This window comes from Actinomyces israelii, from assembly GCF_030253495.1.
In the GTDB taxonomy this organism is placed as follows: domain Bacteria; phylum Actinomycetota; class Actinomycetes; order Actinomycetales; family Actinomycetaceae; genus Actinomyces; species Actinomyces israelii.
Window position 1 is genome coordinate 57112 of sequence record NZ_CP124548.1, and the last position, 115343, is coordinate 172454.

General features: G+C 70.2%; 95 protein-coding genes, 2 pseudogenes and 1 CRISPR repeat array (1 of these 98 running past the window's edge). Of the genes and pseudogenes, 48 read left to right on the plus strand and 49 right to left on the minus strand.

All coding sequences use genetic code 11. The annotated features are described in order from the left end of the window. Positions 1-20: 20 nt before the first annotated feature. Positions 21-629 carry a DUF1269 domain-containing protein gene (locus tag AIF0345_RS00265; RefSeq protein WP_285296794.1) on the plus strand — a complete coding sequence of 203 codons (609 nt, stop codon included), beginning with the start codon at positions 21-23 and terminating at the stop codon, positions 627-629. Positions 630-809: 180 nt separating this feature from the next. On the opposite strand, the gene AIF0345_RS00270 is transcribed toward AIF0345_RS00265, so the two are convergent. From AIF0345_RS00270 to AIF0345_RS00280, 3 genes and pseudogenes are all read right to left on the minus strand, one after another. Further along, positions 810-1682, minus strand: coding sequence for a hypothetical protein (locus AIF0345_RS00270; protein WP_268918094.1), 873 nt, complete (start codon positions 1680-1682; stop codon positions 810-812). A 522-nt stretch (positions 1683-2204) separates the two neighbouring features. Continuing rightward, entirely contained in the window at positions 2205-3158 is a 954-nt protein-coding gene (locus AIF0345_RS00275) for an AlbA family DNA-binding domain-containing protein (RefSeq protein WP_404975958.1), read from the minus strand. Positions 3159-3274: 116 nt separating this feature from the next. Then, positions 3275-3751, minus strand: a pseudogene (locus tag AIF0345_RS00280) (S-ribosylhomocysteine lyase); the annotation flags it as partial. 242 nt (positions 3752-3993) lie between these two features. On the opposite strand from AIF0345_RS00280, the gene AIF0345_RS00285 reads away from it, so the two are divergent. From AIF0345_RS00285 to AIF0345_RS00295, 3 genes are all read left to right on the plus strand, one after another. After that, the gene (locus AIF0345_RS00285) at positions 3994-4827 is read left to right on the plus strand and encodes an alpha/beta fold hydrolase (RefSeq protein ID WP_268918092.1); all 834 of its coding nucleotides are present in this window, start codon (positions 3994-3996) and stop codon (positions 4825-4827) included. A gap of 188 nt (positions 4828-5015) precedes the next feature. Then, the gene (locus AIF0345_RS00290; protein ID WP_268918091.1) at positions 5016-5909 is read left to right on the plus strand and encodes a phosphatidylinositol-specific phospholipase C domain-containing protein; all 894 of its coding nucleotides are present in this window, start codon (positions 5016-5018) and stop codon (positions 5907-5909) included. A gap of 126 nt (positions 5910-6035) precedes the next feature. After that, the gene (locus AIF0345_RS00295; protein WP_268918090.1) at positions 6036-7403 is read left to right on the plus strand and encodes an MFS transporter; all 1368 of its coding nucleotides are present in this window, start codon (positions 6036-6038) and stop codon (positions 7401-7403) included. A gap of 329 nt (positions 7404-7732) precedes the next feature. Here AIF0345_RS00295 and AIF0345_RS00300 read toward each other — a convergent pair whose 3' ends face one another. After that, positions 7733-8803: a LacI family DNA-binding transcriptional regulator gene (locus AIF0345_RS00300; RefSeq protein ID WP_285296795.1), complete on the minus strand. Its 1071-nt coding sequence runs from the start codon at positions 8801-8803 to the stop codon at positions 7733-7735. A 302-nt stretch (positions 8804-9105) separates the two neighbouring features. Between AIF0345_RS00300 and AIF0345_RS00305 the strand changes: the two genes are divergently transcribed. The 5 genes from AIF0345_RS00305 to AIF0345_RS00325 all read left to right on the plus strand — a co-directional run bounded on the left by AIF0345_RS00305 (position 9106) and on the right by AIF0345_RS00325 (position 16855). Next, complete coding sequence (locus tag AIF0345_RS00305; RefSeq protein ID WP_404976020.1) at positions 9106-10572, plus strand: SLC13 family permease; 1467 nt, start codon at positions 9106-9108, stop codon at positions 10570-10572. Continuing rightward, positions 10572-12713 (plus strand): ATP-binding protein, encoded by a 2142-nt coding sequence (locus AIF0345_RS00310; protein WP_268918088.1) that lies wholly within the window; start codon positions 10572-10574, stop codon positions 12711-12713. Before AIF0345_RS00305 ends, AIF0345_RS00310 begins: the two co-directional genes overlap by 1 nt. Beyond that, positions 12710-13180 carry a response regulator gene (locus AIF0345_RS00315; protein ID WP_043563376.1) on the plus strand — a complete coding sequence of 157 codons (471 nt, stop codon included), beginning with the start codon at positions 12710-12712 and terminating at the stop codon, positions 13178-13180. Before AIF0345_RS00310 ends, AIF0345_RS00315 begins: the two co-directional genes overlap by 4 nt. Positions 13181-13344: 164 nt before the next feature. Further along, on the plus strand, positions 13345-14667 hold the full coding sequence (locus AIF0345_RS00320) for an AI-2E family transporter (RefSeq protein ID WP_084682587.1): 1323 nt from the start codon (positions 13345-13347) through the stop codon (positions 14665-14667). A 694-nt stretch (positions 14668-15361) separates the two neighbouring features. Next, complete coding sequence (locus tag AIF0345_RS00325) at positions 15362-16855, plus strand: CoA-acylating methylmalonate-semialdehyde dehydrogenase (RefSeq protein WP_268918087.1); 1494 nt, start codon at positions 15362-15364, stop codon at positions 16853-16855. Positions 16856-17093: 238 nt separating this feature from the next. Continuing rightward, positions 17094-18278: a CRISPR direct-repeat array (repeat unit 36 nt; unit sequence CCCTCAATGAAGCGCAGCCTCCGGAGAGGCTGCAAC). 177 nt (positions 18279-18455) lie between these two features. On the opposite strand, the gene cas2 is transcribed toward AIF0345_RS00325, so the two are convergent. The 7 genes from cas2 to AIF0345_RS00360 all read right to left on the minus strand — a co-directional run bounded on the left by cas2 (position 18456) and on the right by AIF0345_RS00360 (position 28057). After that, on the minus strand, positions 18456-18755 hold the full coding sequence (cas2, locus tag AIF0345_RS00330; protein ID WP_285296796.1) for a CRISPR-associated endonuclease Cas2: 300 nt from the start codon (positions 18753-18755) through the stop codon (positions 18456-18458). Continuing rightward, on the minus strand, positions 18755-20380 hold the full coding sequence (gene cas1, locus AIF0345_RS00335) for a CRISPR-associated endonuclease Cas1 (protein ID WP_311136096.1): 1626 nt from the start codon (positions 20378-20380) through the stop codon (positions 18755-18757). The genes cas2 and cas1 overlap by 1 nt, the downstream gene beginning before the upstream one ends. Before the next feature lie 42 nt (positions 20381-20422). Further along, the gene (locus tag AIF0345_RS00340) at positions 20423-21433 is read right to left on the minus strand and encodes a hypothetical protein (protein WP_268918085.1); all 1011 of its coding nucleotides are present in this window, start codon (positions 21431-21433) and stop codon (positions 20423-20425) included. 1 nt (position 21434) lies between these two features. Then, positions 21435-24071, minus strand: coding sequence for a type I-G CRISPR-associated helicase/endonuclease Cas3g (gene cas3g / locus AIF0345_RS00345; protein WP_285296797.1), 2637 nt, complete (start codon positions 24069-24071; stop codon positions 21435-21437). Beyond that, positions 24068-25621: a type I-G CRISPR-associated protein Csb2 gene (gene csb2 / locus AIF0345_RS00350; protein WP_285297864.1), complete on the minus strand. Its 1554-nt coding sequence runs from the start codon at positions 25619-25621 to the stop codon at positions 24068-24070. Before csb2 ends, cas3g begins: the two co-directional genes overlap by 4 nt. Next, complete coding sequence (cas7g, locus tag AIF0345_RS00355; RefSeq protein WP_273166584.1) at positions 25621-26802, minus strand: type I-G CRISPR-associated RAMP protein Csb1/Cas7g; 1182 nt, start codon at positions 26800-26802, stop codon at positions 25621-25623. Before cas7g ends, csb2 begins: the two co-directional genes overlap by 1 nt. A 283-nt stretch (positions 26803-27085) precedes the next feature. Further along, positions 27086-28057, minus strand: a complete 972-nt coding sequence (locus AIF0345_RS00360) for an alpha/beta hydrolase family protein (RefSeq protein WP_268918083.1) — start codon at positions 28055-28057, stop codon at positions 27086-27088. A 490-nt stretch (positions 28058-28547) separates the two neighbouring features. Between AIF0345_RS00360 and AIF0345_RS00365 the strand changes: the two genes are divergently transcribed. After that, positions 28548-28922, plus strand: a complete 375-nt coding sequence (locus AIF0345_RS00365; RefSeq protein WP_268918082.1) for a hypothetical protein — start codon at positions 28548-28550, stop codon at positions 28920-28922. A 13-nt stretch (positions 28923-28935) separates the two neighbouring features. On the opposite strand, the gene AIF0345_RS00370 is transcribed toward AIF0345_RS00365, so the two are convergent. The 8 genes from AIF0345_RS00370 to AIF0345_RS00405 all read right to left on the minus strand — a co-directional run bounded on the left by AIF0345_RS00370 (position 28936) and on the right by AIF0345_RS00405 (position 36648). Beyond that, a complete protein-coding gene (locus AIF0345_RS00370) occupies positions 28936-29070 on the minus strand; it encodes a hypothetical protein (RefSeq protein WP_268918081.1) in 135 nt (44 codons plus the stop codon). A 684-nt stretch (positions 29071-29754) separates the two neighbouring features. Further along, positions 29755-30699, minus strand: coding sequence for an ROK family glucokinase (locus tag AIF0345_RS00375; RefSeq protein WP_043564277.1), 945 nt, complete (start codon positions 30697-30699; stop codon positions 29755-29757). A gap of 249 nt (positions 30700-30948) precedes the next feature. Further along, a complete protein-coding gene (locus tag AIF0345_RS00380; protein ID WP_268918080.1) occupies positions 30949-31782 on the minus strand; it encodes a DsbA family protein in 834 nt (277 codons plus the stop codon). Positions 31783-31892: 110 nt separating this feature from the next. Beyond that, entirely contained in the window at positions 31893-33320 is a 1428-nt protein-coding gene (locus AIF0345_RS00385) for a flotillin family protein (protein ID WP_285296798.1), read from the minus strand. A 55-nt stretch (positions 33321-33375) separates the two neighbouring features. Then, positions 33376-33894: a nodulation protein NfeD gene (locus tag AIF0345_RS00390; RefSeq protein ID WP_043564274.1), complete on the minus strand. Its 519-nt coding sequence runs from the start codon at positions 33892-33894 to the stop codon at positions 33376-33378. 102 nt (positions 33895-33996) lie between these two features. Then, a complete protein-coding gene (locus AIF0345_RS00395) occupies positions 33997-34443 on the minus strand; it encodes a fluoride efflux transporter FluC (RefSeq protein WP_285296799.1) in 447 nt (148 codons plus the stop codon). Further along, a complete protein-coding gene (locus tag AIF0345_RS00400) occupies positions 34440-34913 on the minus strand; it encodes a FluC/FEX family fluoride channel (protein WP_229118609.1) in 474 nt (157 codons plus the stop codon). Before AIF0345_RS00400 ends, AIF0345_RS00395 begins: the two co-directional genes overlap by 4 nt. Then, on the minus strand, positions 34903-36648 hold the full coding sequence (locus AIF0345_RS00405; protein WP_285296800.1) for a DUF2079 domain-containing protein: 1746 nt from the start codon (positions 36646-36648) through the stop codon (positions 34903-34905). The genes AIF0345_RS00400 and AIF0345_RS00405 overlap by 11 nt, the downstream gene beginning before the upstream one ends. 98 nt (positions 36649-36746) lie before the next feature. Here AIF0345_RS00405 and AIF0345_RS00410 point away from each other — a divergent pair, with 98 nt between their 5' ends. After that, the gene (locus AIF0345_RS00410; RefSeq protein WP_285296801.1) at positions 36747-38129 is read left to right on the plus strand and encodes an amino acid permease; all 1383 of its coding nucleotides are present in this window, start codon (positions 36747-36749) and stop codon (positions 38127-38129) included. Positions 38130-38239: 110 nt separating this feature from the next. Here the strand turns inward: AIF0345_RS00410 and AIF0345_RS00415 are convergent, their stop codons facing one another. The 3 genes from AIF0345_RS00415 to AIF0345_RS00425 form a co-directional block, all read right to left on the minus strand. After that, positions 38240-38971, minus strand: coding sequence for a class I SAM-dependent methyltransferase (locus AIF0345_RS00415; protein WP_268918743.1), 732 nt, complete (start codon positions 38969-38971; stop codon positions 38240-38242). Positions 38972-39157: 186 nt separating this feature from the next. Beyond that, positions 39158-39826, minus strand: a complete 669-nt coding sequence (locus AIF0345_RS00420; RefSeq protein WP_043564266.1) for a response regulator transcription factor — start codon at positions 39824-39826, stop codon at positions 39158-39160. Then, positions 39823-40671: a sensor histidine kinase gene (locus AIF0345_RS00425; RefSeq protein WP_285296802.1), complete on the minus strand. Its 849-nt coding sequence runs from the start codon at positions 40669-40671 to the stop codon at positions 39823-39825. The genes AIF0345_RS00420 and AIF0345_RS00425 overlap by 4 nt, the downstream gene beginning before the upstream one ends. A 116-nt stretch (positions 40672-40787) precedes the next feature. Here AIF0345_RS00425 and AIF0345_RS00430 point away from each other — a divergent pair, with 116 nt between their 5' ends. From AIF0345_RS00430 to AIF0345_RS00435, 3 genes and pseudogenes are all read left to right on the plus strand, one after another. After that, entirely contained in the window at positions 40788-41075 is a 288-nt protein-coding gene (locus tag AIF0345_RS00430; RefSeq protein WP_285296803.1) for a transposase, read from the plus strand. Positions 41076-41128: 53 nt separating this feature from the next. Continuing rightward, a pseudogene (locus tag AIF0345_RS16785) lies at positions 41129-41317 on the plus strand (IS3 family transposase); the annotation flags it as partial. Positions 41318-41336: 19 nt separating this feature from the next. After that, positions 41337-41957, plus strand: coding sequence for an IS3 family transposase (locus tag AIF0345_RS00435; RefSeq protein WP_285296804.1), 621 nt, complete (start codon positions 41337-41339; stop codon positions 41955-41957). Here the strand turns inward: AIF0345_RS00435 and AIF0345_RS00440 are convergent. Then, positions 41873-42334, minus strand: a complete 462-nt coding sequence (locus AIF0345_RS00440) for a hypothetical protein (RefSeq protein WP_285296805.1) — start codon at positions 42332-42334, stop codon at positions 41873-41875. The two genes, AIF0345_RS00435 and AIF0345_RS00440, sit on opposite strands and share 85 nt — an antisense overlap. 114 nt (positions 42335-42448) lie before the next feature. Between AIF0345_RS00440 and AIF0345_RS00445 the strand changes: the two genes are divergently transcribed. The 9 genes from AIF0345_RS00445 to cofD all read left to right on the plus strand — a co-directional run bounded on the left by AIF0345_RS00445 (position 42449) and on the right by cofD (position 50072). Then, a complete protein-coding gene (locus AIF0345_RS00445; RefSeq protein WP_285296806.1) occupies positions 42449-43219 on the plus strand; it encodes a hypothetical protein in 771 nt (256 codons plus the stop codon). Between the two features lie 150 nt (positions 43220-43369). Beyond that, a complete protein-coding gene (locus AIF0345_RS00450) occupies positions 43370-43522 on the plus strand; it encodes a hypothetical protein (RefSeq protein ID WP_285296807.1) in 153 nt (50 codons plus the stop codon). Between the two features lie 294 nt (positions 43523-43816). Next, positions 43817-44776, plus strand: coding sequence for an ABC transporter ATP-binding protein (locus tag AIF0345_RS00455; RefSeq protein ID WP_285296808.1), 960 nt, complete (start codon positions 43817-43819; stop codon positions 44774-44776). Next, positions 44773-45612: an ABC transporter permease subunit gene (locus tag AIF0345_RS00460; protein WP_285296809.1), complete on the plus strand. Its 840-nt coding sequence runs from the start codon at positions 44773-44775 to the stop codon at positions 45610-45612. The genes AIF0345_RS00455 and AIF0345_RS00460 overlap by 4 nt, the downstream gene beginning before the upstream one ends. A 5-nt stretch (positions 45613-45617) precedes the next feature. After that, complete coding sequence (locus AIF0345_RS00465) at positions 45618-46748, plus strand: iron-containing alcohol dehydrogenase (RefSeq protein WP_285296810.1); 1131 nt, start codon at positions 45618-45620, stop codon at positions 46746-46748. After that, a complete protein-coding gene (locus tag AIF0345_RS00470) occupies positions 46745-47746 on the plus strand; it encodes a TIGR03557 family F420-dependent LLM class oxidoreductase (protein WP_285296811.1) in 1002 nt (333 codons plus the stop codon). The genes AIF0345_RS00465 and AIF0345_RS00470 overlap by 4 nt, the downstream gene beginning before the upstream one ends. A gap of 19 nt (positions 47747-47765) precedes the next feature. After that, a complete protein-coding gene (gene cofE, locus AIF0345_RS00475; protein ID WP_285296812.1) occupies positions 47766-48533 on the plus strand; it encodes a coenzyme F420-0:L-glutamate ligase in 768 nt (255 codons plus the stop codon). Beyond that, the gene (gene cofC, locus AIF0345_RS00480; protein ID WP_285296813.1) at positions 48523-49113 is read left to right on the plus strand and encodes a 2-phospho-L-lactate guanylyltransferase; all 591 of its coding nucleotides are present in this window, start codon (positions 48523-48525) and stop codon (positions 49111-49113) included. Before cofE ends, cofC begins: the two co-directional genes overlap by 11 nt. Continuing rightward, on the plus strand, positions 49110-50072 hold the full coding sequence (gene cofD / locus AIF0345_RS00485) for a 2-phospho-L-lactate transferase (RefSeq protein ID WP_285296814.1): 963 nt from the start codon (positions 49110-49112) through the stop codon (positions 50070-50072). The genes cofC and cofD overlap by 4 nt, the downstream gene beginning before the upstream one ends. Positions 50073-50483: 411 nt before the next feature. Here the strand turns inward: cofD and AIF0345_RS16525 are convergent, their stop codons facing one another. From AIF0345_RS16525 to AIF0345_RS00510, 5 genes are all read right to left on the minus strand, one after another. Then, complete coding sequence (locus AIF0345_RS16525; protein ID WP_404975959.1) at positions 50484-50702, minus strand: response regulator; 219 nt, start codon at positions 50700-50702, stop codon at positions 50484-50486. A 334-nt stretch (positions 50703-51036) separates the two neighbouring features. After that, complete coding sequence (locus AIF0345_RS00495; RefSeq protein WP_043564182.1) at positions 51037-51798, minus strand: SAM-dependent methyltransferase; 762 nt, start codon at positions 51796-51798, stop codon at positions 51037-51039. A gap of 410 nt (positions 51799-52208) precedes the next feature. Further along, positions 52209-52877 carry a response regulator transcription factor gene (locus AIF0345_RS00500; RefSeq protein WP_043564184.1) on the minus strand — a complete coding sequence of 223 codons (669 nt, stop codon included), beginning with the start codon at positions 52875-52877 and terminating at the stop codon, positions 52209-52211. After that, positions 52874-54097: a sensor histidine kinase gene (locus tag AIF0345_RS00505; protein ID WP_285296815.1), complete on the minus strand. Its 1224-nt coding sequence runs from the start codon at positions 54095-54097 to the stop codon at positions 52874-52876. Before AIF0345_RS00505 ends, AIF0345_RS00500 begins: the two co-directional genes overlap by 4 nt. A gap of 89 nt (positions 54098-54186) precedes the next feature. Then, complete coding sequence (locus AIF0345_RS00510; RefSeq protein ID WP_268918523.1) at positions 54187-56976, minus strand: lysylphosphatidylglycerol synthase transmembrane domain-containing protein; 2790 nt, start codon at positions 56974-56976, stop codon at positions 54187-54189. A 622-nt stretch (positions 56977-57598) separates the two neighbouring features. Between AIF0345_RS00510 and AIF0345_RS00515 the strand changes: the two genes are divergently transcribed. Beyond that, positions 57599-58822: an endonuclease/exonuclease/phosphatase family protein gene (locus tag AIF0345_RS00515; protein ID WP_285296816.1), complete on the plus strand. Its 1224-nt coding sequence runs from the start codon at positions 57599-57601 to the stop codon at positions 58820-58822. Between the two features lie 216 nt (positions 58823-59038). Here the strand turns inward: AIF0345_RS00515 and AIF0345_RS00520 are convergent, their stop codons facing one another. The 3 genes from AIF0345_RS00520 to AIF0345_RS00530 form a co-directional block, all read right to left on the minus strand. After that, complete coding sequence (locus AIF0345_RS00520) at positions 59039-62026, minus strand: heavy metal translocating P-type ATPase (protein ID WP_285296817.1); 2988 nt, start codon at positions 62024-62026, stop codon at positions 59039-59041. A gap of 132 nt (positions 62027-62158) precedes the next feature. Beyond that, a complete protein-coding gene (locus tag AIF0345_RS00525) occupies positions 62159-62422 on the minus strand; it encodes a heavy-metal-associated domain-containing protein (RefSeq protein ID WP_043564190.1) in 264 nt (87 codons plus the stop codon). Positions 62423-62446: 24 nt separating this feature from the next. Then, positions 62447-62728, minus strand: coding sequence for a metal-sensitive transcriptional regulator (locus AIF0345_RS00530; protein WP_043564192.1), 282 nt, complete (start codon positions 62726-62728; stop codon positions 62447-62449). A gap of 2199 nt (positions 62729-64927) precedes the next feature. Between AIF0345_RS00530 and AIF0345_RS00535 the strand changes: the two genes are divergently transcribed. After that, positions 64928-65380 carry a hypothetical protein gene (locus AIF0345_RS00535; RefSeq protein WP_285296818.1) on the plus strand — a complete coding sequence of 151 codons (453 nt, stop codon included), beginning with the start codon at positions 64928-64930 and terminating at the stop codon, positions 65378-65380. Positions 65381-65442: 62 nt separating this feature from the next. Here the strand turns inward: AIF0345_RS00535 and AIF0345_RS00540 are convergent, their stop codons facing one another. The 3 genes from AIF0345_RS00540 to AIF0345_RS00550 form a co-directional block, all read right to left on the minus strand. After that, positions 65443-66882 (minus strand): glycoside hydrolase domain-containing protein, encoded by a 1440-nt coding sequence (locus AIF0345_RS00540; protein ID WP_285296819.1) that lies wholly within the window; start codon positions 66880-66882, stop codon positions 65443-65445. A gap of 48 nt (positions 66883-66930) precedes the next feature. Then, positions 66931-67467 carry a peptidoglycan-binding domain-containing protein gene (locus AIF0345_RS00545; RefSeq protein ID WP_285296820.1) on the minus strand — a complete coding sequence of 179 codons (537 nt, stop codon included), beginning with the start codon at positions 67465-67467 and terminating at the stop codon, positions 66931-66933. An 873-nt stretch (positions 67468-68340) separates the two neighbouring features. Then, on the minus strand, positions 68341-69045 hold the full coding sequence (locus AIF0345_RS00550) for a response regulator (protein WP_285296821.1): 705 nt from the start codon (positions 69043-69045) through the stop codon (positions 68341-68343). Between the two features lie 449 nt (positions 69046-69494). On the opposite strand from AIF0345_RS00550, the gene AIF0345_RS00555 reads away from it, so the two are divergent. The 8 genes from AIF0345_RS00555 (at position 69495) to AIF0345_RS00590 (ending at position 79973) form a co-directional block, all read left to right on the plus strand. Continuing rightward, complete coding sequence (locus tag AIF0345_RS00555; RefSeq protein WP_285296822.1) at positions 69495-70871, plus strand: YcaO-like family protein; 1377 nt, start codon at positions 69495-69497, stop codon at positions 70869-70871. Positions 70872-70893: 22 nt separating this feature from the next. After that, positions 70894-71556 (plus strand): TOMM precursor leader peptide-binding protein, encoded by a 663-nt coding sequence (locus AIF0345_RS00560; RefSeq protein WP_285296823.1) that lies wholly within the window; start codon positions 70894-70896, stop codon positions 71554-71556. After that, positions 71557-73722: a TOMM precursor leader peptide-binding protein gene (locus tag AIF0345_RS00565; protein ID WP_311136098.1), complete on the plus strand. Its 2166-nt coding sequence runs from the start codon at positions 71557-71559 to the stop codon at positions 73720-73722. Then, on the plus strand, positions 73712-74458 hold the full coding sequence (locus tag AIF0345_RS00570; protein ID WP_285296824.1) for a hypothetical protein: 747 nt from the start codon (positions 73712-73714) through the stop codon (positions 74456-74458). The genes AIF0345_RS00565 and AIF0345_RS00570 overlap by 11 nt, the downstream gene beginning before the upstream one ends. A gap of 210 nt (positions 74459-74668) precedes the next feature. Then, positions 74669-74866, plus strand: coding sequence for a hypothetical protein (locus tag AIF0345_RS00575; protein WP_268918766.1), 198 nt, complete (start codon positions 74669-74671; stop codon positions 74864-74866). A gap of 15 nt (positions 74867-74881) precedes the next feature. Beyond that, entirely contained in the window at positions 74882-76072 is a 1191-nt protein-coding gene (locus tag AIF0345_RS00580) for a PqqD family protein (protein WP_285296825.1), read from the plus strand. Continuing rightward, entirely contained in the window at positions 76069-78921 is a 2853-nt protein-coding gene (locus AIF0345_RS00585; protein ID WP_285296826.1) for a lantibiotic dehydratase, read from the plus strand. Before AIF0345_RS00580 ends, AIF0345_RS00585 begins: the two co-directional genes overlap by 4 nt. A gap of 233 nt (positions 78922-79154) precedes the next feature. Continuing rightward, complete coding sequence (locus AIF0345_RS00590; protein ID WP_311136099.1) at positions 79155-79973, plus strand: lantibiotic dehydratase C-terminal domain-containing protein; 819 nt, start codon at positions 79155-79157, stop codon at positions 79971-79973. 159 nt (positions 79974-80132) lie between these two features. On the opposite strand, the gene purB is transcribed toward AIF0345_RS00590, so the two are convergent. The 6 genes from purB to AIF0345_RS00620 all read right to left on the minus strand — a co-directional run bounded on the left by purB (position 80133) and on the right by AIF0345_RS00620 (position 87967). Then, complete coding sequence (gene purB, locus AIF0345_RS00595) at positions 80133-81578, minus strand: adenylosuccinate lyase (RefSeq protein WP_285296827.1); 1446 nt, start codon at positions 81576-81578, stop codon at positions 80133-80135. A 550-nt stretch (positions 81579-82128) separates the two neighbouring features. Continuing rightward, a complete protein-coding gene (locus tag AIF0345_RS00600) occupies positions 82129-82749 on the minus strand; it encodes an SMI1/KNR4 family protein (protein ID WP_052375177.1) in 621 nt (206 codons plus the stop codon). A 227-nt stretch (positions 82750-82976) separates the two neighbouring features. After that, complete coding sequence (locus tag AIF0345_RS00605) at positions 82977-83591, minus strand: Imm5 family immunity protein (RefSeq protein ID WP_285296828.1); 615 nt, start codon at positions 83589-83591, stop codon at positions 82977-82979. A gap of 76 nt (positions 83592-83667) precedes the next feature. Further along, positions 83668-84057, minus strand: coding sequence for a hypothetical protein (locus tag AIF0345_RS16835; RefSeq protein WP_449701836.1), 390 nt, complete (start codon positions 84055-84057; stop codon positions 83668-83670). A 699-nt stretch (positions 84058-84756) separates the two neighbouring features. Further along, a complete protein-coding gene (locus AIF0345_RS00615) occupies positions 84757-86388 on the minus strand; it encodes a S8 family peptidase (protein ID WP_285296829.1) in 1632 nt (543 codons plus the stop codon). A 262-nt stretch (positions 86389-86650) separates the two neighbouring features. Then, a complete protein-coding gene (locus AIF0345_RS00620; RefSeq protein WP_311136107.1) occupies positions 86651-87967 on the minus strand; it encodes a C1 family peptidase in 1317 nt (438 codons plus the stop codon). A gap of 266 nt (positions 87968-88233) precedes the next feature. Between AIF0345_RS00620 and AIF0345_RS00625 the strand changes: the two genes are divergently transcribed. Beyond that, positions 88234-89136 (plus strand): class I SAM-dependent methyltransferase, encoded by a 903-nt coding sequence (locus AIF0345_RS00625; protein WP_285296831.1) that lies wholly within the window; start codon positions 88234-88236, stop codon positions 89134-89136. Between the two features lie 98 nt (positions 89137-89234). Here the strand turns inward: AIF0345_RS00625 and AIF0345_RS00630 are convergent, their stop codons facing one another. Beyond that, complete coding sequence (locus tag AIF0345_RS00630; RefSeq protein ID WP_285296832.1) at positions 89235-89855, minus strand: MarR family winged helix-turn-helix transcriptional regulator; 621 nt, start codon at positions 89853-89855, stop codon at positions 89235-89237. 211 nt (positions 89856-90066) lie between these two features. On the opposite strand from AIF0345_RS00630, the gene AIF0345_RS00635 reads away from it, so the two are divergent. From AIF0345_RS00635 to AIF0345_RS00650, 4 genes are all read left to right on the plus strand, one after another. Continuing rightward, positions 90067-91692 (plus strand): MDR family MFS transporter, encoded by a 1626-nt coding sequence (locus AIF0345_RS00635; RefSeq protein ID WP_285296833.1) that lies wholly within the window; start codon positions 90067-90069, stop codon positions 91690-91692. Positions 91693-92760: 1068 nt separating this feature from the next. Continuing rightward, positions 92761-93384, plus strand: a complete 624-nt coding sequence (locus tag AIF0345_RS00640; protein ID WP_043563244.1) for a class I SAM-dependent methyltransferase — start codon at positions 92761-92763, stop codon at positions 93382-93384. Between the two features lie 92 nt (positions 93385-93476). Then, the gene (locus AIF0345_RS00645; protein ID WP_268917222.1) at positions 93477-93689 is read left to right on the plus strand and encodes a hypothetical protein; all 213 of its coding nucleotides are present in this window, start codon (positions 93477-93479) and stop codon (positions 93687-93689) included. Positions 93690-93698: 9 nt separating this feature from the next. Beyond that, the gene (locus AIF0345_RS00650) at positions 93699-95738 is read left to right on the plus strand and encodes a hypothetical protein (RefSeq protein ID WP_285296834.1); all 2040 of its coding nucleotides are present in this window, start codon (positions 93699-93701) and stop codon (positions 95736-95738) included. Positions 95739-95909: 171 nt separating this feature from the next. Here AIF0345_RS00650 and AIF0345_RS00655 read toward each other — a convergent pair whose 3' ends face one another. Next, a complete protein-coding gene (locus tag AIF0345_RS00655; RefSeq protein WP_268917224.1) occupies positions 95910-96323 on the minus strand; it encodes a phage holin family protein in 414 nt (137 codons plus the stop codon). Positions 96324-96582: 259 nt separating this feature from the next. Here AIF0345_RS00655 and hisC point away from each other — a divergent pair, with 259 nt between their 5' ends. Beyond that, positions 96583-97671, plus strand: coding sequence for a histidinol-phosphate transaminase (hisC, locus tag AIF0345_RS00660; RefSeq protein ID WP_285296835.1), 1089 nt, complete (start codon positions 96583-96585; stop codon positions 97669-97671). An 83-nt stretch (positions 97672-97754) separates the two neighbouring features. Here hisC and AIF0345_RS00665 read toward each other — a convergent pair whose 3' ends face one another. From AIF0345_RS00665 to AIF0345_RS00675, 3 genes are all read right to left on the minus strand, one after another. Next, entirely contained in the window at positions 97755-98990 is a 1236-nt protein-coding gene (locus AIF0345_RS00665) for a YwiC-like family protein (protein WP_285296836.1), read from the minus strand. 194 nt (positions 98991-99184) lie between these two features. Beyond that, entirely contained in the window at positions 99185-99556 is a 372-nt protein-coding gene (locus tag AIF0345_RS00670; protein ID WP_285296837.1) for a hypothetical protein, read from the minus strand. Beyond that, positions 99553-100119 (minus strand): hypothetical protein, encoded by a 567-nt coding sequence (locus AIF0345_RS00675; RefSeq protein ID WP_285296838.1) that lies wholly within the window; start codon positions 100117-100119, stop codon positions 99553-99555. Before AIF0345_RS00675 ends, AIF0345_RS00670 begins: the two co-directional genes overlap by 4 nt. Positions 100120-100132: 13 nt before the next feature. Here AIF0345_RS00675 and AIF0345_RS00680 point away from each other — a divergent pair, with 13 nt between their 5' ends. Then, positions 100133-100405 carry a hypothetical protein gene (locus AIF0345_RS00680; RefSeq protein ID WP_268917228.1) on the plus strand — a complete coding sequence of 91 codons (273 nt, stop codon included), beginning with the start codon at positions 100133-100135 and terminating at the stop codon, positions 100403-100405. Positions 100406-100708: 303 nt separating this feature from the next. Here the strand turns inward: AIF0345_RS00680 and AIF0345_RS00685 are convergent, their stop codons facing one another. The 3 genes from AIF0345_RS00685 to AIF0345_RS00695 form a co-directional block, all read right to left on the minus strand. Next, on the minus strand, positions 100709-101680 hold the full coding sequence (locus tag AIF0345_RS00685) for a YwiC-like family protein (protein ID WP_268917229.1): 972 nt from the start codon (positions 101678-101680) through the stop codon (positions 100709-100711). 151 nt (positions 101681-101831) lie between these two features. Next, complete coding sequence (pgm, locus tag AIF0345_RS00690; protein ID WP_268917230.1) at positions 101832-103514, minus strand: phosphoglucomutase (alpha-D-glucose-1,6-bisphosphate-dependent); 1683 nt, start codon at positions 103512-103514, stop codon at positions 101832-101834. Positions 103515-103726: 212 nt separating this feature from the next. Continuing rightward, positions 103727-104128 (minus strand): hypothetical protein, encoded by a 402-nt coding sequence (locus AIF0345_RS00695; RefSeq protein ID WP_285296839.1) that lies wholly within the window; start codon positions 104126-104128, stop codon positions 103727-103729. 155 nt (positions 104129-104283) lie between these two features. On the opposite strand from AIF0345_RS00695, the gene AIF0345_RS00700 reads away from it, so the two are divergent. From AIF0345_RS00700 to AIF0345_RS00735, 8 genes are all read left to right on the plus strand, one after another. Next, positions 104284-104688, plus strand: a complete 405-nt coding sequence (locus AIF0345_RS00700; protein ID WP_285296840.1) for a Rid family detoxifying hydrolase — start codon at positions 104284-104286, stop codon at positions 104686-104688. Positions 104689-105308: 620 nt separating this feature from the next. Then, on the plus strand, positions 105309-106130 hold the full coding sequence (locus AIF0345_RS00705) for a class III lanthionine synthetase LanKC N-terminal domain-containing protein (RefSeq protein ID WP_449701837.1): 822 nt from the start codon (positions 105309-105311) through the stop codon (positions 106128-106130). A gap of 135 nt (positions 106131-106265) precedes the next feature. After that, on the plus strand, positions 106266-107186 hold the full coding sequence (locus AIF0345_RS00710; protein ID WP_268917234.1) for an ATP-binding cassette domain-containing protein: 921 nt from the start codon (positions 106266-106268) through the stop codon (positions 107184-107186). Between the two features lie 4 nt (positions 107187-107190). Beyond that, positions 107191-107982, plus strand: coding sequence for an ABC transporter permease (locus AIF0345_RS00715; protein ID WP_268917235.1), 792 nt, complete (start codon positions 107191-107193; stop codon positions 107980-107982). Positions 107983-108348: 366 nt separating this feature from the next. Beyond that, positions 108349-109935: a DUF5129 domain-containing protein gene (locus tag AIF0345_RS00720; protein ID WP_285296841.1), complete on the plus strand. Its 1587-nt coding sequence runs from the start codon at positions 108349-108351 to the stop codon at positions 109933-109935. 487 nt (positions 109936-110422) lie between these two features. Beyond that, positions 110423-111091 (plus strand): putative DNA binding domain-containing protein, encoded by a 669-nt coding sequence (locus AIF0345_RS00725; RefSeq protein WP_285296842.1) that lies wholly within the window; start codon positions 110423-110425, stop codon positions 111089-111091. 195 nt (positions 111092-111286) lie between these two features. Next, positions 111287-112276: a hypothetical protein gene (locus tag AIF0345_RS00730; RefSeq protein WP_285296843.1), complete on the plus strand. Its 990-nt coding sequence runs from the start codon at positions 111287-111289 to the stop codon at positions 112274-112276. A 133-nt stretch (positions 112277-112409) separates the two neighbouring features. Then, on the plus strand, positions 112410-113285 hold the full coding sequence (locus AIF0345_RS00735; protein WP_268917239.1) for a DUF5926 family protein: 876 nt from the start codon (positions 112410-112412) through the stop codon (positions 113283-113285). Between the two features lie 1459 nt (positions 113286-114744). On the opposite strand, the gene AIF0345_RS00740 is transcribed toward AIF0345_RS00735, so the two are convergent. Beyond that, a protein-coding gene (locus AIF0345_RS00740) for an ABC transporter permease (RefSeq protein WP_285296844.1) crosses the window boundary here: on the minus strand, positions 114745-115343 show its final stretch. The gene runs 1870 nt beyond the window's last position; the window shows 599 of its 2469 coding nt (coding positions 1871-2469); its start codon lies off the right edge, out of view; it ends in the stop codon at positions 114745-114747.

A 115343-nucleotide genomic window follows, 5' to 3' on the forward strand; every position in this document is an offset into this window, starting at 1 on the left:
GGACATGATGGGACGGTTTTATGGCTGCACACAATTTCGTCATCGTCGGCTTCGAGGAATCTGCAAACGCCTATAAGGCGCTGAGCGTCCTGCGCGGGGCGGCCGCCGAGGGGCGGATCACTATCGCCGCGGCCGTCATCGGGGAGCGCGGCGCCGACGGCAGCCTGCGCCTGGCCGAGGGTGAGGATGCCGTGATCGGGGGCGCGACCGTCGGCGGGGGCCTGATCGGCATGGCCGTCGGCATTCTGGGGGGCCCACTGGGCATGCTGCTGGGATGGGGTGCCGGCTCCCTGATCGGCGGTTTCGCCGACGCCGACCGCGTGGATCGCTCCGAGACCGCCATCGGCGAGCTCAGCAGACGGCTGCCCGCGGGCACCACCGCCATCCTCGCCGAGGTCGAGGAGTACGCCACCGAGGTGCTCGACGGCGTCGTCTCCCCGCTGGGCGGCCAGGTCCTGCGGCTCGAGGCCGACCAGGTCCTCGGCGAGCTGGAGGCCGCCGAGGCCGCCGCCATCGCCGCTGACAGGGAGGCCGCCCGGGTGCTGCACCAGGAGCGCCGGCAGGAGCGCAAGCAGAAGTGGGAGGATCGCGTCGACTCCCTGCGCGAGAAGCTCCACCGCAAGAAGTGAGTGTAAGAGCGGCTATCTGCTGAGGGGCCGCGGACGAGTTTCCGCGGGCCCTCGGGGTGCAGATGGTTGATTCCGGGGGCGCGGGCCGGGCGGGCGCCTCGAACCGATCTCGAGCCGGAAGCGAACCGATCCCGGTGCGGAGATCTACCGATCTCGACGAGAAGAAAGCGCGTGCGAGTCTTATGTCGCCCTCCCGGGCCAGCAGCCGAGGCGCCCGGCAATGGGACGGACGATCTCCACCGTCCGGTGCGCCAGGACCTGCTGGGCGGTCAGGCGAAGCGGCGTCATGCCGTGCCGCAGGAGCCACTGGTCGCGGCGGCGGTCCTGCGTCCAGTCGGCCAGGGACGAGTGGAAGGCGTGACCGTCGGTCTCGATCGCAAGACGCTGTCCCAGGACGAGGTCGAGCTCGCCGATGGGCGTCTCAACGGCGACCTCCGGCGGAGCGCCGGCCTCCTCCAGCTCGTATCGGGCGATAGTCTCCAGGATGGAGCGCGCCTTCGGGTCGGCGCGGGCGAGCAGCGCGCGCATGGGGCCGTTCCTCGGCCCGCGCAGTCTGGCGAGAAGCTGGGCGCGGGTGACCAGGCCGCCGCGCAGGGCGCAGTCCAGGGCGATGAGCGCGTCCAGCTCCGATGCGCAGCGCATGAAGGTGAGGATGGCGGTCTCCTGGTCGGCGAACGGCGAGCCCAGCGGGTCGATGGGAGCGCCGGCGTTCCTGTGGATGATGACGCGCCCGATGCCGTCTACGGGGTGCTGGTCGTAGGGGGCGATAATGTGGAGCCGGCTTCCGGGGCTCTCCTGAAGGGCGATGCCGTAGTGCTCCATTGCGTGCGCGCAGGCGATGAGGCCGCCCAGGCGCCGGGCGATAATGGTGGGCCGGTCCGTTCCCGGCAGGGCGATGACGTGCTGCGGGTGGCGGACGACGATTCCGTCGGCCACCATGCGGCCCAGAGTGCGACGGCAGTGTTCTGAGGCGGCCAGGAATCGCTGTTTGGCCGCCCCGTGCGCGGCTGCCAGCGCTCGCAGCACGGCGTCCCGCCGTTCGGTGTATCGCATGAAACGAGCATCGACCGGCGGGGCCGCCGGTGACAAGGTTTGCGCCACCCTGTGGATAACGTGGCCGGCCGCCGGCAGGCGCCCACAACTCCACGTGCGCTTCCGCACCCGTCTGCGGGGCCCGCAGCTGCTCGTCTGAGGGGTCCGAGGCGTCACAGACGTCTGCACGGGTGCGTTCGGACGCTTCCGGCTGTGTTTCCTGTCGAAAAAGGTGGTTCCTACGCACTTTTAACGTTCGTGTCTCATCTCCGCCTGCTGCAGAACCGCGGAATTACGCCAAACTTTGCAACCCGCGACGGTGCCGTGCACTGTAAAAGTGCGTAGGAGCCACCTTTTTGAGCGCAAAGGCGCTCGATGGGACTGTCGGGTGCGTGCGGGGTCCGGTCAAGCGCTCGGCAGGGCGCGCCGCCTGACGGGACGCGCCGGTCAGCACGGTGCGCCGCCCGCCCCTTCATCGATCTCGACGGGACCGGCCTTCGGCCTGCTGTACGGCTCTGGCTCCGATGACCCGCAGGACACGTTCTAGCCGACGAGGCCGCCGGGAGTATGGCCGCCATCGGCCGGCGCCCCGGCAGGGCGGCGGTGGTAGAGCAGGTAGGCGCCGATCCGGCTGCGCCAGGAGGGGCGCACCGCGTGCGGCCAGCGCTGGGCCACGTAGGTGATGGCGTCATCGACCTCGAGGCGCTGGGTGGAGTTGCCCGCCCGCACCCACAGCTCTCGCCCGCCCCGGCCCTTGGGGCCGGACAGGTAGACGGGCGCCGGCGAGGGCGGCACGGTGACCCGGCAGACCTCGGCGCCATCACCGTCATCGGCGGGGGCGAAGTCCAGGCGCGGCAGAGTCGCGGCGTTCGCCCCCAGGCGGACGCGCCACAGGTCGCGCAGGAAGAGCTCGTAGCGGTCGGCGTTCTCGTGGCGCAGGGTCGTGTAGTCCGGACCCAGGCCGATGAGCCGGCCGTCATCGTCAACGCCGAGCAGCAGCGTGCCGCCGCGGGAGTTCAGGAAGGCCGCCACCGTCTTGGCGGCGACGGTCTCCATGGCGTCGTCGCGCTTGCCGGTGCGCAGGTTGACGCGCGCGGAGGACTTGAACTCCAGGCGCTCGGACTCGCCGTGACGCGCGACGTCGGCGATCGGCTCGAGCTCGGGCTCGTGCTGCAGCCATGCGGCCGCGGCGGAGGTCAGCACAATGACCCCGACGGCGGTGGCGACGGCGCACACCAGCAGGCGCGGCGCCCACAGGTAGTCCTCCTCGAGGAACCAGGCCCCCAGCGCCAGGCCGCCCCACAGGCCCAGCAGGGCCGTGAGCGTGGCCGCGGAGGAGGACAGGCTCGTGCCCCGGCGGCGCAGGATGCGGCGGGTGAGGCTGCCCACGAGGTAGGCCAGCAGCATCATCCCCGGCTGCAGGAGGACGGTCAGCAGCAGGATCGGGCTCTGCGGGACGACGATGACGTCGTGGGTGGTCGACTCCAGGGGCGTCACGCGTCGGCGCTCTGCTCGGAGGCGGCGGGGGTCGCGGCAGCGGTCCCGGGCTCCACGGGGGCGTCCGAATCCGCAGCCCCGGCGGGGGCCGGAGCGGCAGGGCCCGCCGCCGCGGGGATGACGACCTCCCACTGCAGGCGCGCCGCGAGGAAGCCGCGCACGGCCTCCTGCGCCGCCTCCAGGGAGTGGTTCGCACCCCAGCCGCACTGCACCTCGTTGGCGGCGGGCACCTCGGCGGCCTCCAGTATGTCGCGGAAGGTCGTCTCCAGCAGCGGCAGGAACTCGGCCGGCTCCAGGCCCAGGGTCAGGGCGTAGAAGCCGGTCTGGCAACCCATCGGCCCCCAGTCGATGAGCCGGTCGGTGTGGTTGCGCATGAGCTCGGCGGTCAGGTGCTCGATGGAGTGCACCGCTCTCATCTCCAGGTGCTCGCGGTTGGGCTGGGTGAAGCGCACGTCGTACTTGACCAGCTCGTCGCCGCCCGGCAGGCGCTTGCGGTCCGCGATCCGCACGAAGGGTGCGACCACCCGCGTGTGGTCGAGGTTGAAGGACTCGACGTTCATGCGCGGTCCCGAGGTCTGCGTGTACTCGCTCATGACCCCAGGCTATCCGCGCAGCGGAGCCCCGTGGAGGGGGTCGTGCGAGTAAGTGCCGCATCCGCCCGGGCGGGGCCGCTGCGGACATGGGAGATATCCGTGGCGTCAAGGACTCGCCGCATCCGCCCGGGCGGGGCCGCTGCGCGAGCGGGCGCCGCTGTGCGAGGTCCGCACCCCGGAGAATCCCGTGGGCGGGGCAGCCTCATCGACCTGGAGCCCCGCCGTCGGGGGACAATGGGGGTATGAGCCATCCTCTCGCACGCATCGTCGTCGGGCCCGACGACGCCCCCACCCTGGTACTCCTGCACGGAATCACCGCCTCGGCCGTCTCCCAGACCGACGCCATCGACCACTGGCGGGCCCTGGGCTACCGGGTGATCGCCGCCGACGCCCGCGGCCACGGCCTGTCCCCGCGCTGGGAGCCCGCCGAGCTGGAGCGCGCCGGCGAGGTCCTCGTCGACGACGCCGTCGCCGTCCTGGAGGACCTGGACGTCCAGGCCCGCGGCCGGCGCGCCCTGGGGCTGCCCGCCGCGCCCCCGCCCGTGGTCGTCGGCCACTCCATGGGGGCCGCCACCGCCATGGTCGTGGGCGGGCGCCGCCCCGAGCTGGTCACCGGCGTCGTCCTGCACGACCCGGCCCGCTTCGGCTCGCGCAGCCCGGCCGAGCTGCTCGCCCGCGGCGCCGGGCGCGAGCGCGCCCGCGCGGCCGAGGTCGCCGACCCGGCGGCTGCCGTGGCGCGCGCCCTGGCCGACCCCGAGGTGCCCGACTGCGAGGCCGTGGCGGGGGTGTGGGCGAGCCGGCGCACGGATCCCGCGCTGCTGCGCACCGGTGTGGTCGCCCCGGAGACCGAGTGGGTCGAGGCGATGGCGGCGCTCGCGGTCCCCGCGCTCCTGGTCACCGGGGACCGGCCCGGCGCGGCGCGCGTGGGGCGCGAAGGGCTGGAGGTCGTCGAGCGGCTCGCGAACCCGCTCGTGACGACGGCGCTCGTGCCGGGGGGCGCCCACAACGTGCGGCGCACCCGCCCCGAGGGCTTCTACGGCGCGGTCGATACCTGGCTGGAGAGCCGGTTCTCCTGACGCCGCCCGGGGCCGCGCCGGAGCGGCGGACCGGCTTCCCACACCCTCAAGTTGGTGTGATCTACGTCATGTCTGAGACTCCGCTCTCTGTCTTGTGCAATCGATTGAATTCAGTGATTATCTTGTTCGTGGGCGGAGGCCACCCCACTCCCGCCGCTCGTTTCCACGACAAGGAGGTCGCTTTGGCAATGAAGGACAGGGAAGCCGATGTCGCCGGCGGCGCCGAGCGGGCCGAGGATGTCCCGGCGGGCGGCGCGCCGACCGACTGGATGTCCCGGATCGACGACGACGTCGCTCTCGACCGCCTCGCGGTGCCCGGGACGCACGACACCATGACCCACCGCTGTGACGGCTACACCACGACTCAGAGCCTGTCCCTGGTCGAGCAGCTGGACTGCGGTGTGCGCTTCGTCGACATCCGGCTGCGGCGGGACGGGACGATCGCCCACCGCTACTCCCCGACCGGGTACGACATCGACGACGTCCTGGGTGCAGTCGCCGACTTCCTGGAGGCGCACCCCGGCGAGACGGTCCTTATGAGGCTCCAGAACGCCAACGAGGACAAGGACGACTTCTCCGAGTACACCGAGGCCCTGACGGGCGCGGTCCGCGAGTACCGCGACCTCTTCCACCTCCCCGACGACCCCGTCCGCTGGCCGAGCCTGGGGCGGGTCCGCGGCGGGATCGTGGCCCTGGAGTGCAACCCGGCGGAGTTCGACGCGAGCGCGGTGGACGGCGTCAGGTGGGCCTATCGCTGGCACGACAACCCGGCGATCGAGCTGCAGGACATGTGGGACGGGCCCGCGGTCGAGGACAAGCTCGAGGCGATCACTGCGCTCATCAGGCCCGTCGACGAGCGGGACCACCGGCTCAGGTTCAACCACGTCAGCGCGACCAACGGGGCGCCCGGCAACCCGCTCCGGTGGGCGCGCGCCCTCAACCCGCGGGTGGCCGGCGTGCTCGGCTCCTGGGGCGCGCGCCCCCAGAGGCCGATCCCCGGGGTCCTCATCTACGACTTCGTCACCGCCGACCTGGCGGCCAGGACCATCGCCCTCAACCGCTTCGGCAACCACCCCCGATAGCCACTGACTAGCCACTGACTAGCCACCGACCGCAACCGCCGACAGCCCTCCCGCAAAGGAGCGGGAGGGGCGGCGCCCGGCCGCGGGCCGGACGCACGACATTCACATGACATTCAAAGGACACCCATGAGTGCATTCATGAATCGGTACGGCTTCACCCGTGCCTCCCTGCTGCGGTTCGTGTTCATCACCGCGAACGCCGAGCTCATCTACATGTTCTGGAACCTGCGGACGTCGCTGACGACGCCGCTCATGGCGGCCTTCGGAATTGACAAGTCCCAGCTGGGCGTCATCGCCGGCCTTCAGGGCTTCATCATGCTGTTCCTGACCATCCCGCTGGGCTGGGCCGGGGACAGGTTCAAGACCCACCACGTCATGATCGTCAGCTCGGTGGTCTCCGGGGCGGTCGCCATCGCCCTGGCCCTCATGGTTCCGGTCTCGCCGTCCGGGTTCTGGATCGTCGTCGGCGGGTACGGCCTCATGCTGGTGTTCACCGAGGCGATCTACAAGACGACCAACTTCAAGGCCATCTCCATGACCACCGACGACACCCACCAGGCGGCCGTCTTCGGGCTGTTCGAGATGGGGCGCGGCATTATCACCTTCATCGAGGGCGCCTTGTCCCTGACCATCTTCCAGTGGATGGGCGGCGCGCTGGCGGGCCACGAGGTCGCCGCCATGCGCTGGACGATGATCATCTCCGCCGGCATCACCCTGCTGTCCGCCCTGCTCGTCTTCTTCGCCTTCCCCCGGTCCGCCCGCATCAGGGCCCGCACCGCGGGCGACAAGCAGGAGTCCTTCACCGTCAAGGACCTCCTGAGCGCCCTGAGGATCCCCGATGTGTGGATCACCGGCCTGGCGGCCTCCTGCGCCTACGGCGTGTTCGTCATGTGCGCCACGCTTCTGAACACCTACCTCGTCGACGTCTACGGCCTGCCCGCCGTCGTGGCCGGCTCCATGGGCCTGATCATCTCCGCGGCCCGCATTGTCGCCCCGGGCGCGGCCGGCCAGCTCGCCGACCGCCGTTTCCGCTCCAGCGCCCACCTGTTCTGGATCCTGTTCGCCATTATGGCGGCCATGCTGTTCCTCGAGGTGGTCCTGCCGAAGCCGAGCTCGCCCACCCCCACCAGCCTCGGCCTGCTGGTCCCCGCCTTCGCCGTCATCTTCACAGCCGCGTTCTGCTGCTACATGATCCGCGGCATCTACTACTCGCCGATCGGCGAGGCCGGGATCCCCACCCGCGTGCGCGCCTCAGCCATGTCCGCCGCGACCACGATCGGCTACACCCCCGCCCTGTACGGGACCTACTGGTTCGGCTCGATCATCGACCGCAACGAGGCCGCCGGCGACATCGTGCGGGGCTACAACATCGTCTTCATGATCCTGGGCGCCTACGCCGTGCTCGGCGTCGTCTTCGCCCTGGTGCTCAGGAGGCGCTGGGACGCGCGCGCCGCCCGGCGGGGCGCCGAGCGGGAGGATATCGGCGCCTCATGACGAGGCCTGGCCGGTGAGGGGGTCCGCGGGCCGCCCGCCGGGTGACGCATCCCTGCTGAGGGGTGCGACGACGGCGGTGCCGGGCGCCCGGAGGGCGCGTGAGCGCGCGGGGCCTCGGCACCCCCGCTTCGGACGGTCCGGGGCGGGGTCCGGAACGCGTGAGCGCGTGCGGGGCCGCCGCGGGCCCGCACAGTGCGGCCGGGCGCGGCCAGGTCCCGCCGCAGGCGAGCACGGGTCCGCCGACGAGGGCGCGGTCCGGCTGGGCGCGGGGTCCCATCCCGCCCGTCAGCGCCTGGTCGCACGCTGGTGCGGTCCGGCCGGGCCGGCCGCTACCGCGTGCCCGGTGCGGGGCCGGAGGAGGAGCGGGCCACCATCCGGGTGCGTACCGACTCGCTGCGGGGCGGGCCGTCCCCGCCCTCGCACCGGGAGATCGCCATGTCCACCGCCAGCGCCGCGACCGCGGCGGGGTCGCGGTCCACGGAGGTCAGGTCGAAGGCCCGGGAGGCCGCTCCGCGGGTGTTGTCGAAGCCGACCACGGAGACGTCGTCGGGCACTGACAGGCCCCGCCGGGCCAGGGCGAGGAGGGCGCCCTGCGCGCACTGGTCGTTGTAGCACAGGACCGCCGTCGCCTGTCGCGGGCCGTCATCGTCCCCACCCGCCCCCCGGGACCCGGCGGCCGTGCCCGCCTCGACGGCGCCGACGAGCTCGCCGCGTTCGACGAGGGCCAGGGCCGAGGCGAAACCGGCGTCAACAGTTGCTCCGCCGGGCACGGTCCGCACCGACAGGGAGGTCCCCTGGGCCGTCTCCAGCAGGGTGCGCCGTCTTATGTCGGTGGATGCCCCCGCGGGGCCCTCGAGGTAGACCACCTCCCGGTGCCCGACGGCGATCAGGTGGGCGGTGATCTCGGCGGTGCCCCCGAGGTTGTTGCTGGTCACCAGGTCGCAGGAGGCGAAGGGGCGCTCCTGGCCGATGGCCACCGTCGGGACGGCCGTCCTGCGGGGGTCGAGGCCGCCCAGGGAGCCCGGGTCGATGGCGATGAGGGCCTGGCAGCGCAGCTCGCGGAGGGACACGAGGGCCTCCGCGGTCGAGGTGCTCCTGGAGATGCCCGCGACCACCGTGCGATAGCCGCGGGCGGCGGCCGCGGCGAGGATGTGCTCGTGGTAGGTGAAGTGCAGGTCCTGGTCCAGGCGGCACAGGAGCCCGATGATCCTGGGACGCGAGGTTCTCAGCAGGGTGCCCGCCAGGTCGGTGCTGTAGCCCATGCGCTCGGCCTCGGTCTTGACCTGCTCGCGGACGGGGGTGCTGATCCTCGGGCTGTCGCGCAGGGCCAGCGAGACCGTGCTCGTCGACACCCCCAGCGCCTGTGCGATGTCGCGCAGCGTCACCCGTGCCCCGCCCATCGGCGCCTCCCGGTGCGTCGTCGTCCTGCCTGGTGTGCGGGCGGCCCGCCCGCCGCCTTCCGAGTGCTTGCGGCGGCGGGCGGGCCGCCGTCTCCGATGGTAGTTCCCCGGCCGCCGCGGGGACCGATCTCGAGGCGGAAGCGAACCGATCTCGGTGCGGAACTCGACCGATCTCGACGACAAGGAGGGGAGCGGTGGCCGGAGCTCCCGGACGCCGGGGCGAAATCCTGTAGGCTGAGCCCGGCTCGGCAAAGGCGCCGGGCTGCCAGTTCTTGTCCGGCACCATCGGCGTGCCGGGCCCGATGCTCAAGGAGGAGCCCGTGCCGACGCCGTCGCTGCGCCGCCCCCGTCCCGCCGTCGGGCGCTCCGCCGACCGCTCCGTGCACGGGCCCGCTCTGACCCGCAGGCAGATCATCGGCCTGGTCCTGGGCGCCGTCGTGTTCCTCATCCCCCTCATCGTGGACGTCCCCGGCCTGGAGGACATGGGCGAGCGCATGCTCGCCGTCTTCGGGCTGGCGATCGTCCTGTGGGTCACCGAGGCGATCCCGCTGGTGGCCACCGCCGTGCTGGTGATCGCCCTGGAGATCCTGCTGATCTCCAACCAGGCACTCCTGCCCGTGCCCGGGGACGCCACCAAGTACTCCACCTTCCTGGGCGCCCTGGCCAACCCGGTCATCATCCTGTTCCTGGGCGGGTTCCTCATCGCCGACGGCGCGGAGAAGTACCGCCTGGACAAGAACCTCGCCGCGGTCCTCATCAGGCCCTTCACCGGCTCGGCGCGCACGACCGTCCTGGGCCTCATGGTCATCACCGCCATGCTGAGCATGTTCATGTCCAACACGGCCACCACCGCCACCATGTTCGCCGTCATCATCCCGATCCTGGGCGCCCTGCCCGCCGGCAGGGCGCGCGCCGGGCTGGCCCTGTCGATCCCGGTGGCGGCCAATGTCGGCGGCATCGGCACACCCGTGGGCACGCCCCCCAACGCCATCGCCCTGGGGGCGCTGGAGGAGGCCGGCTACCGCATCAGCTTCCTGGACTGGATGATCATGGCGGTGCCGCTCATGGTCCTGATCCTCGTGGGCGCCTGGCTGCTCATCTGCGCCCTGCTCCTGCCCGGCGGGCTGACGGTGGAGCTGGACATGCGGGCCCAGTGGCACACCGACCGCAGGGCCGTCACCTTCTACGTCATCGCCGCCGCCACGATCCTGGCGTGGATGACCGAGTCCCTCCACGGCGTGAGCGCGAACGTCGTCGGGTTCCTGGCGGTCGCGGCGCTGCTGGTGACCCAGGTCATGGGCGCCGAGGACCTGGGGCGCCTGTCCTGGCCCGTGCTGTGGCTCGTCGCCGGGGGCATCGCGCTGGGTGACGGCGTGGCCGCCACCGGCCTGGACGCCTGGATCCTCGGACTGTTCGGGTGGGACGCCATGCCGGCCTTCGCCGTCGTCGTCGTCATGGGGATGCTGGGGCTGGCCATGTCCAACGTCATCAGCCACTCGGCGGCCTCCAACCTCCTCATCCCGCTGGCCATGGGCCTGGCGACCGGCATCGACGGCCTGGAGCCGGTGACCATCGCGGTCGTGCTGGCGCTGGCCTGCTCGCTGGGCATGAGCCTGCCCATCTCGACGCCGCCCAACGCCATCGCCTACGCCACCGGCGAGGTGACGACGGCGGACATGGCCAGGGTCGGCGTCGTCGTCGGAGTGGCGGGCGCGGCGCTCCTCGTCCTCCTCATGCCGTCGCTGTGGTCCGCGCTGGGGCTGATCTGATGGCCGCCGCCCCGCCCGGTGCACCGGATGCGCCCGCCCCGCCGGGCGCGCCCCCGCTCGTCGTCGCCGTCGTCTCCCCGGCCTCGCTCGGCTCCCAGGCGGCGCACGAGGTCGAGTCCGCGGTGGGCTGCGTCGCCCGAGTCATGCGCACCCGCTCCCTGGCCGAGCTGTTCGCCTGGGCCCGGCGCAGCGAGACGGACGCCCCCGCTGCGACGGTGCCCCTGATCATCGCCACCGATGAGGTCGGCAGCCTCGACGACGTCGCCGCCGCCGTCGACCACCACCCAGCCCTGGCCGCGGCGCGCCTGGTCCTGCTGACCGAGCGCACCGAGCTGCACGACCTGGGGCGCGCCATTGACGAGGACCTGGTCCGCGAGGTCGTCGCGGTGCCCTGGACGCCGGGCGCCATCGCCCACCGCGCCGCCGCCCAGACCGGCCGCTGGCTGCGCGACCACCTGCCCGACGACTCCCGCCGCGCCCTGCTGGCCACCGACGTCGATACTGCGGAGTCCGCCCGCTCGCCCCTGCTGGAGGCCCTCGCCCACGGGACGGACGCGCTGACCGCCGAGCTCATCGCCGCCTGCGAGACGGTCCTGGGGCCCCGGCCGCGCCTGCGGCTGCCGCCCGGGGTGCGCCTGACCCACCAGGGGCAGGTCGTCGACGGCGTCTACATCGTGGTGTCGGGGGCGGTGGCGCTGACCCGCCACACGCGCGTCGGCGAGGTCACCCTCCACCACGCCACCACCGGACGCATTATCGGGCTGGTCTCCCTGGCCGGCCAGGGCCTGGCCTACGTCACCTCCACGACCACCACCGACGTCGAGCTCATCCTGCTGTCCATCGAGCAGCTCGACCGGGCGCTGCGGGAGAACCCCGCCACCGAGCAGGCCCTGGCGGCCCTGCTCATCGGGTCGCTGACCAAGCGCCTGTCGCGCTCGGAGATCCTGCAGGTCGAGAAGATCGAGCTGGCGGCCGCCGTCGCCGCCGAGAAGGCTCAGGCGACCGAGGCGCTGGCCGCGCTCGAGCAGGCCCGCATGGAGCTGCTCGCCCAGGAGCGCTTCGCCACGCTCGGCGAGCTGGCCGCGGGGATCGCCCACGAGCTCAACAACCCCGTCGCGGCCCTTGAGCGGGCCGGCGCGCACCTGGAGACGGGCCTCGACTCCGTCCTGGCCTCGCACCCCGAGGGCGAGGCCATTGCGCGCACCGCCGAGGCGGCGCGCACCCGGCCGCCCGCCTCCACGCGCGCCGAGCGGAGCGAGCGCCGCGCCCTGGAGCGGGTCCTGGGCGACCGCGAGCTGTCCCGCAGGATCGTCGCTGCGGGCCTGGCCGCCGGCAGGGAGCCGGCCGATATCAGGGCCCTGGCCGCCGACCCCGAGCGCCTGGCCACCCTGGAGGCCGCCGCGTCGATCGGGCGGGCCGAGCGCAATATGCGTGTGGCGACCGGGCGCATCAGCGGCCTGGTGGCCAGCCTGTCGACCTACGTGCGTCCCCAGGGGGAGGCGTTCCAGGACGTCGATGTGCGCGAGGTCCTTGAGGACGCGCTGCGCCTGACCGCGCACCGTCTGCACGGCGTCCAGATCGAGCGGGAGTACCCCGGCGAGGCGGACCCGGCCCCGGTCGTGCCCGCGCACCCCGGCGAGCTCGCCCAGGTGTGGACCAACCTGCTGACCAACGCCGCCGACGCCCTGGCCGCCCTTGCCGTCCGGGGCGAGGGGGTTGCCGGGGCCGGGCGTGAGGCGGGTGGGGCCGGGCGTGAGGCGGGCGGAAGCGCCGCCTGGGGGGAGGGGGTGGGCGCGGCTGAGGACGGGACCGCGAGCCGGCCGCCGGGCGAGGAGGCTGCCGGAGCTGGCCGTGAGGCGGGTGCGGGCCGCCTCATTCTGCGGGTCGCGCAGGAGCCCGGCGCCGTGCGCGTCGAGGTCGAGGACAATGGGCCGGGCATCGCGCCCGAGGTCCTGCCGCGTATCTTCGAGCCGCGCTTCACCACCAAGCACGGCCAGGTCCGCTTCGGCCTGGGCCTGGGTATGGGCCTGGCCAAGTCCGTCGTGGACGCCCACGGCGGCACCATCGTCGTCGAGTCCCGGCCCGGACGCACGCTCGTGCGCGTCACCCTGCCCACCGACCACACCCAGGAGGCACCATGAAGTTGGTCATCCTCGTCGTCGAGGACGAGCCCGAGGTCCGCGACGCCGTCGTCGGCGACCTCGCCCCCTTCGACGGCGTCGTGCGCATCGAGCCCGCCGAGGACGTCGAGGACGCGTGGGAGGTGGTCGATGAGGCGGACGCCGACGGCGACCTGGTGGCCCTGGTCCTGGCCGACCACCGCCTGCCCGGCCGCAGCGGCGTCGACATGCTCGTGGCCATGACCGACGACGAGCGCACCGCCGCCGCCCGCAAGGTCCTGGTCACCGGGCAGGCCGACCAGGACGACACGATTCGCGCCGTCAACGAGGCCGGCCTCGACCACTACATCGCCAAGCCCTGGGACCCCGCGCACCTGCAGGCCACCGTGCGTGCCCAGCTGACCGACTTCGTGCTCGACACCGGGCTCGACCCGCTGCCGCACCTGCGGGCCCTGGACGGCGCGCGGGCCATGGAGGCGCTGCGCTGAGCGGCGCGGCCGCGGGCCCAGTGCACCCGGATCTCAGGTTCTTCACGGGGCGGTCTCGCAGGGGGCCTCCCGAGGCCCGGCGCGCCCGCGGCCGGGCCCGGCCCGGGTGAGCGGTTCGCGATCTCCTGAGGCATTGAGGGGAGCGACCGTGAAAGGATGCGCGTATGACTGCTACCCCTGCTACCCCTGCGCCCACCGCTGGAAACAAGGTCGCCTCCGCCGGGGAGCGGGCCGCGCCCGCGATCGGAGGACGGGCGACGCCGGCGACCGGGAGCCAGGCCGCTTCCGAGGATCGGCTCCAGGGCGAGGCCATCGCGATCACTGTCGCCGCCCTGGCCGTGAGCTGCGCCGGGATCTACTTCGCACAGGCCCTGGTCGGCCCGGCCTTCTTCGCCCTCACGCTCGTCATCACCGTGCGGCCCCTGGTGAGCTGGGCCAGCCGCCATCACGTGCCCCGCTCCGTGTCCGCCATCTGCGCGATCATTATCATCTACGCCTTCGTGGCCATGATGTTCGCGGCGCTGGGCGTGGCCATTGTCCAGCTCGTTGACACCCTGCCCGCCTACACGGCCAAGTTCCAGGCGATCTGGGGGAGTATCCAGGACCTGCTGGCGCGGTTCGGCGTAGATCAGTCCGCGCTGCTCGACCAGGTCTCGCGGTCCATGGACACCAACAAGGTCGTCACGGTGGCCCAGGGGCTCCTCGCGCAGATCACGAGCTTCGGCTCGATTCTGAGCATTATGGGGCTGACGGTCCTCTTCCTCATGTTCGACATGTCCCGTATCGAGGTGCGGGCTCAGGCGCTGACGGTCCTCAAGCCCGGAATCGCCCGTGCGCTCGCGGACTTCGCCGGGGCGGTGCGCTCCTACTGGCTGGTGTCGACCGTCTTCGGCCTGATTGTCGCGGTCTTCGACGTCATCGCCCTGGGGTTCCTCGGGGTGCCGATGGCGGTGACCTGGGGCGTGCTGTCCTTCATCACGAACTACATCCCCAATATCGGCTTCTTCCTCGGTGTCATTCCACCGGCCCTGCTGGCGCTGGTGGACTCCGGGCCGTGGACGGCGCTGTGGGTGCTGGTGGCGTACGCGGTGCTCAACTTCGTCATCCAGAGTCTTATCCAGCCGAAGTTCACCGGGGACGCCGTCGGCCTCAACACGACGACGACCTTCCTGTCCCTGCTGTTCTGGAGCCAGGTCATCGGGGCGCTCGGCACGATCCTCGCCGTGCCGCTCACGCTCTTCGTCAAGTGCGTGCTCATCGACTCCGACAGCCGCTCGCGCTGGGTGGGCATCTTCCTGTCGGCCGGCGACAACCCGGTGCTGCGGCCCGACGAGCTCGATCCCCGCACGGTCGAGACGCTCGACCTGGACGGCGACGGCATCGGCGAGGAGGACCCGCAGCACGACCGGCCCGTCATCAAAGGCGGCAGGGACTCCGGCGAGACCGGGAGGGCCGGCGGTGGGAGGGCCGGCGACGAGCCGGCCTGAGCGGGTGGTCCCCCTCGCCGAGATCAGTCGTATTCCGCGTCGAGATCGGATCACGGGGCCGGACAGGAGCGCCCAGTCGGCTCTCCGCGGTCTCCTGGAGGCCGGCCCTGGTGGAGACTGGTGGAAAAAGGTGGCTCCCACGCACTTTTACCCGCCGGTACCGCTCTGCCTGCGTCATGAAACCGCGGAATCATGCCGATCCTCTCTGCGTCCGGGGGCGGCAAGCGCCTTAAAAGTGCGTGGGAGCCACCTTTTCTTTCTAGAGCCGGTCGTCGAGGTGTTCGGCTCCGGCCCTGCAGGGGCGCCGCCTGGCTCTGCGGACCGGCCTTGGGCCGGAACGTGAACGTACCTTCCGCTCGCGGCCGGTGCGACCGGGCGGCGTGTACGAAGTTCGAGGGTGGGCATGAGGCCGGGAGGGGCCCGAGGACGTCTGCCGGCGACATGCGGAGCCCGAGGGCGGGCGTGCGGGGCCTGACGGCGGGCGTGCGGAGCCCGAGGGCGGGCGTGCGGAGCCCGAGGGCGGGCGTGCGGAGCCGACATCGTCCCACTGTGCGACCTCCCGGCGGACCTTCGTCACTATGTGCTGACAAAGTGGCAGAAACGCCATATGCTCGCCATGGGCCGCGGGCGCGTCCCCGCGCGCGGCGGTCGATGAAGACACGCAGAAACACCCGAGCGGTGTGAGGAGAGGCGAATGAAGACGATTCGGCACTGGATCGACGGCCAGTACTACGAGGGCACCCCCATCGGGCGCTTCCCGGTGGAGAACCCGGGCACGGGGGAGATCGAGGGGGAGCTCCTGCAGGCCTCCGACGCCGACCTCGACCACGCCATCGAGGTGGCCCGCCGCGCTCAGAGGGAATGGGCCAAGGTGTCGCTGGCCAAGCGCACCGCGATCATGTTCCGCATGCGCCAGCTGGTGCTGGACCACCAGGACGAGATGGCCCGCATGATCGTGGCCGAGCACGGCAAGAACTACTCCGACGCCGTCGGCGAGATCCAGCGCGGCCGCGAGACCCTCGACTTCGCCACCGCGATCAACCTGGCCCTCAAGGGCGAGTACTCCTTCAACATCTCCACGGGCGTGGACATCCGCACCCTGCGCCAGCCGGTCGGCGTCGTCGCCGGCATCTGCCCCTTCAACTTCCCGGCCATGGTGCCCATGTGGATGCACCCCATCGCCATCGCCACCGGCAACGCGTTCATCCTCAAGCCCGCGTCCATGACGCCGTCGGCGGGCCTGCTGACCGCCGAGCTCTACAAGGAGGCCGGGCTGCCCGACGGCGTCTTCAACGTGGTGGCCGGCAACCGCAAGATGGTCACCAAGGTGCTCGAGCACCCCGGCATCGACGCCATCTCCTTCGTGGGCTCCACCCCGGTGGCGCACATCGTCCAGAACACCGGCGTCTCCCACGGCAAGCGGGTCCAGGCGCTCGGCGGGGCCAACAACCACGCCATCGTCATGCCCGACTCCGACCTGGACTTCGCCGCCCAGCACATCTCCGCCGCCGCCTTCGGCGCGGCCGGCGAGCGCTGCATGGCCCTGCCCGTGGTGGTCGCCGTCGGCGGCTGCGGCCCGGACCTGGCGCGCCGCGTCAAGGCCCACGCCGAGAGGATCAAGGTCGGCTACGGCATGGACGAGGGCGTGGAGATGGGGCCCGTCATCGACGCCAAGTCCAAGGAGTTCATCACCGGGCTCATCGACGACGCCGAGGCCAAGGGCGCCGAGGTCGTCCTGGACGGGCGCCCCCTGGTGATCCCCGGCCACGAGAACGGGCACTTCCTCGGCCCCACGATCGTGGACAATGTGCCGCTGGAGTCCTCCCTGTACACCGAGGAGGTCTTCGGGCCGGTGCTGGCGATCGTGCACGCCGACACCTACGAGGAGGCCATCGCCCAGGTCAATTCTTCGCCGTTCGGCAACGGCTCGGCCATCTTCACCAACGACGGCGGGGTCGCGCGGCGCTTCGAGCTCGACGTCGAGGCCGGCATGGTGGGCATCAACGTGCCCATCCCGACGCCGGTGGCCTACTACTCCTTCGGCGGGTGGAAGGAGTCGCTCCTGGGCGACACCCACATCCACGGCCCCGAGGGCGTCAAGTTCTACACCCGGGCCAAGGCGGTCACCAGCCGCTGGCCCTCGGAGAAGACCTACGCCGCCACTATGTCCTTCCAGCGCGAGGAGTGAGCGGGGGCGGGTGAGCCCGCGCATGAGCGGTCCGAGCGGCGCCGCGGCCCGGGTTCGGCTGTCGGTTCGGGACCGTCGGGCTGCCCGCGCAACTGGGTCGCCCCGGGCTCGCCCCGGCCGGGGTGCCGGCCGCCGCTCGTGTGCGGACGGCCAGCACCCCGGCTCTCTATGGGACGACGACGGCCACTGCGCTCCCGGGCCCGGGCCGGGCGGGCTGGGCCCGGGAGGAAGCAGTGCCGGCCCAATGAAGCGCAGCCTCCGGAGAGGTTGCAACTCGTGGCGGGTGACCCACCCGTACCCGCCGGGCTCCCCTCAATGAAGCGCAGCCTCCGGAGAGGCTGCAACCTTTCCTCCTGCTGCGGTGGGGCCGGCCTGGTTCTGCCCTCAATGAAGCGCAGCCTCCGGAGAGGCTGCAACCTTTCCTCCTGCTGCGGTGGGGCCGGCCTGGTTCTGCCCTCAATGAAGCGCAGCCTCCGGAGAGGCTGCAACCCCGCTGTGCGGGTCTCTGCCGCGACCTATCGGTCGCCCCTCAATGAAGCGCAGCCTCCGGAGAGGCTGCAACCCGCCGCTACGCCGACGACCCCAACCGGGTCCCCGCCCCTCAATGAAGCGCAGCCTCCGGAGAGGCTGCAACGAGAGGACAAGGTCGTAGCCGTCGGTGGCGTCCACCCCTCAATGAAGCGCAGCCTCCGGAGAGGCTGCAACGCCAGGCCAGCCGCAGACGACGTGGAGGGCGTCCCGCATCCCTCAATGAAGCGCAGCCTCCGGAGAGGCTGCAACGACGCCCCGTAGTGGACTGCGGACCCGGCCTGCTGCCCTCAATGAAGCGCAGCCTCCGGAGAGGCTGCAACCGGGCGTCCACGTCCAGGTGCCGTCGTCGTAGGTGCGCCCTCAATGAAGCGCAGCCTCCGGAGAGGCTGCAACGCTCGGTCTTGACCCGGTTGCCGCCCTCGAATCCATCCCTCAATGAAGCGCAGCCTCCGGAGAGGCTGCAACAGCTGGGCGGTGATGTTCTGGATATCGTCCAGCCCCCCTCAATGAAGCGCAGCCTCCGGAGAGGCTGCAACGACGCCCCGTAGTGGACTGCGGACCCGGCCTGCTGCCCTCAATGAAGCGCAGCCTCCGGAGAGGCTGCAACGTCCAGGGGCTCCGGCATGCTGAGCAGGCCGAGGCCCTCAATGAAGCGCAGCCTCCGGAGAGGCTGCAACCGGGCGTCCACGTCCAGGTGCCGTCGTCGTAGGTGCGCCCTCAATGAAGCGCAGCCTCCGGAGAGGCTGCAACGCTCGGTCTTGACCCGGTTGCCGCCCTCGAATCCATCCCTCAATGAAGCGCAGCCTCCGGAGAGGCTGCAACTGAAGTCCGTGGACGAGTCGGTCATTGTCGTCCGCCCTCAATGAAGCGCAGCCTCCGGAGAGGCTGCAACGGTAGGCAGTATTATGCCGGAGATGTCAAGGTTTCATGGGGCTTGCGCGAGCGCTCCGCCGCTCAACGTGCGCAACGCTCTCGGCGGAGCACCTCGCGTCTTCCTCATCGTTGGTATGCCAGTGAAAAACAGGCGCGAGCGCTCCCCGGCGTGTTGCGTGCTACTGGAGCGCTCGCGTCAAGCGATGAGCGGGCCGTCGGGAGTCACGGTCCGATGCAGACCGATGTAGGAGAACCGATCCTCGTCTACCGAAGTGAGCGGGCCCACATCGCAGAGCAGTACAGAGTCCTCCTCGAGGTCAACGATCTCTTCAAGATCGGCGCGCATCCGCAAGAGCTTCGCCGGAGCAGCATCAACGATGAAGACCGAGTACTGGATTCGGTCGCCATACTCCAGCAAACAACGTGCTATCCGCCCTCGGCGGCGGTCAGCCGGAACGTCATAGGCCACAAGAAGTCTCCTGGCGTCATCGCGCATCAGCGAACCCTCACTCCACGGTAGGTTGGCTGAGTGCCGTCGATGACACCCAGTACCAGTCTCGCCTGCACCTCGATTGCTCTGCGCCAGGTGACATCATACCCGAAAAGTGGATGCCGGAAGGTCGTCTCTACCCGTCGTTCGAACCCGGCAATGAGCTGCTTGCGTCCGCGATCCGATAATCGGCACGTCCCGAAGACTCCGCAGAAATCCTCCTCACTGAGTTCGCCATTGCGGAAAGCGCGTACAACAACCGAGTCCGCCACGGGTGCTCGGAACTCTTCCATGAGATCCAGAGCCAGGGCGGGCTTGTTCCGCGAACTGGAGTGTATGAATCCGGCATGAGGATCCAGTCCGCAGGCCGCAGTCGCCCGGATGCAGTCGCCCAGAAGCAACGCATAGGTGTAATCAAGGGCAGAATTAATCGGGTCAGGAGCGGGACGCCGATGGCGTCCGCTCCACCGCTTGACGGCGAAAGCCGCTGCTGCTCCTTCCAACATGGTAGGCAGTCCGGCGAAGTATGCGCGAGCCGCCTCTCCTTCAATGCCAAGCAGGTCGTCAAGGCTCGGAGTATTCTCGGCTCGCTTCTGAAGTCTGCGCAGATCCGCAACGAGATCGGCACGATCTCCATTGCGTCGCAGTAAAGTTGCCTGATTCGCTATCTTCGCGGCAATCATTGCCTGAGCGATATCCAGTCTCCCTTCCGCGCTCGCCACGTGTTGGCGCACACGTTGAAGGCCGTTGGGGGCGTCAGTTCCCGTGGACCACCCGATGACGCGTCCAGACCAGGAGCACCAGATTACTCGGCGGTCTCGCCAGCACAGTTCCCGCAGCAAAGCGGAGGAGACGTCCACGTTGCCATGCACCACTAGGCTCAAGACTCTTTCCAGCGGAATGCTGAGAAGCCTCTCCTCGCCCTTGCGGACCTCGATCCTTCCCGCCTTGAGCGAGGCTCGCGCTCCTGGAGTGGACAAGTGGACCACCTGGGCGTCGGGTTGAGGGGCGAGGATCCGGGGCCGAGCGGTCTCCTCGGTCCGTTCGTCCGGCAGGCACACCGAAGCGTGCGAGCACCAACGGCAGCGAGGATCGTCAACCAGGGCGGACGGCGCGGTACTGGCGCACACGATTTTCCGGGTGCGGTCCAAGGCCTCCATGGCGCGTTGTCGGTCGGCATCGGTCAGTTCCACCTCGACGCGGCGTCGGTGCCCGGTGAAATATATCTCTGTGCCGCCTACCCGCTCTCCCATTTCTTCGAGACACAGACGTTGCAGTGCCAGTTGGATCCTGTTGGCATCCGTGACCTCGGGACGACGTCTGACTGGAGTCGCCTTGTACTCAACAATGGTCAATGTGCCTCCGGGAAATCCCTCCAGCACGTCACAGCGCCCCGATAAACCTAGAGCCTCGCTACGAATGTCGACGGCTCGATGCTCTCCCCGACCCGGGCGGCTGGCTTCAGTGGAGTCACTCCGTCGGTGCGCTTTCGTGCCGGCTTGCATTTGCATCGTGTCGGTATGCTCGCCGACCGACTCGATCCATGCTCGGCGCTCGCAGAATATCGAGTGAAGTACTAGACTGATTGGTATCGGATCATCTTGCAGACGCGTCCCCATGATCGTCCCCATGTTTCTCTAATATTTGTTCTGATCAATGATTAGGTGCACATTTCAGATGGTAAGCAGTTCGTTCCGACCGTCGCCCAGATAGCGTTCCGGGAACTTGTTGTCCGTCATCTGCAGCGGAAAATGAAGGACTGCACGGACGCCGTGCCGAGTCAGCCACTGACGTGCGTTTCGTCGAACTGTCAGATCGTCGCCCACGGCGGCCAGCACCTGGGACGAGACGATAACAGCGCGCCAGCGCTCCACGGAGTAGCGCCCGATAAGCACCGGTACGACAAGCTCCTCTGACCTGCGGCCCGTCCGGACGTGGCCTGCGGTCGTGGACGGGAATCGCACCCTGTGAACGACCGGGAAAGCGGCGAGTCCCCACAAACCGCACCAGGCCAGAGCCGAGTCGGTGAATCGTGGTCTTGCGAGTCCCGTCGCAGTTCGGGACTCATCGGATCGCTTGCCCCTGTACGCCTCATCGACAGTGCTGCTCCCGTTGATTCCCTCAAGAACTCCCTCGACGGTTCTACCGGCGACAATACCGGCCAGAGAGCGCAGGCGATCCCCGACGAACTCCCCCCCGTGGTTTCTGGTCTTCATTTCCCACCGACTGGCGCCCTGATCGGGATCCGGATGATTCCTCCTGAAGCGCCAGTAAGCGGGCTCGCCCAGGGCGCCCAGAAGGTCAAGGTCCAGCCACCGGCGGCTCTCTTCGATCACCTGGTCGATCCCCTGGCTTCTTCTGATCTGAAGATAGTGCCACTCCTCGTCGGATTGGGCCTCCTTGATTCTCGGGCTGAAGACGGCGGTGCCACTCGACCACGGCTTCTCCTCAAGACTCATTTCCAGCCAGGAGTCGTCCGTCGCACTCCGAGTGGCATGAGCATGTACGATCCTGGCGATCCCGAGGTCATCCACTCCTTCGCCGGAGATCATCAATCGCGGTTCCGCGGTGTCGGTCCACCCCAGCCGTACCCGGGTGATACCGGCCTCCTCCAGCATGAGCGCCATTCCCAGTCCGGCAAAACTGGTGAGTGCACTGGTGAAGGAGCCTCCAACGCGCATCATGTCATTTCCCTTCCGAGGAGATCGAGCAGTCGGCGGCGCGGAGCAGCGCCTCAAGGTAGGCCGTGCCCCAAGGGCCCCAGCGGCGGTCGGTCCGGGCTATAACAGCCTCCCACTCACCTTCGTCGACCAGCTCCCTGAGCGCCTCCATGTGTCCGGGACCCGCAGCCCGGGCGTCATGGTTGAAGGTCGGCCGCCCCAGCCCATGACTTGTCCCCACCAGACGGACGACAAGATCTCGCAAGTCCTGGTCCCGGCTCCCCTCCTGCGCAGCCTTCCAGAAGGCCGCCGCCGATGCCAGCTCATGACGCCATCCCGGCGGGATACCCGAGTCCGCCCAAGCCCGTTTGGCGGCACGGGGACTGCGGCGTCCGCTCTTGGCCAGCAGTGGACCGCCTCTGTACCCCAGAACCTTCTGGAAACGCTCGTCTTCCTTCCCGACGTCGTGCCAGAGCGCCGCCTCCCTCACCCCATGCTCCGCTGCGCCGGTAATCCCCGCGGACCGCGTCAGCGCAGTGCTGCGGTCGGCAACCGCGGTGGCATGAGCATCCAGAGTGACCTTCCCGCTCCGGGTCCACGCGGATCGCTCATCCGCCTCGTCGTCAGGTTTGGGGATCTCGCGTCTGACAAGCCAGACCGGCGCACCCAGGGGACCGAATGAACACTCCACAATAGATCCCGGGAAACGCTCATCAAGATCCTCGGAGTCCAATTCGGACAGTTCCCCTAAGCGATCCGGGTCGACGATGATCTCAGCAATTCCCTCAAGCTCGGGTGGAGGAACGCACAGGCCGCCGGACGCGCCGTCCGCGCTCACCACGCCCTGGTTGAGTACCGGCGCCTTGACGCTGACGACAAGAATGTCGCCGGGTTGAATGGATGCAGCAGAATCCTCTGCCTCAGAGGCCGGCCATTCATCCACAAGCTGATCCCGACGCCACAGGAATGCAGATTCCATAATGTTCTCGGGCAGGGTGCTGACGATCTGCCGAAGAGTTCTCACATTCGCTGGATACACCTCAGTATCCTGTGGGGGCACCGCCGCAATGAGGGTCTCGACGGCGTTGCGGTCCGGCAGGTCTCCGATCTCGCGGAGCACGATGCCGGCCCCGCTGTCGTCAGGGGAGAGATCGTCCTGGAGCCAGAGCTCAAGCTCGGGCTCCACGAAGAGGTCCATCGACGTCTTCGCCCACAGGGACACATTCCACGGCTCAGGACGCTGCCACAGGATCCGGCGCGGCTTGTCCGATGGCGATGGGACCTCGCTGAGACGCAGCGCTCCGAGGCCGCCGTCCTCCCCTGAACGTCCCACGATCCAGTCCCTCGCCGCAGTCAGGTCCTCGGCCGCGTACGGCAGGAGATCCCGGGTGATCGGATTGTCCTCAGGGGGCCCGACGACGATCACCTCTCCTGCACCGCGCAGTCCGCGCCGATTGACCCGGCCCACGCGCTGCGCCAGGGCGCTGCCGGAGGCCAGCTCCGTGACCATGGCGGCAAGATCCAGATCGATTCCTACCTCGACCGTTTGAGTTGCGACCAGGACATCCACGCCCGGCTGCCCCTCGACCGTGAACAGGCCGGGTTCCTGGGCGCGCAGCTGCTGAAGGTCCCAAGGGCGCATTCGCCCCACCCAGAGCCTGCATTCCAGACCATCCTTGCGGAGGCGCTCCGTCACTTTGACCGCCGTCTCCACACGGTTCACGACACAACCGACGGTTCGGCACCCCGGCTGCTCGGCCTGCCGAACCCGAGTCGCAGCGCCAACCACCTGTTCGACGAGCGCATCCAGGTAGTGTTTGGTCGGACGGCCGTTGGCAGGCCATGCGTCAACGGGAACGTAGATGGCGTCCTTGGGAGCCAGAAGACGCTGAGCGAGTTCCTCGTCCTCGGCGAGATCTTCGCGCAGGATTCTGAGCCCCCGCTCGTCGGCCTCGGGCGGCGTCGCGGACACCGCGACGACATCCAGCCCGGGTATGTGCAGTTTATCCGCAGAGGGTCGGGCCAGATCGGCTGCGCGGCGCGCGGTCACGAGCAGCTGGCGGTTGAGGTGGGCCTCATCAAGCACCATGACCGAGTCGAGCGCAAGCAGTCCGGCAAGACGCGGCCTGGCCCGGCGCGGCGCCCCGTAGGACCGGAAGAGAATGCTGGACCCCCACATGGCCGGCGTCATCCCCAGGACGGCGCACGCCGAGGGGTGGTTGAGCCACTCGCGGTCCGTCACGAGCCCGCCGCGCATGGCGGCGACGGTCAGCGGCCGGCGGTCCTCGACGTCGTCGGGCTCCAGAGACAGCAGCGCGCGGGCCGCATCTCCCAGGACACCGGGATCACCGACGGCGGCGCGGAGTCGCTCAGCGATACGGCGGGCTCGATCCGTGTGGCTGTCCGTCAGTGCTCGCCGGTTGACGACGACCGCCATACGGCGGGGGACGCGGGCACCCGCACCGATCGCCGCCAGTGCGTTGGCGAAGACGTGGATCTCGACGACGCTCGACTTGCCCGCCCCGGTGGGCGCGGAGATGCTCTCGGGCCATGTTCCCCGTTCCGCCAGGTGCGCCAGCAGATTGCGCTGCCACCGGTAGGGGCGCACGCCCGGTCCGTGGATGGCCTCGAAGAAGTCCGGGAAGTCCTCGACGGAGATCATGACGCGCCCCCTTTTCCGGGTGATGCCGTGAGGTCCGGCGGCACATCGACGGGGGCGAGGAGCCCCCCGCCCAGGTGCCTGCTCTGCCCCACCGCGGCCAGGAGGGTCGGCCCCATGAGGTCGCCCGCATCAATGAGCGCGCGGTAGGGCTGGGCGACAAGCCCGTCGGGGATCCGGTGCACATAGGCGTCCGCGTGCTTGGTCTCGCGCGAGTACCACAGGACGCTCGCACCACGGCTGCGTACTTCGTCGGCAGTGGCGCGGTACGCCTGCCTGCCACGGCCGGCGGCCTTCATCTGATTGCGCCACACGAATCCAAGAGAAAGGAGAATGGCGTCCTCGAAGCACCAGCGGCCCCGCTGACGCGTGACCTCGGGTACGGCGACCGGCGTCGGCGACCACAGCCTGCTGAGACCCGAAGGGGCGGGCCTCCAGAAGCCCTCGGCCCCGAAGACCTCCGGTACGAGGGCCAGCGCGGCCTTGCCCCACCGAGACCGCAGTTGCGTCATGCCCACGAGCGCATCGCGGATCACCTGTGCGTCATCCACTGAGATTCCGAGTGGGAGCATGACCAGGAAGATGCCGCGGTCCGACGGCGTCGGAATGTCCGCGAGCGCGCTAATGCCGGCGAGCGCTGCCGGGATGTACTGGATCGCGACCCGATTGGGCGGTACGGCCCGAGGCGACTCCCGCGCATAACGACCGGTGACAGTCGATGGCGCGCCGTCCCCGATCCGGGATACCAGCGCCCGGTGAAAGGCGACGCACCAGCCGACGCGCCGCTGCGGAGGGATGTCCCCACCGGTGGCGAAGGCAAAGACCTCCTTCCACGGAGCCGCCGATACGGGCGGCTCGACAGGCGCGAAGCGCGCAGGCGCTACGCAGTCGAAGGACGGCGGCACTGGTCGTTCCTCCTCGGACGGGTGCCACCGGTCCCTGGCGGCAGTGGGCGGCCTGCCCGGTCGAGCCTCGGCGTGCTGTTTGCGGAGCTCATCGAGGCGACCGGTCTGGGCGACGTCGAAACGGATGCCCCCCGGCGTGAAGGCGGTGGCGTCGGGATCCCGGCGCCAGGAGGGCTCAACAGCCGTGACCTCCAGGACGACAGGGCTATCCATCTCTCCCAGGCACGGTACGTCGGGGCACAGCGCCATCAGCGCCTCATGAACCTCGGTCGGCATGGCGTCCCAGCTCCACGCCATCTCGCCGTTGATCGCGACCCCGTCCGAGATGACCTTCGGCTCCCGCTTCGGGCCTTTCTTCGAGAGCACCGTCTCCCGGTAGGTCTTGCAACCGGTTTTATTCGGAGTGACGCCCATGCTGGCGGGCAGGCGCAGGCCGGTGGGCGGGTGGTCCTCCAGCCAGGTCAGCGCCCGGGCGATATCCTCACGGGGTTGTGAGTTCTCGACGTCGGCGGTGGTGCCCAGGTAGGCCGCACTGACGAGTGCGGAGTAGAGGCGCGCGGGTGCGGGGAGTGGGTCGGTGGCGCTGCCAGAGCGATGCCCATGGTAGACCCCGAGTGGGAAACGCGCGATAATACCGGTCTCGGCCATCACTCGTCCCGGGTGTCCTCGGCCGCCCGGAGAATCTCCGGGTTGCCGGTGACTGCGAGGACCGAGCCGTCCCAGGCGACACCGGCGGTGGTGCGGGCGTGCTCCAAGGCGGCAGACAGGAGTTCCTGGGCCTGATCGATGGTCAGGGCCTTGAAGGCGGCTTTCTCCCCGTACCGTTTGTCCAGGGTCACTCTGGCCGGCTCGGACTCGACCAGGTCGCAGTTGGCGCGCAGAAGGAGCTCGGCATCGGAGCGGGCCAGCCCGTTGAGGGCGAGGGCGGCCAGCAGCGCGCGGCAGGCGACATTGCCCTCGGTCGTCTCACAGTCGAAGCGGAGGGAGCGCAGGGCCGCGAAGCTGAGGACGTGGGAGCGGATGATCTCTCGGCAGGACACTCCTCCCAGCTGGTCCAGGCTCGGGGCGATCCCGCCGAGGCCGAGGGTGGATGCCTTCTTGTTCTTGACGGCGCTGTCGTAGGTCTTTTTGGTCAGCTCGCTTTTCTGCTGGTCAGCGATGAGTTTGATGGCCTTGTCGGACAGCTTGATCTGCGCCCCCAGCGGGTCGATGCGGGCGCCTCCCCGCATGGAGGTCTGATCTGGCCCACTGGTGTCCTGGTCGGCGAGGACGCCGATGATCTCCCCGACGAGAATGCTGCGGTAGCGCCCCTGGTGGCTGCGCCTTGAGGAGTCCCAGCCTCCCAGGATCAGCGTCATGGGACTGCGCTCGAGCAGCGCCCTCGCGTGGGACGGGGTGGCGTCGCGCAGGGCCCTGTAGTCCGGGTGGTCCGTGGCGGGCCTCCCGCCGATAGTCCCGGCACGGATCTGCCCGTCGAAGGCGCGGTGGGGCAGGTCGAGATCGGAGTAGGTCGGGCCGTCTTCGAATCGGAGCTCGATCCGCGGCAAGCTCGAGAGCACCGGATCTCCGTCCGCCACCGCGGCTGAGACGGCCGCCTCAAGACGATTGCCCTGCGACTGCTTGGAGTCGAGGAGGGCCACATCTACAGGTTTGCCATCGACGTAACGCCTTTCGAAGGCGAAGACGGGACTGTTGCCCCTAAGGAACTTGGCGGGCGCAACAGAGGCGTGCGATCCGGCGGCTGGCTCCAGGGGAGTGACCGAGGTGAGCACGCTCGCCCCTCCCGGCCTGCAGGCCTCCAGTAGATCGTCGAGCGAGATGTGGGACATGGGTAGTTCTCTTCTCTGAGGTGGGTGGCGGCGCGGCTTCGCACCGCCTGCCAGCGTACTAGTGAGATTGCCGACAGACTGAGGATCGGGGAGATCGGGGAGTGCCGATTCTGGTGCCGTGGCGGTGTCTGGGCCCTCGCAGCTCTATCAACGCCAGGGGGCGCCGAGTCGCACGCCCTGGGAGCCGTCCGGCGGGTACCGGGCGGCTCCCCGCCGTCGGTACCTGCCGCGCGCCGCCGTCCGCCCCTCGGCACTCGCCGTCGGGACCCCGGTCACTGAGAGCTCAGCCGCCGAGCACGCCGATCCGCTGCAGGTAGGCGGCCGTGCTCCCCATGGCCCGATCCCAGGCCGACCCGGAGAAGCCGTGGCCGGCGCCGTCGATGGTGACGAGCTCGGCGTCGGGGAAGGTCTGCGCCGCCCGCTCGGAGTAGCTGATGGGCGAGGTGGCGTCGGCGGTGCCGTGGACGATGAGGACCGGCGAGGTGTAGCGGGGCATGTCGGCGTAGACGTCGTAGTCCCACATGTCCTCGACGTAGACGCGCCCCAGGCTGTACTGCCCGGCCGTGAGTGTCTCGGGGACCTTGTCCAGGGAGCCGAAGGCCTGATGGAGGTCGTCGGTGATGGAGAAGGCCGGGTACCACAGGGCCAGCCCAGCGACCTCCTGCGGGTGGCGGGCGGCGGTGATGGTGCTGACCGCGCCGCCCTGGCTGACGCCGTGCAGGACGATCCGTTGGGGATCGATGGCCTCCCAGCCGCCGGCGCTGGACCGTGCGGCGGCCAGGACGGCCTCCAGGTCGTCGACCTCGGTCATGACCGACATGCGCGTGGTGTCCCCGGCCTCCGGGCCGCCATTGCGGAAGGCGACGCAGTAGGAGGCCAGCCCCACCCCGGCGAGGGCCCGGGCCGTGGGGTCGAGGTCGCCGACGGAGCCGAGGAGCCCGTGGGAGCAGACGACCAGCGGGACCGGGCCGCCTGCGGTGGGCACGTAGAGGCGCCCCGCCATGTCCTCGTCCTGGCTGGTCACGCTCAGGTCGCGCACCTCGTAGTCGTAGGACGGCAGGCTGGCCAGATCGACGACGTCGGGCGTGGCGGAGGCCTGGGCGGTACCGCTGGCCGTGGGCTCGGCGGGGGCGGACTCGTGGCCGGAGGTGCCGGTCCCGCAGGCGGCGCTCAGGACCACCCCCGCTCCGGCAATTCCCAGGGCTCCGACGACGGCTCTGCGGCTGAGTCCTGATCTGGGTCTCGGTCCGGTCAAGCTCTCTCCTTTCCCGGCTCCGGGGCAGGAGCCGTGTTCCGCGCACCCTACAGCCCCTTGACGGTCTTCCTTCGAACGTCTTGGCCGAGTGCAGAGCGGCGTCGACTGGTCTGGGCCCCGGCCGGGTGCCGCTGTGCCTCGAAAAATGATCATCCCACGCACTTTTAACTTCCCGCGTCGTCCGGTCCGCGCCGCCAAACCGCGGAAACTCGCCGATTCTCACGATGTCCGGGGCGGTGAGCGTCTTAAAAGTGCGTAGGAGCCACCTTTTCCGTCCGGGGCTGGTCGTCGAGGTGTTCGGCTCCGGTCCTGCGGGGGCGGGCGCCGGGCCGTGCGGACCGGTGTCGAGCCGGAACGTGAACGTACGTTCACGCGACGAACCTCCGTTGACGTTGGGGCTCGCCGCGCCGCCCGGCCCGCGTCCCGTTGGGAGCGGTCATCCGGAGACTGCCTTTGTGCTCCAGCCGCAGGTTCCGGACAATCGCGGATGATGAGCGCCTCGAACCATCCCGCCGGCCGCAGGGCGCCGACCCCCGCCGTCGGGGCGGACGGCGCCACCCCCGCCCAGGCCGCCCGGCGGCGCGGGCACGCCTGCATCGCTGACCTGCTGGAGCATGCGGCGGAGGGCGCCGACTCGATCTGGGAGGCCCCCGAGGACCCCGCGCTCCTGGCTGGCAGCCACCTGTGGGGCGAGGCGCGCGAGTGCACCGCGCGCGAGGACATGGTTATCGCCTACGGCGGCGGGCGGGCCGTCATCCGGGTCGGGCGGTGCTACTACGCCGACTCCTTCGACCGTGCCCTCATCGGCTGGCACGCCGCCTACGACCCGCCGCTGGACATGGGCGGCTACACGCTGATCCGCTGAGCCGTCGTATCGGCTATGTCAGCTGTATCCCCACACCAGGACCGTTTGCGCCCGCGGTCACGGAGTAGGGCTCGCGGGTCTGGCGGATGACGGCGCCCGGCCCGACCTCGTAGTCGTTGACGTCGTCGGGAACGGAGAAGGCCGTCATCGCCCCTCGGCCGACTTTTTCGCACCCGGGGGCGGATGCGCGCTGGCCGACGGTGCGGCCGTGATGTTCGATGTTCGGTGCCCGGTCAGCAGGCTCGCGGCCCTGGTTCGCGGCTGTGGGTGCGTATCTTGCGCGAGGGCGGGCCCCTCTCGCGCGAGTTGCACATGGGAGGAAGGGGACCGTGCGAGACAGGAGCCACTTTTCCTTGAGACTCCGCGGTTTCTGTGGGTGCGCCAGGGCCGGCTGACCGGCTCCCATGTGCGCACAGGGGGGTCTGCGCACATGGGAGGGATGCATCGCCGTTCACTGAAACCTGTTTTCCGCATGATTCCGCGGTTCTGCCCGGAGCGAGTCGCGAACGAACGGTTGACATCCCTTGACCCGGCGCCCGGCCGTGCAGTCGGGCGTCCGTCTGCCCCGCCCGCCTCAGGCGCGCGGATGCTGCGGGCACGCGGGGCCACCCTGGGCGTGCCGGGAGACCGGTACGGCGGGGCGGGCTGGGATGACCGCGCCGGTCGCTGCCCCGGGCGTGCCGGGAGACCGGCTGAGCGTACGCGTTGCTCGCGCCGCGGAGTGCCGCTGCCCCGGGCGTGCCGGGAGACCGGGGACGCGCTGCGCTCGCTCGTCGACGAGGTCCGGCCACCCAGGGGATCAGCTGTGCAGCGCCGGCGGGCGCCGCCGTCGTCAGTCCTGCCGGGCGAGGTCCGCGGCGCCGATGAGGCCCGCCTTCTGGCCGGAGCCGGAGATGACTACCGGAATGGCGGGGCGGTGGGCGCGCGCCGTCAGGTGCGCATCGAGGCCCTCGCGCACGGGCGTGAGCAGGATGTCCCCGGCCTCGGTCAGGCCGCCGGTGAGGATCATAATCTCGGGGTCCAGCACGGCGCACAGGTCGGCCAGGCCCGAGCCCAGAGCGCCGCCCAGGCGGGCGTAGCACTCCAGGGCCGCGGGGTCGCCCTCGCGGGCGGCGGCGGTGACCGCCTTGCCGGAGATCCTGTTCGGGTCGCCGCCGGACAACTCGATAATGCGCGCCGCGTAGTCGGGGCGGAACTTGGCCAGCTCCCAGCCGTTGACACCCAGGGCGGTGCCCGAGCCGTAGCGCTCCAGGCAGCCGCGCAGGCCGCAGCCGCAGGGGCGCCCGTCGGGCACGACGTTGATGTGGCCGATCTCGGCCGCGAAGCCGGCGGCGCCGCGCACCAGCCGGCCGTTGATAATGATGGCGCCGCCCACGCCGGTGCCCAGGGTGACGACCAGGACGTTGGCCTTGCCTGCCCCGGCGCCGAAGCGGGCCTCGGCCCAGCCCGCGGCGTTGGCGTCATTCTCGACGACGACGCGCTTGCCAGTGCGCCTGCCGACCTCGTCGGCGATGCGCGCGCCGGTCCAGTCGAGGTTTGTGCCGTGGACCATGGTGTTGCGGTCCGAGGAGGTGAAGCCGGCTGCGCCGACGCCGATGGTGGGGGCGTCGTACTGGGCGGCGAGCTCGCCCGCGACCGCGGCAATGGTCTCGAAGATGGCCTCGCGGCTGGTGGCGGGGGAGTCCCGGCGCACGGTGGCCAGGACCGCGCCGTCCTCATCGACCACCCCCGCCGCGATCTTGGTGCCGCCTACGTCCACGCCGATACTCAGTGCCATCGCTGCTCCTTGGGGTGCTGCCGACATCCTCGCCGGCAAGGTGATGAGACCGATCAATTATCCCAGAGGCGGATGCCGAGTCTCTATCCCCGACGGCGACCTGTGCGCACGACGTCGAAGCCGCGCCCCGAGCCGCCGACCGATCTCGGTGCGGAAGTGAACCGATCTCGAGCCGGAATACGACCGATCTTGGCGAAAAGAGGGGCGGGCGGGAAAGCGAGGGTGGAAGGAGCGGGCGGGGCGGACGGGTCAGGAGGCCCTGGCCGCCTGCTCGGCGATCGTGGCCCGCATGTAGTCGGCCGGGCGGTACCCGCTGACGACCGCGTCGTTGACGATCATGAAGGGCGTGCCCTGGATGCCGATGTCGTAGGCGTGCTGCTTCGCGTCGGTGACCGCCTTGGCGGTGGCGGCGTCGTTCATGTCGGTGCGGAAGCGATCGAGGTCGGGCACGCCCGCCTGCTTGGCGAAGTCCACGAGGGAGTCCTCGGTGTACTCCGGGTGGCCCTGGGGGTCCGCGGCGGCGTAGACGGCGTCGTGGAACTCCCAGAACCTGCCCTGCTCGCCGGCGGCGATCCCGGCCTGGGCAGCCAGCGGGGAGGTCTCGGTGATCTGGGCGAGGTCGCGCCACTCGATGCGCAGGGTGCCGTCCTCGACCAGGTCGGCCAGGGCTGGCTCCACCTCCTGGGCGAACATCGTGCAGTAGGGGCAGGCGAAGTCGGAGTAGATGACCATGACCACCGGCGCATCCGTCTTGCCCTTGGCGCGGGGGTCGTCGGCCTTGCGCGCGACCTCGCCGTGAACGACCTCCAGCGCCTGCGGGTCGGTCAGCGAGGGGGCGGAGGTCTCCTGCGCCGACGGCGCCTGCCCCGCCTGCTGAGGCGCGGCCGAGCTCGCCTGTTCCCGGGCAGGGCTCGCCGACGACGTGGTCGCGGCTGGCGCCAGCCGGCGGGTCAGCAGGAGGCCCGCGACCACGGCCAGGAGGAGTGCGATGACGAGGAGCAGGACGATGATCGCGCGCTGGCCCGACTGCTTCGGGGTGAGGCCGAGGCTGGTGGACGGGTCGGCGGGGGGCTTGATCGACATGGACGGCAGTCTGTCAGACGTCGTGCGCCGCCGCACCGATCGCCCGTTCCGCTGGCTTGCCGTCCCGCCTCTTCAGAAGCAGACCCGGGCGCAGGGCGGGGCCGGGCGCCTCAGGCCCGGTGCGACCGCCTGACGGCGCCGTCGGCCCTGTCGCCCTTGTCGGCCCTGTCGTCCATGAAGCGGCTGACCATGTCGGTCAGGCCCGAGCCGGTCAGCGAGCGCATGACGGCGTCGAGCTGCTCGACATTGCCGGCCACCGCCTTGGGCAGCGCGGAGGCGCCGTCGGTGGAGATGATCGACAGGTCCTTGACCGACCCCAGCGGCTCGGCCAGTGCGCGCGCGATCTCGGGGGCCTTGTCCAGCACCATCTGCTGGGTGGCGGCCTGCCCGTACTTGGCCAGGGCGTCGGCCTTGTCGCTCATGGCCTTCGCCTCAGCCTCGCCGGCGGCCTGCACCGCGTCGGCCTCGGCGCGACCGCGGGCGGCGATCGCCTCAGCCTCGGCCTTGGCGCGGGCCGCGGTGGCGCGGGCCTCGGCCTCCGCGCGGGCGACGGTCGCCTGGGCCTGGGCCTGGGCGTCCAGGCGCGTGCGCTCGGCCTCGGCCTCGGCCCTGCGGATGGACTCGACCTTGGCGGCCTCGGCCTCCTGCTCGCGCTGGTAGCGGGCGGCGTCGGCGGGCTTGCGCACCGTGGAGTCGAGCTCGCGCTCGGTCAGGGCGGCCTTGGCCTGGGCGGCCTCCTGCTCGATAATGGCGATCTCGCGCTCCTTGGCGGCGCGCGCCAGCGGGCCGGAGGAGTCCGCCTCGGCCTGGGCCTTGTCGGTCTCGGCCTTGAGCTGGGCCTGGCGCAACGACAGGTCGCGCTCGCGCTCGGCGATCTGCTGGCGCGAGGTGACCTCGGCGTCCTTGGCCTCCCGCTCGGCGTTGGCGCGGGCGATGCGCGCGTCCTTCTCCACGCGCTGCTGCTCGGGCACGCCCAGGGACTCGATGTAGCCGCCCTCGTCGGTGATCTCGGAGATCTGCAGGACGTCGATCTCCAGGCCCATGTTGGCCATGACGGACTTGGCGTCGTCGAAGACGTTCTGCTGGAGGGCGTCGCGGTCCGAGATCAGGTCGGTGATCGTCATGTGGCCCACGATCGAGCGCAGCGAGCCGATGAGCGCGTTGCGGGCGGAGTCGGCGATCGCCTGGTCGGTGTTCGGCTTGCCGAGGAAGCGCTTGGCGGCGGCGCGCACCTGCTCGTCGGAGTCGCCGACCTTGACGGCGGCCACGGCCGAGACGTTGACGTTGATCTTGTTCTCGTCCTCGGCGGTGACCCGGAAGCCGATCGTGTTCTGGGTGAAGGGCAGGTACTGGATCGACTGGATGATCGGCAGGACGAAGTCGCGTCCGCCGGGCCGGATGATCTTGATCTCGCCGTTGCGGGTGGACCCGGCGACCAGACCGGTCAGGTTGGAGGGTACGACGACGACCCTTGAGAGCATGTAGAGCCCCAGCAGGACAGCCAGGACGACTAGCGCGATGATCGCGTAGAGCATCATATGGTCTCCTTGTGCATGTGATGTAGCGGACGGGTGTTGGGTGGACTGGCGCGCCTCATGCGTCGAGGGCCAGGGAGGTGACGACCAGGACGTCGTCGGCCGCCTCCAGGACGACGGCGGTGGACCCGGCGCGCAGAGGCTCCTCGGAGCGGGCCTCCAGGGTGAGCTGGTGGCCGCGCGAGCTGGCGATGACCTCGCCGCGGCCGTCCTTCCACCACATGATCCGCACCTCCGTGCCGACCAGCTCGCCCGGCGTCAGCGGGACGGCGTTGCGGGGCATGGACCGCCGCATCCGCACCCACAGGGCCCGCGTGCCCGCGCCCGCGACCAGCGCCGCCGCCAGGGGCACGCCGATGAGCACCGCCGTCGCCATGTGCCGGCCCGCCATCTGACCGGTCATGGCCTGCACGCCGGCGCCCGCAGCCCCGAAGACGCCCAGGGCCGTCGCGATGACCGGCAGGGCGCCGTCGAAGCCGGTGTCGTCGAGGCCGAGACCGTCGAACAGTCCGTCGAGCACCAGGGACAGCGCCAGGATTCCGCAACCGATGACGGCGCACCACATAAAAGGAGTCATGCCCGGCTCTCTGCTCGAATTAAGGACGCATGGGAAGGTTCCGGGGCGATTCTTCCACGACGGGCGTGCGCGTGTGATGGGGACAAGGACCCGTCATGCCCGTCATGGCAGAACCGGCCGCAGAGCCGACCCGAGCCACAGGCCGACGGCGGCCGCCGCCAGCGTGCCCGCCGTCAGGGCCAGCGCGTGCGCCAGGGCTCCGCCGCCGCGGCCGTCCAGGAGCAGGCGGGCCCCCTCCAGGCTCGCCGTCGAGAAGGTCGAGTAGCCGCCCAGGAAGCCCGTGCCCGCCACCGTGTAGAGCTGCGACGGCAACGACGGCGCGCCCTCGGCCAGCCCGGCCAGCAGGCCCAGCAGGAAGCAGGCCGTCAGGTTGACGGCGATCGTGCCCAGCGGGACGACGGCGGCCCATCGCGCGCCGCGCCGCGGCGGGCCGGTGCGCGCCGCCCGGCGTCGGGCCACGGCGGCACTCACGCGCCCGTCCACGGTGAAGCGCGCGATCGCGCCCAGGCCGCCGCCGACCGCGAGCCCCGCCCAGACCGCCGCGGTCATGAGGCGGCCTCCCGCCGGGGTGGTCGTGGTGGCCGCCCGGCCCGGCGGCCCCGCCCCAGCCGCCCGCCCAGGACCAGGCCGGCGGCCGCGGCCGCGACTCCGGCCGCGAGCGAGCCCAGCAGGTAGGCGGCCGCCAGGGCCGCGCGTCCGTGCCGGAACAGGCCGGCGACCTCCAGGATGTAGGTGGAGTGCGTGGTCAGGCCGCCCATGAGGCCGGTGCCGGCGGCGAGCCGCACCAGCCTGCGGCCGCCCTCGTCGGGGCCGGCGGCGGCCAGGAACCCGGTCAGGGCGCCCAGCAGGAGCGCGCCGAGGAGGTTGACGGTCAGGGTCGCCGCCGGCAGGTGGGCGGCGTCGTGGGGCCAGGTCGCCTCCAGGCCCGCGCGCGCCAGCGTGCCGGCCGCCCCGCCCAGCCCGACGGCGACCAGGGCCCGGCCGGGCCGGTCCTGCGGCCTCCGGGGATCACCCGACACGCTTGGCCACCTGGAAGCCGTCGACGTCGAGCACGAGCTGGTAGGCGGCGTGCCGGTTCTGCGCGGCCCACTGGGCGGCGTCCCGCGGGATCCGGCCGCCCCAGGCCGTGGAGCGGGAGTCGATGACGACGTAGTCCTTGGCCTCGTGGGAGGCGCCCACCCAGGACACGTCCGCCTTGGGCACGAGGTAGGCCAGCAGCGTCAGGTCCGTCTCCACGCTCGCCCCCTCGGGGATGGTGTCGATCACCTGCTGGGCGGCGTCCCAGCGGGTGGACTGGGCGGCGCGGTCCTTCATGGTCCACAGGGGCAGGTGGGGGGCGGTCTTGACGCCGGCGATCAGTGGGATCACCACGCCGACGGCGACGACCCAGCGGGCCCACACGGGCGCGGCCAGCCAGCCGGCGGGGCCGGCCGGGTTGGCCGCGCCGGCGGGGTCAGCGGAGCCGGCTAGGTTGCCGGGAGCCGTGGGGCCTGCGGGGTCGGTCGGGCCGGCGTGAGTGGCGGGGCCAGTCGGGCCGGCCGGCTCGGTGGCCCCAGTGGCCTCCGTCGGCTTCTCGGGCGGCTCGCCGGCTCGCCGGGCCCGGCGCTCGCGCAGCCGGGCGACGACGTCGAGCAGCGCTCCCAGCGCGATGGGGATGAGCACGGCGTTGTAGTGCCAGTACCTCCACTCCCAGTATGTCTCCTTGTCCGCCAGGAAGCGCCATCCCAGGGTCGGCAGCACCAGCGTCATCCACGGCGAGGCCAGGCCGATCCCGCCGGCGGTGCACACCAGCATGAACAGCGTGGCGACCTTGACCTGCGGGGAGAACAGCCGGTCGAGCAGGTTGCCGTGGTTCGGGACGGTCGGCATGCCGTCGGCGGCGTTGCCGTTCAGCCCGTACTGCCAGGCGCCGGTCGGGCTCAGCAGCGGCACGATGACGAACACCGTCAGGACGAAGGCCAGTAGGCCGAACAGGGCCGCGTACGCGCCCACCCGTACCGCGGTCGGCATGCCGGCCCGGGTCCTCGCGGACCGGCCGGAAAGCTGCGCGGACCGGCCGGGGAGCCACCGCGCCCACCCGCCGTCGTCGTCGGTCCGGCCCGCGCGCGCGTCCTGCCAGCCGCGCAGGGCCATGGCGCCGCCCGCCATGACGAGGGTCAGCCCCATGTCCTCCTTGACCAGCACCAGCGGCGCCAGCCACAGCGCGCACGCCCGCCAGCGCCGCTCGACGAAGGCGACCGAGGCCCACGCCAGGGCCGGCACTGCGAAGGCGATCTCGTGGAACTGCGCCTGAACTGCGCCCTGGATGCCCCAGGACAGGACGTAGAACAGGCCCAGCGCGGTCGCGACCGACCGTCTCGTCAGGCGCGTGGCCAGGCGGGTGAGCGGCCAGGCCGACACAGCCAGGAGCAGGTCCTGGACCACCAGCAGCGCCAGCGGCGTGGGGAACAGGCGCCAGACAGGACCGAGCAGCACGAGGATCGGGTGGAAGTGGTCGCCCAGGAGGTTGTAGCCGTCGCCCTTGATCGACACGATCGGGGCCTGGCCATGGGCGTAGTCCTTGGCGAGCTCGGCGAAGATCGCCAGGTCCCAGCTCGGCACCGTCAGGGACCGCCACTGGCCCACGGAGTAGGCGATGAGGACCCACGCGCCCACGACGACGACGAGGGCGGCGGGCAGGCGATCCAGGGCGGCGGACAGCCGGCGGGTGGCGGCGTCGCGGGCGGTCTGTCCGAAGGGACGAGGAGTGATCATCACCTCTGAGCCTATCGGAGGCCATCTGGGCCGACGAAACACGGGCGCCATCGCACGCGGGTAGGCTGCCCGCGTCCGTCCATCCCGAGGAGATCCCTATGGCCGAGCAGATCGCTCAGGACCACCAGCTGCAACGACGGCTCACCAACAGGCACATCCAGCTCATCGCGATCGGGGGCGCTATAGGCACGGGGCTCTTCATGGGCTCCGGCCAGGCGATCTCGAAGGCCGGCCCCGGAGTGCTCGTCGTCTACGCGATTATCGGCGGGGTCCTCTTCCTCGTCATGCGGGCCCTGGGCGAGGTCCTGCTGTCCAACCTGGAGTACAAGTCCTTCGCGGACGTCGCCCACGACCTCATCGGCCCCTGGGCCGGGTTCTTCACCGGGTGGACCTACTACGTCTGCTGGCTGGTGACGGCGATCGCCGAGGTCATCGCCATCACGGCCTACATCAGCTTCTGGCTGCCCGGCCTGCCGCTGTGGGTGGCGCCGGTGGCCACGGTGACGCTGCTGCTGGGGCTGAACCTCACCACCGTGCAGGCCTTCGGCGAGATCGAGTTCTGGTTCTCCATCATTAAGATCGTCGCCATTCTCGCCCTGATGGTGATCGGGGTCGTGATGGTGGCGATCGGGTTCCGCTCGCCGGAGGGCGCGCAGGCCTCCCTGGCGAACCTGTGGAACGGCGGGGACCTGTTCCCCAACGGGTTCCACGGGTTCGTCGGGGCCTTCCAGATCGCCGTGTTCTCCTTCCTGGGCACCGAGCTGGTGGGTACCGCCGCCGCGGAGGCCAAGGACCCGGAGATCACCCTGCCCAAGGCCGTCAACGCGATCCCGGTGCGCATTGTCATCTTCTACCTGGGAGCGCTCGCGGCCATTATGGCCGTCACGCCGTGGTGGGAGGTGCCGGCGGACTCGAGCCCGTTCGTGTCCATGTTCGCCCTGGCCGGGCTCGGGGTGGCCGCGGGCGCGGTCAACTTCGTGGTGCTCACGGCCGCGGCGTCGAGCGCGAACTCCGGCATCTACTCCACGTCCAGGATGCTGTTCGGGCTCTCGTGGGCCGAGCATGCCCCGCGGGTCTTCCGCAGGCTGACGGCGCGCAGCGTGCCCGGCCCGGCGCTGCTCGTCACCTGTGCGGCGCTGCTGACCTCGATCCCGCTGCTGTACATGTCATCCTCGATCATGAGGGCCTTCGTGGCGGTCACGACGGTGGCCAGCGTGCTGTTCATCCTGGTGTGGTGCGTCATTATCGTCTCCTACCTGCGCTTCCGCGCCCTGCGCCCCGAGCTGCACAGGGCGGGCGCCTTCCGCATGCCCGGCGGGCGGGCCTCGGCGTGGGGGGCCCTGGTGTTCTTCGTCTTCGTGACCTGGACGCTGACGCAGGGAAGGGACACCCGGCTGGCCGTGGCCCTCTCGCCGCTGTGGCTGGTGGCGCTGGGTGTTGCCTGGTGGGTGCACTCGGTGCGCCGGCGCGCCTCCGTCTGAGGCGCGGATTCCCCCGAACCCACCGGCTCTGGGCGCTGGCGCGTCTCTGTTGCCCGAGGCCCGGGCCTGGGCGCCTGCCAGGGACTGACCGCTTACCGAGCCTTGAGCGCTTACTGGGGCTTGAGCGCGGTGATGACGGCGTTGGCCCGGCCCGCCAGGGCCGGGTCGGGGCGGGAGTGGCGGTAGGTGACGGTCAGTCCCAGGTCCTTGCAGGCGTGGGAGATCCATGAGGGCGGAACCACGAAGAGGTCGGAGGCGTAGCGCTCCTGGCCCCAGGTCAGGGTGAGGTGGCGGCGGTCCTGGTCGGCCTCGTCGTGGAGCCGGATGCCGTGCTCCGGGGAGTACGACGCCGTGGCGGGGGCCTCGTTGAGCAGGTACTCGGTGCAGATAATGAGGGCGCCGCCGGGTGCCAGGTGGCCGGCGGCAAGCTCGAGGACGCGGCGGCGCTGTGAGGGCGCCGGCTGGGTGATCGAGCTGGTGGACAGGCAGACGGCTTTGAACGACTCTTCGAAGGAGAAGGCGGTCATATCGGCCGTGCGCAGCTCGATACGTGCGGCGGCCCGGGCGTGATGGGCGAGACCGGCTGAGAGGTGCTCCAGGGCCTGCGGGTCGATGTCGGTGGCGAGCACCCGGTGGCCCGCTGTGGCCAGAGGCAGGGTGAGGCGGCCGGAGCCGCAGGCGAGCTCCAGGACGCGCAGGTCGGCCAGGCCGGGGCCGGTCAGGTCGGCCAGGCCCTCCAGGGCCGCCGCCACCTCCGTGCGGTCTCGCAGCCGGAGCTGGTGGTGGCGGCGGGCCCCGGCGCCCCGGTGCAGCGGCGGGATGGAGCTATCGGGGACGGGCATGGTGTTCTACTGGGGGCGTGCTGGGAGTCAGCCGAAGAGCCACTGCCGCAGGTTCCACGGGTATTTGGAGGTGGGGTGGGGCATGTCGGTGCCTTTCTACGGGTTGTTGTTTCTGGTGGTGTCCAGGTTTCTCCTTGCGGGGTGCGGGTGTATCGGGCGACTGGGTGGGCTGATGGGTTGAGCTGGTCAGACGAGCCTGTTGCGCAGGGCGTGGACGACGGCGCCTACGCGGTCCTGGACTCCGAGCTTGGCGATCAGGGCTGACACGTGTGTCTTGACGGTGGCCTGGCTGACTCCCAGGCGGCGGGCGATCTGCTTGTTGGACAGCGCCTCGGCCATGAGTGCGAGCACCTCCAGCTCGCGGGGGGAGAGCGTGACGCCCGGGGGCAGGGCTCCTGGTGTGGGGGTGGTGGTCGGCGCTCTGGGTGTGGGAGGGCTCGCTCGTCGGCCGATGATCGCTGATGAGCTGGGGGACAGGACCGTGTTGCCGCTGGCGACGTGGCGGATCGTGTCGGCCAGGGTGGTGATCGGGTCCTCCTTGGCGAGGAATCCTCTTACTCCGGCGGCCAGAGCGCGTTCCAGGACGGTGTCGGCGATGAACGTGGTCAGGATCAGCACGCCGAGCTCGGGGCGCTCGGTGTGGAGGGTCTCCGCCAGCTCGATGCCGTCGGGGCGGGGCATCTGGATGTCGAGGAGGAGGACCTCGACGGCGGGGTCCTCCGAGCCCAGCAGGCTGAGGACCTCCTGTCCGTCCCGGGCGGCCCAGGCGACGCGTATGTCCTCGGTGGTGGTGAGAGTGTCAGTGAGGGTGCGGCGGACGAGGGCGTCGTCGTCGGCGAGTCCGACGTTGATCATGGGATCCTCTCCAACGGGGTGGGGCGGGGCGGGTCGAGCGGGATGGTGGCGGCGACCATCCAGGCGCCGTCCTCGGCCAGGGTGGTCAGGGTCCCCTCGATCGCTGCGAGGCGCTCGCGCATCCCCACGATGCCGGTGCCGGAGCGGGGGAGCCGGGGGGCGTCCTCGGCGATGCCGTTGGTGGACACCAGGCGGATCACGTCGGGGCCGAGGGTCAGTGTCAGGGTGACGGGACGGGCGCGGTCGGCGTGGCGGACGATGTTGGCCCCCATCTCGCGGGCCGCACGGGACAGGGTGGTCGCCTGGAGCCGGCTGGGGGCGTCCTGGCCGACACGGCGGAAGACGACGTCGAATCCCGCGGCGGCGACGTCGTCGCTCACCGCCTGGACGGCGGCATCGAGGTCCACGACGACGTGGCCCAGGCCGGCCGCGGCCGTCGCCTCCGCCTCCTGCGCGGGGGCCGTCTGGCGCAGGGCGCGCAGCAGCAGGCGCAGCTCGTGGAGGGCGTCGCAGGCCGTGGAGACCACCGCGGCGAACTCCTCGCGGGCCTCGGGCGAGTACGAGGCGTCGGTCGCCGCCCTGCGGGCCCGCAGGGCGGTCTGCGACATGGAGTAGGCGACGAGGTCATGCATCTCCCGCGCGATCTCCAGGCGCATCTCCTCCAGCCGCTCGCCGGCCCGGCGGACCTCCCTGCGTCGGGCGGCCTCGAGCGCGCGCAGGACGGCACCCACCGGCAGCAGCAGCACGCCCATGAACAGGTTGAAGAGCAGGCCGCCGACATGGACGGCGCCATCCGCCCCCGGCGATGGCACCAGCACGGACACGACATCAACCAGGATGTTCATCAGGAGGAAGGACACCGCCGGCCACACCGGCAGAAAGCGGCCCAGGTGAGGTGCCTGGTGTTTCTTGGACAGTGGTGGAAAGAGTACTGTTTTGAGAGATGAGGTATAATCTGATTATGTCGGCACAGAGACTCAGTAGTGAGCTCAAGGAGCAGGTCGTCCTTGAGGTCGTGGAGAAGGACCGGACAATAGCCGAGGTGGCGAGGTCCTACGGCCTGGTTCCTCAGACGGTGGGAAACTGGGTCAAGAAATGGAGGAAGGACCACCCGGAGTCCGTGGACTCCGAGGTCGGTGCGGAGCAGTCGGCGGAGAGCAGGAGGCTGCGTGCCGAGCTGCGAGAGGCCAGGATGGAGATCGACTTCCTGAAAAAAGCGGCTTCCTTCTTCGCGCAGGAGTCCCGGTAACCGCCCGGTACGCGTTCATCCACCGCGAAGAAGGAAGCTACCCGATCACCATGATGTGCCGCTGCCTGAAAGTGTCTCGATCAGGCTATTACGCCTGGCTGGGCCGGGAGCCATCAAGAACCGTGCGACGCAGGAAAGAGCTCAGCGCCTTGATCGAGTGGGTCCTCAACAGCTCCCGCGGCACCTACGGGTACCGCCGTACTCACGCCGCCCTGGCCCGCAGAGGCGTTGAGACGAGCCCGGACACGGTGCGCACCCGTCATGCGCTCCCAGGGCCTGGAGGCCGCACAGCCACGCCGAAAGGTCCGCACCACCGTCCCGGCCGCGGACCTGGGCTCGCGCCCCGACCTGGTCCGGCGGGACTTCACCGCCAACAGGCCGGGAGTGAAGTGGGTGGGCGATATCACCTATATCCGCACCTGGGAGGGGTTCGTGTACCTGGCGACCGTCCTGGACTGCTGCACGAAGAAAGCAGTCGGGTACGCGATGGCGGACAACATGCGCACCGATCTGATATGCGAGGCGATCGATATGGCGGCCCGCAGGTGCCCGTACACAAGAGGAGAGACGGTATTCCACTCGGACCGGGGGTGCCAGTACACCTCCGAGCAGCTCGCCAGGCACCTGGAGAGCTACGGCACTCGCCCTTCGGTGGGCAGGACCGGGGTGTGCTGGGACAATGCCTGGGCGGAGTCGTTCAATGCGACCCTGAAGAACGAGAGGGTCTATCAGATGGTGTATCCCACAAGAAGCAAGGCCATCCGGGATATTGCCTCCTGGATCGAGCTGGAATACAATCAGAAACGACTCCACTCCGCCCTGGGGTACAGGACGCCCAACGAGGTTGAGGAGGAGCACCGAGCAACAAGACAAGCAGCCTGAAAGACCGCTTTCAGGGCTGTCCGAGACACGCCCAGCAGTCCAAGGAACAGGAAGAAGGCGCCGTTGGCGATGAGCATGTCCGTGGCGTGGGAGCCCGGCACCAGGAACAGAACGACCCAGCACAGCTGGTAGGCCACCAGCCCCACCACCGGCCGCAGCGGGATGAGGGCGACCAGCACCAGGGCGAGCAGCATGAAGACGGCGTCAAGAGGCTGCGGCACACCGTTGATCGCAACGTTGACGACAATGCTCGCGGCTCCGAAGAGCACCCCCACGGCCACGTACATCCGTCGTCCCCGCAGGCCGCCGGCGGCGTAGGACGCTACCGCCGGCACACGCGCTGCCAGAGAGGCGATCGTGTCGCCCAGCGTGCTCATCGCCCGACCCCCGCTCCGTGACCTATGGCTGGAATTAAACAAAATGGCATTCTGGGGCAGCTGCTGCGGGATTCCTGGTTGGCGTCTGCGGAGCACCTCGTATAAGATAGCCTCATGCAGATCGACATGACGGACGAGGAACGGGACATCCTCATCAGGTGGAAGAAGCGCTCGGACACCTACAGGCTGGTGAGAATGAAGGCGGAGGCGGTTGTGTGCGCTGCCCGCGGCGTCGGCCTGGATATTATCGCGGAGATGGTCGAGCGGACTGAGGGGACGGTACGCGAGTGGCTGTCGGAATGGCGGAGATACAGGATGGGTTCCGTGGTAACCGGTCACGCCGTGGGCGAGAACGCGGCGAGGCTCAAGCGGGCGCAGAAGAAGGAGCTGGAGGAGATTCTCAGTAGACCGCCCTCGGAGGCAGGCGCCGGGGCCGGTTTCTGGGACGTCCCGGCCCCCTTGAGGACGTCGCGTCCGATCAGGTTCGGAGTCGAGTACAGGTCCGAGTCCTCCTATCGGCTGCTCATGCGCTTTCTGGGCATGAGCCTCTGCTCCCCGACCCGTTCGAGGGGCGCCGCGACGAGAAGGCCATCACCAGGCGGATGGCCGAGATCCGGGACCAGGTCAACGATCTGCTGGAAGAAGGCTGGGAGGCCTGGTGCCGTCGAGGAGGTCCGCGCCCGCCACGAGGCCGAGACGAGGCGCATGTGGCTTCCCAAGGGAAAGAGAACAAAGCTGTACGTGGACCGCAAGAAGGCGAGCCAGTCGTTCTTCGGGGCACTGAGCCTGACGACCAAGAAAATGAGGACCTACCCGATCCAGGGAAACCAGAACGCCGAGCAGACCCGCCCTCATGATGGGTCGCCTGGCGCGCGAGACCGATGAGGGGAAGAAGATCGCGGTGGTCCTGGACAACGCCAGGTTCCACCACGCCAAGGCTTTGAACGATCTTTATGCCCCCGGCCAGGCTCTGGAGCGCATCACGCCCATCTACATGCCCCCCCTACGCCCCCGACCCTGGGTCCCACAGAACACGTGTGGAACGCCGCCAAGAACAATATCGCCAACCTCCAGCGCGACACCCCGGAGAACACCTTCGCGGCCTTCGCCGCCTACATCACCAACCGCACCTTCGACTACGACTTCGAGCACCTCCCAGTCACACCGCCACGCACCGACCTTGTTTAATTCCAGCCATAGTGTCTTTGGGGCGACGATCGGTGTTGCTGGCATCGTTCTTCTCGCAGGCCTAGGGTCGGCGTCGGACGCCTATCGATGGACGCCGATGTCGCTCCTATCACCCGGTTCGGTGCTTGCAGGGAAGGGTTTGTCGCAGCCTGTCGCTTGTGCCGCCATCACGGTTTTTGCCCTGGCGATACTGCTTGCGCTTGTCGCCGCGCGTCCTATGCGCGTCGTCAGGCTGCTCTTCGGGGCGGAACCTAATCATATTGCACAGCATGTTCTTTCTGGAAGGAGAGTTTGATGAGTTCCATGGCCGTCGCGGCGGACGACCTGGTGATCAGGGCTGATGCTGTGAGCCGGACCATCTCCGGTCGTCGGGTGATCGTCGATCTGTCGATGCATGTCGAGCGGGGTGCCGTCTTCGGGCTTCTCGGGCCGAACGGCGCCGGCAAGACCACGACTGTCCGTCTTCTGACGGGTCTGCTCGCGCCGGACTCCGGGACCATCGAGGTCCTGGGGGAGGGTATGACCCCGGAGCGGGCCGCTGCACTCCGTCGTCGGATCGGGGTGCAGACCGACTACCGGCTGTACAAGGAGCTGACGCTGCGCGAGAACCTCAGGTTCTGGGGCGGGCTCTACGGACTGGACCCTGCCGGAATCGAGCGGCGGATCCACGAGCTGGCCCGGCTGTTCGCCCTGTCGGAGCGTCTGGACAGCCGGGTCGGGGAGTTCAGCAAGGGAATGACCCTCAAGGCGGTGATCGCCAGGACCCTTCTACCATCCCCCGATGTCGTGTTTCTCGACGAGCCCACGGCCGGTCTGGATCCCGAGGCCGCTGAGAGCCTGCTCTCCTACCTGCGCGCCATAGCCGATGGCGGCACGACCCTGTTCGTGTGCACCCACCAGCTTCACGGCTTCGAGGGCTTGTGCGACCGGATCGGTATCCTCGCGGGCGGTCGGCTCGTCGTGGAGGGGGCTGTCGGGGACCTGATCGCCGACCGGTGGCCCAGGGAGTGCCTGGACCTGAGGACTGACGAGCCCGAGCGCGCGCAGAAGGCACTCGCCGCGGTGGGTATTCCCAGCACCCTGGAGGAGGGCGGCGTGCGTGCGCGTATCGGCGGTGCCGGGCGCGCCCATGAGGCGGTGCGCGCCGTCGTCGAGGCGGGGATTCGGCTGGATGCCGCAATACCCCGCCGTCACACGCTCAAAGAGCTGTACTTCGCGACTATTGACAGGAGTATTGAGGAGAAGTCGTCATGAGTGGGAACAACGGGAGCCCGGCCGGTTTCGGCCGGCGCCGGGTCATGGTTCTGATCAGGAAGGAGTGGCGTCAGGCGCTGCGGGATACCAGCGCCCTGGTGCCCGTCATCCTGTTCCCTGTTTTCTTCAGCATTATTCTGCCCGGGGCGGCTGTCGGGCTGATTGCGCACTCGGTCTCGCCCGAGACGAGGATTCACGGCCTGGAGTCCTTCCTCGATCTTGTCGCCTCCGTCTCCGGGGCCGGCATGGGGCCGCAGCAGCTGCTCGTGACCGCCGTCATCACCTACGTGTTCGCGCCGCTCATCCTCATGATCCCGGTCATTGTCGCCACCGCTGGTGCGACGGCGGCCTTCGTGGGGGAGCGCGAGCGGGGCACTCTCGAAGGGCTTCTCTACGGCCCGATCACAGTGCGCGAGCTCTTCCTGGCCAAGACCCTGGCATCGGTGATACCGGCCGTGCTGCTGACCTGGGCATCCTTCCTCGGATTCTCGGTGGTGGCCAATGCGGCGGCGTGGCCGGTCATGAAAGGCATCGTCTTCCCGGATGTCACCTGGACCCTGGCGGTCCTGGTCCTCGTCCCGCTCATCGCCTTCCTCGTCATCAGCGTGATCGTCGGCGTCTCAAACCGGGCCAGGTCGGTGCAGTCCGCCCAAGGGATCGCGGTCTTCTTCATCCTTCCGCTGGTGGGAATGATCGTTTCCCAGATTGCTGGCGCCCTCCTGTTCGACTGGCGGGTCGTGGCGCTGCTGGGGGGTGTGCTGGCGGTGCTCTGCGTGATCGCCTACCTGCTGATGGCCCGAGTAGTCGAGCATGACGAGATCGTTCTGAAAATCTAGGGCGGGTGACAGTGGTGACAGTGGTTGTGAAGCGCACAGAGCATCTCGGTTCTTTTCTGCACGGCGAGAGTCCAGTCACGGTGGTCATGGACCCTGTTTTGTATGGAAGCCCGGTACATGACCGGCTGCAGGCGGCCTCTTTCCTCTCGGGGGCGGATTGGTTCGATCTGCCTGAGGATGGGGGCGGCATGAAGGCGGCGCGGGCGGTGGCGGACCGTGTTCCCGCAGGAGGGTGGTGTCTTGCCCTGGGCGGTGGCACCACCATTGATACCGTCAAGGTTGCGCGGATAATCTCCGCTCTGGCCCCCCTCCAGGGGCTCCTAGCCGGTGAAGTGCTTGTGGATGAATCGACGTCGGAGAGTCTGCCATGGAGAATCGCTGCTCTGCCCACCACGATAGGGACTGCCAGCGAGGTCAGTTCGGTGGCGGTAGTGTGCTGCGGGGGCGGGCGTATTCTCCTACGTGGGTCCGGGCTGCGCCCCGAGGTCGCCTGCCTTGACCCGATGCAGACCCAGACGCTGCCATCAGCGGCGATTGTATCCGGTGCTGTGGAGGCCTTATTCCGTACCGTCTTCCCATACCTAGCATCTCCGACGACTCCTTCACAGGATTCCGTGGTGCACGCAATAGCGGCGAGTCTTCTGCGTTATATCCGCGCGGAGCTTGTGGCGCCGTTGCCCGCGAAGGCGAGAAGACGACTCGCGGAGCTGAGCCAGTGCTCCCAGACCGCCGGCCTGCATCGGGGCCGTGACCCGCATGGTTTCAAGCTGTGGCCCATAAACCACGAGGTATCGACTCTTACGGGCCAGCCCAAGATCATGACGATGTCGGCCCTGGCGCCCCGGATCATCGAGCAGATCGAGCAGGGCGGTGCGGTCTGGGGGTCGATGCGAGTCCTGGATGATCTTATGGACGACCTTGACCCACTCCTCCCGGCGGGTGGCGGAGCGGCGGGGCGTTGGAAGTCGCTCATGGAGGAATGCTCCCTTCCTACAGCTCTGCCCGCAATAGATGTCGAGGACGCAGTGCGGCTCGTCATGAATAGGTGGGGCGCGCCGCGACCAGCCCTCGCGGGTGTTGAACGGCGGGATGTGCATAATCTTCTGTCTGCGTCTCTAGAGGGAGACGAAGCATGATCGGGCAGGACTTCATCGGCTACGCGATCGCGACGGAGCAGTTCGCTCCGACTGAGTGCATTGAGTTGGCACGGCAGGCGGAGAACCGGGGATTCCACGGGTTCATGGTGGGCGATCATTTTCAGCCGTGGGTTCCGGGCCAGGGACAGTCTGCCCACGTCTGGTCCTTGCTTGGGGCACTGGGCTCCCAGGTGAAAGGTGATCTTGTCACGGGTGTTGCGGCTCCGGGATACCGCATGCACCCGGCTGTCATGGCACAGGCCGCGGCCACTCTCGCCTGTTTGTACCCGGGACGCCTCTCGCTCGGGCTCGGCTCGGGAGAGGCTCTTAATGAACATGTTGTTGCCCCGTACTGGCCGGAGACCAAAGAGCGGACGGATCGGCTTTTCGAGGCAATCGAGCTTATTAACCGTCTATTCGCCATTTCGGCTCAGGGGAGGCAGTGCCGGTTCGAGGGGCGCTTCCACAGAATGGAGCGGACACGGCTGTGGTCGATGCCTGCGGAGTCGCCACCTGTCCTGGTGGCCGCGGGAGGACCCATCAACGCCCGTCGAGCAGGCGAGCACGCTGATGGCCTCATCACAGTGGCTGCTCCGCCGGAACGCCTCTGCAGAGTGCTGGATGCCTTCAATAGCGCAGTCCCCGAGCGGGAGCCTCAGGGGCCGCACAAGGTGCTTCTCCAGGTCCACCTCAGTTGGGCTCCGACGGCCCAGGAGGCGCTCCGCAACGCGCTCAGGGAGTGGCCGACGGGAGGCATGCCGTTTCCGAAGGCGGACATCCGCTCGCCGGATGATTTCGAGGCGATGGCTGCATGCGTCCGGCCGGAGGACTTCGAGGGTCGAATGGTGATCTCCGAGGATCCCGATGTGCACCGACAGGCACTTCAGCGCTACCTTGACATGGGAGTAGACAAGATTTTCGTCCACAACGTTGGGAGGAACCAGGTTGAGTGGTTCGACGAGTTCGGGAAGAGCGTTCTACCGAAGCTGCACAGATGAGGGCCTGTCCGCACTGCGTGTGAACGCTCCGCGTTACAACGGGGAGATCGTTCCAGGCCAGGACCTCTCTTTGCTGCTTATGACCCTGGTGGACGGACTGGAAGACGGTGATATCGTCGTCGTCTCCTCCAAGGCTGTCGCCAAGGCCGAGGGTAGAGTCGTTGAGGTCGAAGGACTGCAGGAGCGCCAGCGTCTCATTGAGTCGGAGACTGTTCGGGAGGTTGCCTGGCGGGACACCTCGGCGGGGCGTGTAAGTGTGGTTGAGAACCGGCTCGGCATCGTCGGGGCTGCTGCCGGCATCGACACGAGCAATGTCGCTCCGGGCTCTGCCGTGCTTCTGCCGGTCGATCCCGACGGCTCAGCGCGCCGAATCCGAGCCGGTCTGCGGCGTCTCACTGGGCGGAATGTCGCCGTCGTCGTCACCGACACGCTGGGGCGGCCCTGGCGCCGCGGTCAAACGGATGTGGCCATCGGCTGTGCGGGGATGATCCCGTTGCTCGATTTGGCTGGGGCAATGGATCCGTACGGCAATACTCTTAGGGTGACTGCGCCTGCCGTCGCGGACGAGGTGGCTGCCGCCGCGGAGCTTACGATGAGGAAGACAGACGGCCGCCCCATGGCGGTTGTGGCCGGTTTGAACCATCTGGTGCTGTCGGCCGAGCAGGATGGTCCCGGCGCGCGTGCCATCCTGCGGCCTGCCGAGGAGGACTGGTTCCGGCAGGGGAGCCGCGAGGCCTGGGAGGCCGGATACTGTGCGGGTAAGGCGGAGACTGTACGTGAGTCCTGAGGGCTGGATCGTGCTCGTGCCGGTCAAGGCGCTCGCTCGGGCCAAGAGTCGGTTGTCGGTGGGGGTGGAGCACCGACGACGACTGGCTCTGGAGTTCGCGGCTCACACCGTCTCGGTGGCATCGAGCACTCCTCAGGTGCAGGACACGGTGGTGATCACTGGTGACGATGAAGTTGTCTGCGGGCTTGGAGTTCCAGGGATCTCGTTCCTGCCCGAGCCCGTCGGCCCTCCGGATCTCAACGCGTGCCTGAGACGAGCTGTGGCCACTGTGCGCGAGCAGGAGCAGGCCTCACTGGCGATCTTAGTGGCAGATCTCCCCGGACTGGCGGGTGCTGAGCTCGCCCAGGCGCTGGATGCTGCTGCCTTCTGTGACCGCGCCGTCGTTGCGGACGCCGATGGAACGGGGACCACTCTACTGACTGCTGGAAGGGGACTGACGCCGCGCCCCCGTTTCGGGGAAGAGTCCTTCAAGAGGCATGTCGGTCGCGGGCACACCCCCCTGAGCGGAGAGTGGCCGGGCCTGCGCCGGGATGTGGATGTGCTTGAAGACCTGCGTGTGGTTGAGGAGTGGGTGTTGTGAGGATCGCTGTTGTCGCCGGCGGTGTCGGGGGCGCCCGGTTCACCAGGGGTCTGCGGGACCTTGGTGAGAATGACCTGAGTATTATCGTCAATGTCGGTGACGATGCCTGGGTGGACGGCTTGAGGGTCTGTCCCGATCTTGACTCGCAGATGTACGCACTCGCGGGGATTCATGACTCCGATCGCGGGTGGGGCCGGCGCGGAGACTCCATGCGCATTGATGCCGAGCTGCGGGCTTGGGATTTCGGTGCGCGCTGGTTCACGCTGGGCGATCTTGATATCGCCGCTCATATCATGCGTACGGCGATGCTTCACGAGGGCAGTTCCCTGACTGAAGCGACCGACAGATTGTGCTCACGCTGGAACCTGGGTGCACGGCTGCTGCCTGCCAGCGACGATCGTGCGGAGACCTGGGTCGACTGCCCCTCCCTGGGCGGCCCGGTCCATTTCCAGGAGTGGTGGGTGCGACACCGGGCCATCCCCCGCCCAACAAGATTTCTGTCCCGGCCCGGGGGTGCCGAGCTGTCCGATGCCGCTCAGCGAGCGCTTGCCCTGGCGGAACTTGTCATAGTAGCGCCATCCAATCCGGTGGTCTCGATCGATCCTGTTCTGAACCTGAAGGGTGCTCGCGCAGCGTTTGCCGCTTGTCCCGCACCGGTTGTGGGAATTTCACCAGTTGTTGGTGGGCGAGTACTTCGTGGAATGGGTGACGTGTGCCTCTCGACGATCGGAGTCTCTGTGTCAGCCGCCGGTGTGGCTGAGCATTACGGTGCGCGAGGCGATGGCCTGCTTGATGCTTGGGTGGTGGATGAGGTGGATGCGGGCGATGTGCCGAGGATCGAGGCATTGGGTATCCGCTCGATTCCCGTCATGACAGTGATGAAGACACCTGAACGAGCCCGTCGCTTGGCTGCTAGTGTCATATCTCTGGGTCGGGAGCTGTCTGTTCTGCGCCATTGATCCAGCGGTCTTCGGTCACAGGGCTGCAGGGCGGGTGCAGGGACAGAGAACCGGCCGCCCTGTTTCTTCGGATCACCGATCTCGGTGCGGAACTGGACCGATCTCGGCGAAGGGGCGGGTCCCGAGTGTTGGGGTGAGGGCGCTCTGAGCTCCCGCAGGGTGGGCGATCTGTGGGGGCATGCTGGTGAGGCCTTCTTCGGCACCTTCTCCTGGAGCATCTAGTGTCCTTGCCGGGGAAGTAAGGGGCCGGGGAGAAGATGAGGGCCGTGTCCAAGCCGGGGGGCGACGCGTCAAGGTCCGCAAGGATAAGGCGACGGCCCGGAAGGTGGACGAGTTGCTGAACTCTGCTGCTCGCTTTGTCCGGGCCGTCGGCGTCCGCAGTGACTTCGGGCCTGTGTCTGGAGCGGAAGTTCAAGGACGACGGCGGTGCAGACGCGAGCGACCGCCCTGGTCGGAGTGGCTCGGGCCACCGCGGATCGCCTCGAAGGCGTACTCGTCGATGTCGAAGGTGGTCAGGACCAGGACCCTGGGCTCGGAACCGTCGACGATGCGGCGGGACGCCTCGACCCCGTCCATCCGCGGCATCCGCACGTCCATGAGGACGACGTCAGCCTCCACCCCGGCCGACAACTCGATAGCGGTGGGGCTGTAGTCGTGTAGTCGGCCTGCGGTCCCGTTTCGAGGGTGCTGCCGTGGGAGGCGACCCTCTCGCGTGTTCCCACCAGGCCGTGGTCGGGCAAACGGGTCGGGACTCTGGGTGATCGGCCGAGCCGGGTGCAGAGGCTGGGCCCGGCATACTGTCGGAGTCGGGCCCGGCTGCCCCTGCGCCGTCGTCGAGCGCCCGCTTCGAGGATATGAGGACGGCGGGGGCGGGTGGGGTTGCTCCGCGGAGCGGGGGGACGTCGCCGGGCCGGGCCGATCTCAACGCGGAAGCGACCGATCTCGGTGGAGGGGGCGGGTGTGATCAGGGGTGCTGGACGGCGAGGGTGACGTGTGTGTGTCCGGGGTAGGTCGGATCGGGGCGCGACCGCTGGAAGGTCACGGTCATGCCCAGGCGGGTGCAGGCATTGGCGATCCAGGACGACGCGATCAGCTGGGACTGCGGGATGCTGAGGTCCGTGTCCCAGTGAAGGGCCGGCTGACGGCGGCTCTCGAGCGCTGTGTGCTCCACCGGACGGACGACGGGCGAATCGGCGGCCCCGACAAGGGATGTGGCTGCACGTCGGACCTCTTGCGTCGAGATGATCAGAAGACCGCCCGGGGCCAGATGGTCGCCCGCCAGCTTGAGCACATTGCAGCGTTGAGCGGCGTCGAAGAGGGCGAGGCCGGCAGACGGGATGTGGATGGCTTTGAAGTCCTCGGGAAAGCAGAAGTTCCGCATGTCCGCCAGTCGCAGCTCGACGCGTGCGGCGACGTCGGCGCGCGCCGGTGTGGACGGGACGAGCCGCTCGGCCATGTTGGCCAGGTTCTCCGGATCGGTGTCCGCTGCGAGAACCCGGTGCTCGGCCGCCGCAAGCAGGAAGGGTGTGCGGGGCCTGCCGCAGCTGAACTCGAGGATGCGCTGCTCGTCCAGATTTGTCGGACAGGCCCGGGAGAGGACGTCGAGCACGCTTTCGATCTCGAAGTGGTCGCGTGCGGCGAAGGAGTGGGAACCTGTTGCGCTTGAGACCGGGCGCAGCGGTGCGGCGTCAATGACGGGGGAATTCCATGGGAACTTCAACAGCATGCTTCCGGGAGGGTGAGGAGAGGGTGCCGTGTGGGTGGAGTTCGTTTGGAGTGAACTCCACCCACACGGGCAGGGACCCTCAGGGATGGCCAGGGACCTTACAGGGATTTTCAGGGGCCTTCAGGGAGGCCAGGGACTTTTCAGGGAGACTCAGGGGCAGTTCAGGGAGGTTCAGGGACCAGGGACGCTCAGGGAAGTCAGGAACGCCCAGGGATTCTCGGGGATCAGGGACGGCTTATTAAATCAGTAACGGGGGAAGAACATTCTCCACGTGAAGAGCCAACGTGAACTTGAAGGGGAGGAGTGCATGAATACCGCCCTTGTTCTCTCGAGGAATCCTGACAGGGATAATCATGCACGGGCCGACAAGGGTGCACATCCTCCGATCGTCTCATCCGATCGGAGGAAGGTCAGACAAGTCCGTTGCGTAGGGCGTAGACGACCGCGCCGACCCGGTCCTGGACGCCGAGCTTGGCGATGATCGCGGAGACGTGCGTCTTGACGGTCGTCTCGCTCAGGTGCAGCCGGGTGGCGATCTGCCGGTTGGACAGCGCCTCGACCATGAGGACCAGCACCTCGGACTCCCGCGGGGACAGGGTGACGCCCGGCGGCAGGGCCTCCGAGGCGTCGGGAGAGGTGGCCGCGGGCGTGGTGGGTGCGGACCAGCCGCCGATAATGGCCGAGGAGGCCGGGGACAGGACGGTGTTACCGGCCGCGACATTGCGGATGGTGTCCGCCAGGGTCTCCACCCGGTCCTCCTTGGCAATGAAGCCGCGCACTCCCGCCGCCAGGGCGCGGTTGAGCACGCCGTCGGCCACGAAGGTCGTCAGAATGAGAATGGCGATGTCGGGCCTCTCCCTGTGAAGCATCTCCGCCAGGGTCATGCCGTCCAGGCGCGGCATCTGCACATCCAGGAGCAGGACCTGGATCTCCGGCGCCTCGGGCGAGCGCAGCAGGGCGAGAGTCTCCCGGCCGTCGCAGGCGGTCCAGACGACCCGGATGTCGTCGGTGGTGGCGAGGAGCTCGGTGAGGGTGCTGCGGACCAGGGCGTCGTCGTCGGCCAGGCCCACGCTGATCATGAGTCACCTCCGGGAAGAGGGGTCCGCGTGCTGGCGACCGGGACCGTGGCGGTCACGATCCAGGCGCCGTCGTCGGCCAGCGTGGTCAGCTCGCCCCCGATCGCCGTCAGGCGCTCGCGCATGCCGAGCACGCCTGAGCCGGAGTGCGGCAGGTCGCCCGGGGTCGTGCGGATCCGGTTGGTGGAGACCAGGCGTATGGCCTCGGGCCCCAGCCGCAGCGTCAGGGTCACGGGTGCGCTCGGCTCGGCGTGGCGGACGACATTGGCGCCCATCTCGCGCGCGACCCGGGACAGGGTGGAGGCCTGGGACCGCGTGGGGGAGGCGGTCCCGCGGCACTGGTAGGTGACGTCGAATCCGGAAGCGGCAATGTCGTCGCTCACGGCGCGCACCGCGGCCCCGAGGTCGGTGACGACGTGCCCGAGCCCGGTGGCGTGGGTGACGTCGAGGGCGAGCTCGGGGGCCGCCCGCCGCAGGGTGCGCAGCAGAAGGCGCAGCTCGTGAAGGGCGTCGGCGGCCGTCGTCTCCAGAGCGGCGAACTCCTGACGGGCGGCCTCCGGATAGGACGCGTCCGCGGCGGCGCGCTGGGCCCGCAGGGCCGTCTGGGACATGGAGTAGGCGATGAGGTCGTGCATCTCGCGCGAGATCTCCAGCCGCAGCTCCTCCAGGCGCTCCTCCGCGCGGCGGGCCTCAGCCAGGCGGGACTGCTCGCCTACCCGCACTATGGCACCCATGGGCACGAAAAGAAGTCCCATGGTGGCGTAAAATACCAGCCCCGCATAGTCGTCGAGGGTCATGGCGTCAGTAGCATTCCGTTGCAGGGATAGGAAGTTGGCGACGATAGCAGCGACGAACACCGCACCTGCATAGCCCATCGGGAGGAAGCGCCCCGCGAAGAAGAAAAAGGCGAGGTGGGTCAGCATCATGTCCGTGGCGTAGGTGCTCGGCAGGGCGAGCAGGAGGAACCAGCAGACGAGGTAGGCCGGTACGCCCCATGTGGGCCGCAGCGGGAGCAGAATGAGGATGACGAGCGCCGCGACCATAAAGGCGATGTCGATGGCGTGGAGAGGGCCGTGGATGCCGACAGTTCCGATGTTCAGCGCAATATTGGCGACGCCGACGAGGGCGCCGATTCCCACATTGATTGGGCGGTTGGTCAGGTGGGGGAGGCTGAGGCGCCAGCGGGGAGCAGGGGAGGAGAGCCCATGCAAGGTTGTGCTCATGGTGCCCTTAATCATAGGAAGTTGCTGTCACCTCGATACCATAGCAAGGGCACGCAAGGGGGAGTGGTAGCGACAAGCCGCGTCATCATCTACAGATCTCCTGCTCGCTGGAGGCGCTGCAGGCTCAGCCAGCCCACGGGGATGGGGGCCCAGAAGGTGACCAGGCGGTAGACGATCGCGGCCGACAGCGCCACCCCGCTCGGGATGCCGGCGGTCACGAGCCCGGCCGTCAGCGCGATCTCAACCGGACCGATACCGCCCGGCGACGGGACCACCGAGCCGACCGTATTGGAGGCCAGGTAGGTGATGGCCAGGACCGAGAAGGGGAGCGTGTAGCCGAAGGCCCACAGGCTCGCGCTGAAGGAGAGGACATAGCTCAGGCTCAGCAGGAAGGTGCCGCCCACGCCCAGCGCCAGGCGCAGCGGGTTCGACATGATCCACACCAGACGCGGCCACACCTGGCGGTAGGTCGGCTCGACCTTCCCCCACACCCAGGTGCGCACCCGCGGTATGAACAGTGCCGAGCCGATGACCGCCACCAGCATGACAGCGCCCAGAACGAGCCAGACCGAGGGCAGGGTCAGGCCGGTGGACTGCCCGGTCATCGCCGCCAGGACAATGAGCAGCACAATCGTCACCAGGAACTGGACGACCTGGACGAGCGCGACGGTGGCGACGGAGATGGGAGTGGGCACGCCCTTGCGGTTCAGGAACCGCAGGTTGAGAGCGGCGCCGCCGACGCCGGCGGGGGCCACCAGGGCGACCACCGAGCCGGCCAGATGCACCTCGGTGGATCTCCACACGCTCAGGCGCACCGGGCTGAAGGCGACCAGGGCGAGTGCCGCGCCGATGTAGGTCGCCAGGGAGAAGGCGAGCGCCGCGAGGATCCACCACACATTGGCCGTGGCCACGGCGGCGCTGATCTGCTCGAAGTTCAGGCGCGCCAGCAGCGTCCACAGGGCCACAAGGCCGACGATCGCCATGATCACGGTCCGCGGGGAGAACCGGGCGAGCCTGGCCGGCTCGGCGTGGGCCGTGGGGGTCAGGTCCACCAGGGCGTCGCGCAGCTCCTGGAGGAGGCGGCCGCGCCGCCCCAGGGCGTCGCGGGTGGACGCGGGCAGGACGACGCGCTGAAGCATCGGCGCGATGGAGGCGAGCTGCGGGGTGGTCAGCGAGCGGGAGGCGGCGGCGATGGCCCGGTCGACGCCGACGACGGAGGCCGTCAGGGCGAGGGCCTGGGCCAGGTCCATGCGGCGCGACAGCTCGGAGGAGATCGTCTCGCCGGAGTCCCAGTCCAGGAGCCAGACGCGGCTGGCGGAGTCGACGACCACGGTGGAGGAGTCGATGGCGCGGTGGGCCAGGCCCGCGGCGTGAGCCCGGCCCAGCTGGTCCCACAGCTGGCCCAGGATGTCATTGGAGACCGAGCCGAGGGAGCCCAGGGCGCGGGCGCCGACGACGTGATCGGTCACCAGCAGAACGGACTCATCGGCCTCGGCCATGCCGAACGGCGCGGGCGTGCGCACATGGGCGCGCCGGGCCTCCAGGGCCATGAGCGCGGCGTGCTCGGCCGCGGAGCGCACCGACAGGCCCTGCTCGGAGGACAGCCCCTTAATGCGGATGCGGTCCCACAGGGTGGAGATGAAGCCCGCCACCTGGCGGTCAGTGTCGAGAACGGTGACGTCGTAGCGGGTGCCGTTGGCGTCCCATACGGCATAGAGCCGATGCACCGAGGGCCGGCCCTCGGTCAGCGCCTCCGAGGACGCCTCGGCCAGGACCGCCGTTGGATCGACAGCGTCGGCCCTCACGATTGTTGCCGTCTCCTCCGGGAGCAGCGCGGCCGCCGGCTCGTCGGATCCGGCGGACTCGTCCGGCTCGTCGAGGTGCTCGAACAGGTTGGGCGAGGAGTCCGCCCAGCCGTCGTCGAGCTTGGGCATGGTGGCCGGCATGGTCAGCGGGTTCTCCCGCACCTGCTCGGTGTAGCCCAGCGGAGTATCGGTCTCGATCGTCCAGGCGCTCGCCTCGGGGGCCGGGTCCATGCGCACCACCCGCACGGCGTCGATGCTGGCGCGGCGCAGGGCCCGCACGAGCGCGACGCCGTGGGCGCGCCGGTCCTCCACGCCGAAGGCATAGCGGACCACCAGGCCCGGCAGGCGGCCCAGCAGCACGGACAGGACCGCGCCGGGCAGGGTCAGCGCGCCGCGCAGGACCGCCAGTCCGACAATGATCCACACGGCGGTCCAGCCGTAGCGCACCGTCTGGGAGGTGCGTCGCTCGCCTGCCCCGGTGAGCAGGCCCGACAGGATGGCGAAGACCGTGGAGATGCCGACCTGGGCGGTGCCCGAGGCGGTGACCGTCAGCCCGGCGACAATGGTGGTGGGGCCCCAGGTGGCCACGACGACGAGAGCCGCCCAGGACAGGATAAAGCCGCCCATGGCGCCCAGGAGGGCCTCCCCGGTGGTGCGCCAGGAGCGGCGCAGGAGGTTGGACAGGATGACGGCCACGGGTACCGCGAAGGTCGCCAGGCCCTCGATGGTCTGCAGGGGGAAGACGAGGATCTGGCGCAGGACGACGGCGAGGGCGTTGCGCACGTCGAGGGTGACCGCGGTGGTCGTCGCGTGCGCGTAGGCGGCCAGGATGAACATGGAGGCGGCGCCGACGGTGGTCATGGCGAGGTCGAGCAGATCCTCGGTGCGGCGCAGGCGGTGGGGCGCAGCGTCCACCAGGAGGGTGGATGAGCGCGGAGAGGGCGTGGCCTGCGGGGCCGGTCGCTTGGGGGCGGAGGCGAGGCCGATCCGGGGGATGCCGACGGGCGAGGTCACCGGCGCCGAAGGTATCGTGGCGGCGGCGTCCTGCGAGCCTGGAGACAGATCGGATGTCATGCTACGAGTCTAAGGGTGGTTTCATGGGCTCCGCCTCACTCGCGGGTATGACCTCAGTGGAGTGAGGTATAAGTAGAGGAGCGGCTTCAAGGACAGGGGTGCGGGGAGGGTACGTGCAGTATAGACCCTTGAGGCCTTCAAGCAGATGTTACCACTGTCGCATACGGTTCATGGATGCGAGCGCGCATAGTGTCTGCTCGCGTCTGCGCGGGCCGGTGAGGGGCCTGGGCCGCTGTTCCCGCTCGAGGCCCGCGCCGGACTCCCTGGCGCGACGGGCCGGCGGCCGTATGAGGAGAAATCTCTCACAGGGGCGGCAGTGGGGGTGCGACGCCGGCTCCGCAGGGCGGGCAGGGGCGGGCGGACCGTGCGCCCCCTTCGCCGAGATCGGTCGATCTCGGCGAAAGCGGGCGGAGGGGGACGGCGGTGCGAGGAGCGGGTGGGGCGGACGGTGGTCCTGGGCGTATCGGCAGTGGCACGATGGGGGTGCACGGCGCCTCCGGCGCGGGTGGGACACCGCTCCGCGCGCCTCACGCACCGCCCCGGAACCCGACCGCCTCAGCGAAAGCCCCGCCGCCGCTCACGACCGCAGTGAGAGGTCCTCGCCGGTGAATAGGAAGAAAATATGGTTGAGATCTGTCGCAGGTGCGCAGTGCTGGCGCTGATGGTGATCGTTGTTGTTGGAGGTCTCGGCGGGGGTCCGGCGGCTCGCGCCGAGGATGAGGGCGGCGCTGGTGAGGACATCAAGGCCGGCAGCTTCAATATCCTGACATATCGTGACAAGAACAACGTGTCGCCGACGTCGTGGCACGCGCCCGACAACCGGTCCAAAATGATACCAGAGATCATCAGGGACAACGATTGGGACGTCGTCGGCCTTCAAGAGGTGGGGACCGCCTTCGCGCGCGACGACGGTTCCATGACGCCCAGCCAGATCGAGGACCTGAGGGACTCCGCGAACTTGTCAGCATATGATTTCGCGGCGACCGACAGGGAGGGCTGCAACTTCTCCTTGTGGGACGCGAAGCCGAAGAACTGGACGCAGCCGATCGCCTACAAGCGGGACAAGTTCGAGCCGGTCGCGCAGGGGTGCTTCGTGATGTCCGAGACGCCGAACGACTTTTCTGCGTCGAGCTTCGGGTGGCCGCGCAACGTTGCGAGCTGGCTCAGGCTGAGGAGCAGGGCCACAGGCGAGGAGTTCTACATGTTCAATGCGCATGTGGCCGCTAATATAGGTCCGATGGGCGGGGGCGGGAAGAAAGTATCGCAGAAGAGGTATCGCAACCATCAGGTCGACCAGGCGAGGGCTCTTCTCTCGCAGATCAGGAGCATTAACGCCGAGCGGCTTCCCATGATACTGACCGGAGACTTCAACTCGACCCTCGAGACGACCCCGGTATCGGCGGCGAAGACGGTTGTCGATTCGGGGATGTTCGTTGACGCGTACAGCAGCGCGGAGACGGTCCTGGCGGACGGGGGGACCTGGAATGGGCTGGTTGAAGGCGATAAGCACGACAAGATAGACCATATTTTTGTGGGGGACGAGATCGCCCCCACCGTCTCGAGCTACGCCGTCGTTCCGACGATGAGGAAGGACGCCGACGGGACACTGCACTTTGCCTCCGACCACAACGCCGTTTCGGCGCAGGTCATTCTTCGGTGGCCGCAACCATCGGCTCCCGATCCGCAGGGAGCCGACCAGGGGCCGGCCGTCGTCGTGCCCTCGGGCGCAGCAGGCGGGTACGCGCACGGCTGGTTGGGCGCCATCAGCCTGATCGGCGCCCTGGCCGTGGTTGCACAGGTCTTATTCGTGAAGAAGTCGGTGGGAAAGGGGCGACATCAACGATAGTCCCCAGAGCTCGGGGACGGTCCGCGCCCGGGCGAGGTGTAGCTGTCACAGCTCCTCCGCCCAGGTGCCGGCGGACCTCTGGACCGCGTCCATGACGTTGAGGGTCCTGGTCATGGTCTCGGCGCCGGACGGGACCGATCTCGGTGCGGAAGTGAACCGATCTCGGCGAAGGGGGCGGGGACGGGCGAGCTCGGCCCGATCAGCGGGTGCGCGGGGCTACGCACCGGCCCGGCGCAGGCGCAGGGAGTTGGTCACCACGATGACGCTGGAGGTCGCCATGGCGGCCCCGGCGATCATCGGGTTGAGCAGCCCGGCGGCCGCCAGCGGGATCGCCGCCACGTTGTAGGCGAAGGCCCAGAACAGGTTCTGCCTGATCGTGCGCAGCGTCGCCCGGCTAATGCGGATCGCCGCGACCACCGCGTCCAGGTCGGCGCGCACGAGCGTGATGTCGGCGGCCTCGATGGCCACGTCCGTGCCCGAGCCCATCGCGAAGCCCAGGCCGCGGGTGCCCGCCTGTGCCAGGGCCGCCGCGTCGTTGACGCCGTCGCCGACCATGCCGACAACGTGCCCGCGCTCCTGCAGCTCGGCGACGACGTCGCGCTTGCCGCCCGGCAGGACGTCGGCGCGCACGTCCTCGGCCGCGATCCCGACCTCCGCGGCCACGTGCGCCGCAGCACGGGCATTGTCCCCGGTCAGCAGGATCGGCCGCACCCCCAGCGCCCGCAGCTCGGCGACGGCGGCGCGCGAGCTCGGGCGCACCGTGTCGCGCACCGCCAGCACGGCGACTGCGGCCGGGGTCGCGCCGGTGCTGCCGCCTCGGTCGGCGCCGTCCTCGACGGCTCCGTTCTCGCCGGCCCCGCCGGGGCGCGGGGCGGCCGCGAGCACGACGGCGGTGGCGCCGGAGGCCTGGGAGGCCGCCACGGCGTCGTCCAGCACCTCGGGGATCGCTATGCCGCGCTCGGCGATCCAGGCCGGACGGCCGACGGCGACCTCGCGGCCCTCCACGCGCCCGGTCACGCCCCGGCCCTCGTGGTTGGCGAAGTCCTCCACGCGGGGCAGCGGGGTGCCCGTCCCGGCGTCGGCCCGGGCGGCCTCGGCGGTGCTGTCGGCGTCGGCGCCGGCGTCCGTCCCTCCGGCCCGGGCCCCGGCGTCGGCCCGGGCGGCCCGCGTAATGGCGGCGGCCACCGGGTGCTCGCTGGCCGCCTCGAGCGCGCCCGCCAGGCGCAACGCCTCGGAGCGGGTGGCGCCGCCCGCCACCGTGACGGCGCCGTCGTCGTCCGCCTCCAGGCTCATGCGGCCCTGAGTGAGCGTGCCGGTCTTGTCCAGCACGATCGTGTCCAGGGCGCGGGTGGACTCCAGCACCTCGGGGCCCTTGATGACGACGCCGAGCCGGGCCGCGCGCCCCGAGCCCACCAGCAGGGCGGTGGGCGTGGCCAGGCCCAGCGCGCACGGGCAGGCGATGACGAGCACGGCGACGGCCGCCGTGAGCGCGGGCTGCGGCGGGTAGCCGAGTCCGAGCCACACGGCGAAGGTCGCGGCCGACACGATGAGGACGGCGGGCACGAACACGCCCGAGATGCGGTCGGCCAGGCGCTGCACCGGGGCCTTGCCCGCCTGGGCGGCCGTGACCATCGCCCCGATACGGGCCAGGGTCGTGCCCGCCCCGACGGCGGTGGCCCGCACCAGCAGCGATCCGGAGGTGTTGACGCACCCGCCGGTGACGACGTCGCCGACCCCGACCTCCACGGGCACCGACTCGCCGGTGAGCATGGAGGCGTCCACGGCCGAGCGGCCCTCGACGACCACGCCGTCGGTGGCGATCTTCTCCCCGGGCCGCACGGCCAGCAGGTCGCCCGCCGCCAGGGCGTCGGCGCTCACGCGCTCCTCGGTGCGGGTGGCGTCGGGCAGGGGGGCGCCGTCGTCGTCCAGGACATCGACCGCGTCGGTGGAGCCCGACGGCGAGGCCAGGCGCACCCGGGTGGCCTCCTTGGCACCGAGCTCGAGAAGGGCGCGCAGGGCGTCGCCGGAGCGGTACCTGGCGCGGGCCTCGGCGTAGCGGCCGGCCAGGAGGAAGGTGGTGACCCAGGCGGCCGACTCGAAGTACATGTGGGCCGCCTGGCCCTGGTGGCGCGGCATGAGCTCCATGGTCATGCGCATGCCGACCTCGCCTGCGCCGCCCCAGATGAGCGCCCACAGGCTCCAAGCGGTGGCGGCGATGACGCCCAGGGACACGAGCGTGTCCATGGTGAAGGCGCCGTGGCGCAGGGCGCGGGCGGCGGCCCGGTGGAAGGGCCAGGCGCCCCAGGTCGCCACCGGCAGCGCCATGAGGGCGACGGTCCACTGCCAGCCGGGCAGTTGGAGGGCCGGGATCATGGAGATCACCATGACGGGGACGGACAGGACGAGGCTGTAGACCAGGCGCAGCCGCAGCTCCGCGGCCCGGGCGGCCTGGGAGGCGCCGATGCGCGGGGGCGCGGGGGCTGCGGGCGCGGGGACCGCCTGGGGCGTCGGGGTTGTGGCCCGGGCGGGGGCCTGCGCGGCATCGGGCTCGCCGGGGGCCGGTGCGGCTCTGAGCCCGCCGGGCGCCGCGGCGGGGGCGGGGCCGGCCTTGAGCCGGGCCGTGTAGCCGGCGCGGGCGACGGCGGCGATGAGCTCCTCGTCGGTGACCTCGGCGGGCGCGGTGACGCGGGCGGACTCGGTGGCGAGGTTGACCGAGGCGCTCACGCCGTCGAGCTTGGAGAGCTTCTTCTCCACGCGCGCCACGCACGACGCGCAGGTCATGCCCCCCACCGCCAGGTCGACGGTGCGCGGGCCGGCCGCGTCGGCGGCGCCCGTCGTCGGGGCCTCGGAGTCGGCGCCGGCGCCGGCGTCGGGCCGGGCTGCGGCGCCGGGGCCGGGGCCGGGCCGGGCGGGCGTGTCGCTTGATTCAGCCGGGACGGGCGCGCGGCGGGCGATGACGGTGGCCGTGTAGCCGGCGCGGGCGACGGCGGCGATGAGCTCCTCGTCGGAGACCGGCGCGGCGAGCTCGATGCGGGCGGAGTCGGTGGCGAGGTTGACCGAGGCGCTCACGCCGTCGAGCTTGGAGAGCTTCTTCTCCACGCGCGCCACGCACGACGCGCAGGTCATGCCCCCCACCGCCAGGTCGACGGTGCCCGCGGGGGCGGTGGCGATGTCGGTGAGCAGCGGTCCGCTGGACTGGCTCATGGTGGATCGAACTCCTGGACTCGGGTGCTGGGCCCGGGCGCACCCGGGCAGGGGGACGGGCCGGTCGCGGCGCGTGCTGCGCGCGTCCCGGCCCGTCGTCGGGTCGTTGGGCGAGGCGGGTGCTGGCTGGGGTCAGGCCACGTCGCGTTCGACGGCGTCGAGGCTGTAGTCGCCGGCCTCATCGATGGCCTCGGCCAGGGCGGCGTCGTCCAGGACGACGTCGGAGACCACGGTGGCCACCGACTGGCCGCCCTTGCTCAGGACGACGGAGACGTTCTTGACGCCGTCAAGGGCCTTGAGCTCCTCGGTGACGTGGGCGACGCAGTGGTCGCAGGTCAGGCCCGAGAGCTTGAGGGTGGTGGTGCGGTCGGTGCCGTCGGCGGTGAACTCGGACATGGTTGTGCTCCTTGGGTTGTGCGTTCAGGACCGCACGAGGCGGGCGATCGCGTCGGAGGCCTCGCGGATCTTGGCCTGGCCCTCGGCGTCGGAAGACTGGGCGGCGTGAATGACGCAGTGGCTCATGTGGTCCTCGAGCAGGCCGAGGCTGACGGCCTGGAGGGCCTTGGTGGCCGCGGCGACCTGGGTGAGGACGTCGATGCAGTACGTGTCCTGCTCGACCATGCGGGAGATGCCGCGAATCTGGCCCTCAATGCGGCGCAGCCGCTTGAGGTAGTCGTCCTTGGTGCCCGTGTAGCCGGCCATCCGCGTCTCACTTCCTCCCCGGCTTCTGCCCGATACGTCGAGGTGCCCGTAACGATACCCTTAGGGGGTAGGGGTGTCAATGAGGTGGCCGGGCGGCGTCGTGTGTCGGTTCGGCGACCGGGCGGGGGCCGGGCGGCGGTGCGTGTTGACTCGGCCGTGGTTGAGGTCGGGACGTGCGGCCCGAGCCGGGGTCGGGATCGGCCGTATGGCCCGGATTGAGGCCGAGGCGTGCGACGCGACGGTCCGGCAGGGCCGGTTCCCGAGCGGTTGCGCCTGGTGGTGGCGGGCTTGCGGCCCCAGTGGCTCCCGCGGGCGCGATCGCTGAGGGTCACGTCCGACAACGGGCCTGCGGCTTGTTCTGCGAGGCGCGGTTCGGATGGTGTGGCGCGGCACCTGCACATGGGAGAGAAGGGCTTCGTCGGAGTGGGTGCTGGCTTTCCGCATGGTCCTGCGGTTCTTCAGTTCCCGTCAAGACGAGCTGACGCGTTCCCATGTGCGCATTAGGGGGTCTGTGCACATGGGAGTACGACAACCTATCTTGACGGTGATATAGAAACCCCGAGATTCCGGGGAAAAGTCGGTCCTGCGTCATTGAGGCCCCGCTCTCCCATGTGCAGCTCTCCGCCCCGCCCCGGAATCGTCGGCCCCGATCCTGTGATGCGACTGCCAGACGGGCGGCGCACAGTCGAAAATCTTGTCCTGTGGTCAATCGACGGTACCGACGAGGGGTGTGATCGCGCCGTCATCGGGCCGACGCGCCCCCCAACCCTGAGGCACTCGGCGTCGCCGACCTTCGAGCTGGACCGGTCTCGGCGAAGGCGACAGCGGGGGTTGCGAGGGGTTGCGGGCGGGCCTGCCGTCTGTCATCGGCCCGGGGTCATTCATGCGGGTCGGTGATCACGAGGGACGTCCTGCCTCCGGGGGTCCCTTGCGGTCATGGGGCTCTGGTTTGAACGCGGGGGCTCTGACAGCGGGCAGGGGACCTGCTGCCCGGCACCGGCTTATCAGAGCCTGTCGAGACCCTGGGGCTCCTTGAGGTGGCCTTCTCCTAGCCGAGAAGCGACCGCCTGCGCATTTTCGCGGCGACCAGCACGGTTGCACTCGCCGAGAATCTGCGCGACGTCGCGGTTCTGTGATGCGGGCGGAGCGCAGTGCGGTGCTGAGAGCGCGTGGGAGCGTCACCTTGCGGGGGCGCTGGTGCCTGTTGGGTGCTTCGAACCGATCTCGGTGCGGAAGTGAGCCGATCTTGGTGAAGGGGGCGGGTGGGGAGGCTCGGGGGTGGGGGGCTGGGCGGGGTGGGCGTGAGATCCTGGTGCTATGAGCGTATCGACTGATCGCGAGGATGTTGACACCTGGGCTCCCGTCGGGTGGGTGCCTGGTGACCCGGGCTTCGACGAGGCGCCTTTCGGGTCTGTGCTCGGTGACCCTCTTATGGGTTCGCCGTTGTTCGATGTCGCGGTGCTCGATGATCCCTTTGAGCATCGGCTGGAGGACCGGAAGACTGTGCGTGGGGGCCGGGCGGCATCGGCCGAGGGCGCCCAGTCCGATCCGGCTGCGGTGCTGCGTGCTCGGGTCGAGGAGCGGGTGCGGGCCATGCGGCGCGGAGTCCCGCAGAGTCAGCAGGCGGCTCCGCGGTCTTCGGGGTACGGGCGCGCCCCTGGGGCAGGGCTGGGCGCTGCTGCGAGCGGGCAGCGCCCTCGGGGCGCGCGGCAGCCTGTGCGGCCTGCGCGCATGTCCGCGCCGGTGCCCGCGCCGGTGCCGCAGTCGTCCTACGGCCGACGGCCGGGGCCGCCCGGCGGGTACGGCGGCGGATACGGCGGCCGCCCTGGTCAACCGATGGGCTACGGCGGCGGGCCCGGAGGCCCGATGGGCTACGGCGGCGGGCCCGGAGGCCCGATGGGCTACGGCGGCGCACCGGGAGCGCCTGGACAGCCGGCCGGGTCCGGCCTGCCGGCACCCATGGCCGTTAACCCGTACGCGCCCCCTGGGGTCGACGGCCGCCCCGGCCGGGCTCGTCCCCCTCAGTCTGTCGGACGCGGCCGGAACAAGGGGGTCGGCCCCTACGTCGGGTGGATCATCTTCTTCCTGTTCCTCGTTATCTGGCACATCGTCAGGTGAGTCCCAGTGGCCTCAGGGTCGGAGAATGATGCTCTTCGGCCCCGGCACTCCGGTGAGGAGAGCCTGACAGGGGAGCCGAAGATGGTGGAGACCCGTTCGGCGGGGCCGTGGTCGCGCGGCAGGGCGCTGCTGATGCTGAAGCGGATTCTGTGGTGGGCCGGTCTGGTGCTGCTGCTCCCCGGTCCGGCAGCGCTCTATAACGAAGATGCGATTTACGGCTTCTTTGCGTCTCTTCCGCCGCGGCTCGATACGTCGACGGGGGATGTGGATCGTTTTCTATTGATGTTGACGCTCACAGAGGAGCGTATTCTGGCCACGCTTGTCGCAGGCTTTGTGTGCTGGGCGCTCTGCGCTGTCCTCGGCTTCGTCGTCTTTCTGCGCGAGTCTGACCGTCCGGCGCCGCGGCGCAGCGCGTGGCGCGTTGTGAGGCGGCTGACTATTGTGATCGTATCGACTGTCTTCCTTCTGGCCGGCGCCTTGGTCGGACTGCTGTGCAACATCGGGATAGATCTGTACTACAACCCGATCCCCTGACGACCTGCGGCACGGGACCCGGCTTCTTGCTCGGGTCCCGCCCCGCCTCCTCGGCGTGAATGCTATCGGTGCGGCAGTGAGAGGAATGCTGCATAGGCGCGCGCGAGCACCTCTGCCTCCTGCTCGGAGGGGAGGCGCTTCGCGTGCGCTGCGTCTAAGAGTTTTTTCAGGGTGCAGCCAATATTTTTGAGTCCCAAGGCGTCGATGCCGTCGGCAACCTTCTTAAAGGCTGTCACGACATTGTCTGCGCGTGACCCGAAGCGCTCACGGTAGAAGCGCCCGATACGATGGGTCTCGCTCTGCTTGAACACGTCGCGCATCGCATTCGTCAGTGCGTTGCTTGAGGGATTGTGTATCATATTTCGGGCGATAAGCCAGGCGTCCGCATCGGCGAGCACATCCTCGTATCCGAAGCCTTTTCCGTCGTGCATGCCTCCGAGATGCTTCTCAAGCCAGGCGGCAAGGTCGGAGCTGTCGGCCTCTCGCTCATATGCACCCCAGATTTGCAGTAGGTCGAGCGGCCAGCCTCCCAGGTCCCCCAGCCCGTACTCTTTGTTGTCCTCCTCGATGCCCCACTCCAAGCAGCCCACCGCCGTGGCCGCCATGTGCGCGATATCGCGATTCGGAATCAGTCCCTTGATCGCCGGCTGCTTCTTGCAGACGCCATTGCATATCTGTCGTGCTGACTCAAGCTCTGAGGGACTGGGAATCTCCGGGGTGTAAAGGCGCCAAAGACCGCCGTACTTGTCTCCCCAGTACTCGGGCTTCCTGAGCCACTCGAGAATGAATTCGCCGATGAATCCTCGGCAGGCCCTTATGGGATGTGATGCCTTGCCCAGGCTCTCCAGGCACTCGCGCTCCGTCTTCTTCGACCACGCAAGCAGAGGATCCTCCTCCGGTTTCGCGGGGTCGGGGTCCGGATAAGGTGTTGCCGATGATGAGGACAGAACGCTGCTGCAGGCCGCAACTCGACCTGCGTGGGCGACGCAGTCAAGATCCCATTTTCCTGCGTAGCCGCTGATCTCGGCGAACTGGTCGTAGTTCCAGTCGGCGGGGATCGGGTAGCCTAGGTTTCCCGAGAACCCGGATGACATGTCTGAGACGAAGCTCGATATGGTGTACCCGTGTTTCGCGATCTTGCTGCAGGTATTACGCGAGGCGTATACTCCCACCCCGTAGCCGCCGCCCAGGTTCTCCTTGATCACTCTGAAGTACGGCTCGATGACCTGGTCGATCTGGTACTCGTATACGTCCATGTCGACGGCGAAGTAGATCACCGTCGGCGGGATTCCCAGACGGTGCGCGGCCGCCTGGGCCTCGCGGGCGTGGCGCGCTCCATTCTCGAACGTGAAGTCGGACAGCTGGCGAGAGTTCTCCTGGAAGATCGGAAAATATTTCAGTCCACCCCCGGTGATGCGCTCGAGCTCGCCGGGACGAATCGCCTTGAAATAGTCCCCGGGCTGTTTCGACGCCTGATCCGGCTCGGTGAGATAGCGTCCCACGATCTGGTACTTACTCGTCTTCAGGTGCGCGAGGAGCCCACTGGTGATCTAGAAACGGGTGTCGCACGCGTCACAGGGGCGATCCGGATCGCCTTTTGACGTCATCAGGCTCATCCACGTGGTCGGGTCGATCTTACCGTTGCGAGGGAGGGCGTAGTCTTTCTGGAACTGATCGAGGCCGGCGTCGGTCGCCCCGTGCCACTCCTGGGTGATCCGGACGGGGTATCCGTTGCAGACGAGCAGGACTGAGGCGAGCCACACCCACTTCGGGTAGGTGGGGGCGTTCGCGGCATCGATCTCCACGAGCTTGGATCGGGTGCCGAGGCCGAAATTGCCCGTGGCCTTGTCCGGACTATAGCCCTCGACTGCCTGCAGTGTTTTAATGAGTGCCGTGTTCATCTCCCGTCCGTACAGGCCGTCCGTCGGGATGATCCCCACGTATGCGCGGTATTCCCGGTTGAGCTTCTGCTGGGTACTGCGAATGCTCGGAATGCCGCCGTAACGCGCTAGCAGCACGAACTGATCCATAGACAGGAGGGCTCTCATAATATCTACGGTGACGGTGGAGTCGCCGCCGATACCCATGTCCGCCTTGAGGCCGCGGATCGCATTACCCGTACCGGCATAGAAATGAGTGGTGATACTGCTCCCTGTGGAGTACCCCTTGCACCACAACGCTCCTTGGATAATGCCGTATACATTTGAGGTGGTCTTGTCCCCTGCTTCTGCTGCTGGATTCCGGACGGCCAGCGAGACTGAAAGCGCGACTGGGTGCCAGGGCCGAAGTTGTCCGCCGTCGCGGTGATGCCCAGTTCTATCTGAAGCGCGCGGGTCAGGGCGTGGATGGTGCCCCATCCGGTCTCCCCGTCCTCCTTGATGGTGTTGAATCCGGTTTTATTGCGGTATGCGCGATTCAGCCACTGCTGAGTCTGCAGAACCATTTGGTCACTCATGGCGCCTTCCTGGCCGGACGCTGTTCACGAACGGGAGTCACGCCCTCACTCGGAGTAGGGGCGGGACGCTTCCGAATCCATTGTCCACCGGTCGCCGCCGTATCGGAAAGTTCTCAACCGGGGGCAGCTGGCGGAGGCGGGTGCTTCCCCTGCTTCTTGGCGAGTGGTGTGCCGGTGGGGCGGATGGCGCACCGGGCGAACCCGAGGCGGCGTTGGAGAGCTGATGGAGGCTCGGCGGTGGGCGCCCGCCGAGCTCTCTGGACCGATCTCGAACCGGAAGTGAACCGATCTCGGCGCGGAACTGGACCGATCCCGGTAAGTGGGCGGCGGGGCCCGGGCGGACCTGGAATCGGGCCGACGCCCGGACGCGCCACGGCTACGGTGATCCGCCGGACCCGAGCCCCGCCCCGGAGGGCCGACGCCCAGGCGCGCCCGCGCGCCGCACCTACAGGGTGGGGCGGTAGCGGAGATCGACGCGCTGTCACTGGACGCCTGCGCGCCGCACCTACGGGGTGGGGGCCCGGCCGGAGGGCGCGCACCTGAGGGCGGGGGCGTAGCCGTGCCTGAAGGCCCACACGACGATCTCGAGGCGGGACCGCGTTTTCGTCTTGGTGAACAGCACGGAGACGTGCGACTTGACCGTGGCCTCGGAGATGGACAGCTGCGAGGCGATCCTCCGGTTGGAGGCACCCTCGCACAGCATGTGGAGGACGTCGCGCTCCCGGTTGGACAGGGCGACGCTGCCGTCCTCGGCGTGTGCGGAGGCCAGCACGTAGTCGATCAGGCGCGCGGTCGACATCGGGGCGACGACCTTCGCCCCGGAGTGCACGGTGCGGACCGCAGAGAGGATCTCCTCAGCGGGCGTGCTCTTGAGCAGGAAGCCGCTGGCGCCCGCGCTCAGGCCCGTGATGAGGCTGTCGTCGGTGTCGACGGTGGTCAGCAGGATGACGCCGGTGCTGGGGGAGACCCGCAGCACCTCCCGCGCTATCTGCGCGCCGTCCATGGTCTCCATGTGGATGTCGGTGATGAAGACGTCCACCCGGTTCGACTCGAGGAACTTCAGCAGCTGGTCTGCCCGACGGGTCGCGAGCAGGATCCGGATGTCCTCCGCCTGGGCGAAGTAGGACTCCAGGCAGGACAGCGCCATCGCGTCGTCGTCGAGGAGAGCGACGCCGATGTGTTCGGGACCAAGGGAAGTCAGGGGACTCATACGTCTCCTCGTGAGGTAACCGGCACGAGCCGCGGTCGCAGGCGTCCGCGGCGTCTGGGAGGTAACGATAATATTACGATTCAGAGCATCTGGGCACTACGGCTTGACGGTGTTGAGCGGGTGTGGATTGGGTGGTGCCACCGGGTGTCGTGCCCGGCCTCGATCGGCCCGACGTCGTCGCAGACGTGCTCGAAGCGCTGGTCTTATAGGTGCCACCTCAAGCCCGTGGTTGAACTCATAGGTTCGGGTGTATCCGACATTCTTCCTCCCGGGGTGCGTCGAAGGAATGAGCGGGGCCTTCAACCGGACGGTGCGCGCCCCTCCGAAAAGAGACGCCACAGTATCCCGATGACCGGTTTGCACGTCCGCGACGCCGGTGCAGACTCTTCCCAACAACAGCGCGTCCCTGACGATGCGCTTGCCCTGTTCTCATCTCGGAAGGCCGATCCGTGTACCGATCCGCGCTCAAGGAGCCAATCGCTCCTTCGCTGGCCCGTGCGGCGTCTCTTGAGTCGCCGGTCGGCCTGGTCTCCCGCACCGCGGAGCTGGCCCAGGCCCCCGGGGAGCCGGCCTTCTCGATCTGGACCGGCTTCCTCGGCGACCTCTCCGCGCCGCTGCGCTCGCAGACCACCTGGAACCACCGGGTCGAGTCCGGCAACATCGACGGCGCCGGCGGCGCCATCGACGCCGACCTCGCCAGGCACATCGCGATCGTGGAGTCCCTGGAGCGCTACTCCTCGTGCTCGTGGGAGGCCGAGGAGCTGATCTGGGACACCCCGGCCGGCCTCGGCGACGCCGCCATCGGACCGGAGCGCTGGCCCGCATGCTCGCCCACGGAGCTGGCCGACCCGCAGTGCGGGCTCATCCCCTCCGACCCCAGGATCCCGCTGCGCTGGGTGCGGGGCTGGTCCCTGACCCGGGGCCGCGAGGTCTTCGTGCCGGCCGTCCTGGTCTACCTCAAGTTCCCGGTGCGCAGCCCGTCGGAGCGCTTCATCAACATGGTCTCCACCGGCACGACCGCCCACTCCGACCTGCGCGAGGCCGTCCTCGGCGGCCTGCTGGAGGTCGTCGAGCGCGACGCCATCGCCCTGACCTGGCTGCAGAGGCTGCGCCTGCCCGAGGTCGTGGTGGACCCCGCCGACCTCGACCCCGAGGTCGCCGAGTACCACCGGGTCGGCACCTCCACCGAGCTGACGGTCCACCTGCGCGAAGCCACCACCGACTACGGCATTCCGATCCTCTACGCCGTCCAGACCTCCGAGGTCGACACCGAGCTGGCCCAGGTGGTGGCGGCCACCTGCGACCTCGACCCGCAGCGGGCCCTGGCCAAGATCTACCGCGAGCTCGTCTCGCTGCGCATCGCCCTGCGCAGCCACGCCCGCAGCCCGCGAGCCAAGGAGGTCACCGGCCAGGACATGACGGTGGTCGGCGGCGCCCTGGCCGACGCCGCCCCCTCCATGCGCCACGTCTTCGACTTCCTCCTGGAGGGCCCCCGGCCCGCGCGCCGGCTGGCCGACGTCGGCCGCCCCGAGCTCCGCAGCACCCGCGGGCCGTCCGCCGGATCGGCCGCCGACCCGCTGGCCCGGGTCGTCTCCGCGCTGGAGCGGGCCGGGTCGGAGGCCGTCGTCGTCGATATCACCACCGACGAGGCCCGCCAGGTCGGGATGCACGTGGTCAAGGCCCTCGTCCCCGAGGCCGTGCCCCTGTCCTTCAGCCACCACGCCCGCTACCTCGCCACCCCCCGCCTCTACGACGCTCCCCGCGCCATGGGCCTGACCGCCCACGACGAGGCCGGCATCAACCCCGTCCGCCAGCCCTTCGCCTGACCCGCACCCGCAGGAGACCCACATGAGCACCAGCACCGCCAGCACCGCCGCGCAGCGGCCGGTGACGGCCTATCTGCCGCAGGGGCGCTTCGGGCACGCCGTCGTCGAGCGCCTCGTCGGGCCGCAGGACGCCGTCCTGCCCGTCGATCACGGCCTGGTCTACGCCTCGGTCCCGTACGCCGACCGGCTCGTCATGGTCGCCGACGCCGACCGGACCGCCCTGCGCGAGGCCCTGGACGAGGTGTCCTTCACCCGCTCCGTGCCCTCCCTGGGCCTGGAGCTGACCCCCACCGAGCTGCGCTGCGGGCCCCTGGTCGTGCCCGGCCGCACGGCCTGCTACAGCTGCTGCGCCAGGCGCCGCCGGCAGCACGGCTACCGCCCGCTTCCCGACGACGTCGAGCCGCTGCCCCAGGGCTACGCCCGCCACCACGTGGTCATCGCCGCCGGGCTGGTGGCGCTCGCCCTGAGTACTCTGGCCGCCCCGGCGGCCGGGGCCGGGAGCGGCGGAGCCGACAACGACAGTGAGCTCGGCGGCCAGGTGTGGACGGTCGACCTCGTGTCCGGCCTGACCTCTCTGGCCCGGACCGTGGCCACTGACCGCTGCCGGACCTGCTCCGGGCGCTACGCGGCCCGGCGCGACGGCGTGCCCGCGCTCGCCGCGCTCCTGCCGGAGAGGGTGATCTGAGTGGCCACCGACACCGGTACGCGCGCCGCCGGCGCCGCGGCCCAGGCCGCCGAGCCGAGTTCCGCGGCCCCCGCGGCCCAGGGGATGAGGGCCGCCGACGTGGGCCGCGCCGCCCGCCAGGACCTCCAGTTCCGCATCCCCCGCAGGCCCGTGGTCCGGCGCGGGGTGCGCATGCGCCGCGAGGACGACACCTGGGTGCTCGACGGCGGGCGCAAGAGCCAGGTCCTGGGCGGGGCCTTCGCCCGCGACCACCTGGGCGCCCTGCTGGAGGCCTGCGACGGCAGCCGCACGCTCGACCAGATCGGCGAGACCACGGGCATCGGCCCGAACGGCGCCTTCGAGGCCGTCTCCCTGCTGTGGACCGGCGGCATCGTCGAGGAGGGCGACACCGACCCGCTTCCCGACCCGCAGCCCGCCCCGGAGCTGGCCTGCCTGCTGTCGCGCCTGGGCGACTCCACCGGCGTCAACGACTCCTGGCAGGACGCCGCCCGCCGCCTGTCGGCCGCCCGGGTGGCGGTGATGGGCGACGCCGACCTGGCCGGCGAGCTCGTCGGGGCCCTGGACCCCACGCTGGGGGCCCGCGCGGCCGGTGCCGAGGAGGGCGACACCCTCGCCGTCGTCGTCGAGACTGCCGGCTCCGGAGCGGCGCGCGGCGCGGCTGAGCGCTGCTGGGCCCTCGGCGTCCCCCTGCTGCGGGTGCGGGCCGAGCACGAGGCGGTGACGGTCGGCCCGTACATCGACCCGAGCTTCTCGCCCTGCCTGGAGTGCGCCACCGCCGGTGAGCCCGGAGCGGGGACGACGCCGGGGCCGAGCCGCCGCGACCTTGCCGTCGGCCTGGCGGCCCGGGCGGTGGCCGCGCTCATCGCCCGCGCCACCACCACCCACCTGCCGGGCGACTCCCGCCGCATCGACCTGGAGACCTTCACCCACACCGACCATCCGGTGACCACCCGCCCGGGCTGCCCCGTCTGCTCGGTGGCGGGCCGGCCGGGGGCGCCGGACGGGGCCCGTGAGCTGGACGGGGCCGAGGAGCCGGGCGGTGGCCACGAGTCGGGCGGCTCTGCAGGGGCGGCCGAGCCGCCGGTGCCGGTCGCGCCCACCGCCCCGGTCGGGGCCCGCTACGAGCAGGCCGTGGCCATCCCGCCGGCCGCCTTCGTGGACTCCAAGGGGCACCAGCAGCACTACAAGCCCTCCAACCTGCGCCTTCAGCGCGAGTTCCGCGACTGGCCCACATGCCCGCGCACGCCGCTGCCAGACGCCGACCTGGAGCGCCTGGAGAGGCCGTGGCCGGTCGGGGCCGGGCGGGGGGCGAGTGCCGCCATGCCGGGCTCGAACGGGTCCGACGGCGGCGCGGGCGCACCGGCCGGCGCCGCGGGCCGGGGCGGCGATCCGGGCGCGTCAGCGGAGAGCACGGCCCCGGGCCTGTCCACCGGGCGGCCGACGCTCGCCGAGCTCGCCACCGTGCTGGCCCTGGCGGTCGGCGTGCGCGAGCCGCTGCGCCCGCAGCCGCAGGGCGCAGACCCCTCTGCCGACGCCCCGAAGCTGCGCCGGTGGACGGCGGCCGGCGGCAATATCGGCTCGGTCACCGCCTACGTCCTCGTGCCCGGCGGCGCCCCCGCCGCTGCCGGCGTCGGCTCCGACACCGGGCTTGCCGCCGGAGCCGGGGCCTCCGCCGAGACCGCCGGAGCCGGGCCCGCCGGGGCCACCGCCGCTGCCAGGCCCATCGGCTCCGCCGACGGCGCCGATACTGCCGCCGGAGCCGACCCGTCGGCGCCGCTCGCCCCGGGCGTCTACACATACATCGAGCGCGACCACGCCCTGGCCCGGGTGGCGCCGCCGCCCGAGGCGCCCGCGGTGCCCGACGGCGCGGGGGCGCGGCTCGTCCTGACCGGCAACGTGGACAAGCTCTCCAAGAAGTACATGTCCTTCGGCCTGCGGCTCGCGGTCCAGGACTGCGGGTGCTCCCTGGAGGTGGTCCGGCTCGTCGCCCGCTGCCTGGGCCTGCCCCTGCGGGCCCGCGCCCGCTGGGACGAGCGCGAGCTGGCCTCCGCCATCGGCACAGACCCGCGCCGCGAGCCGGTCGTCGCCGTCGTTGACCTGGGGGCCCCGGGAGACTCGCAGGTCCCGGCAGGCTCGGGAGACTCGGGAGGTCGCCGTGCGCACTGACTACATGATCCTGCGCGAGATCGTCGAGGGTTTCTCGGACCCGCAGGCCGCGCCGACCTCCGACGGCCTGGCCGCGCGGCGCCCGCGCCGGCCGCTGGCCTGCGAGCTCGCCGACGTCCCCGACCCGCGGGAGGGCGGGCCCCACCCGCACGGTTCCCCCGGCTACCCGCACGACCTGCGCCAGACCTTCGAGCGGCGCTCCTCGACCACCGACTACGCGCCCGAGCCCCTGGACGCCGCGCCTCTCCTGGCTGACGTACGGGCCGCCCTGGTCGAGGACGCCGAGGACTGGGGCGAGGACGCCGGCGTCGGCTCCCTGGAGCCCTTCGTCCTGCTGCTGCGGCCCCGCGGCGGGCGCCCGGGCGTCTACCGGGTGCGGCCCGACGGCGTCGATCTTCTGGGCGACCCGCCGAGCCCGGAGGAGATCGAGGGCATGACCGTGCAGAAGGAGTTCGCCCGTGCCGGGGCCATCGTCTCGGTGGCCGCCGACCTCGACCAGGCCGACGCGTGGGCCGGCGCCCACGGCTACCGCCACGCCATGACGCGCGCCGCCGCCGTCATCTACTCGGTGCACCTGCGCAGCGCGGCCCGCGGCCTGACCGGCACCGTCTTCGCGGGCCTGTCGCCCTCGGCCGTGCGCCACCTGCTCGACTCCGACGGGGTGAGCCGCCACCAGATGCTCGCCGTCACCATAGCCGCCCCGGCCGCCCCGGCCCGCGCCGCGCCGTCGCCCTGAGCCGGACGGCGGCCCCACAGACGCCCCGCGCCGCGGGGTGAGGGGCCCGGTCCGTGCAGAGGACCGGACCCCTCGATGAGGCCCACGGGCCTCGCTCCTGACCAGTGACACGAACCAGAAAGGAGGTGAACAGCATATGGCTAACATCGACCTCACACTCACCGACAGCGACTTCGGTGTGGAGGAGCTCCCCGAGGGCAACGCCCTGGGATGCGCCTTCTGCGGTGCGTGCGCGTCGTGCCCGTCCTGCGCGGCCTGCTCGTCGTGCCCGTCCTGCGCGGCCTGCTCCTCGTGCCCGTCCTGCGCCGCGTGCGCCTCGACGTCGTCCTGCTGACGCCGTCACGACGGCGGGCGGGGGGCGCCATGCCCTCCGCCCGCCGCCGCCCACGCCACCGCGAACCGACTTGAGGGAGTCCTGACCCGATGACCATGACGACGAGCCCGGCGAGGACGCCGGGCGGCGACGTCCCGCGCCTGCGCCGAGGGGTGACGCTGATCGTCGGGATGGACGACCAGCCGATGCTGTTCGACTCGACGTCCGGCGCCTACCACCGCCTCGGGAAGGCCGCCGCCTTCATCGTCAACCAGTTCGACGGGTCGCGCTCGCTTCCCACCATTATCGACCAGCTCCCGCAGCAGATCGACGACGCCGGCAGGCAGCGCATCACCCGCCTCGTGGAGTACCTGCGCTCCAAGAGCCTCCTGGAGGGCGGCGCCCCTCCCCGGGTCGTGCCGCAGGAGCGCGTCCGCAAGCGCGCCGACGGCCGCCACGTCGCGCCCCCGCACGTCGGCAAGCACGAGCAGATCCACCCGCCCCGCTGGAGCGGCAACTGGATGCTGCCGCGGTTCATGCTGATCCGCAGCTACCGCCGGGCGGTCGCCCCCGTGGCGGCGGCGCTCCACCACCTGCCGGCGCGCACGCTCGGCTGGCTGTTCGTCTTCGCAGCGGCGGGCGGCTACGCCGCAGGCGTGGAGAGCCTCATCCACCTGTCCGGCGGCCCCCGTCCGGCCGTATCCGTCTACTTCATCGCGGTCGCCATCCAGCTGGTGAGCATTGTCGGGCACGAGTCCTGGCACGCGATCGTGGCCGGCTACCTGGGGACCCCCGTGCGCGGCCTGGGGGTGGCCTTCATGTTCTGGGTGCTGCCGATCGCCTACGTGGACCGTACCGACTCCTACCGGGTGCGCTCGAAGCTCGGCCGCGCCATGCTCGCCTTCGCGGGCATCTGCTCCGACGGCGTCGTGTGCGGCGTCGAGGCGGCGGTGGCCGCGGCGTCCACGGGCACCGTGCGGCAGGTGGCCCTGACCCTGTGCGCCTTCCAGCTCACCATGCTCGTCACCAACCTCAACCCCCTCACCCAGTCCGACGGCGTGGCCACGGTCGAGGCCCTGACCGGCTCGGTCAACCTGCGCGGGCGCTCCATGCTGGTCCTGCGCTGCGCCCTCACGCGCACCCCGCTGCCCCCGGCGCTGGCCCGCATGCGGCTGGCCGCGCGCGGGGGATACTTCCTCTACGGCCTGGCCTGCGCGCTGCTGAGCGTGGTCGGCACCGTGTTCGGCGTCATCTGGCTGGGCTTCATGGTGGTGGGCATTGTGAGAGGAGTGCTCGCATGACACGCATCGACTCCGGGGCCGGCGCTCAGGCGGCGGCCGGGTGGGCCGGGCCTCCGACGCCAGTCGGCCTGGCCGGTTCTGCGGCGGTCCGCAGCGCCATATCGGGTTCGGCGGGCTCCGCGCCGCCCTCGTCCGGCCCCGCGGCTGCCCGTGCGACCGGGCAGGCTCCGCCCGGCCCCGCGGCGGCCCCGGCCGCGTCCGGGCGCTCGCCCGCCCCGGCGGGACCCGCGGCTACGGCCGGCCCGCCCGGCCCGGCGACGGCAGCGCAGGACGGACCCGCCGCGGCTCCGGCGTCGGCCGGCCCCACGGCGGCGCCGGCCGCCCTGCTCCCCGCGCTCGCGCGCCTGGGCGGCCTGCCGGAGTCGGCGGTTCCCGCACCCGAGGACGCCCTCATCGGGGCCCTGGACCGGCTGCGCCGCCTTGAGAAGGACATGGCGCAGGCCGGCGACCGGCTGCTCGACCCCCTGTACCGACTCATCCCCGACCTGGAGCGCGATGAGCGGCGGGCGGTCCTGCACGCCAAGCGCAGGGTGTTCCAGGGGCGCGTCAGCGGCCTGACGCCGCGGGTGCGGGGGAGCCTGCCCGCCGACGTCGGCGCCATGCTCTCCGCCTGGGACGACCTGGTCGCCCAGCGGCACGCGGAGCACGCGCGCCTGGAGGCGGCGGTGACCGCGGACCTGGACCGCAGCCGTGCTGTGCTGGCGGCCGGGCTCGACGACGCCGACTACCTGCGCGCCGTGGCGATCGCCGCCCCAGCGCTGGTGGCGGCGCTGACCAGGCGCGGGCGCAGGCTCGACGACTCCCGCGTGCTGCGGACCCTCTACTCCCTGGCGACCCGCACGGCCCTGAAGGCCAGCCCCTTCGCCGGCCTGACCACCGTCAGCGAGGCCGGCAGGCCTGCTCGCGGACGCCGCCGCTGCACGGTGGCGCTCCACCTGGCCCACGGGATCCTCTCCACGACGGCGCGCGACCTCGATCCCGACGGCCTCCTGCGTCTGGAGGCCGCCCCCGTCAGGGACGTCGTCGGCCCCGACGAGGGGGAAGGGGAGCCGACGCTCGCCGTCGTCGCCGAGCACGACTACGCCGACGGCCTGGTCTTCCGGCGCGAGGAGGTTCAGCCGGCCCGGTGGCTCGCCGTCGCCCATGACCGGCTGACCGGCGGGCGGTCCGACGCGGCGCCGGTGAGCGTGAGTGAGGCCGCCGGGCTCGTGGGCGGGCGGGCGCCGCACCTGCGCCTGCGCCGCCTGCTCGCCTCCGGGGCCGTGCGCCCCCACGCTCCGTGGCCGCGCGGCGAGGACCCCTTCCCCGCCCTGACGGCCACGCTGTCGGACGCGCAGCGGCGCGCCTGGGGCGAGGACCTTGAAAGGCTGCAGCGGCTCGGGAGGATCGTCGCGGTCGAGGACGGGCCGGGGCGGGCGGAGCTGCTCACCGACGTCCAGCGGCTGGCGCGGCGCATCTTCCCCGACGGCGAGCTGGGGGGAAGGCCGAGCGGCCTGCTCTACGAGGACTGCGAGTCGCGGGGGCAGTGGGCTGACCCGATGGAGGTAGCGGGCCTGCGCCACGACATCGAGACCCTGGCCGGTCTCGTGGACCCGTGGGTGACCCGCTCCCACATCTACGACCTCATGGTGCGCCGGTACGTCGCCCGCTACGGGCGCGGCGGGGTGTGCGAGGACCCGCTCGCCTTCGTCATGGCCCTGGCGCACGCCCCCGACGGCGACTCGGAGATGCTGGGCGCGGCTGCGCAGGACATGAGCGCAGGGCCGGACCCCGAGCGCGCGGCCATGCCCGGCGGCGTCTCGGCCTCGCCGCGGCACATGGGCGCCTACCTTCAGCCGGTCGGCGGCCCGGAGGCGCTCGGGACCGGGCCGGGGGCCCCGGGGGCGAGCGTGGCCCTTGGAGCGCCGGGCGCATCCTCCAGGGCGCCGGGCGCAGGGCCGGGGGCGCCGCGGGCCTCCCAGGGCCTGACGGTGGTCAACGCCTTCACCAACGGCAACGGCGCCCTTCAGGCCCGCTTCCACCGGCTGCTGGGACGCGGCTACCGCGCGCGTCTGGCGCAGGGGATCCGCGCCGCCTGGGGAGTCGAGCGGGTGCTGGAGATCCAGGCGGCCACCGACTGCAACACCGCTCAGGCCGCCTCCTGTGGCGTCCTGACCCCGCTCGGCCTGCCCGGCGAGCCCGCGGCGCCGGACGCCGTCGCCCTGAGCTCGCTGCGGCTCGCCCACGACCCGCGCACCGACACGCTGTTCCTGGCCGACGCCCATGGGCCGGTGGGGCTGGCCTACCTCGGGCTCATTCCGCAGTACCGGCTCGGCGGGTACCTGTCCTGGCTGGTCCTGCTGAGCGACCCGTGGGCGCGCCTGGCGCCCCTGGCGGACCACTGGAACAGTCGTCGTCTTGAGATGACCGGCCCGCTGCCCGATGCGGCGGTTCACGCCCCGCGCGTCACCCACGGGCGTCTGGTCACCCGCCGGGAGTCCTGGACCTTCCCGGCCGGTCAGGTGACCGGGCTGCTGGACCGCGACCTGGCGGCGACCCTGCTGAGGGTGGCGGACCTGCGCGAGCAGTGGGGCATCCCGGCGGAGGTCTACGTCCACCAGCACCTGGGCGCCCGGGCCGAGCCCGGCGCCACCGCCGACGAGCACAAGCCTCGGTACGTGGACCTGCGCTCGCCGGTGTCCCTGCTGGCGCTGCGCGGCTGGATCGACTCGGCCGCCGAGCACCTGAGCCTGGTCGAGGCGCTGCCGGCCAGGGACGAGCTGGCGGGTACTACGCCTGCCGGTGAGCCGACCGTACTGGAGTACCTGGTTGGCGTGCAGTGGCCCAAGAGCGAGGGGGACGTGCGGTGACGGCGGTGCGGGAGCGGGACGACGTCGGCGGGGGACCGACTGCCGGGGGTGTGGCGGGCGGTTCGGAGACCACGGCGGCCGCGGTTGGCCCGGGTGCGGGGCTTGCCGGGGCCGGGAGCGGGAGCGGCCTGGGCGCAGGGCAGGCCGGGGCTTCGACAGGCCCGGGCCCGGCCGAGGACCACCCGGCCGCCGCGGTTGGCCCAGGAGCAGCCGAGGACCGGCAGGTCGACTGGTTGTACGCGCGCATCTACTGCGGCGGCGGGGACGACACGGATGCGCTGCTGCCCGGGATTGCGCGGTGGGTCGATGAGGCCCGCGCCGACTGGCCGATCCTCTCCATGCACTTCCTGCGCTTCATCGACCTGCGCGGTCACCACGTGCGGCTGCGGCTGCAGGCCGACCCGGATGCGCTGGATGAGCTCTTCGAGCGCCTCGACGTCCTGGACGCCACCGCACGGCGGGCGCGGGTGCGCGTGCTCGAGCGCCTCGTCCCCGACCCGATGACCGCCGCCGGCGGCACCGACGGGCGGGCCGGCGTGGCGTGCTCGGTGTACGGGCCCGAGTACGACAAGTACGGCGGCCCGGCGGGAGTGGAGGAGGCCGAGCGGCACTTCGACGTCTCCAGCCGCTGGTGCCTGGACAACCGGGTGTGGACGGCGCCCCGCCCGCTGCCCAGGGTCGCCCTGGCGGCCCGCTTCCTGGCGCACGCGGCCGCCGTCGGGGTGCTGCCGCCGGCCGAGCTGCTGGGCGCCCACCTGCGCACGTGGGGGTCGCGGCTCCCCGAGCGTCTGCGCGACGGCGCCGCGCTCGGCGCTGTGGTGCGGCAGGTGCTCGGGTGCCGCCTGGAGGAGGTGCCGGGATGGGCGCGTGCCGACGAGCTGACCGGGCGGCTGGCCGACGACGCCGGTCGCACCGTGCGCCGGATCGGTGCGGGCCCCGGCGGGCGCCGGGCGCTGGACGTGCTGCACATGGACGCCAACCGCTTCGGCGTCAACCCCGCTGAGGAGTGCGTCGCCGGGGTGTGCGCCCGCTACCTGCTGGGTGCGGGCTGAAGGCGCGTCGGGGTGTGCCGGCCTTGTGCTGTTCCCGCTCCCGCGCTGCTCCTGCTCCCGCTCCCCGGCGTCGAGATAGACATTTTCGTATGAGGTAGACGGTGTCACCGTCTACCTCATACGAAAATGTCTATCTCGACGCAGGTGGGGCGCCGCGCGTCAGTCGTCCAGGTGCGCGACCAGCTGCTCGGCCAGCCCCGTGTAGGCCGCGGGGGTCAGGGCCAGCAGCCGGCCCTCGACGTCGTCGGGCATGCCCAGGCCGGAGATGAACTCGCGCATGGCCTCCGGCGTGATCCGCCGCCCGCGCGTGAGCTCCCTGAGCCGCTCGTAGGGGTCGGCCATGCCTCTCGCCCCGGCCACGGCGGCTGCCCGCATGGCCTGCTGCACCGGCTCGCCCAGGACCTCCCAGGCGGTGTCGAGGTCCTCGGCCAGGCGCGCCCGGTCGACGTTGAGCCCTGCCAGGCCGCGGCGGATGTTGTCGATGGCCAGCAGCGAGTGCCCCAGGGCCACCCCGATATTGCGCTGCGTGGTGGAGTCGGTCAGGTCCCGCTGGAGGCGCGAGGTCACCAGGGTGGCCGCCAGCGTGTCCAGCAGGGCGCAGGAGATCTCCAGGTTCGCCTCCCCGTTCTCGAAGCGGATCGGGTTGACCTTGTGCGGCATGGTCGATGAGCCGGTGGAGCCCTGGGCGCTCAGGCGCTGGCGGAAGTAGCCCAGGGAGATGTAGGTCCAGGCGTCGGTGGCCAGGTTGTGGGCGATGCGGTTGAAGCGGGCGATGTCGGAGTAGAGCTCGGCCTGCCAGTCGTGGGACTCGATCTGGGTGGTCAGCGGGTTCCAGGTCAGCCCCAGGGACTCCACGAAGCCGCGGGCCACCGACTCCCAGTCGGCGCCGGGCACGGCCACGACGTGCGCGCCGTAGGTGCCGGTCGCCCCGTTGATCTTGCCCAGGTACTCGGCGCCCTCCACGCGGCGCACCTGGCGGCGCAGGCGGTGGGCGAGGACGGCGAGCTCCTTGCCGAGCGTGGTGGGCGTGGCGCTCTGGCCGTGGGTGCGCGAGAGCATCGGGGTGCCCGCCTGCCCGCGGGCGAGTGCGGCCAGGTCGGCCACGAGCCCGCGGGCGGCCGGCAGCCAGATCTCCTGCACGGCGGCGCGCACGGTCAGGGCGTAGGCGAGGTTGTTGATGTCCTCGGAGGTGCAGAAGATGTGGACGATCTCGCCCACGCCCGGCAGGACGGTGGGGGCGCCGTCGGCGGCCCGGACGCCGGGGGCCTGGGCGGCGGCGTCCAGGCGGCGCTTGAGCAGGTACTCCACGGCTTTGACGTCGTGGCGGGTGACGGCCTCGATCTCGGCCAGCTCGGCGATCTCCTCGGCCCCGAAGCCCTCGACGACGCCGCGCAGGTAGGCCTTCTCGGAGTCGCTCAGCCCGGGCGCGCCAGGCAGGACGCCGAGGTCGGTCAGGTGGATGAGCCACTCAACCTCGACCCGCAGGCGGGCCCGGTTGAGGGCGGCCTCGGACAGGTGGTTGACGAGCGGGGCGGCCACCGCGCGGTAGCGGCCGTCAAGGGGGCCCAGGGCGATGGCGGGGGACACGGCGGAGAGGTCGACCATGCGCTCATTGTGGCAGGCCGACGGCGGTGCCCGCGGAGGGGAGGGTCTGTTGGTGGTATCCGCGGCGGGTTGGGCCGGTGCTTGCGATGCGCGCCCTCGGGGCGGCTTGTCTACAATATAATATATGGTCCAATATGGCCGGAATTAAACAAAATGGCATTCTGAGGCAGCTGCTGCGGGATTCCTGGTTGGTGTTTGCGGAGAATCTCGCATGAGGATTGCCTCGTGCAGGTCGACATGACGGATGAGGAGCGGGGCATCCTCATCAGGTGGAGGAAGCGCTCGGACGCTCTGCAAGCCGGCGGGGACTGAGGGCGGAGGCAATTCTGTACACTGCCTGTGGCGTCGGCCTGGTATTACCGCGGAGATGGTCGAGCGGGCCGAGGAGACGGTACGCGAATGGCTGTCGCAGTGGCGGCAGGCCAGGCTGAGCTCCGTGGTAACCGGTCACGCCGTGGGCGAGAACGAGGCAAAACTCAAGAGAGCTCGCAAGCAGGTTAGTGACGGCAAGACCTGACGCAGCAGCAGTAAGCTCTGTCCCGCCTGCGCATTACGTTCTTTCGGCGGCGGAGCGCGGGAGGATGATCACGCCGTCGTCGTACGGGTTGTCGCCGAGAACTGCGTGGATTACACCGTCGGGCTTCGGGCCGTCCTTCTCCCGGATGTCCTCAATGTCAAGCTTGTTGTACTCGAGCATGGACAGGTAGTACTCCAGGAAGTCCTTGTACCGGTCCATGACCTCACCTCCCCACCATGCGACGGCGCCTTCTGCGGGGGTACCGGGGCGCCCGAGAAGGGCCACGTCGTTCTGGGTCTCTGAGGCCGCCACGGTGAAGTAGTCGGCAGCTACGACACCATCTATAGCCATGGACTCCACGCACTCGGGCAGATCCAGGGGGATTCGCCCGGCATCGTACAACGGTCCACCCAGAAGGTCGTCGGTGGAGAAGATCGTCATGTCCTGGTAGAAGCACGGCCAGCCGTTGGAGGCCAGCAGGAAACCGCGGTAGGACTCCGGCAGGCGGAAGCCCAGGGTCTCCTCGGTGCGCGCCACCTCCTCCTCCGTGGCCCGCACATGAGGCAGGGCGTAGTCCCAGATGCCCTTCCAGTCCGCTTTCATGCGCTCCTGGGTCACTTTCCACCCCAGTCCGATATAGTCAGGCCACGTCATCCACTGCTCGCCATCAAACCCGGTTACCTTCGCATGCGGTTGAAACGACTTGTATGTCACCAGAGCCACCGATTCCTGATCCCCCAGGTCTGGTGATTCCGTCAGCTGACGACGACGGATAAGGCGGTAGGAGCAACTGCGGTACGCTGACGTCTGGTCCCGCCACCTTGGCGGAAAGAACAAACTCGACAGCAAAGAACCGCACCAGTCAGGCTCCTACCAGTAGATCAGTTGGCCAGCACCTGCGGGATCGCCTCATCCAGGTACCATGTCCAGAACGCCCGACGAGCCGGCACGTCGGTCTTCTCAATCGGCATCCAGTTCGGGGCGTGGGCTGCCGCTCCCGCGCAGCAGTAACTCGGCTCAAGGGTGTCTGGAAGCAGCTCATCGTCATCCGTTTCGTCGTCTGCAATATTGTAATCAGGATTGCGATAGCATGCTGAAATCACCGCATGTGAGACTCCTTCAGCAACAAGGGTGGCTGTCTTTGCGGCAAAATCTGCCTCTGTCGTCTTGTCGAGTACATGAACAAGAAAACTCTCTGCGTGAATCTGTGATTGCTTTGGATCGGCCTGCTGGTTGATGAGCTCCTGTGCCAGGGTGAGCATCTCCTCGACCCTGCTATCACCGGGGAAGGCCCGGTCCCAAAGATGTTGCACGTGGCGCACACATGTCATCTTCAGCTCGATCCGGTGCCGGTATGAGGCCTCGTCGTCCTGGGGGTCCAGCATGGCCTCCCAGATCCGCCTGCGGGTTCCTAGGGTCAGGATCGCCTTGTCACTGGCGGCCAGCTCGGCCCGGCCGGCCTCGATCTCCCGGTTCACTGCGTCCATGTCAATCATGACACCCTCCTCATCCGTTGCTCTCCAGCGCCATCCGATCCGAGCATAATATCGATCGGTTGCGTCATGATGTTGTTCAAGGCTTTACCACTGTGCCGTCGGGGTAGAATATCCATGTCCCATCCGGGTCGGTGACGTACCAGCATCTCCCCTCGTGCTGGGCGAGCCTGCTGAAGCAGCCCGGACAGTCATCGCAGAGCTCCTTCGCTACACCGATGGCCGGCTCCTTGGCCGTGATCGACTCCTGCCGCTCCGCGTGCGAGGCATAGTACTGCCCTGGAACGCCGTTGTCTCTCATACCGGCGCGTTTGACGGGGTGGCCGATCTCCTCCTGCTTGGCGAGGACCTCATCGACATTGGGCTTCTGGAAACCCGTCTTGGGACGCCTATTCTCGCTCCAGCCACTGAGAGTCTGACTATGGTCCGACGAAGTCGCCTTATCTTTATAGTCTTTGTTTTTTCCGATATTTGTCTATGGGTGTTTTGTGCGCGTTGCTGGGCTTCCTGGGAGCGTCTGGTCATCTCGGGGTCGGGGGTCTTGTCTCCGCCGGCGGTCCCGTGTCCGGTGCCTCCTCCGCCGTGGCCTGTGCCTCCGTGTCCTTTGCCGCCTCCGGTGCCTTTACCGCCGCGTCTGCCTCCTGTGCTGCCTGTGCCGCTGTTGTGGCCGGTTGTTCCTGCGCCTCGGCCGCCGCGCGCGCCGTGCGTGCTCCTGCTGGCACCTCATTTCGCGTGGTGACAGTGAAAGAACTGGCCGCCCTGGCTAGCCACTCCTGGCTAGCCACTATGGAGGGCGTGTCCTTACCTTCGATCGTCCCTTCGCCTCCCGGTGCAGAGATGCGGTTATCCTCCCGCTCAGGGGCGGGAACTGTTCAGTGAGAGGGTCGTACCGCTGGTCACGATGGCTCATTGTGGCAGGCCGACGGCGGTGCCCGCGGAAGGGAGGGTCGGCTGGGGCCGGGCGCACCGAAACGTTGCAGACCGCAGTCGACGTCGGGTGCGCGAGCCTCGGGCACCCGGGAGAACGCCGGGGAATCGGCGCTCCGCGGGCGGGCCCGACGAGGGGCGCCGCGGCGAAGGGCGCGACGCGCGCCGACGGGCCCGGCGAGGGGACCGGCGTCGGCGGACCTCCACGGAAAGCGCGCCGAGCCCGCGCGCCGACGGGCCGCTACCTGTCTCCGCTGATGCGGTCCCACAGGTCGCCCAGGTTCCTTCGCAGGCCGCCGGAGTCGCCGTCGCCCTGGCCGTCGCCCGCGTCGGCCTCGCCCGGGCCCGGGTCCTCGGTCGGCGCGCCGCCGGGACTCTGCTCGGACGACAGCGCGGTCACCGCGGCGGCCGCGTCGACAATGCCGGCTCCGCAGGCGTCCCGGTCGCAGGAGGTCAGCGGCTGGGACGCGTCCTGCAGGACCGTGGTGGCCTTCGCCGTCGTGAGGCCGGGATCCACGGACTTGAGCAGCGCGACCGTGCCGGCCACGTGCGGGGCGGCCTGGCTGGTCCCCGCCATGAAGACGTAGGGAGGGGAGTCGGGGGCCGACTGCTGGCTCAGGGAGAGGATGCCGCTGTCCACGTCGGGGTCGCCGCCGGGGGCCGAGACCTCGACGCCGGTGCCGTAGTTGGAGTAGAAGCTGCGGGCGCCGTTGCCGTTGGAGGCGCCGACGGTGATGACGTTCTCGCAGCCGCCCGGGCTCACGCCGCTCACGTCCTGGTCCTCGTTCCCGGCGGAGGCGACGATGATCGACCCCCGGTCCACGGCGTCGTCGATGGCCTTCTGGAGGTAGGCGGGGCAGGTGCCGGAGCCGCCCAGGCTCAGGTTGATGACCTGCGCGGGGTTCGCGTTGTCCGGAGCCCCCTTGACGCTGCCGCCCGACGCCCAGGTCAGGGCGTCAATGAGGTCCGTCCCGCCGCCGCAGCGGCCGAGCACGCGCACAGGCAGGATCTTGGCGTCGGGGGCGACCCCGGCCACGCCGGTGCTGTTGTCGGTCGAGGCGGCGATGATCCCGGCCACGTGCGAGCCGTGCCAGGTGGACTTCGTCTCCTTGTTGCCGTTGCCGCAGGCATTGGCGACGACGCCGTCGCCCATGTCGGTGGGGTCGTCGTCGCGGCCGTCGTCGTCCCCGGCGATCCAGGAGTCGGAGATGAAGTCGTAGCCGGGCAGGAGCTGCCCGCCGATGTCCGGGTGGTCGGGAAGGATGCCGGTGTCGAGGACGGCGACGGTCGCTCCCCTCCCGGTGGACTGGGACCAGGCGCTCGTCGCGTTGACGCCGTGCCGCTCGGCGGTCAGCCCCCACTGGTAGCCGAAGTACTCGTCGTTGGGCGTGCCCGCGCTGGTGTCGAGCGCCGTCACCCGCAGCTCGGGCTCGGCGGTCTCGACGGAGTCGGAGGAGGTGAGGGCGTCGATGAAGGTCCGTGACTTCTCAGGGGTGAGCGCCTCGCTCAGCTTCACGGTGGTCAAGCCCCCCACGTGGGCAGTGGCCTGCTCGACGACGACGGATGCCTGCTCTGCGGCGGCCCTGAGCGCGTCCTGGTCCTTCTGGGGCAGAGAGCCGATAATGTCGACGCCGTAGGCATCGACGGAGTCGATGAGGCTGGCGGCCTCGGAGCCCTTGGCCCAGGTGATGACGAAGCGGTCGGAGGAGGCGGCGGCAGCAGTGGCGGCGGGGCTCGCGGGGGCGGGCGCCTCCCCGGACCCGCTCGTCGAGGATCCGCTGGAGGAGCAGGCGCTGACGACGCAGGTGAGGGCGAGGGAGAATGCGCAGAGGAGCGCCAGGAGTGCTGGGCGCCTTCGGGAGACAGTCCTCATTGGGCGGTCCTTGGGTCGGTGAGGGCCCCGGTGAGGGACCTGCTCCGGTTGCGGAGCACCCTGAGTCTGGCACAGGAGCGGAGGGATTCAGATGGGCAGCAGTCCCCGCCGGGGCGCGCTGCCCGGCCCCGGTGCCCCTCGTGGTCCGCGGCGAAGGTGCAGATGGTGTACAGACGCTCATTGACGGCGGACTCGCCGTCGCGCGTGCCGAGCTGCTCCACGCTCGGCCCCCACAGGCCGCCCGCGCCCCTGGCGGCCCGGCTCAGGCCATCGGGTCCCAGCTGGGAAGGATGATCGGCCCGGCGTCCAGCGCCGCGCGGACCTCGGGCGGCAGGCGCCGGGCGCGCACGACCACCTGGTAGACGTACTCGTCGAACCAGGAGTCGTTCATGGTGTGGAAGCCCTTCTCGCCGACCTTGTCGCCCCAGGAGTTCTCCACCCGCCAGCGCCGCGGCGCGCCGTCCACCAGGTCCACGCCCGTCAGGCACATGGCGTGGGTGAGCGCCGACTCGCGCGCCACCAGCCGCTCCGCCTTCGTCATGGACAGCTTCACGCCGTACAGGCCCTCGTAGTCGTGCAGGGCTGCGTCCCAGACGCCCGACTCCTTGTCCCGCTGCTTGGCGACGTCGCAGGCGAACCACACCGGCTCCCCGTCCTGGATGGCGGCGACCGCCGCCGCCTTGAGGACGCCCAGCTCGGCGGTGACGTGCTCCTGGGTGGGTTCGCCCACCATGAGGTCGGTGCGGTCGATGCCGAACCGGGTGTTGAGAGGGATCTCGGGGCGCGGGTCGTGGGCCACGACGACGAACTCCTCCAGCCCGGAGACGTAGCGCCGGGCGAACTCGACCGGGGTGAGAGCGCCGACCCGGTGGAAGACCTTGCCCCTGTCCCGGTACTGCCACACGAACTCGGCCGGCGGGGCGCCCAGGTGGATGACCAGGACCCGGTGGACGTCCGCCAGCGCCGCCGCCCGGATCGGCTCGAGCTCCTCCCCGGCGGCCGCCGCCGCACGCAGGCGCAGGACGGTGCGGCGCAGCAGCGTGGCGAGGTGATCGTTCATGGCCTCCGAGCTCGTCGCCGAGTCCGCATCCGGCATGGCGTAGTGGGGGACCATCCCGTACTTGGCCACGAGCCGGGCGAACTCCGGCCACCAGCCGCCGTCGCCGATCGGGTCGCGCAGGGAATCAGCCACCTCCCGGTCGTCGAGCGGGCGCTCGGCGTCGCCCACGGCGCGGGCCAGGAACGCCGCCGCCTTCTCCAGCTTGTCGTAGAAGTAGACGAAGCTCTGGCTCAGCTCCACCGACTCCAGGTTCAGCTCTCTCATCAGGGCGGCCCGCAGCACGTTGAGGCCGGCGAAGGCCCAGCAGCGCCCGGAGTGCTTCTGGTCGGTGACGGCGGCGTCGGGGATGAGGTCGGAGACCGAGGTGTCGATCGAGGTGAGGATCGCGCGGTCCAGGGTGAGTCTTTCGACGTCGGTGGTGGCGACGGCGTTGCCGGCGACCCGGGCGGCGGGATCGGCGAGGAGGGCGGCGTTGCGGGCGGCGACCCAGGAGGGGTCGACGGCGTGGGGGTTGGTCATGGCGCGAGGGTAGCGCCGTCGTCCTTCATTGCCGGCCCCATGGCCCGGCCCTGGATCCGGCCCCATGGCCCGGCCCTGGATCCAGTACGCCTGCGCCTGCACCGCCTTGCGGGACAGGCCGGAGCCGATGAGGTGGCGGCGCCTGCCGGGGCGCACGGCGCCCTCCCGCGCGGCCTCGACCGGGGACGGCGCACGACCCCGATCGTCGCCCGCCGGAGCCGGGACGAGCCGGGCGGCTCGGGGCCCGGTGATCTAGGCTCGGGTCCATGGGGTTGTTCAGTGACTGGAGGGCCTTCCACCGCGCCATCCGCGCGCACGGCGGGGGCCTGCGCATCCTGAAGGAGGCGGCGAGGGATCTGGCCTCCCTGAAAGAGCCGATGGAGGGGGTGGCCCTCCCGGAGGGGGCGGTGGAGGTGGTCGCCCCGGAGGGGGCGGTGTCGACCGAGGACGTGGACCGGGACTTCGAGACCGAGTGCTGGGGCGCGCTCGATGCCCTCGCCGAGGCGGGCGGCGGCACCGTGGTCGCCATGGGCATGGGCGGCGAGCGCCTGGCTCTCCTCCTGGAGCACCTTCTCCCCGACTACCGTGCCGGCCTCGACGTCGTCGCCGTCGAGGAGCGGGGGCCCGCTGCGGCGTCGGCCCGCGAGCGCCTGGGGCCCCTGGGCGCGCGCGTCGAGGAGCGCGCCGACGCGGGCTCCCGGCTGCCGCTCGCCGACGGCGGCGCGCGCCTGGTCATGAACCGGCTCAAGGCGCTCAGCGTTCCCGACGTCGTCCGCGTCCTGGCCCCCGGCGGGCTCCTGATCACCCAGCAGGTCGACGACGCCGGGGCTCCCGGGACCCCCGATATCCCCGTGGCCTCCGAGGTTCCCGGAATCCCTGGGACCCGTGGCCGGCTCGACGCCCGGGCGTCCCGCCCGAGCGTGCGCCTGAGGGCGATGACGGCGGCTCTGAGCGAAGCCGGGCTGATTGTGGAGAGCACTTCGCAGTGGTCGAGGGCCGTGGACGTTGACAGCGCGGACGAGCTCGCCGCCGACTGGGGCGCGGTCCACCCCGGCGCCCCCGGGCCCGACCGCGCCGCGGTGCTGGCGCGCATCCGCGAGGAGTCGGGCGGCGGCCCGGTGCTGCTGGTGGCCCGCCGCTTCTGCATCCGGGCCCGCCGGCCGTCCTGACCGCGAGGCGGGCGGCCTCGGGCCGTGTGGGGCGGGCGGAGCCATTGGGCCCGGATGCCCGGGACCGCCCGGATGGTGCCGGCGCGGGCGGGGCCGTCTCAGGTCAGGCCGAGCTCGGTGCGGGCCCGGGCGGAGATGCGCTGGAGGACCCGGACGGCGGTGCGCAGGTCGTCGCCGTCGACGCCCTCGCACAGGGCGAGCAGCTGGGACAGGTGCGCCTGGGCGGCGCGCGCGACGCGGTCGAGGACCTCGGGGGTGCAGCGCACGCGGATGACGCGGGCGTCGTCGGCCTGCCGCTCGCGCACGACGTAGCCGTCGGCCTCCAGCCCGTCGACGAGACGGGTGACGGCGCGCGGCGTGACGTCGAGGGTGCGGGCGAGCTCGCTCATGGTCGGGCTGCCGGAGCGGGCGAGGAGCATGAGCAGCTCGACCCGCGAGGAGGACATGCCCCACTCCCTCTCGGCGTAGCGGTCGCGCAGGCGCCGCAGCAGGCCGCCGAGGGCGCCGACCGTCGTCGTCGCGACGATGCCCGCGACCCGGTCGGACATGGAGTCCGCGTCGGTCCAGGGGGCGCCGGCGACGACCTCCGCCAGCAGGGGGCTGAGCTCGACGGCGCGGTCAGCGCCCTCGGGGAGGCGGGGCGCCTCCAGGGGCCAGCCCTCGTACTCCTTTGGCGGGGTGCGGGGGGCTTCGTGCGGGGTCCGGGCGGTGGTGGTCATGGTGCGAGTCTGCCTTCCGTGGGGGCGGCGCGGGGCGGATGGGCGCGGCCGGGCACGATTGAGCGGGCGGGGCCGGCGGGCGGGCGCTTCTGGATGCCGGGCGCTGGCTGACGGAGGCCGCCGGCGTGCGGAGCGTCACGCACACCCACATTGTAGTTACCGAGGTAAACATCTAATGTATTTACCGCGGTAACAAACGAAGGGATCTCACATGACACGCACAGCTCTCGCGCGCACTGCGCGCTCCGAGCCGTCGGAGGCGCCCGGACGGGCGCGCCCCGCCGCCGGCACCGCGGCGGCCGGCGCTGCCGCCGGCACCGGGGAGACCGATGGCGGCACCACCCGCTCGCGCTTCCTCGCGGTCTTCTCCGGCCTGCTCGTCGCCATGCTGCTCGCCAGCCTCGACCAGACCATCTTCTCCACGGCCCTGCCCACCATCGTCGGCGAGCTCAACGGCGTCGAGCACCAGCTGTGGGTCACCACCGCCTACATGCTCACGGCCACCATTATGATGCCGGTCTACGGCAAGCTCGGCGACCTCCTGGGCCGCAAGAACCTGTTCATCGGCGCCATCAGCATCTTTCTCGCCGGCACCGTCGTCGGCGGCTCCGCGGCCTCCATGGCCGCCCTCATCGCCGCCCGCGCCATCCAGGGGCTGGGCGGCGGCGGCCTGATGATCCTGTCCCAGTCGATCATCGCCGACGTCGTCCCCGCCCGGGACCGCGGCAAGTACATGGGGGCCATGGGCGCCGTCTTCGGGCTGTCCTCCATTATCGGCCCGCTGCTCGGCGGCTGGTTCACCGAGTCCCTCAGCTGGCGCTGGGCCTTCTGGATCAACGTGCCCCTCGGTCTGGTTGCCGTCGCCACGGCCGTGATCTTCCTCGACCTGCCCAGGCGCCGCCTCACCGTCGCCATCGACTGGCGCGGCATCGCCACCATGGCCGTCGCCACGAGCGCCATCATCCTCATCTGCGCCTGGGGCGGGCACACCTACGCCTGGGACTCCGCGCAGATCCTCGGCCTGGCCGCCGTCGCCGCCGTCGGCGCCATCGCCTTCGTCGCCGTCGAGCGCAGGGCCGAGGCGCCGATCATCCCCCTGCACCTGTTCGCCTCGCGCAACTTCAACCTCGCCACCATCGCCGGGATGATCATCGCCATCGGCATGTTCGGCGCCATCTCCTACATGCCCACCTACTTCCAGATGGTCTACGGCTACTCCGCCACCCAGGCCGGGCTGCTCCTCATCTCCATGGTCTCCGGGCTCATGGGCGCCGCCCTGCTCACCGGTAACCTCGCCTCGCGCACCGGCCGCTACAAGTGGATGACGATCGCCTGCGCCGTCGTCTCCGCCATCGGGCTCGGCCTGCTGTCCACCATCGAGGTCACGACGAGCGTCCAGGTGCTGTGCACCTACCTCTTCGTGCTCGGAGCCGGCATCGGCCTGGGCATGCAGATCTTCATCCTCATCGTCCAGAACTCCTTCCCCGACCGCGAGGTCGGCGCCGCCACCGCCGCGAACAACTTCTTCCGCGAGATCGGTGCGACCCTCGGTGCGGCGATCGTCGGCTCGATCTTCACCTCCAACCTCACCTCGCTCCTCACCGAGCGCATGAGCGAGGCGGGCATCGATCCGGGCCGCTCCGGCGCCGCGATCTCCGGCCTCACCCCAGCCATTGTCAACGCCCTGCCCGAGCAGCTGCGCGCGATCGTCACCTCCGCCTACTCCGAAGCCCTCACCCCGGTCTTCGGTCACCTTGTGCCCCTGGTCCTCGTGGCCCTCGTCGTCGTGTGCTTCATCCGGGAGGTTCCGCTGCGCACGAGCGTCGAGGAGCACTGAGCGCGGATCGGTGCCGGCCGGGAGCGGCGGGGTCCTGCCGGAGCACGCTGGGGCGGCCGGCCGCGGGCGGTCCGGTCGGCTGCCCGGAGCCGTACCGCTCATGCCCGCCCGGTCCCCTCTGGGCCCGGGCGGGCATGAGCACGGAGCCGCTGGATGATCGATGCCGGGGGCGCGGGCCGGGTCAGGTGAGCGGCGGGCCCCAACGTCAACGGAGGTTCACGTTGGGAAGGTACGTTCATGTTCCGGCGTGCTCCACTCGGACGCCCGGACGCCGGGGGCCGCGTGCCGCCATCGGCGTTGACGGCACGCTCTGCGCTCTTGATGGGACGGTCTCGGCCGGAAAAGGTGGCTCTCACGCAGTTTTAAGGTGACCGGTGCTGTCGTGCTCATTGAGGATCGGCGTGATTCCGCGGTTCTGCGGCGGAGCGGCGGCGCCGGCCAGTGCTAAAAGTGCGTAGGAGCCACCTTTTTGAGGGGCCGCAGCGCCAGGCGGGCGCCTCGAAGCAGTCCCGACGAGAAGAAGCCGCAGGCCCAGAATCAATCATTCGGGGGCGGGACCGGTCGCGACCACTTGCCGATGCGGGCGGCGGCACCGTGCTCGACATGGGCACAGGCGGGCGCCTGACCCTCCTCCTGGAGCCGTTTCACCACCGAGCGCCGCGCTCGCCTCGACGCCGTCGACGCTGCCCGAGTCATGGCGTCCGGCGGGATCCTGGTCACCCGGCAGGTCGACGGCACCGGGGCCTCCGAGGTCCACGACTGGTTCGGGATCCGGCCACGCTATCCGGATGCGTGCTTGGCGGTGGTGACAGCCGCTCTGCGCGCGGCCGGGCTGGAGGTGGAGAGACCGGGCAGCGGTCTGGTGCGGCTGACGGCCCGTCGCTTCCGCATTCGGGGCCGCCAGCCGTGCTGACCGCAGTGCGGGAGGGGCTCACCTGCAACAGGCGCCCCGCCGGGCTCCTCGGGCCGATCTCGGTGCGGAATATGGCCGATCTTGGCGGAAGAGGACGACGCCGCCCACCGGCCCGGTTTGCGCCCCGCCGGAATCGATCATCTAGTCTCGCCTCCATGAGTGAGCGCCAAGAGCAGTGGGAATCGCGTTATGCCGCCGTCGATCGGCTGTGGTCCGAGCAGCCCAACGACTGGCTGCCCGAGCTCGCCGCCGCCTGGGAGCCGGGGCGCGCCCTCGACCTGGGCTGCGGGGAGGGCGCCGACGTCGTCTGGCTCGCCGAGCACGGCTGGGACGCCACCGGTGTTGACCTGTCGGCCACCGCCATTGCCCGCATGGAGGCCGGGGCCCGCGGGCGCGGCCTGGGGGAGCGGGTCCACGGCGTCGTCCTCGATGTGACGCACGAGGCGCTGCCCGCCGGCCCCTTCGACCTCGTGGCCGCCTTCTACGTCCACGGCGGTCCCATGCCCGGGTCGCTCGACCTGGTCGAGCTCCTGGCCCAGGGGGCCGGGCTCGTGGCTCCCGGGGGGCGCCTGCTCACCGCCGTCCACTGCACCAACCCGCCCTGGCACGGCAACCACGCGCGCACCTACACCCCCGACGAGCTGCTCGCGGGTCTGGCCGGGGCGACGCGGGGCTGGCGGGTCGAGGCCGGCCAGGAGCGGTGGCGGGAGACGATCGGTCCCGACGGCGAGGCGGGGCGGCGCTCCGACGCCGTCGTCTGCCTGCGCCGGCCAGTCTGAGCGGGGCCCCACAGGGCCGCTCGTGCGCACCCTCCGGCGGGCCGTTCACAGGGAGTCTGCAGGGAGTGGGCGGCCGGTCGTACCGTCCAGCCATGACCTCTTTGAACATCGACTTGGCCAGGGACGACGTCGCCACCGGCGTCGGACTTGTTCCCGCCACCGTACCCGACAGCTGGACGGGGGGCGCGTCGGCCGCCTGTCAGACGCAGCTCGACACGCTCCGCACCCTGCTCACCGGACTCGATTCGCTTCTTGACACGGCCGACACCGCCATGACCGCGCTCAAAGACGCAAGCGCCGGGTAGGGGGCGTCGGTGAGCACCGCAACACTGTCCCAGCCTGCGCAGGGAGATGTCTGCGATCCGGGCCAGGCCCTTCTCGACGCAGACCAGGCGATTCAGAGCTCCAGGGATCCGTTCCCCGAGATGACCCTGGGCGACGCGATAGTGCCCTGCGGCAATGAGGCTCCGACGAGCCACTACTTCAGCCCGCCGACCGCGGGCGACGGCGACGGGTCGGCCTCCCTGGCCTGGCCCGGAATGACGGCCGGGGTCACCGCCGTCGTCTCGGGAGGCACCTATGCGGTCGATACCGACGCCCTCAGCGGCTTCGCCACCGCGCTCACCAACGCCGCCGGCCACCTCGACGACGCCCGTACGCATGCTCTCGACGCCGAGGCCGAGGCTCGGGCCGCCGTCGCCCGGCCCGAGCCGGACAAGGACACGTCGGACTCCCAGGGCGGCGGGTCGTTCTTCAGCGGGTTCCACTGGTCCGACCCCATGTGCACCTCTGGATTCGGCAACACGGGGATCGCCTCCTGCGGCAGTCCTTCGTCGTACTCGACGTCGAGCTTCGAGGCCCTGCGCACCGCGGCGCTCGACGCCGTCGCGGCGCTGACGACGGGAGCTGGCTCCCTCCAGGACGTCGCGGAGTCGCTGCGCGCTCTCGCCGCCGACGTCACGGACTGCGTCAATGTCTACAACGGCGCCGAGTCCGGTGCGGCGCCCAGCGGCGCCGGGGCCTTCGGCGCGGCCACCTGGGGCGTGTTGGGAATGCTCCTGATGGCGAGCTCGCCCGCGGGGCTCCTCCTTCTTCTTGGTGCCGGCTCCGCCGCCACCAACCCCGATCTGACCAAGTACGCCGATGGCGACCTCGCCGACGTCCTGGACGACCTCACCGCCGTCATGTCCGATGACGACCTCGCCGAATGGGTGCAGACCGACCTGCTGAAGATCGCAATGCTGGTGGACTACGCCAGGAACGCCAAGACCGGCCGCGAGACGGCGGCGATCGAGGCCTACCTGACCGGCGTCGCGCAGCGCCTCGACCCCGAGATCAGCGCGAAGCTCCCCGAGGAGCTCACGACCGACGGCGGTCAGAAGGTTCCCACCTCGTCGCTGACCCCGATGGAGCGCATCGTGTACTACATGTCCGCGCTCTCCGCGGACGTGGCCGCCAGGCGCTTCGGCGACCCGACTGATCTCACCCTCACCGTGCACGGCGGCTCCTCCCTGACCATCCCGCCCTCCGGGCGCGATCCGATGGCCTGGGGCGCGGACGTGCCCGCTCTCAAGAAGGCCGACGGGCGCGCGGCGGACGGGGTGAAGGTGGACAGGCCGCTGGGCACGGCCGCGGACGTCATCCGCTACAGCGACTCCCTCAAGGCGCAGGACGACGACCCCTCCAGCGGCGTCATCTCGATCGTGCGCACCACGCACGCCGACGGCACGAGCTCGTGGCTCGTCGTCGTCCCGGGCACGACCGACTGGGGGCTGGGCGGCAGCAACCCGCAGGACCTGCTGACCAACCTGCAGGCCGTGGCCGGTGCACCCAATGACATGGAGAGCCTGGTGGCCGCCGCCATGCGCCGAGCCGGGATCGGCCCGGATGACCCGGTGGGGATCTACGGCCACTCGCAGGGGGCCATCGTTGCCAGCAATATCGCGGCGGACCCCACCGTCAACGAGCGGTACAACGTCACCACCCTGCTGACGGCTGGCGGGCCCACGGCCGGGGCCGACCTGCCCGACAACGTCAATGCGCTGCACCTGGAGAACGGCGCCGACGCCGTCCCCGCCCTCGACGGTGCGCCCACCCCGCGCACGCCCACGCGCACCGTCGTCACCCTGGACACCACCGACTCCGACCTCGAGGGGTACCCGCACGGGAGTCTTGTCTACGCTGACGCCGTCGAGGGCATGAGCGGGGATCCCGCGATCGATGCGTGGACACACCGGCTCGAGTCGCTCACCGGCACGGACGAGAAGGGGGCGACGACGAGCGCGTTCGTCTTCGACATCGCCCGTCACACGACTGGTGCGCCCAGCCAGTCCGGCTCCAGCTCGCGCTTCTGAGCGGAGTCCGCCCAGGCGGGTGGGCCGGCCCAGAGCGCTTACTACGCTCCTTTGTCCCTTACTGTACGAGGAAAAGGGGCGTAGTAAGGGACAAAGGAGCGTAGTAAGCGCCAGGTGGGCGGCGGCGGGATGCCGGGCCGGCCGGGCGGAAGCCGCGCGCCCCGGAATGTTTCAGTCGTCCTGCCTGCGCGGGCCGAGCACGCCCACTACCAGCGCCGAGACGATCGAGATCAGGATCGAGGCGAGGATTGCCGTTCCGAACGAGCCCACATGCAGGCCCAGGGTGAGGCCCGCCTCTGCTCCGACGCCGACCAGCCTGTCCGTGATGGCGCTCGTCAGCAGCAGCATCGCCCCGTTGACGATCAGGGCGAACAGCCCGAACGTCAGGACGTACAGCGGGAAGGCGACGAACTTCGCCACGGGCTTGATCAGCGAGTTGACCAGCGCCAGGACGAGGCCGACCACGAGCAGGTTCATGACGGTCATGAGCGTCGTCGGCGTGCCCGGAACATCCATCCCCTTGATGAGGGTGACCGCCAGCCATAGGCCGGCCGCATTGCCGATCGTGCGTACAAGAAGCTCCATGCGTTCATTCTTCCACTCGCGCCTGAGACGCGGCTGTGCGCGGCACGCAGGCCGCTCGCGCGCCTGGGTGGTCGACCTCGGCCTTCCGGCATTCCGCGGCGACGGCACCACCGCATGCGACCGGCGCCCCCGCGCGGGCCCGGTCTCCCCGCCGTCAAGCGTGTGAAGGGCGACAAGAAGTAGGATGCCCCCCCGCGGGCCCGGTCTCCCCAGGCGACCAGCATCACCCCGCCCCGCGCCCCGGTGGGAGGATGCGCCCATGAGCAGCGCTGACACGCCCGTCCACATCCGCGACGCCGTCCGCTCCCTGCCCGGCTACGTGCCCGGGGCGCGCCCGGGCGGCGGCCGCACCGCCAAGCTCTCCAGCAACGAGCTCCCCTTCCCACCCCAGCCCGCGGTGCTGGAGGCCTTGACCGCGGCCGCCACCGGCGCCAACCGCTACCCCGAGATGACGGCGGACTCCCTCGTCGCGGCCCTCGCCCGCCGGCACGGGGTCGACGCCGAGCAGGTCGTCGTCGGCAACGGGTCGGTCGCCCTCATCCAGCACCTGCTCGACGCCGTGTGCGACGAGGGGGACGACGTCGTCGTGCCGTGGCGCTCCTTCGAGGCCTACCCGATCTGCATCGCCGTCGCCGGGGCGCGGGCCGTCAAGGTGCCGCTGACCGCCGACGGCCGCCACGACGTCGCCGCCATGGCCGCGGCCGTCACGTCGCGCACCCGCGCGATCATCGCCTGCACGCCCAACAACCCGACCGGGCCGGCGCTGAGCGGCGCCGAGCTGGCCGCGCTGCTCGACGGCGTTCCCGAGCGGGCGGTCGTGCTCGTGGACGAGGCCTACCTCGACTTCGTCACCGACGACACCGTGGGGGACGCGCTGACGCTGCTGGATCGCCACCCGAACCTGGTCGTGTCACGGACCTTCTCCAAGGCGCACGCCCTGGCCGGAATGCGGGTGGGCTACCTCGTGGCGGCGCCCGCGATCATCGACGCCGTCCGGGCCGTGGCGACGCCCTTCGGGGTGGGGGTCGCGGCGCAGGCGGCGGCCATTGCCGCGAGCCGGCCCGAGGCGCTGGCCGAGACGGCGCGGCGGGTGGACGCGGTGGCCTGCGAGCGGGAGCGCGTGGTGGCGGCGCTGCGGGGGCGGGGGTGGGTCGTGCCCGAGACGCAGGGGAACTTCTACTGGCTCGGCGTGGGGGAGACGACGGCGAGCCTGGCGGAGCACTTCGCGGCCTCCGGGGTGCTTGTGCGTCCCTTCGCCGGGGAGGGTGTGCGCGTCTCAGTGGGCGCGCGCGAGGAGAACGACCGGGTGCTCGCGGCCGCGGCCGCCTGGGAGGGCCCGCGTGGCTGATTTACCTATTTCCGACTCGGCGAGTTAGGGCGGGGTGGCCGACGGCGGCCGCGGCTGACCGCGGGTCGCGTGCCCCACGCGCCTCAGGCGGTGGCGATCGAGACCAGGAAGACCACCTCGAGCACCACCTCGACCAGCCCCATCGTCCCGGGGCGCAGCGGTCGGTGACGCTTCCTGACCAGCCTCCACTGCCACAGCGGCATGACGAGGGACCGCACCGCCAGCACCACCCAGAGCACCGCGTGCAGCCACGGCAGCCACCCGCCGGCCGCCAGCCACACGGCCGCCGCCGCCACGACCGCGTGCGCCGCGACCGTCCCGCCCAGGAGCCGGTTGTTGAAGCGCTCCCGGATCATCGACTTGATGTAGGGCACCGTCCCGCAGAAGTACGCCGCCGTCGACGCCGTCACCAGCCACATCCACGGCCAGCCGTGCAGCTCCCCGTTGGGGCTCGCGCCGGGCAGGGCGGCGGCGTTCCCGCCGGTCCCGAGGAAGCCGCCCGCGCCCTGCACGGCCAGGCTGTAGGTGACCGCGGCGATGAGGCTCGCGGCCGCCGTCGTCGCCAGCCCGGAGGGCAGCGAGCGCTCGCGCCCGCGCCACACCTCCCACAGCGCGATCGCGAGCAGCGGCAGCATGGGCACCAGCCACTGCAACAGGTAGGGCGCGGCCACCAGGGTCGTCAGCCCGAGCACGCCGGTCCAGGCGGTGTAGACGATCAGCGGCACGAGGAGCAGCGCGCGCTTGCGGGCGGACCGGGTGCGCAGCCACTGCGACCAGGCCCAGTAGGTCAGGTAGGCGCCCCACCAGGACGGGATGAGCAGCAGGTTGACCCAGCTGAAGCCGCCCACCACCCAGCCGACGATCGCCGGCATGACCAGCATCGACCAGGCGCCGTGCTGGCCCGGGACCCAGGCGCGCCGGCCCGGCTGGCGGCGGATGTTCTCCTGCTTGCGCCGCTCGGACTGGACGAAGGTCTCGCCCTCGCGCGTGCTGGTGGGGCGGCGGGGCCGGCCGGTGGCGAGCAGAATGTCGTCGTCAGGGCCGGGCCGGGACTGCTGGTAGGGGATGCTGGTGCGCGGCCGCGCTGCGCTCTCGCCCCCGCCCTCGCGCGTGCTGGTGGGGCGGCGGGGCCGGCCGGTGGCGAGCAGAATGTCGTCGTCAGGGCCGGGCCGGGACTGCTGGTAGGGGACGCCGTGGTGCGCCTCCTGCTCCTGCTCGACGGCGGCCTCGCGGGCCGGGGCGTCGTCTTCTGGTGCCGGGTCGCCGGAGACGTACTCGACATGGCGGTCGGAAGGATCCGAGGGGCGCTGCTGGGTCACGACAGGCAGCCTACTGAATCCGCGAGGCCGTCAGCGAGAAGGCTCAGGGCGGGCGGATGGAGCATGTGGGGCGGCTCGGCTCGGGCGCGCGCAGCACGCGCCGGGGCGGAGGTCAGCGCAGGCCGTAGATGAGGGTGGCGCGCCTGGAGCGGGTATCGGCGCCGTGCCTGTGGAGGGGTCGAACAGGGCGGCGATCACCAGTTCGCGGCCGCTTTCACGGTCGCGCTCAGCTCTCTCGGACCCCCGACGCAGGGCGATGAAGGAGCGCGAGCTCCAGGGATCTTGCCGCTCGTCAGGTTGATGACGGCAATGGGGGTGACCCACTGGTTGGCGGATTCGTTCCAGGTGGAGTCGAGGTGGATGGCCAGCAGCGTCCCGTCAGGATCGGTGACCGCGCTCCCGCTGGCGGGATTGTTCTTGTTGGGAAAGGATGGGCGCTGTGCGTGATCGGTGGATCGCCCGACGAGATTGGTGAGCTCCAGGCTCCAGTGCGGGGCGCCATCGACCGGGTCGAGCAGGGTGATGACCAGGGTGGTGAGCCGGCCGGGTCCGTCTGCCGGTATCACGCTCTTCTGCTGTCCTTCTCATCCTTCTCGTCCTTCTCCGGGACTGACAGGGCGATCGGTCCGACTGCGGTGACAATGTAGTCGATGAATTGCGAGTGCTTGAACTCGGCGGCCCACGCGCCCAAGTCACTGGTGTGGGCGGTCAGGTCCGGCCCGCTGCCCGAGGGGTGCGACAGGGATGCGCTGAATGCTCGCGTAGGAGGCGCCAGTGCGCAGTAGACCTGGGCGGAGGCGATGGTGAGGACGACCACTCCGATCACCGCCGCGGCTCGGATCCAGAACCGGGGGCTGCGCAGGGCGCGGGCGAGCCCGCGCAGCGGGCCGCGTCCGTCGTCGTCGGGCGGTGGCCACGCCAGGGGCCGCGGCGGGAGGAGCACAATGCCGGCCGCTATCAGGATGCTGCCGGTGATGAGGAGGTGTGCGCCCGGACTGTATGCGGGATACAGCTTGACCAGGGTGAGGATGGGGCAGGCCAGGGCGAGGAGGTCCAGGAGATTAATGCCGAGCTCGGCGGTGCCCACCGAGGACATGGTGTGAGTGTCCCGCCGGCTCCACAGCTGCATGACCAGGATGATCGTGCCTGCTCAGCAGGATGCCGAGCCCGCTGAAGAAGAAGTCTCGCTCCCGGCCGGGGAGGTCGCCGCCCAGGAGGGCGACGAACCGGGCGCCCAGGAGCGGCATGAGGCGGGCGATGATCGGAACGAGAGTCAGGCCCTCCCCCACGCTCAGGCAGATGCCGGAGGCCGCGGTGAGCGCCTTGTGGGGTATATCGGCTGCGGGCGCTCGTCCTCACGGGTCTGGCGGGCCTGCGGGGGCGGCCTGCCGGGGGCGTCGTCGGGGGAGGAGTGAACCGTCCTCTCGGGGCCCGCACTGCCCCCGGTGGTGGGCGTCGTGGGGCCTCCATGGGGACCGGGCGGAGAGCCAGACTGAAGTGGTGCTGGTGCCCGCGCGCGGAATCCCGCCTCTCCACCTCGACGGCGGAGACGGCCTCGGCACCGCCCGACCCGGCGTCGGTGGGCCCGGGCCTCGGGGCGCTCACGCGGCGGCTCCGGGGGCGGGCGCAGGAGCGGAGTCCAATGTATTAGGGGTCACAATCCTATTATGTGACCGAACCGTGACCCTGGGGAAGGGTTCGGCCGATCTCCGCCCGGCTCAGCTCATCATCAGGCTGAGCAGCACGAGCAGGGAGGCGACGACCTCAAGGCGCCCGACGAGCTTGACGCGCAGGAGCGGCTGCCCGTCGGCCATGCGCCTGCGCTGGATCAGCGGCAGCACGACCGCCCGCGCCAGCAGCAGGACCCACACCAGCGCGTGCGCCCAGGAGGCGAGTCCGCCGACGGCGCAGCCGAGCGCCGCGACCGTCACCGCGGCGTGGAAGCCGATCGACCCGGCGAGCATTCGCGGGTCGCCGCGCCGTCGCACCATTGTCTTGACATAGGGGACCGCGCCGACGAAGTAGGCGGCGAGGAACCCGGTGAGCAGCCACATCCACGGCCATCCGGTCAGCGAGCCGTCCGGACTCTCGCCGTACGGCGCGCTCACCCCCGCGCCCAGCCCGAGCAGGCCCCCGCGGCCGCCGGTGGCCAGGTCGTAGACGATGGGGGCCATGAGGGTGGCCGCCAGCGTGGTGACGGCCCCGGACAGCAGGGAGCGCTCCTTGCCGCGCCACGCCTGGTGGACCGCCACCGCGGCGAGCGGGACGAGGAGGAGCCCCCAGCGCACCAGGTAGGGGGCGAGAACCAGGGAGATCGCCGCCAGGACCGCCGTCGTCACCGAGTAGACGGTCAGCGGGGCCCGCAGCGGCTCGCGCTTGCGGGGGCTGCGCGTGCGCATCCACTGGGTCAGCACCCAGTAGCTGAAGTAGGCGCACCACCAGGCCGGCAGCACGACGGCGTCGGCCCAGCTCCAGCCGCCGACGGCGATGCCGACCACCGGTGGCAGGAGGATCATCCCCCACGCCCCGTGGTAGTTGGGCACCCAGCCGCGCCTGCTGCGCCGACGACGGTTCTGCTTCTTCTTCCCGGAAGATGCGGGCGCAGGGGCCTTGGCCGGGCGGCCCGCGGCGGGCGCGGCGTCGGCCTGTTCGGCGCCGTCGGCCGGGTCGGTGGGTGGTGGCTGGCTCACACCCGTAAGCCTAGGGACGGACGGGGGAGGCCCGCGACCATGGTGACACCGCGTTGGCTCCCGCGCTCAGCCCCTCCAGGCAGACATTGTCGGACGAGACCGACGGTGCCGCCGTCTGCCTCGTCCGACAATGTCTGCCTCGACGCCGGGGTCAGTCGCCCAGCGCGGCGGAGACGACCTCCTTGGCCTCCTCCTGGACCTGGGCCAGGTGCTCGGCCCCCTTGAAGGACTCGGCGTAGATCTTGTAGACGTCCTCCGTGCCCGAGGGGCGCGCGGCGAACCAGGAGTCCTTGGTGGTCACCTTGAGCCCGCCGATGGGCGCGTCGTTGCCGGGCGCGCGCACGAGGCGGTCGACGATCGGCTCGCCGTCGAGCTCGGTGGCGGTGACGTCCTCGGGGGACAGCGCCGCGAGCCGGGCCTTCTGGGCCTTGGTGGCGGGCGCGTCAATGCGGGCGTAGGCGCTGGCGCCGAAGCGGGCCACCTGCTCCTCGTGCAGCTGCGAGGGGGTCTTGCCGGTCACCGCAATGATCTCGCTGGCGAGCAGCGCCAGGATGAGGCCGTCCTTGTCCGTGGTCCACACGGTGCCGTCCTTGCGCAGGAAGGAGGCCCCCGCGCTCTCCTCGCCGCCGAAACCGACCGAGCCGTCAATGAGCCCGGGCACGAAGTGCTTGAAGCCGACGGGCACCTCGATGAGCTTGCGGCCCATGGCCGCCACCACCCGGTCGATGAGGCTGGAGGAGACCAGGGTCTTGCCCACGGCGCAGCCCTCGGGCCAGCCGGGGCGGTGGGTGAACAGGTACTCGATGGCCACGGCCAGGAAGTGGTTGGGGTTCATCAGCCCGCCGTCGGGGGTGACGATGCCGTGGCGGTCGGAGTCGGCGTCGTTGCCGGTGGCGACGTCGTAGGGGGTCTTGCCCTCGGCGTCGGGCGTCATCTTCTGGCGCAGGGAGGCCATGGCGTTGGGGGAGGAGCAGTCCATGCGGATCTTGCCGTCCCAGTCCAGGGTCATGAAGTGCCAGGCCGGGTCCACCTCGGGGTTGACCACCGTCAGGTTCAGGCCGTAGCGCTCGCCGATGGCGCCCCAGTAGTCCACGGAGGCGCCGCCCAGCGGGTCCGCGCCAATGCGCACGCCCGCCTCGCGGATGGCGTCCATGTCGACGACGTTCTCCAGGTCGGCGACATAGGTCTCGAGGTAGTCGTGCTTGATGACGTGGGGGCCGTCGAGGGCCTCGGCGATCGGCACGCGCGGCACGTCGCGCCAGCCGCCGGCCAGCAGCTCGTTGGCGCGGTCGGCGATCCACCCGGTGGCGTCCGAGCCGGCGGGGCCGCCGTGCGGCGGGTTGTACTTGAAGCCGCCGTCGCGCGGCGGGTTGTGCGACGGCGTGATGACGATGCCGTCGGCCAGGCCCGGGCCGGTGGTGCGTACGCCGGCCTCGGTGCCGGCGCCGTTGGCCCGCAGGATGGAGTGCGAGACGGCCGGGGTGGGCGTGTAGGAGCCGCGGGCGTCGACGGCGGTCGTGACGCCGGCGCCTGAGAGCACCTCGATGGCGGTGCGCCAGGCGGGCTCGGACAGCCCGTGTGTGTCGCGACCGAGGTAGAGGGTGCCGTCGGTGCCCTGGGAGCGCCGGTACTCCACGATCGCGGCGGTGATCGCCACGATGTGGGCTTCATTGAAGGCGGTGTCCTGGGAGGCGCCGCGGTGGCCGGAGGTGCCGAAGACCACCTTCTGGGCCGGGACCGCGGGGTCGGGGACGAGGTCGTAGTAGGCGGAGACGACCTCATCGATGTTGACGAGGTCTTCGGGCTGTGCTGGTTGTCCTGCGCGTGGGTGCATGGGGGTAGTGTGTCACTGATCACTGGACATGTCCTGGAAATCCCGAAAGGCGGACAGGTGATTTCCTGAGATCTTCTTCTCCCTCCCGCCTCCCGCTGCGGTCGCAGCCACGGTTGCCCGCGGGGTCCCGGCCGGCTGTCGCCAACCACCGTCAATCGCGGTTGATACCCGGGGTGCGGTCTGCGCCGCCTGGCGGCGGAGGGCTCCGTCGCCTAGCTCCCGCCCATCTCGACAATGGCGCCGGCGATCGCGGCCGTGACATTGCGGCGGTCCGCGATCCACAGCTCGGCGCGGGTCACCCGGCCCCGGGTCACCACCAGTGAGCCCCGCAGGGCGTGCGGGACGTCGCGGAGCTGCCGGTAGTGATCGCCGTCGTCGACAGCGACACGGCCCTTGCCCAGCAGGTGCAGGCGGGCGGTGGGGCGCTGCGGGTCCGCTGTGAGAGCGGCCGCCACCCGGGCGGGAGGCCCTGGGGGAGGATCAGGCCGACGTCGGCGGCGTTCTCGGAGGGCCCGGCCGACGGCCGTGATGAGGACGTCGAGGTGGTGGTCGTCCACGAGCTGGACGAAGGCCGTCTCCCGGTCGGTGTCCACGCACAGGCGGGTCCACTCCACGGCGCCGCGCGCCCGCCGGCCGGGCGCCGGGCCCGCTCGGCGTCTCGGCGCGCCCGTCCACGGTGGTTCTTCCAGGCTCGGGGGCGGGGCCGACGATAGGCTGGATGGACTGACCTTATCCGCTTCGGCGCACCGCGTCCCCGTAAGGAGTCCCCATGTCCACCGTCGTGTCCACCACCAGCGCCCCGGCCGCCGTCGGCCCCTACTCCCAGGCCGTGTCCACCGGGGGCAGCGCCGGGGGCGCCGGCAGCACCGTGTACGTCTCCGGCCAGGTGCCGCTGGACCCGGCCACCGGGGCGCTCGTCGACGGCGGCATCCAGGCGCAGGCCGAGCGGGTGCTGACCAATATCGGAGAGATTCTGGGCGCCGCGGGCCTGGGGTACGCCGACGTCGTCAAGACCACCGTGCTGCTGGCCGACATCGCCGACTTCAAGGCCGTCAACGAGGTCTACGCCCGCTTCTTCACCGGGCCCGTGCTGCCCACCCGCGCGGCCTTCGCCGTCGCCGCCCTCCCGCTGGGGGCGAGGGTCGAGATCGAGGCGATCGCCGTCCGGCCCTGACGGCGCGCCGGGCTCCCGAAGGCTTTGGCCGGCCCACTGGAACGCTTTTTAGCCTGCTCGAAAACTCCACCAGAAGGCCAGGGCGGGATCATTGCAATTCCGTTACGCAGCGGTGTCGCCGTGGCGCCGCACAGTCGACTCCTCGTGCATACGACACCTCAGGCCCCTACTGCTCCCGTGGCAGGGTCGGCAGATCCTACAACGTCGTGTGACGAGCGAAACATGCCGTTAACACCGCGCGAATACTGTGCGGTCAACGGGCTCTTCAGTCATCACGAGCCACGGCCCACCAGATAGGAGAAGAGCCATAGCAGTGACCGCATTCCTGGAGGACTTGGAGTTGATTCAAGAGCTGCACGGGGAGCCAGTCGCGCAGTCTCATGCGTGGCTTTCTCTTTATAAACTTGCGATTCACGCGGTGGAAGTTTCGGTCTCGGAAAGGTTTCGTCTTTCGGAGTTTGCGCTGATCCTGAGGTCCCACAGTGTCCAGAATCCTGGAACATGGGCCGTTGCATATGCTCACTGTGTTGCAGCGCTATTAATTCAGAACGGTACAGCATCGCCAGCGGGCGAGCCGCCTGTTATCTAAAATGTAGGCTTATTGTTTATTGATTACTTCGTTGGACGCCGATAGAAAATATTTAAATATTATTGATGGCATTCGTTCCCGAGCCGAGTCGTACACGACTCCCGTCGAGCACTGGGGAATTTGGCAACGGTCCGGTCGCTCTGATCGTGAGTACTCGCGATGGAAGGTACATGTCTCGATCGGCCTCGACCACCTCATCTTTCTCACGCCAAGGCTGAGTGATTACCTCCTTAAGAGGGGTACGGCCTTCAAGATGATCGACACTCTTGCCAATGCGGAGCAGCTCCAGTGCGGCGGCATGGGTGTCCTCCAAATTGGAAAACCGATCACTGTGTATCCGCTTCTTGAGGAAGATATGGGGGGCCTGATCGGCGAGCTCCGGCATCTCACCAAGAATGCCTGTGGGCTTCGGGCGATTACCGACGTCGCGATCTCGGACTCGTCCTGTCTGTCGCTTCGCAACGAGACGTGGCCGCGGAAGACGCCCACTGCGGAACAACTCGGCCAAGCACGTTCGCGGTTCCCGGATCTCTTGGCCCCTGAGCGAGTGAAGGTCTCCCGCCCGGAACGATATGTAGTTGTGGATCGCATTTCTGTGCGCGGCGCCGGCCTGCGTCTGAAGGCGCTTGATCTTGACTCGTCCACCGCTGACCGTGTGCCACGCTTTGTCTTCATCAAAGAAGGTCGCCGCTACGCCGAACGCGATGTTCAAGGGATTGACGCTTACGAGCGGCTTTTCCCAGGGCGACCTCTCCTATGCGGCCGCCGCCGTCCATACCGCTGTCGCCGAGACGTGATTACCTTCAGCTATTCCGCCTCGCAGCCTTGCTGGAAAGTGGTGAGGCTCACCTGAGGACGTGCGATACAGACCAGGATGAGAACAATCTATTGTCGCGACACCTGATGGATGCATGGGCGCGACCTCTTCTTAAGCGGAAGCACGTGGACCCTGCCGCGTGTATCGGAACGGAATGGAGCTGAGTGACTTATGGAGCAATCTCAGGTCGGGCTGGCCCTCGAGGGCGTCACGGTTGACTACGGCGCCGCCAAGCCCGCTCTTGATAATGTCACCGTCTCCTTGAAGGGTGGTCGGATCGTTGGCCTGCTCGGTGCGAACGGGGCCGGCAAGACCACCTTCATCAATGCCTGTGCCGGCGTACGGACAGCGACATCCGGTAAGGTGATGCTCCGTGGCGGGCAGGTTGGCTGGTGCGCGCAGCAGCTCATGATCGACTGGTTCGTCAGCATCCGCACGAATGTGTGGATGGGGGCGTGTCTTGCTGGTCTGACAGGAGGAGCGGCCTGGGGTCGCGCAGACGCGGCGTTGAAGAGCGTCGGGCTTGATGGTGAACGCGTCCAGGAAACCCCTGAGATTTTGTCTGGTGGTCAACAGCAGCGGCTCATGATTGCCCGCGTCCTTGCGATGGATCCCAGGATCATGTTGTTGGATGAGCCGACTGTCGGGCTAGACCTGGGGCACATCAACCGTCTCGCCCAGGCAGTACGCGCCGCCCGTGACGAGGGCGCACTCGTTGTGATCTCCTCGCATGACTTCACCGCCATCGAACCGCTCATTGACGATGTCCTTCTTCTTGATCGTGGCACTATGCGATTCCTTGGCCCCAAGGCCGACTTCGTCTCAAGATTTGCGCAAAGAGAAGAGATCTCGATCGAGCTGGCCGAGCCCCTCCCCGGTGGGCTGGTTCAGTCCTTCGCCTCTGAGATCGATGTGGTGGTGGGCGATGGCGGCCGGAACCTGACCATCACTGCACCTGTTGGTACAGCCCTGGGTGAGTTGCTACGAGTGATTGAAGCCGACGGTGGCGTGGTACGGGATGTCGTTCGCCGTGGCGTGACACTCGGTGAAGCCTTCATGGCCGCCATTGAACAAGACAATGGAAGCAGGTGAAGACATGCAAGACGGCGTTAACCGGCCCGGTCCCGGCACGAAACTGCCCTGGCTGAGGGCAGTAGCGATGATGACGCGTCTGGAGTGGATGGGAGCCGAGCTGCACACGTGGCGAAGATGGGTGGCTCTGGCCGTGCTGCCCCTGACATATCTCGGTTTGCTCGGCGTGGGCTTGTCCTCGGCCTTCGGCGGCGCAGGTTATCTGCGTTTCGTGGTGCCGGGTGCGATCGTGATGCAGGCCCTCAGCGGCCTCAACCGCGTGGTGGCGCGCACAGTCACCGAACGACGATGGGGACTGGCAGCATTCAAGCTCCAGTCTGGGGTGCCTCAGTCGGCCTACCTGCTGGGAATACTTTTCCCGGGCGTGATTGTCTTCGCGGCACAGGCACTTGTTCTGCTCGCCCTCGCTGTGGCGCTGGGTGTGCGTTACAGCGTGTTGTCCAGCATCGCCATGGTGGCGGTCGCGATCTTGTGCGTCCTGACATGGGAATGCCTGAGCTTCGCGGTGGCGGCAGCGATCCGCAACTACCAGACGCGCGACTTCGTCCTAGCAGTCGCCGTTATGCCACTGACCTTCGCCGCCCCGGTGTTCTACACCCTCGACAATGCGCCAACCGCGCTACGGCTGCTAGCCCGCGTCAATCCCCTGACCTACCAGGCCGAATTGGTTCGCGGTGTCGCACAGGGCGCCTTCGCGCTCAGTGCGGCGCTGATCTGCCTCCTCGTACTCACAGCCTCCATGTTCCTTGCGCTACGCGCCGTGCGCGTCATGCGAGAGCTCTCCTTCGAAGGCTGACCACCACCTGCCGCCAACCTTTCACAGCGCATCGCGGAGAAAGGCTCCAGCTCGTTCGAGCATACGGAGTGCCTGGACTGCCGGGCGCGTCTCGGACAGCGGTCCACACCAGCTGCCCACCGCCGCTTGACGCACCACACAGGGGCACCTCTGGGAGTCACCGCGCAGCGGAACGTGAGTCGATATCGATTCGACGTGATAGCGGAGATTTTCGGACGAGACCGACGGCGACACCGTCTGCCTCGTCCGAAAACGTCTGCCTCGATGGCGTGACGGCTCGACGGGGCCGGGCGCCCGCGCCATGGGAAGCTCTCCCCCCGGCGCTGGGCCCCTGCGTCCCACGGCGGAGGACTACTGTTGCGGGTCGTGAGCAACACGCTGATTCGCTGGGGCGGCTCCCGCGCCGTCGCGTCCTTGATCCTCAAGATCGTCGTCGTCCTCCTGCTCGTGGTCGGGGCGCCGCTGCTGGCCCTCTGGCCATTCGGCAGGACGCATGCCCCCAGCGTGGAGGTCCATGACGAGGCAGGCGTCCTGCAGGTCGACGGGACCACCTCCGCCCTGGAGAAGCTGCGCTTCCGCGAGGACGTGACGCTCGTCGTCGTCACCCTGGACGCCGGCTACAACAGCAACTTCAACAGCGAGGTGCTGGCCTACGCGCGCAAGAACCACCCCGAGTGGATCAGCGCCTCCGACCCCAACTACTGGGCGGACGGCCTGGTCATTCTGGGGGTCTCGCCGAGCGGGAGATGGGTCGGCTGCTACTTCGGCGAGGACGTCAAGGTCGATTCGGCCCTTCAGCGGGACATCCAGGACGCGGGCAAGAAGTCCTTCGGCCAGGGGCGGTGGGCGCCCGGCGTCGAGCAGATGGCCGCTCGCGCCGCCGATGTCATGGGGCGCCCGATCGGCTCTGATCTCGCGGTGCTCTTCGTCTCCGCCGTCGGAGTGATCGGCGGCCTCATCCTGGCCGGTGCGATGATACGGACCTACGTTGCGGCCCGGGCGGCCTTCGCCGGGGCCCGGCGCCACTACGCACAGGTCACCACCGACTACGACGCCACGCAGATCAGGGCGGGGCTCATCCCCACCAACGACGCCCACGGCGCCCAGGTCCTGGCCCGCTTCGCCTGGTTCGAGGACCGCTACGCCGAGCTCACCCGCGCCTTCGGCGACTTCGGGGAGCCGCGCGGGGCCGAGTGGTTCGCCTGGGGGCGCAGGCCGGAGGCCCGCAGGCTCCGGGCCCGGGCCGCCGAGCTCGACTCCCTCGACGACGCCATCGCCAACGCCTCCGCCCTGCTGACCATGTCCGAGGGCTGGCGGGAGGCCTGGCGCAACGAGCAGGGGCCTGTTCACGAGGACCTGGCCTCCTTCAACAGGCTGTGCTCCTCGGTCCAGGGCGCGGGCCGCATCGACACCACTCAGGACCACGCCTGGGTGAGGGCGACCTCGGGCCGGATGGCGGCCATGACCAACGAGCTGGAGGCGGGGACGCTGTCGCCCTCGGCGGCGCTCGACGAGCTGGACACCATTGCCCAGGACGTGCGCGTCCGCGCCGACTTCCTGGCCCGGCAGGCGCTGGAGGCCGACACGTCCTCCTACCGCGACAACCGCCTGCGCCAGTACGAGTCCTCGCGGAACAGCTGGGGGTCCCGCAACGGCGACGTCTATGTGGGCTGGTGGACGATGGACGGGCACCGCTCCTCCTACGACCCGGCCGCGACCATCCGCATCAACCCGTCCTCCCCGGGCGCCAGTGCCTCCGGGGTGCGCTGGACCGGCTCGGGAACGTCCTCCCAGTTCTCGACGCCGATCTCCGAGCTCGTCACCGGGTACGACTCGGCGTCGAGCTGGGAGCCGCCGTCGTCCTCCTCGTCCTCCAGCTCGAGCGGGTTCTCGGGCGGGGGCTACTCCGGGGGCGGAGGCTTCTCCGGCGCCGGGTCGAGCTCGCACTTCTGAGCGGGCCCGAGGCGCACCCGCCCCTCCCTGCCCGAACAGACATTCTCGGACGAGGCAGACGGTGTCGCCGCCGGTCTCGTCCGACAATGTCTGCCTCGACGCGGATGACAGGGGCGCGCGACTCGTCGCGGCTCCGGAGTCCAGTGGTTCGAGCGCAAGGCGTTCCGCGTCAATGCCAGGAAGCTCGCCGTCGCGGTCATCGGCATGGCGAACGCCGAGGGCGTCTACGCCGATCCTCAATGGGTCAACCGCCTGCGTCGCACGCCCCTTGAGCTCATCGCCCCCCGCTGCTGCTTCGCATCGAGGAGGTCGACGTCGTCAACGACACGGGAGCTGCCGACCATGTGCTCCTCTTCTCCGTGGCGCCCAGCCGGCACGCCCATCAGCGCACCGACGGGAAGGCCTTCGTTCGCGCGGGCGACTCGACGATCTCCATTGAGCCGTACAGCCTGGCAGGAACTCGTCTACGACCGGGAGGCGGACAGCCATGAGGCGCAAGTCCGCGCCGGTCGGCGTGGAGGCCCCCGGCGCCGCGCATGCGGACCGGCTTCGCCGAGACATCGACGCCGCTGGGGACGACCTGCACGTGCTGCGCGCCAGGAGCCTCGTCACTGTTGACGACGGGCTGACAGCAGCGGGCCTGCTGCTCCTCGGCGAGCACCCCCAGCTGTCCCTCCCCCACGCCCTGGTGCGGGTGCTGCGATACCAGGCCGATGAGACCGGCGTCGGCTCGAGGCAGACGATGGCCGCGGACGGCGACCGGCGTCTGGAGGGGGCGATTCCGGACGTCATCGATGCCGCTCTCGCGCTCGTCGACGAGTGGGGTCCGCGTCGTCGGGCCCTGAAGGCGGACGGACGCCTCGGCCCCGTTGACGTCATCCCGAGGGAGGCGTGGATGGAGGCGGTCGTCAACGCCGTCGTCCACCGCTCCTACTCGATGGCCGGCGACCACATCAGGGTCTCGATCTTCCCGCACCGGATAGAGGTCTCCTCGCCCGGGCGCTTTCCCGGCCTGGTCGATCTCTACCTCTACGAGCGTCATTGTCAGGCTCGACGCCTCCGCCCGAGCCACGGAGTCGGTTGCCGAACGGGTTGGGAAGGACGCGCTGGATATCGTGTCCCTCCCCGCGCGTTCCAGCCCCGTGCGTCGAGATAGACATTTTCGGATGAGGTAGACGGTGTCACCGCCGATCTCGTACGAAAATGTCTATCTCGACGCAGGTGGGGCGGCGACGGCAATGGGCGGGCGGCGGGGCGTGCAGGGCTCCACAAAGGCTCGCAGCGCAGAGGGCCCGGCGCCGGTTGTGGAGGGCACGGGCGCTCTGAGTGCGCTGTGCCTCATCATGAGTCAATGAGCCTCGACATCTTCGCCCCCCGTCCCAGTCGTCCCGCCCACGGCCGCGACGGCCCCGCCCCCGCCGTCCGCCTGGCCTCGGAGTACATGGGTGTGAGCGGGGTGCGGCCGGAACGCGATGACGCCTGGCACCGGGTCGCCTCCGGCGTCTATGTCCCCGCCGGCGAGTGGCGCCGGGCCACGGCGGACAACCGTCATCTCGCACTGGTCGATGCGGCCGCCCGCAAGCACGGCGGAAGCGGTACAGCCAGCGGGGAGCTTGTTCTCGCCGGCGTGTCGGCGGCGCTCGTGCTGGGGCTGCCCGTGGTGGGGCGCCTGCCCGAGCTCGTGCAGTGCCTCGGCCGTGTGGGCCAGCGCCGGCGCACGTCCCTGCTTCAGCGGCGAGTCAGACAGGAGCCCGTTGTCGTCCTGGAGGGCTCGTATCACGTGACTGACGTCGCCACCACCTGCATCGACCTGGCCCGCTGGGGAGGTCTTGTTCAGGGCGTGTGCGCCATGGATCACGCCCTGCGCCACCGCCTGTGCACGCGCGAGGAGCTCGACACCGCTCTCTCGCGCCTTTCCGCGAACGCCCGCGGCCTGGGCGCGGCCCGGATCGCCGTGCGTCTGGCCGATCCTCTGTCGGAGTCGCCCGGGGAGTCCCTCTCGCGCGTGCGGATGTGGCAGGCTCGAATCCCGCGCCCGGTGCTCCAGCACGAGGTCTGGACCGAGGTCGGCCTGGTTCGCACCGACTACTTCTGGCCCGAGACCGTCGTCAAGCCCCACCCGGTCTCGGAGTTCGACGGAGAGGCGAAGTACCACCGGGAGACCTACGGGCGCGCCACCGAGGAGACGATCCTGGCCGAGCGCAGGCGCGAACGCGAGCTGTGGCGCCTGGGCTACCCCGTGGCTCGCTGGACATGGGCCGACGCCTGGTACGGCAAGGGCGCCCGCATGCTCGCCGAGCTCGCCGCCGTCGGCGTCCGACCCGGAGCCGGCCGATGGTGAGCGGCCTGCACTCCGTTGAGATAGACATTTTCGGATGAGGTAGACGGTGTCACCGCCGATCTCGTACGAAAATGTCTATCTCGACGCAGGTGGGGCGGCGACGGCGAGTGCGCCGCCCGGTAGTCTGGCCGGCATGTCGAAGAAGAACCGTCAGAGGCGCCGGGCCGACGCCGTGACCAAGGCCCCCAAGAAGAAGCAGATCCCGTTCGTGGCCCGCCCCTTCGAGGGGCTCGCGGGCGAGCGGGAGCTGGTCGCCATGATGCAGATCCTGCCCGCCGCCGCCATGACCGTGCGGCTGAACGCCGAGCACGGCGGGGGCGACGTCAGGCTCGTCACCCTGCTGCCCGAGCTCGCCCAGGCCCTCAAGCGCGCCGACGGCGAGGTCCTGGTCGCCATGCAGACCAGCATGCACTCCGGGGACGCCAGCCGCGACATCGCCGCTGCCCTGCTGGACGCCCTCGACCTGGACGCCGGCGCCGCGCTGGCGGTCAGCGGCCTGCCTGAGCCCGGCGAGCGGCTCCAGGACATCCTCGACCCTGCAGCCGCCCCGCAGCTCGACGTGCGCGAGACCTTCGACTTCTGGCTCGACGACGAGACCGCGGACAACCCGGAGGTGCTGCGCTCCCTGGAGGACGCCAAGGCCGAGATCGCCCCGACCGCGCCCGTGCCGGGCGTCGAGCACGCCTACTGGTGCCGCATGAACGGCAAGGAGTTCGTGCGCTGGGTGCGCGGCGAGGACGAGGACGTCTTCTTCAACGCCTTCGCGCGCGTGCACGCAGCCCGCGAGTCGGACCTGGAGGAGGGGGCCCGCTTCGTGGGCGCCTTCCGCGCCTGCGGCCTGGCCATCCCCGTGTGGGAGCTGGTCCCCGGCACCGAGGCCGACGAGCTCACCGAGCCCATGCGGGCCATGGCCGAGCGCCTGGAGGCCGCCCTGGCCGACGACGCCCCGCTGGACGCCGCCGCCCGCCGCGCCAAGGCCGGCATTATCTCCCGGCAGGTCAACCTGTGACGACGCCGGCGCCGGCCCGCTGAGCCGGGTCGGCGCCGCCGGGTCCCGGCAGGGCTCCGGCCCCGCTGGTGTCGTCCGGGCAGTGGCGTGTCCGACGGCGGGCGTGCCCGTCCCCAAGAGGAAGAGTGAGGCGAGTCACGATGAATTCTTGACCTTCGAGTTTCCCGCTTATAAGGAACTTTATGAGACGGGGTTCTGCTTGTGTTGTTTGATGGGGCTGATCATTAGTTTGGTGGGTTATTCGCTACACTCCATGAATAACTCTCCAGTTCTCCGGAAGGTAGAGTGCATGGGCTGCCAGGCGTGTCTCGGACAGCCTTGAAAGTTGTGTCTCAGGCTGCTTGTCTTGTTGCTCGGTGCTCCTGGTTGACCTCGCCCTGCGTTCTGTGCCCCAGGTCGGAGTGGAATATCGTCTCTTCTCGTCGGGCGCCTGCGGGCCGCCGTGTCGATCGCCTCGCACACCAGGGCTGGTGCCGCGTGCCCCGATCGCGTACCCGACTGCTTTCTTCGTGCAGCAGCCCGGGGGCGGTCGCCAGGCGGATCGGGTCCCTCCCCGGGTGCGGATGCAGGTGGATGTCGCCCACCCACCTGCTCTCCCGGCTGGCCGGCGGCGGGAGCCCGCGCCCGGACCGGGCCGGGGCGTGAGACTCCGGGCCCGGCGGCCCAGGGGGGGGCGGTGGCGCTGGGTCCTCTCGGCAGGGCCGCGGCCTGGCGGGCCCGAGCGCAGGGCGGGTGCGCACCGCCCCCCGGGGGGCGTCTCAACAGCTTCTGCGAACCCCGGCGGCACGGGATACGGCGCCAGCCCACAGGGCGGCGCGGGAGCCGTTGAGGACCGATCCACTCGACCAGGGCGCCAAGCCCCCTTACCCGCCTCGTGCGGACCCTGACGGCCGCCTCCCCGCCCAGGCGCAGCACCCCGACCCGGACACAGGCAGCGGCACACCGATAGTGACCCGCCAGCCGCCTGCCCACCACGGTGGACACAGGTACGCGTACCGGGCGCCCACCGGGACCCTCCAGGCGAAGGAAGGAAACCACTTCCCCCCCAGGAGCCCGCCCCCCATCCTGGTCTCCCGCAGCCAGGCGCACAGCCACCTGCTCCCAACCGACCGCCCCGCGCTCACCCCTGCCCCAGCGGACTCCGGGCGGACCCTTGCCGCCACCTCATGACCCAGCCCCCCACCGCCCCAAGGAACCAGCCCACAGGGCTCTGCCACCCCCACGACAGTCCGGTCCTTCTCCAGGACCTCAAGGACGACCCGCCGTCTCGAGCCCACCGCCGAGCCTGTCAAGGCTGTCGAGTCTGTCGAGTCCCTGTGCTGCCACAAGCCGATTCAACCTCGCTTCTCGAGTTCGTCTTCTTTTCCACCACTGCCCGAGAAACACTAGGCATCTCAGAAGTCTGTGGGTCGCGTCGGGCTGTGCTGTGTGCTGTTCCCGAGACGCGTGATTTCATTGCTCAGTCGGCCGCCAGGGCGGTCACCGGGGCTACGGCGGCGGCGCGTCCTGCGGGTCGTAGTGAGGCGAGTACGCCAATGCCTCCGGCGGCCAGGAGTATTCCTGCCAGGGCCGGCCAGGGGATGCTGATGACTGCGAAGTTTCCGGAGTCGGTGTTGAGCAGCGCCTCGCTGCTCGCTATGCCCAGGGCGCAGCCGAGGGCGATACCGATGAGGCCGCCGAGTACCGCGGTGAAGAGGGCCTCGGCGATGACGAGGCGCCTGATCTCTCGGCGCTGAGCGCCGGTGGCGCGCAGGACGCCGATCTCGCGGGTTCGTTCCAGGACGTTGATGTCGGTGGTGTTGGCCAGGCCGGACAGGGTGATGAGCATTGTCAGCCCGAGGACCGTGCCGATCACCGTGATGACACGATTGACGACCTGGGTGAAGGCTGTTCGGCCGTCGCTGGAGGAGCTGACGATGAGGCCTGAGCCTCGCAAGGACTCGCGGACGCCGGTGGCCGGAGCGGGGCCGGAGCCGTCGCCGCTGACGCGCACCCACATCCCGGTGTCGGTCGGGGCGTCGCCGTTCAGCTGCCGGGCCGTGGCCGGGGTGATAACCG

What these genes read in the sequence shown, in the direction of transcription:
- AIF0345_RS00265 (WP_285296794.1), top strand. Translation starts at nt 21, where the DNA reads ATGGCTGCACACAATTTCGTCATCGTCGGCTTCGAGGAATCTGCAAAC.
- AIF0345_RS00270 (WP_268918094.1), bottom strand. Translation starts at nt 1,682, where the DNA reads ATGCGATACACCGAACGGCGGGACGCCGTGCTGCGAGCGCTGGCAGCC.
- AIF0345_RS00285 (WP_268918092.1), top strand. Translation starts at nt 3,994, where the DNA reads ATGAGCCATCCTCTCGCACGCATCGTCGTCGGGCCCGACGACGCCCCC.
- AIF0345_RS00290 (WP_268918091.1), top strand. Translation starts at nt 5,016, where the DNA reads ATGAAGGACAGGGAAGCCGATGTCGCCGGCGGCGCCGAGCGGGCCGAG.
- AIF0345_RS00295 (WP_268918090.1), top strand. Translation starts at nt 6,036, where the DNA reads ATGAGTGCATTCATGAATCGGTACGGCTTCACCCGTGCCTCCCTGCTG.
- AIF0345_RS00300 (WP_285296795.1), bottom strand. Translation starts at nt 8,803, where the DNA reads ATGGGCGGGGCACGGGTGACGCTGCGCGACATCGCACAGGCGCTGGGG.
- AIF0345_RS00305 (WP_404976020.1), top strand. Translation starts at nt 9,106, where the DNA reads ATGCTCAAGGAGGAGCCCGTGCCGACGCCGTCGCTGCGCCGCCCCCGT.
- AIF0345_RS00310 (WP_268918088.1), top strand. Translation starts at nt 10,572, where the DNA reads ATGGCCGCCGCCCCGCCCGGTGCACCGGATGCGCCCGCCCCGCCGGGC.
- AIF0345_RS00315 (WP_043563376.1), top strand. Translation starts at nt 12,710, where the DNA reads ATGAAGTTGGTCATCCTCGTCGTCGAGGACGAGCCCGAGGTCCGCGAC.
- AIF0345_RS00320 (WP_084682587.1), top strand. Translation starts at nt 13,345, where the DNA reads ATGACTGCTACCCCTGCTACCCCTGCGCCCACCGCTGGAAACAAGGTC.
- AIF0345_RS00325 (WP_268918087.1), top strand. Translation starts at nt 15,362, where the DNA reads ATGAAGACGATTCGGCACTGGATCGACGGCCAGTACTACGAGGGCACC.
- cas2 (WP_285296796.1), bottom strand. Translation starts at nt 18,755, where the DNA reads ATGCGCGATGACGCCAGGAGACTTCTTGTGGCCTATGACGTTCCGGCT.
- cas1 (WP_311136096.1), bottom strand. Translation starts at nt 20,380, where the DNA reads ATGGGGACGATCATGGGGACGCGTCTGCAAGATGATCCGATACCAATC.
- AIF0345_RS00340 (WP_268918085.1), bottom strand. Translation starts at nt 21,433, where the DNA reads ATGATGCGCGTTGGAGGCTCCTTCACCAGTGCACTCACCAGTTTTGCC.
- cas3g (WP_285296797.1), bottom strand. Translation starts at nt 24,071, where the DNA reads ATGATCTCCGTCGAGGACTTCCCGGACTTCTTCGAGGCCATCCACGGA.
- csb2 (WP_285297864.1), bottom strand. Translation starts at nt 25,621, where the DNA reads ATGGCCGAGACCGGTATTATCGCGCGTTTCCCACTCGGGGTCTACCAT.
- cas7g (WP_273166584.1), bottom strand. Translation starts at nt 26,802, where the DNA reads ATGTCCCACATCTCGCTCGACGATCTACTGGAGGCCTGCAGGCCGGGA.
- AIF0345_RS00365 (WP_268918082.1), top strand. Translation starts at nt 28,548, where the DNA reads ATGAGCGCCTCGAACCATCCCGCCGGCCGCAGGGCGCCGACCCCCGCC.
- AIF0345_RS00370 (WP_268918081.1), bottom strand. Translation starts at nt 29,070, where the DNA reads ATGACGGCCTTCTCCGTTCCCGACGACGTCAACGACTACGAGGTCGGG.
- AIF0345_RS00375 (WP_043564277.1), bottom strand. Translation starts at nt 30,699, where the DNA reads ATGGCACTGAGTATCGGCGTGGACGTAGGCGGCACCAAGATCGCGGCG.
- AIF0345_RS00380 (WP_268918080.1), bottom strand. Translation starts at nt 31,782, where the DNA reads ATGTCGATCAAGCCCCCCGCCGACCCGTCCACCAGCCTCGGCCTCACC.
- AIF0345_RS00385 (WP_285296798.1), bottom strand. Translation starts at nt 33,320, where the DNA reads ATGATGCTCTACGCGATCATCGCGCTAGTCGTCCTGGCTGTCCTGCTG.
- AIF0345_RS00390 (WP_043564274.1), bottom strand. Translation starts at nt 33,894, where the DNA reads ATGACTCCTTTTATGTGGTGCGCCGTCATCGGTTGCGGAATCCTGGCG.
- AIF0345_RS00395 (WP_285296799.1), bottom strand. Translation starts at nt 34,443, where the DNA reads ATGACCGCGGCGGTCTGGGCGGGGCTCGCGGTCGGCGGCGGCCTGGGC.
- AIF0345_RS00405 (WP_285296800.1), bottom strand. Translation starts at nt 36,648, where the DNA reads ATGATCACTCCTCGTCCCTTCGGACAGACCGCCCGCGACGCCGCCACC.
- AIF0345_RS00410 (WP_285296801.1), top strand. Translation starts at nt 36,747, where the DNA reads ATGGCCGAGCAGATCGCTCAGGACCACCAGCTGCAACGACGGCTCACC.
- AIF0345_RS00415 (WP_268918743.1), bottom strand. Translation starts at nt 38,971, where the DNA reads ATGCCCGTCCCCGATAGCTCCATCCCGCCGCTGCACCGGGGCGCCGGG.
- AIF0345_RS00420 (WP_043564266.1), bottom strand. Translation starts at nt 39,826, where the DNA reads ATGATCAACGTCGGACTCGCCGACGACGACGCCCTCGTCCGCCGCACC.
- AIF0345_RS00425 (WP_285296802.1), bottom strand. Translation starts at nt 40,671, where the DNA reads ATGAACATCCTGGTTGATGTCGTGTCCGTGCTGGTGCCATCGCCGGGG.
- AIF0345_RS00430 (WP_285296803.1), top strand. Translation starts at nt 40,788, where the DNA reads ATGTCGGCACAGAGACTCAGTAGTGAGCTCAAGGAGCAGGTCGTCCTT.
- AIF0345_RS00435 (WP_285296804.1), top strand. Translation starts at nt 41,337, where the DNA reads ATGCGCTCCCAGGGCCTGGAGGCCGCACAGCCACGCCGAAAGGTCCGC.
- AIF0345_RS00440 (WP_285296805.1), bottom strand. Translation starts at nt 42,334, where the DNA reads ATGAGCACGCTGGGCGACACGATCGCCTCTCTGGCAGCGCGTGTGCCG.
- AIF0345_RS00445 (WP_285296806.1), top strand. Translation starts at nt 42,449, where the DNA reads ATGCAGATCGACATGACGGACGAGGAACGGGACATCCTCATCAGGTGG.
- AIF0345_RS00455 (WP_285296808.1), top strand. Translation starts at nt 43,817, where the DNA reads ATGAGTTCCATGGCCGTCGCGGCGGACGACCTGGTGATCAGGGCTGAT.
- AIF0345_RS00460 (WP_285296809.1), top strand. Translation starts at nt 44,773, where the DNA reads ATGAGTGGGAACAACGGGAGCCCGGCCGGTTTCGGCCGGCGCCGGGTC.
- AIF0345_RS00470 (WP_285296811.1), top strand. Translation starts at nt 46,745, where the DNA reads ATGATCGGGCAGGACTTCATCGGCTACGCGATCGCGACGGAGCAGTTC.
- AIF0345_RS00495 (WP_043564182.1), bottom strand. Translation starts at nt 51,798, where the DNA reads ATGCTGTTGAAGTTCCCATGGAATTCCCCCGTCATTGACGCCGCACCG.
- AIF0345_RS00500 (WP_043564184.1), bottom strand. Translation starts at nt 52,877, where the DNA reads ATGATCAGCGTGGGCCTGGCCGACGACGACGCCCTGGTCCGCAGCACC.
- AIF0345_RS00505 (WP_285296815.1), bottom strand. Translation starts at nt 54,097, where the DNA reads ATGAGCACAACCTTGCATGGGCTCTCCTCCCCTGCTCCCCGCTGGCGC.
- AIF0345_RS00510 (WP_268918523.1), bottom strand. Translation starts at nt 56,976, where the DNA reads ATGACATCCGATCTGTCTCCAGGCTCGCAGGACGCCGCCGCCACGATA.
- AIF0345_RS00515 (WP_285296816.1), top strand. Translation starts at nt 57,599, where the DNA reads ATGGTTGAGATCTGTCGCAGGTGCGCAGTGCTGGCGCTGATGGTGATC.
- AIF0345_RS00520 (WP_285296817.1), bottom strand. Translation starts at nt 62,026, where the DNA reads ATGAGCCAGTCCAGCGGACCGCTGCTCACCGACATCGCCACCGCCCCC.
- AIF0345_RS00525 (WP_043564190.1), bottom strand. Translation starts at nt 62,422, where the DNA reads ATGTCCGAGTTCACCGCCGACGGCACCGACCGCACCACCACCCTCAAG.
- AIF0345_RS00530 (WP_043564192.1), bottom strand. Translation starts at nt 62,728, where the DNA reads ATGGCCGGCTACACGGGCACCAAGGACGACTACCTCAAGCGGCTGCGC.
- AIF0345_RS00535 (WP_285296818.1), top strand. Translation starts at nt 64,928, where the DNA reads ATGGTGGAGACCCGTTCGGCGGGGCCGTGGTCGCGCGGCAGGGCGCTG.
- AIF0345_RS00545 (WP_285296820.1), bottom strand. Translation starts at nt 67,467, where the DNA reads ATGGGTATCGGCGGCGACTCCACCGTCACCGTAGATATTATGAGAGCC.
- AIF0345_RS00550 (WP_285296821.1), bottom strand. Translation starts at nt 69,045, where the DNA reads ATGAGTCCCCTGACTTCCCTTGGTCCCGAACACATCGGCGTCGCTCTC.
- AIF0345_RS00560 (WP_285296823.1), top strand. Translation starts at nt 70,894, where the DNA reads ATGAGCACCAGCACCGCCAGCACCGCCGCGCAGCGGCCGGTGACGGCC.
- AIF0345_RS00575 (WP_268918766.1), top strand. Translation starts at nt 74,669, where the DNA reads ATGCGCCTTCTGCGGTGCGTGCGCGTCGTGCCCGTCCTGCGCGGCCTG.
- AIF0345_RS00580 (WP_285296825.1), top strand. Translation starts at nt 74,882, where the DNA reads ATGACCATGACGACGAGCCCGGCGAGGACGCCGGGCGGCGACGTCCCG.
- AIF0345_RS00585 (WP_285296826.1), top strand. Translation starts at nt 76,069, where the DNA reads ATGACACGCATCGACTCCGGGGCCGGCGCTCAGGCGGCGGCCGGGTGG.
- purB (WP_285296827.1), bottom strand. Translation starts at nt 81,578, where the DNA reads ATGGTCGACCTCTCCGCCGTGTCCCCCGCCATCGCCCTGGGCCCCCTT.
- AIF0345_RS00600 (WP_052375177.1), bottom strand. Translation starts at nt 82,749, where the DNA reads ATGACGTGGCCTGACTATATCGGACTGGGGTGGAAAGTGACCCAGGAG.
- AIF0345_RS00605 (WP_285296828.1), bottom strand. Translation starts at nt 83,591, where the DNA reads ATGATTGACATGGACGCAGTGAACCGGGAGATCGAGGCCGGCCGGGCC.
- AIF0345_RS00615 (WP_285296829.1), bottom strand. Translation starts at nt 86,388, where the DNA reads ATGAGGACTGTCTCCCGAAGGCGCCCAGCACTCCTGGCGCTCCTCTGC.
- AIF0345_RS00620 (WP_311136107.1), bottom strand. Translation starts at nt 87,967, where the DNA reads ATGACCAACCCCCACGCCGTCGACCCCTCCTGGGTCGCCGCCCGCAAC.
- AIF0345_RS00625 (WP_285296831.1), top strand. Translation starts at nt 88,234, where the DNA reads ATGGGGTTGTTCAGTGACTGGAGGGCCTTCCACCGCGCCATCCGCGCG.
- AIF0345_RS00630 (WP_285296832.1), bottom strand. Translation starts at nt 89,855, where the DNA reads ATGACCACCACCGCCCGGACCCCGCACGAAGCCCCCCGCACCCCGCCA.
- AIF0345_RS00635 (WP_285296833.1), top strand. Translation starts at nt 90,067, where the DNA reads ATGACACGCACAGCTCTCGCGCGCACTGCGCGCTCCGAGCCGTCGGAG.
- AIF0345_RS00640 (WP_043563244.1), top strand. Translation starts at nt 92,761, where the DNA reads ATGAGTGAGCGCCAAGAGCAGTGGGAATCGCGTTATGCCGCCGTCGAT.
- AIF0345_RS00645 (WP_268917222.1), top strand. Translation starts at nt 93,477, where the DNA reads ATGACCTCTTTGAACATCGACTTGGCCAGGGACGACGTCGCCACCGGC.
- AIF0345_RS00655 (WP_268917224.1), bottom strand. Translation starts at nt 96,323, where the DNA reads ATGGAGCTTCTTGTACGCACGATCGGCAATGCGGCCGGCCTATGGCTG.
- hisC (WP_285296835.1), top strand. Translation starts at nt 96,583, where the DNA reads ATGAGCAGCGCTGACACGCCCGTCCACATCCGCGACGCCGTCCGCTCC.
- AIF0345_RS00675 (WP_285296838.1), bottom strand. Translation starts at nt 100,119, where the DNA reads ATGCAGCTGTGGAGCCGGCGGGACACTCACACCATGTCCTCGGTGGGC.
- pgm (WP_268917230.1), bottom strand. Translation starts at nt 103,514, where the DNA reads ATGCACCCACGCGCAGGACAACCAGCACAGCCCGAAGACCTCGTCAAC.
- AIF0345_RS00700 (WP_285296840.1), top strand. Translation starts at nt 104,284, where the DNA reads ATGTCCACCGTCGTGTCCACCACCAGCGCCCCGGCCGCCGTCGGCCCC.
- AIF0345_RS00710 (WP_268917234.1), top strand. Translation starts at nt 106,266, where the DNA reads ATGGAGCAATCTCAGGTCGGGCTGGCCCTCGAGGGCGTCACGGTTGAC.
- AIF0345_RS00715 (WP_268917235.1), top strand. Translation starts at nt 107,191, where the DNA reads ATGCAAGACGGCGTTAACCGGCCCGGTCCCGGCACGAAACTGCCCTGG.
- AIF0345_RS00725 (WP_285296842.1), top strand. Translation starts at nt 110,423, where the DNA reads ATGAGGCGCAAGTCCGCGCCGGTCGGCGTGGAGGCCCCCGGCGCCGCG.
- AIF0345_RS00730 (WP_285296843.1), top strand. Translation starts at nt 111,287, where the DNA reads ATGAGCCTCGACATCTTCGCCCCCCGTCCCAGTCGTCCCGCCCACGGC.
- AIF0345_RS00735 (WP_268917239.1), top strand. Translation starts at nt 112,410, where the DNA reads ATGTCGAAGAAGAACCGTCAGAGGCGCCGGGCCGACGCCGTGACCAAG.